General features: G+C 71.5%; 99 protein-coding genes (2 of these 99 running past the window's edge). 35 read left to right on the plus strand and 64 right to left on the minus strand.

Annotation, left to right across the window (positions count from 1 at the left end):
• The 7 genes from KIK06_RS10615 to KIK06_RS10645 all read right to left on the minus strand — a co-directional run.
• On the minus strand, positions 1-764 hold the 5' portion of the coding sequence (locus KIK06_RS10615) for a hypothetical protein (RefSeq protein ID WP_268643039.1). Its footprint begins 142 nt before the window's first position; only the first 764 of its 906 coding nucleotides appear in the window; it begins with the start codon at positions 762-764; its stop codon lies beyond the left edge, outside the window.
• Positions 761-1,951: a ferritin-like domain-containing protein gene (locus tag KIK06_RS10620; RefSeq protein ID WP_268643040.1), complete on the minus strand. Its 1,191-nt coding sequence runs from the start codon at positions 1,949-1,951 to the stop codon at positions 761-763. Before KIK06_RS10620 ends, KIK06_RS10615 begins: the two co-directional genes overlap by 4 nt.
• A complete protein-coding gene (locus tag KIK06_RS10625) occupies positions 1,948-3,864 on the minus strand; it encodes a GMC family oxidoreductase (protein WP_268643041.1) in 1,917 nt (638 codons plus the stop codon). The genes KIK06_RS10620 and KIK06_RS10625 overlap by 4 nt, the downstream gene beginning before the upstream one ends.
• Positions 3,861-4,517, minus strand: coding sequence for a hypothetical protein (locus KIK06_RS10630; RefSeq protein ID WP_268643042.1), 657 nt, complete (start codon positions 4,515-4,517; stop codon positions 3,861-3,863). Before KIK06_RS10630 ends, KIK06_RS10625 begins: the two co-directional genes overlap by 4 nt.
• Positions 4,514-4,843, minus strand: coding sequence for a hypothetical protein (locus KIK06_RS10635; protein WP_152486423.1), 330 nt, complete (start codon positions 4,841-4,843; stop codon positions 4,514-4,516). Before KIK06_RS10635 ends, KIK06_RS10630 begins: the two co-directional genes overlap by 4 nt.
• 650 nt (positions 4,844-5,493) lie before the next feature.
• A complete protein-coding gene (locus KIK06_RS10640; protein ID WP_268643043.1) occupies positions 5,494-6,111 on the minus strand; it encodes a hypothetical protein in 618 nt (205 codons plus the stop codon).
• A 550-nt stretch (positions 6,112-6,661) separates the two neighbouring features.
• A complete protein-coding gene (locus KIK06_RS10645; RefSeq protein WP_268643044.1) occupies positions 6,662-7,453 on the minus strand; it encodes an MBL fold metallo-hydrolase in 792 nt (263 codons plus the stop codon).
• 122 nt (positions 7,454-7,575) lie between these two features.
• Between KIK06_RS10645 and KIK06_RS10650 the strand changes: the two genes are divergently transcribed.
• The 3 genes from KIK06_RS10650 to KIK06_RS10660 all read left to right on the plus strand — a co-directional run bounded on the left by KIK06_RS10650 (position 7,576) and on the right by KIK06_RS10660 (position 11,372).
• On the plus strand, positions 7,576-8,175 hold the full coding sequence (locus KIK06_RS10650; RefSeq protein ID WP_268643045.1) for a CGNR zinc finger domain-containing protein: 600 nt from the start codon (positions 7,576-7,578) through the stop codon (positions 8,173-8,175).
• A 358-nt stretch (positions 8,176-8,533) separates the two neighbouring features.
• The gene (locus tag KIK06_RS10655) at positions 8,534-9,760 is read left to right on the plus strand and encodes a PP2C family protein-serine/threonine phosphatase (RefSeq protein ID WP_268643046.1); all 1,227 of its coding nucleotides are present in this window, start codon (positions 8,534-8,536) and stop codon (positions 9,758-9,760) included.
• A gap of 511 nt (positions 9,761-10,271) precedes the next feature.
• A complete protein-coding gene (locus tag KIK06_RS10660; RefSeq protein WP_268643047.1) occupies positions 10,272-11,372 on the plus strand; it encodes a hypothetical protein in 1,101 nt (366 codons plus the stop codon).
• 74 nt (positions 11,373-11,446) lie between these two features.
• On the opposite strand, the gene KIK06_RS10665 is transcribed toward KIK06_RS10660, so the two are convergent.
• A complete protein-coding gene (locus tag KIK06_RS10665; protein WP_268643048.1) occupies positions 11,447-13,372 on the minus strand; it encodes an ABC transporter ATP-binding protein in 1,926 nt (641 codons plus the stop codon).
• A 326-nt stretch (positions 13,373-13,698) separates the two neighbouring features.
• On the opposite strand from KIK06_RS10665, the gene KIK06_RS10670 reads away from it, so the two are divergent.
• Positions 13,699-13,938, plus strand: a complete 240-nt coding sequence (locus KIK06_RS10670) for a hypothetical protein (RefSeq protein WP_268643049.1) — start codon at positions 13,699-13,701, stop codon at positions 13,936-13,938.
• Here KIK06_RS10670 and KIK06_RS10675 read toward each other — a convergent pair.
• Positions 13,913-14,872 carry an IS481 family transposase gene (locus KIK06_RS10675; RefSeq protein ID WP_268643050.1) on the minus strand — a complete coding sequence of 320 codons (960 nt, stop codon included), beginning with the start codon at positions 14,870-14,872 and terminating at the stop codon, positions 13,913-13,915. The genes KIK06_RS10670 and KIK06_RS10675 overlap by 26 nt on opposite strands.
• A 97-nt stretch (positions 14,873-14,969) precedes the next feature.
• Here KIK06_RS10675 and KIK06_RS10680 point away from each other — a divergent pair, with 97 nt between their 5' ends.
• Positions 14,970-15,416, plus strand: a complete 447-nt coding sequence (locus KIK06_RS10680) for an HAD family hydrolase (RefSeq protein ID WP_268643051.1) — start codon at positions 14,970-14,972, stop codon at positions 15,414-15,416.
• A gap of 154 nt (positions 15,417-15,570) precedes the next feature.
• Here KIK06_RS10680 and KIK06_RS10685 read toward each other — a convergent pair whose 3' ends face one another.
• The 4 genes from KIK06_RS10685 to KIK06_RS10700 all read right to left on the minus strand — a co-directional run bounded on the left by KIK06_RS10685 (position 15,571) and on the right by KIK06_RS10700 (position 20,883).
• Entirely contained in the window at positions 15,571-16,965 is a 1,395-nt protein-coding gene (locus KIK06_RS10685) for an MBL fold metallo-hydrolase (RefSeq protein WP_268643052.1), read from the minus strand.
• A 173-nt stretch (positions 16,966-17,138) separates the two neighbouring features.
• Positions 17,139-18,617, minus strand: a complete 1,479-nt coding sequence (locus KIK06_RS10690) for a serine hydrolase domain-containing protein (RefSeq protein ID WP_268643053.1) — start codon at positions 18,615-18,617, stop codon at positions 17,139-17,141.
• Positions 18,618-18,848: 231 nt separating this feature from the next.
• Complete coding sequence (locus KIK06_RS10695) at positions 18,849-20,111, minus strand: MFS transporter (RefSeq protein ID WP_268643054.1); 1,263 nt, start codon at positions 20,109-20,111, stop codon at positions 18,849-18,851.
• A 61-nt stretch (positions 20,112-20,172) separates the two neighbouring features.
• Positions 20,173-20,883: a helix-turn-helix domain-containing protein gene (locus tag KIK06_RS10700; protein WP_017600979.1), complete on the minus strand. Its 711-nt coding sequence runs from the start codon at positions 20,881-20,883 to the stop codon at positions 20,173-20,175.
• A 149-nt stretch (positions 20,884-21,032) separates the two neighbouring features.
• On the opposite strand from KIK06_RS10700, the gene KIK06_RS10705 reads away from it, so the two are divergent.
• The gene (locus KIK06_RS10705; RefSeq protein ID WP_268643055.1) at positions 21,033-21,680 is read left to right on the plus strand and encodes an HNH endonuclease family protein; all 648 of its coding nucleotides are present in this window, start codon (positions 21,033-21,035) and stop codon (positions 21,678-21,680) included.
• Positions 21,681-21,829: 149 nt separating this feature from the next.
• Here KIK06_RS10705 and KIK06_RS10710 read toward each other — a convergent pair whose 3' ends face one another.
• From KIK06_RS10710 to KIK06_RS10720, 3 genes are all read right to left on the minus strand, one after another.
• Positions 21,830-23,362 (minus strand): sodium:solute symporter, encoded by a 1,533-nt coding sequence (locus KIK06_RS10710; protein ID WP_268643056.1) that lies wholly within the window; start codon positions 23,360-23,362, stop codon positions 21,830-21,832.
• Between the two features lie 30 nt (positions 23,363-23,392).
• On the minus strand, positions 23,393-24,571 hold the full coding sequence (locus KIK06_RS10715; RefSeq protein WP_026128024.1) for an anhydro-N-acetylmuramic acid kinase: 1,179 nt from the start codon (positions 24,569-24,571) through the stop codon (positions 23,393-23,395).
• 218 nt (positions 24,572-24,789) lie between these two features.
• On the minus strand, positions 24,790-25,086 hold the full coding sequence (locus KIK06_RS10720; protein ID WP_268643057.1) for a hypothetical protein: 297 nt from the start codon (positions 25,084-25,086) through the stop codon (positions 24,790-24,792).
• A 126-nt stretch (positions 25,087-25,212) separates the two neighbouring features.
• Between KIK06_RS10720 and KIK06_RS10725 the strand changes: the two genes are divergently transcribed.
• The 3 genes from KIK06_RS10725 to KIK06_RS10735 all read left to right on the plus strand — a co-directional run bounded on the left by KIK06_RS10725 (position 25,213) and on the right by KIK06_RS10735 (position 28,961).
• The gene (locus KIK06_RS10725; protein ID WP_017600974.1) at positions 25,213-25,518 is read left to right on the plus strand and encodes a YrhK family protein; all 306 of its coding nucleotides are present in this window, start codon (positions 25,213-25,215) and stop codon (positions 25,516-25,518) included.
• Positions 25,519-25,925: 407 nt separating this feature from the next.
• Positions 25,926-27,785, plus strand: coding sequence for a DNA/RNA non-specific endonuclease (locus tag KIK06_RS10730; RefSeq protein WP_268643058.1), 1,860 nt, complete (start codon positions 25,926-25,928; stop codon positions 27,783-27,785).
• A gap of 216 nt (positions 27,786-28,001) precedes the next feature.
• A complete protein-coding gene (locus tag KIK06_RS10735; RefSeq protein WP_268643059.1) occupies positions 28,002-28,961 on the plus strand; it encodes an IS481 family transposase in 960 nt (319 codons plus the stop codon).
• A gap of 464 nt (positions 28,962-29,425) precedes the next feature.
• Here the strand turns inward: KIK06_RS10735 and KIK06_RS10740 are convergent, their stop codons facing one another.
• Together KIK06_RS10740 and KIK06_RS10745 are read right to left on the minus strand one after the other, a co-directional pair.
• Positions 29,426-30,511, minus strand: coding sequence for an IS110 family transposase (locus KIK06_RS10740; protein ID WP_268641589.1), 1,086 nt, complete (start codon positions 30,509-30,511; stop codon positions 29,426-29,428).
• Positions 30,512-30,782: 271 nt separating this feature from the next.
• The gene (locus KIK06_RS10745; protein WP_026128023.1) at positions 30,783-31,328 is read right to left on the minus strand and encodes a type 1 glutamine amidotransferase domain-containing protein; all 546 of its coding nucleotides are present in this window, start codon (positions 31,326-31,328) and stop codon (positions 30,783-30,785) included.
• 132 nt (positions 31,329-31,460) lie between these two features.
• Between KIK06_RS10745 and KIK06_RS10750 the strand changes: the two genes are divergently transcribed.
• The 5 genes from KIK06_RS10750 (at position 31,461) to KIK06_RS10770 (ending at position 35,164) form a co-directional block, all read left to right on the plus strand.
• Complete coding sequence (locus tag KIK06_RS10750; RefSeq protein WP_268643060.1) at positions 31,461-32,018, plus strand: hypothetical protein; 558 nt, start codon at positions 31,461-31,463, stop codon at positions 32,016-32,018.
• Positions 32,019-32,150: 132 nt separating this feature from the next.
• The gene (locus KIK06_RS10755) at positions 32,151-32,483 is read left to right on the plus strand and encodes an SCO4225 family membrane protein (protein WP_017600969.1); all 333 of its coding nucleotides are present in this window, start codon (positions 32,151-32,153) and stop codon (positions 32,481-32,483) included.
• A 275-nt stretch (positions 32,484-32,758) separates the two neighbouring features.
• Positions 32,759-33,553, plus strand: coding sequence for a sigma 54 modulation/S30EA ribosomal C-terminal domain-containing protein (locus tag KIK06_RS10760; RefSeq protein ID WP_268643061.1), 795 nt, complete (start codon positions 32,759-32,761; stop codon positions 33,551-33,553).
• A gap of 16 nt (positions 33,554-33,569) precedes the next feature.
• The gene (locus tag KIK06_RS10765) at positions 33,570-34,220 is read left to right on the plus strand and encodes a phosphoribosyltransferase (RefSeq protein WP_268643062.1); all 651 of its coding nucleotides are present in this window, start codon (positions 33,570-33,572) and stop codon (positions 34,218-34,220) included.
• Between the two features lie 263 nt (positions 34,221-34,483).
• Positions 34,484-35,164, plus strand: coding sequence for a GntR family transcriptional regulator (locus tag KIK06_RS10770; protein ID WP_017600966.1), 681 nt, complete (start codon positions 34,484-34,486; stop codon positions 35,162-35,164).
• Positions 35,165-35,401: 237 nt separating this feature from the next.
• Here KIK06_RS10770 and KIK06_RS10775 read toward each other — a convergent pair whose 3' ends face one another.
• Complete coding sequence (locus KIK06_RS10775) at positions 35,402-35,998, minus strand: TetR/AcrR family transcriptional regulator (RefSeq protein WP_268643063.1); 597 nt, start codon at positions 35,996-35,998, stop codon at positions 35,402-35,404.
• 176 nt (positions 35,999-36,174) lie between these two features.
• Between KIK06_RS10775 and KIK06_RS10780 the strand changes: the two genes are divergently transcribed.
• Positions 36,175-37,134, plus strand: coding sequence for an alpha/beta hydrolase family protein (locus KIK06_RS10780; RefSeq protein ID WP_268643064.1), 960 nt, complete (start codon positions 36,175-36,177; stop codon positions 37,132-37,134).
• 200 nt (positions 37,135-37,334) lie between these two features.
• Here KIK06_RS10780 and KIK06_RS10785 read toward each other — a convergent pair whose 3' ends face one another.
• Positions 37,335-38,363 carry an MBL fold metallo-hydrolase gene (locus tag KIK06_RS10785; protein WP_268643065.1) on the minus strand — a complete coding sequence of 343 codons (1,029 nt, stop codon included), beginning with the start codon at positions 38,361-38,363 and terminating at the stop codon, positions 37,335-37,337.
• A gap of 52 nt (positions 38,364-38,415) precedes the next feature.
• Positions 38,416-38,688, minus strand: a complete 273-nt coding sequence (locus KIK06_RS10790) for a hypothetical protein (RefSeq protein WP_268643066.1) — start codon at positions 38,686-38,688, stop codon at positions 38,416-38,418.
• A gap of 478 nt (positions 38,689-39,166) precedes the next feature.
• Between KIK06_RS10790 and xylB the strand changes: the two genes are divergently transcribed.
• Complete coding sequence (gene xylB / locus KIK06_RS10795; protein ID WP_268643067.1) at positions 39,167-40,552, plus strand: xylulokinase; 1,386 nt, start codon at positions 39,167-39,169, stop codon at positions 40,550-40,552.
• 421 nt (positions 40,553-40,973) lie between these two features.
• On the opposite strand, the gene KIK06_RS10800 is transcribed toward xylB, so the two are convergent.
• The 10 genes from KIK06_RS10800 to KIK06_RS10845 all read right to left on the minus strand — a co-directional run bounded on the left by KIK06_RS10800 (position 40,974) and on the right by KIK06_RS10845 (position 56,801).
• Positions 40,974-41,945: a bile acid:sodium symporter family protein gene (locus KIK06_RS10800; RefSeq protein ID WP_268643068.1), complete on the minus strand. Its 972-nt coding sequence runs from the start codon at positions 41,943-41,945 to the stop codon at positions 40,974-40,976.
• Between the two features lie 335 nt (positions 41,946-42,280).
• Positions 42,281-42,706, minus strand: a complete 426-nt coding sequence (locus tag KIK06_RS10805; protein ID WP_268645937.1) for a VOC family protein — start codon at positions 42,704-42,706, stop codon at positions 42,281-42,283.
• Between the two features lie 682 nt (positions 42,707-43,388).
• Complete coding sequence (locus KIK06_RS10810) at positions 43,389-44,618, minus strand: TIGR02679 family protein (RefSeq protein WP_268643069.1); 1,230 nt, start codon at positions 44,616-44,618, stop codon at positions 43,389-43,391.
• Positions 44,615-48,808, minus strand: a complete 4,194-nt coding sequence (locus tag KIK06_RS10815) for a TIGR02680 family protein (RefSeq protein ID WP_268643070.1) — start codon at positions 48,806-48,808, stop codon at positions 44,615-44,617. The genes KIK06_RS10810 and KIK06_RS10815 overlap by 4 nt, the downstream gene beginning before the upstream one ends.
• On the minus strand, positions 48,805-50,259 hold the full coding sequence (locus KIK06_RS10820; protein WP_268643071.1) for a DUF2398 family protein: 1,455 nt from the start codon (positions 50,257-50,259) through the stop codon (positions 48,805-48,807). Before KIK06_RS10820 ends, KIK06_RS10815 begins: the two co-directional genes overlap by 4 nt.
• On the minus strand, positions 50,259-51,773 hold the full coding sequence (locus KIK06_RS10825; RefSeq protein WP_268643072.1) for a TIGR02677 family protein: 1,515 nt from the start codon (positions 51,771-51,773) through the stop codon (positions 50,259-50,261). The genes KIK06_RS10820 and KIK06_RS10825 overlap by 1 nt, the downstream gene beginning before the upstream one ends.
• A 186-nt stretch (positions 51,774-51,959) precedes the next feature.
• The gene (locus tag KIK06_RS10830) at positions 51,960-52,871 is read right to left on the minus strand and encodes a carbohydrate ABC transporter permease (protein ID WP_017602133.1); all 912 of its coding nucleotides are present in this window, start codon (positions 52,869-52,871) and stop codon (positions 51,960-51,962) included.
• Positions 52,868-54,238 carry an ABC transporter permease gene (locus KIK06_RS10835; protein ID WP_268643073.1) on the minus strand — a complete coding sequence of 457 codons (1,371 nt, stop codon included), beginning with the start codon at positions 54,236-54,238 and terminating at the stop codon, positions 52,868-52,870. Before KIK06_RS10835 ends, KIK06_RS10830 begins: the two co-directional genes overlap by 4 nt.
• 25 nt (positions 54,239-54,263) lie before the next feature.
• The gene (locus KIK06_RS10840) at positions 54,264-55,592 is read right to left on the minus strand and encodes an ABC transporter substrate-binding protein (protein ID WP_268643074.1); all 1,329 of its coding nucleotides are present in this window, start codon (positions 55,590-55,592) and stop codon (positions 54,264-54,266) included.
• Positions 55,593-55,604: 12 nt separating this feature from the next.
• Entirely contained in the window at positions 55,605-56,801 is a 1,197-nt protein-coding gene (locus KIK06_RS10845) for an ABC transporter ATP-binding protein (RefSeq protein WP_268643075.1), read from the minus strand.
• A 257-nt stretch (positions 56,802-57,058) separates the two neighbouring features.
• Here KIK06_RS10845 and KIK06_RS10850 point away from each other — a divergent pair, with 257 nt between their 5' ends.
• Both KIK06_RS10850 and KIK06_RS10855 read left to right on the plus strand, forming a co-directional pair.
• The gene (locus tag KIK06_RS10850) at positions 57,059-57,754 is read left to right on the plus strand and encodes a response regulator transcription factor (protein WP_026128248.1); all 696 of its coding nucleotides are present in this window, start codon (positions 57,059-57,061) and stop codon (positions 57,752-57,754) included.
• Positions 57,751-59,079 (plus strand): sensor histidine kinase, encoded by a 1,329-nt coding sequence (locus KIK06_RS10855; RefSeq protein ID WP_268643076.1) that lies wholly within the window; start codon positions 57,751-57,753, stop codon positions 59,077-59,079. The genes KIK06_RS10850 and KIK06_RS10855 overlap by 4 nt, the downstream gene beginning before the upstream one ends.
• A 190-nt stretch (positions 59,080-59,269) precedes the next feature.
• Here KIK06_RS10855 and KIK06_RS10860 read toward each other — a convergent pair whose 3' ends face one another.
• On the minus strand, positions 59,270-61,633 hold the full coding sequence (locus KIK06_RS10860; protein WP_268643077.1) for a trehalase-like domain-containing protein: 2,364 nt from the start codon (positions 61,631-61,633) through the stop codon (positions 59,270-59,272).
• Positions 61,634-61,850: 217 nt separating this feature from the next.
• Positions 61,851-62,807: a hypothetical protein gene (locus tag KIK06_RS10865; RefSeq protein WP_268643078.1), complete on the minus strand. Its 957-nt coding sequence runs from the start codon at positions 62,805-62,807 to the stop codon at positions 61,851-61,853.
• Between the two features lie 341 nt (positions 62,808-63,148).
• Between KIK06_RS10865 and KIK06_RS10870 the strand changes: the two genes are divergently transcribed.
• Positions 63,149-64,519, plus strand: coding sequence for a nucleobase:cation symporter-2 family protein (locus tag KIK06_RS10870; RefSeq protein WP_268643079.1), 1,371 nt, complete (start codon positions 63,149-63,151; stop codon positions 64,517-64,519).
• 188 nt (positions 64,520-64,707) lie between these two features.
• Positions 64,708-65,082 carry an RNA polymerase-binding protein RbpA gene (locus tag KIK06_RS10875; protein WP_017601845.1) on the plus strand — a complete coding sequence of 125 codons (375 nt, stop codon included), beginning with the start codon at positions 64,708-64,710 and terminating at the stop codon, positions 65,080-65,082.
• 116 nt (positions 65,083-65,198) lie between these two features.
• On the opposite strand, the gene KIK06_RS10880 is transcribed toward KIK06_RS10875, so the two are convergent.
• The 3 genes from KIK06_RS10880 to KIK06_RS10890 form a co-directional block, all read right to left on the minus strand.
• Complete coding sequence (locus KIK06_RS10880) at positions 65,199-66,008, minus strand: HAD-IIA family hydrolase (RefSeq protein WP_017601844.1); 810 nt, start codon at positions 66,006-66,008, stop codon at positions 65,199-65,201.
• 190 nt (positions 66,009-66,198) lie between these two features.
• Positions 66,199-66,951 (minus strand): SCO1664 family protein, encoded by a 753-nt coding sequence (locus KIK06_RS10885; RefSeq protein WP_268643080.1) that lies wholly within the window; start codon positions 66,949-66,951, stop codon positions 66,199-66,201.
• A gap of 61 nt (positions 66,952-67,012) precedes the next feature.
• Positions 67,013-67,594 (minus strand): DUF3090 domain-containing protein, encoded by a 582-nt coding sequence (locus KIK06_RS10890; protein WP_268643081.1) that lies wholly within the window; start codon positions 67,592-67,594, stop codon positions 67,013-67,015.
• Positions 67,595-67,728: 134 nt separating this feature from the next.
• Here KIK06_RS10890 and KIK06_RS10895 point away from each other — a divergent pair, with 134 nt between their 5' ends.
• On the plus strand, positions 67,729-68,118 hold the full coding sequence (locus KIK06_RS10895) for an SgcJ/EcaC family oxidoreductase (RefSeq protein WP_268643082.1): 390 nt from the start codon (positions 67,729-67,731) through the stop codon (positions 68,116-68,118).
• Positions 68,119-68,150: 32 nt separating this feature from the next.
• Here KIK06_RS10895 and KIK06_RS10900 read toward each other — a convergent pair whose 3' ends face one another.
• Complete coding sequence (locus tag KIK06_RS10900; protein ID WP_268643083.1) at positions 68,151-68,921, minus strand: MSMEG_4193 family putative phosphomutase; 771 nt, start codon at positions 68,919-68,921, stop codon at positions 68,151-68,153.
• A gap of 81 nt (positions 68,922-69,002) precedes the next feature.
• Here KIK06_RS10900 and KIK06_RS10905 point away from each other — a divergent pair, with 81 nt between their 5' ends.
• Positions 69,003-69,956: an aldo/keto reductase gene (locus tag KIK06_RS10905; RefSeq protein WP_193789803.1), complete on the plus strand. Its 954-nt coding sequence runs from the start codon at positions 69,003-69,005 to the stop codon at positions 69,954-69,956.
• Between the two features lie 95 nt (positions 69,957-70,051).
• Positions 70,052-71,788, plus strand: coding sequence for a helix-hairpin-helix domain-containing protein (locus KIK06_RS10910; RefSeq protein ID WP_268643084.1), 1,737 nt, complete (start codon positions 70,052-70,054; stop codon positions 71,786-71,788).
• A 9-nt stretch (positions 71,789-71,797) separates the two neighbouring features.
• Here the strand turns inward: KIK06_RS10910 and KIK06_RS10915 are convergent, their stop codons facing one another.
• On the minus strand, positions 71,798-72,388 hold the full coding sequence (locus tag KIK06_RS10915; RefSeq protein WP_268643085.1) for a Uma2 family endonuclease: 591 nt from the start codon (positions 72,386-72,388) through the stop codon (positions 71,798-71,800).
• A 116-nt stretch (positions 72,389-72,504) separates the two neighbouring features.
• Positions 72,505-73,131 (minus strand): TetR/AcrR family transcriptional regulator, encoded by a 627-nt coding sequence (locus KIK06_RS10920; RefSeq protein WP_026128182.1) that lies wholly within the window; start codon positions 73,129-73,131, stop codon positions 72,505-72,507.
• A 64-nt stretch (positions 73,132-73,195) separates the two neighbouring features.
• Between KIK06_RS10920 and KIK06_RS10925 the strand changes: the two genes are divergently transcribed.
• On the plus strand, positions 73,196-74,602 hold the full coding sequence (locus KIK06_RS10925; RefSeq protein ID WP_268643086.1) for a serine hydrolase domain-containing protein: 1,407 nt from the start codon (positions 73,196-73,198) through the stop codon (positions 74,600-74,602).
• Positions 74,603-74,615: 13 nt separating this feature from the next.
• Here the strand turns inward: KIK06_RS10925 and KIK06_RS10930 are convergent, their stop codons facing one another.
• The 6 genes from KIK06_RS10930 to KIK06_RS10955 all read right to left on the minus strand — a co-directional run bounded on the left by KIK06_RS10930 (position 74,616) and on the right by KIK06_RS10955 (position 80,044).
• Entirely contained in the window at positions 74,616-75,377 is a 762-nt protein-coding gene (locus KIK06_RS10930; protein ID WP_017601834.1) for an SDR family NAD(P)-dependent oxidoreductase, read from the minus strand.
• A 105-nt stretch (positions 75,378-75,482) separates the two neighbouring features.
• Positions 75,483-76,307 carry a class I SAM-dependent methyltransferase gene (locus KIK06_RS10935; protein ID WP_268643087.1) on the minus strand — a complete coding sequence of 275 codons (825 nt, stop codon included), beginning with the start codon at positions 76,305-76,307 and terminating at the stop codon, positions 75,483-75,485.
• Positions 76,308-76,418: 111 nt separating this feature from the next.
• Entirely contained in the window at positions 76,419-77,183 is a 765-nt protein-coding gene (fabI, locus tag KIK06_RS10940) for an enoyl-ACP reductase FabI (protein WP_017601832.1), read from the minus strand.
• Between the two features lie 94 nt (positions 77,184-77,277).
• On the minus strand, positions 77,278-77,982 hold the full coding sequence (gene fabG, locus KIK06_RS10945; RefSeq protein ID WP_268643088.1) for a 3-oxoacyl-[acyl-carrier-protein] reductase: 705 nt from the start codon (positions 77,980-77,982) through the stop codon (positions 77,278-77,280).
• Between the two features lie 154 nt (positions 77,983-78,136).
• The gene (locus KIK06_RS10950; RefSeq protein ID WP_017601830.1) at positions 78,137-78,796 is read right to left on the minus strand and encodes a response regulator; all 660 of its coding nucleotides are present in this window, start codon (positions 78,794-78,796) and stop codon (positions 78,137-78,139) included.
• A gap of 6 nt (positions 78,797-78,802) precedes the next feature.
• Positions 78,803-80,044, minus strand: a complete 1,242-nt coding sequence (locus tag KIK06_RS10955; RefSeq protein WP_268643089.1) for a sensor histidine kinase — start codon at positions 80,042-80,044, stop codon at positions 78,803-78,805.
• Between the two features lie 356 nt (positions 80,045-80,400).
• On the opposite strand from KIK06_RS10955, the gene KIK06_RS10960 reads away from it, so the two are divergent.
• The 3 genes from KIK06_RS10960 (at position 80,401) to KIK06_RS10970 (ending at position 85,600) form a co-directional block, all read left to right on the plus strand.
• Positions 80,401-81,165 (plus strand): ABC transporter ATP-binding protein, encoded by a 765-nt coding sequence (locus KIK06_RS10960; RefSeq protein WP_268643090.1) that lies wholly within the window; start codon positions 80,401-80,403, stop codon positions 81,163-81,165.
• A gap of 4 nt (positions 81,166-81,169) precedes the next feature.
• Positions 81,170-83,902: an ABC transporter permease gene (locus KIK06_RS10965; RefSeq protein ID WP_268643091.1), complete on the plus strand. Its 2,733-nt coding sequence runs from the start codon at positions 81,170-81,172 to the stop codon at positions 83,900-83,902.
• Positions 83,903-84,001: 99 nt separating this feature from the next.
• Positions 84,002-85,600: an MFS transporter gene (locus KIK06_RS10970; protein WP_268643092.1), complete on the plus strand. Its 1,599-nt coding sequence runs from the start codon at positions 84,002-84,004 to the stop codon at positions 85,598-85,600.
• A gap of 73 nt (positions 85,601-85,673) precedes the next feature.
• On the opposite strand, the gene KIK06_RS10975 is transcribed toward KIK06_RS10970, so the two are convergent.
• From KIK06_RS10975 to KIK06_RS10985, 3 genes are all read right to left on the minus strand, one after another.
• Positions 85,674-85,970 (minus strand): hypothetical protein, encoded by a 297-nt coding sequence (locus KIK06_RS10975; protein ID WP_017601825.1) that lies wholly within the window; start codon positions 85,968-85,970, stop codon positions 85,674-85,676.
• A gap of 69 nt (positions 85,971-86,039) precedes the next feature.
• Positions 86,040-86,858 (minus strand): polyprenol monophosphomannose synthase, encoded by an 819-nt coding sequence (locus KIK06_RS10980; RefSeq protein ID WP_268643093.1) that lies wholly within the window; start codon positions 86,856-86,858, stop codon positions 86,040-86,042.
• Between the two features lie 151 nt (positions 86,859-87,009).
• Positions 87,010-87,816 (minus strand): DeoR/GlpR family DNA-binding transcription regulator, encoded by an 807-nt coding sequence (locus KIK06_RS10985; protein WP_017601822.1) that lies wholly within the window; start codon positions 87,814-87,816, stop codon positions 87,010-87,012.
• A 665-nt stretch (positions 87,817-88,481) separates the two neighbouring features.
• Between KIK06_RS10985 and KIK06_RS10990 the strand changes: the two genes are divergently transcribed.
• Positions 88,482-89,258 (plus strand): 4'-phosphopantetheinyl transferase family protein, encoded by a 777-nt coding sequence (locus tag KIK06_RS10990; protein WP_268643094.1) that lies wholly within the window; start codon positions 88,482-88,484, stop codon positions 89,256-89,258.
• Between the two features lie 42 nt (positions 89,259-89,300).
• Here the strand turns inward: KIK06_RS10990 and KIK06_RS10995 are convergent, their stop codons facing one another.
• Complete coding sequence (locus KIK06_RS10995) at positions 89,301-90,455, minus strand: acyl-CoA dehydrogenase family protein (protein WP_017601818.1); 1,155 nt, start codon at positions 90,453-90,455, stop codon at positions 89,301-89,303.
• A gap of 217 nt (positions 90,456-90,672) precedes the next feature.
• On the opposite strand from KIK06_RS10995, the gene KIK06_RS11000 reads away from it, so the two are divergent.
• Positions 90,673-91,632 (plus strand): LysR family transcriptional regulator, encoded by a 960-nt coding sequence (locus KIK06_RS11000; protein WP_017601817.1) that lies wholly within the window; start codon positions 90,673-90,675, stop codon positions 91,630-91,632.
• 5 nt (positions 91,633-91,637) lie between these two features.
• On the opposite strand, the gene KIK06_RS11005 is transcribed toward KIK06_RS11000, so the two are convergent.
• Together KIK06_RS11005 and KIK06_RS11010 are read right to left on the minus strand one after the other, a co-directional pair.
• The gene (locus KIK06_RS11005) at positions 91,638-92,084 is read right to left on the minus strand and encodes a hypothetical protein (protein WP_017601816.1); all 447 of its coding nucleotides are present in this window, start codon (positions 92,082-92,084) and stop codon (positions 91,638-91,640) included.
• The gene (locus KIK06_RS11010; protein ID WP_017601815.1) at positions 92,081-92,665 is read right to left on the minus strand and encodes a hypothetical protein; all 585 of its coding nucleotides are present in this window, start codon (positions 92,663-92,665) and stop codon (positions 92,081-92,083) included. The genes KIK06_RS11005 and KIK06_RS11010 overlap by 4 nt, the downstream gene beginning before the upstream one ends.
• A gap of 405 nt (positions 92,666-93,070) precedes the next feature.
• Here KIK06_RS11010 and KIK06_RS11015 point away from each other — a divergent pair, with 405 nt between their 5' ends.
• Positions 93,071-93,889 carry a helix-turn-helix transcriptional regulator gene (locus tag KIK06_RS11015; protein WP_017601814.1) on the plus strand — a complete coding sequence of 273 codons (819 nt, stop codon included), beginning with the start codon at positions 93,071-93,073 and terminating at the stop codon, positions 93,887-93,889.
• 464 nt (positions 93,890-94,353) lie between these two features.
• Complete coding sequence (locus KIK06_RS11020; protein ID WP_268643095.1) at positions 94,354-95,676, plus strand: ABC transporter substrate-binding protein; 1,323 nt, start codon at positions 94,354-94,356, stop codon at positions 95,674-95,676.
• 15 nt (positions 95,677-95,691) lie between these two features.
• Here KIK06_RS11020 and KIK06_RS11025 read toward each other — a convergent pair whose 3' ends face one another.
• The 4 genes from KIK06_RS11025 to KIK06_RS11040 form a co-directional block, all read right to left on the minus strand.
• On the minus strand, positions 95,692-97,107 hold the full coding sequence (locus tag KIK06_RS11025) for an ATP-binding protein (protein ID WP_442789761.1): 1,416 nt from the start codon (positions 97,105-97,107) through the stop codon (positions 95,692-95,694).
• 200 nt (positions 97,108-97,307) lie between these two features.
• A complete protein-coding gene (locus KIK06_RS11030) occupies positions 97,308-98,102 on the minus strand; it encodes a TIGR03943 family putative permease subunit (RefSeq protein WP_268643097.1) in 795 nt (264 codons plus the stop codon).
• Positions 98,099-99,178 carry a permease gene (locus tag KIK06_RS11035; RefSeq protein WP_268643098.1) on the minus strand — a complete coding sequence of 360 codons (1,080 nt, stop codon included), beginning with the start codon at positions 99,176-99,178 and terminating at the stop codon, positions 98,099-98,101. Before KIK06_RS11035 ends, KIK06_RS11030 begins: the two co-directional genes overlap by 4 nt.
• Positions 99,179-99,299: 121 nt before the next feature.
• Positions 99,300-100,850 (minus strand): alanine/glycine:cation symporter family protein, encoded by a 1,551-nt coding sequence (locus tag KIK06_RS11040; protein ID WP_268643099.1) that lies wholly within the window; start codon positions 100,848-100,850, stop codon positions 99,300-99,302.
• A 223-nt stretch (positions 100,851-101,073) separates the two neighbouring features.
• Here KIK06_RS11040 and KIK06_RS11045 point away from each other — a divergent pair, with 223 nt between their 5' ends.
• Entirely contained in the window at positions 101,074-102,420 is a 1,347-nt protein-coding gene (locus KIK06_RS11045; protein ID WP_017601807.1) for an MFS transporter, read from the plus strand.
• A 94-nt stretch (positions 102,421-102,514) separates the two neighbouring features.
• On the opposite strand, the gene KIK06_RS11050 is transcribed toward KIK06_RS11045, so the two are convergent.
• The 6 genes from KIK06_RS11050 to KIK06_RS11075 all read right to left on the minus strand — a co-directional run bounded on the left by KIK06_RS11050 (position 102,515) and on the right by KIK06_RS11075 (position 109,515).
• Complete coding sequence (locus KIK06_RS11050) at positions 102,515-104,107, minus strand: DEAD/DEAH box helicase (RefSeq protein WP_268643100.1); 1,593 nt, start codon at positions 104,105-104,107, stop codon at positions 102,515-102,517.
• A 330-nt stretch (positions 104,108-104,437) separates the two neighbouring features.
• Positions 104,438-105,277: an enoyl-CoA hydratase/isomerase family protein gene (locus tag KIK06_RS11055; RefSeq protein WP_268643101.1), complete on the minus strand. Its 840-nt coding sequence runs from the start codon at positions 105,275-105,277 to the stop codon at positions 104,438-104,440.
• 82 nt (positions 105,278-105,359) lie between these two features.
• Positions 105,360-105,578 carry a helix-turn-helix domain-containing protein gene (locus KIK06_RS11060; RefSeq protein WP_268643102.1) on the minus strand — a complete coding sequence of 73 codons (219 nt, stop codon included), beginning with the start codon at positions 105,576-105,578 and terminating at the stop codon, positions 105,360-105,362.
• 221 nt (positions 105,579-105,799) lie between these two features.
• Positions 105,800-107,398, minus strand: a complete 1,599-nt coding sequence (locus KIK06_RS11065) for an ABC-F family ATP-binding cassette domain-containing protein (protein ID WP_017601801.1) — start codon at positions 107,396-107,398, stop codon at positions 105,800-105,802.
• 267 nt (positions 107,399-107,665) lie between these two features.
• Entirely contained in the window at positions 107,666-108,982 is a 1,317-nt protein-coding gene (locus KIK06_RS11070) for an AI-2E family transporter (RefSeq protein ID WP_026128174.1), read from the minus strand.
• Positions 108,983-109,107: 125 nt separating this feature from the next.
• On the minus strand, positions 109,108-109,515 hold the full coding sequence (locus tag KIK06_RS11075; protein WP_017601799.1) for a YccF domain-containing protein: 408 nt from the start codon (positions 109,513-109,515) through the stop codon (positions 109,108-109,110).
• Between the two features lie 670 nt (positions 109,516-110,185).
• Between KIK06_RS11075 and KIK06_RS11080 the strand changes: the two genes are divergently transcribed.
• The gene (locus KIK06_RS11080; protein ID WP_017588640.1) at positions 110,186-110,485 is read left to right on the plus strand and encodes a WhiB family transcriptional regulator; all 300 of its coding nucleotides are present in this window, start codon (positions 110,186-110,188) and stop codon (positions 110,483-110,485) included.
• Positions 110,486-110,632: 147 nt separating this feature from the next.
• On the opposite strand, the gene KIK06_RS11085 is transcribed toward KIK06_RS11080, so the two are convergent.
• Together KIK06_RS11085 and KIK06_RS11090 are read right to left on the minus strand one after the other, a co-directional pair.
• Positions 110,633-111,940, minus strand: a complete 1,308-nt coding sequence (locus tag KIK06_RS11085; protein ID WP_268643103.1) for a phosphoribosyltransferase family protein — start codon at positions 111,938-111,940, stop codon at positions 110,633-110,635.
• Positions 111,941-112,073: 133 nt separating this feature from the next.
• Positions 112,074-112,634 (minus strand): GNAT family N-acetyltransferase, encoded by a 561-nt coding sequence (locus KIK06_RS11090; protein ID WP_268643104.1) that lies wholly within the window; start codon positions 112,632-112,634, stop codon positions 112,074-112,076.
• Between the two features lie 252 nt (positions 112,635-112,886).
• On the opposite strand from KIK06_RS11090, the gene KIK06_RS11095 reads away from it, so the two are divergent.
• Positions 112,887-114,095: an MFS transporter gene (locus tag KIK06_RS11095; protein WP_017601796.1), complete on the plus strand. Its 1,209-nt coding sequence runs from the start codon at positions 112,887-112,889 to the stop codon at positions 114,093-114,095.
• A gap of 125 nt (positions 114,096-114,220) precedes the next feature.
• Positions 114,221-115,282, plus strand: coding sequence for a hypothetical protein (locus KIK06_RS11100; RefSeq protein WP_268643105.1), 1,062 nt, complete (start codon positions 114,221-114,223; stop codon positions 115,280-115,282).
• On the opposite strand, the gene KIK06_RS11105 is transcribed toward KIK06_RS11100, so the two are convergent.
• Positions 115,276-115,343, minus strand: partial view of a hypothetical protein gene (locus KIK06_RS11105; RefSeq protein ID WP_017598268.1) — the 3' end only. It continues 1,366 nt past the right edge of the window; the window shows 68 of its 1,434 coding nt (coding positions 1,367-1,434); its start codon lies off the right edge, out of view — the gene reads right to left on this strand; the stop codon is at positions 115,276-115,278. The two genes, KIK06_RS11100 and KIK06_RS11105, sit on opposite strands and share 7 nt — an antisense overlap.

The raw sequence follows: 115,343 nt of genomic DNA on the forward strand, positions 1-115,343 counted from the left end.
GCCACCCTCTTCTCCGCCTTGGCCAGGTCGTACCACTGGTAGGGCTGGAACACGTTCAACGGCGCGGCCAGCGCCCTGACCGACTCGCCCCGCTCCCTCGAGCCGTACTCGGTGAACGGGGCCGTGCTGACCGTTTCGGCCCTGATGTTCCTCAGGTCCGCGGTGAACGAGAAGTGCGGGTCGCCGCCCGCCCCGTCCTCCCCGTGCCTGTGCTTCACACACGCCACCTTCCACGTGTCGGCCACCACGGTCTCCCCGCCCGTCGACGGGCCCGGGGCCGTGGTCGGGTTCGCGTTGGGCACCGGCAGGGTGACCTCGAAGTCGGCCCTGAACTTGGGTTCACCGAACAGCTTCTCGCCCGCCTCGATGGCCAGGGGCGAGTCACAGGCGACGCGGTGACGGCAGAACCCCAGGGCGCGTGTCTGGTCCTCGCCGAAGGCGTACTGCTTGTAGGTCAGTTCCGGCACGCGCTGACGCGCCACGGTGGGGTAGGAGACGATGTTCAGTTCGATCTCCTGGATGACCGAGCCCCCGTGGGCGAACTGGGCGAAGTACATCTGGTAGTTGAACGACAGACACGCCTTGCCGTCGAACGTCGCGACCGAGAGCTCCGCGTTCGGCGCGCACTCCTTCAGCAGGAGCGCGGCCCTGTCCTTGGGGACGAGGTAGTCGACGCCGAGGTTGGTGAACGTCCCGTAGTAGAAGGGCAGGGCGAAGCCCTCCGGGATCGGAGGCAGGACCCCGTTCGGTGCGGTCGTGCTCATGCGAACTGCTCCCTTGACTCAGCGGTGATACCGGACAGGTCGATCGGCTCGTCGTTCTCCAGGTGGGCGGCGTCGACGAGCCGGTCCACCCGTTCTCTCGCCTGCTCCAGGTCCTTCGCGGTGATCTCGAAGGTGGCGCTGGCGAAGCAGCCCTTCTCGGCCAGCTCGGGATCGGGGTGCGGGTTGCGGTACAGCTGTTCGGCCCGGTCGCGCAGCTCCAACATGGTGGGCACGGCCAGCCCCATCGTGCGCGACTGGCCGTTGAACGCCTGGTGGAGACAGCTGAGCAGGGTCGCGTAGACCGTGTTGAACTCGACGGCCTTGTCGTAGACCGCGCTCGTGGCCTGGTGTTCCTTGTAGTCGGCGACCTTGGAGTCGCCGTTGATCGGATAGGCGTCGTTCCAGCTGACGTCCACCAGCGGCCCGCTCGGCGGCCGCTTCGGGGAGTCGTAGGGGCTGTAACAGCGACCGGTGTAGATCTCGTTGAACCGGAAGTAGTGGGCGAGCTGGCGCTCCTCACCGAAGATCTGGTCGTCGCTGTCCCAGATCGAGTCGTGCACGCCCTCGCCCTGTTCGCTGATCACCCTGATCGCGGTCTGCGCGGACTCCAAGTCCTTGACGGCGAACACCTCGCCTCCGGAGTTGTAGAAGTCCTCCGGCCCCACCTGCAGATCGGGGGTGCCCTTGAACACCTCGTGCTCGCCCTTCTCCTTGACCAGGTTGACGAGCCCCTGGCGGATGGCCTCGTAGAACTGGCCGATGGAGGTCCAGCCGGAGCTCTCGCGCACCCCGGTGCTGATCGATCGCGGCGTCTCGATGGTCAGGAAGGTCCTCAACGCCTCCTCGGAGAAGTGGCGCAGACCGATCATCGGGAGCTTCTCGCTGCTCAACGGCAGCTTCACCGGATACTCCTTGACGAAGTTCGGGTGCTCGACCTGAGGCTTCCCCCCGACCGCGTTGAGCAGGTTGGCGGCCAGGGTCATGTGCAGCATCTCCTCCAGGAGCACGCTGCGGATGGCGTAGTAGGCCGTGCGGTTGGTGCCGGGGCGGATGGTGTACATCCCGGTCATGTAGACGGGGATGGTCAGGTGCTCCACCTCCAGCGCCGCCTGCAGGTACTCCCGCAGTTTCTCGAGTGTCTTCGGGATCTCGAATCCGGCGTCGTGCACCTTCTCCGCGAAGATCATGCCTTCTCCTTCTCCCCGGCCGCGGACCGCACGACGACCGGCTGGTTCAGTGCGGCCAGATCCCGGTGGATCTGCTCGGCGCTACGCAGGGCCAGGGCGGACATGGTCAGGGTCGGGTTGCTGGTGCCGATCGAGGGCATGCTGCCGCAGCCCACGGCGTAGAGGTTCGGGTGGTCGTGGGTGCGCTGGTAGGAGTCGACCACGGAGTCGTTCGCGTGCTCGCCCATGATGTGCGTGCCCGCCCCGTGCCCGGCGCCCTGGTAGGTCAGGTCCGTCTCCCTGTGGCGGAAGTGGCCGAGCTGCGGGACACCGTGGACCGGCTTGTGGTCGGTGTACGGTGTCGCCCCGAGTGCGGCGAAGATCTTCTCCGAGACCCGGTAGGCCGCGTACACACCATCGCGGGTATGCGGGTCCAGGTCGTAGGTGAGGATCGGCCGCGGGTTGCCCAGGGCGTCGCGGTGGCGGCTGGGGTCGATCGTGACCCGGTTCTTCGGGTTCGCGGACTGTTCGACCGCGATCTGGAGCTGGAGCTGGCGCCCGATGTCATCGCCGAGCTTCCGCCTCAGGTCGGGGCCGAGGAGCCCGTCGGGTTTCACGGTTCCGCCGGCGTCTCCGCCCAGCCCCAGCGCGGAGGTGACGTTGCTCATCGGCGCACCGGTCGCCCACGACCAGCCCCAGTTGCTGATCTCGATGCGAAACGGTGCGCGTTCCCCGCGCTTACCGTGGAAACGGAAATCCTCCCACCCCGAGGTGTGGCCGGGACCGCGGTACGGGCCGACGGAGCGTTCGGCCAGCGCCCAGGCCAGCGTCGTCGGGTGGTCCATCAGGTTCCTGCCGACCTGGTCGCTGGTCTTCGCCAGTTCCGAGAACAGCAGCAGCCGGGCGTTCTCGATGGCGTGCCCCGCCAGGACGACGATGTCGGCGCGCACGGAGCGCGCCTCGCTGACCGACGAGGCCGGGTCGTTGTAGGCCCGGTACTCCACGCCGCGTACACGCGTGTCCTGACCGCGCAGGACCCGGGTGACCACCCTGCGGGTGAGGAGGGTGACGTTCTCCGGAAGGTCGGCCTGGACGCGCAGCGGAGAGGACTTCGCCTGCGCGGGGCAGATGGGCACACAGCTCGCGTTGCCCACGCAGCGCTCACCGTAGTTGGGCAGTCCGACGGCGCCCTTGGGCCGGTATCCCTTCTTCCGGTCGTAGGCCGGGTTGGGTGTGCTGTTGCGCGCCTGGGGGATCCCGGTCACGTGGAGCGTGCGCGTGTCCTCCATCGGATCCGTGATCTCGGCTCCGTCGATCCGCCGGCAGTGCTCGTCGATGTGGCTCCGCGGGATCGCGTGCATGGGGTAGACGTAGTCGGGGTCGGAGACGACGCCCAGTTTCCTCTGCTCGGCGGCGTCTCCGGCGACGCCGAGTTCCCGCTCCGCCTCCTCGTAGTAGGGCTCCAGGTCCTTGGCGGTGAACGGCCAGTCACGGCCGTATCCGTAGGTCGTCCCCGTGGCGAAGTCGTCGGCGTGCATGCGCGGGACGGCGCCGAGCCAGTGCATCCCCGAACCGCCGAGCGCGCGCAGGTAGTCGGTCCGGTAGGGGAGCGGGCCGTCCTGGACGAAGTAACCGTCGGCGGTGTACCCCCCACCCTTCTTCGGGGACAGGTCGAGCACGTCGGGCGAGGGGGCGGCCGTGTTGTGGCGGTAGGCCGAGTTGGGCACCTTGGCCACGGCGGAGCGGTAGGTGCTCACCGAGTCCAGGTGTCCGGACCAGCTCTCGGTACCTCCCTCCCCCGCCTCCAGGAGCAGGACACGCCATCCCTGCCTACCAAGTCTCCCGGCGATGAGGCTGCCGGACCAACCGGCGCCGACGATGACGGCGTCGTAGTGGTCCCGGCGCGTTTCCGGGCCCGTGGCCGCGGCGGTCATGCGGGGTTCCCTTCCGGTTCCTGGGCCCGGGCCGTGGGCACGGCGGACGGCGGCACGTCGCGTGCCACCCGGGGCCCGGGCAGCCGGTGCGCGGCGAACGCGGCCTCGTCGGCCCGCTCGTCCTGGCGGTGTTCCTCGGTGGGGTGGTCGGTCGCGTCCTTCCGTTCCAGTCCGCACTCCCGTTCGATCTCGGCCAGCGACGGCGGGGCGGCCGGCTCGATCGACCAGGTCCCGTACCCGGGCGGTTTGGCTCCGGCGGGGTGACCGTGGAAGGTGCTCCACACCAGGCCCTCGGTGTAGGCGCTGGGCGTGACGACGAACTCCCGGTTGGCCATCTCCCGGCGCAGGTCGGCGTGGGCGGCCACGGCCAGTCGCGGCCAGGCGCCCGTGTACCAGAGGTAGGTGACGGCGCGTGCGATCTCCCGGTCGGTGGGCTCGAGCTTGGCCGGGTCGAGGCGGGGGGCGCACGCTTTCCGCAGCGCTTTCAGGAATGCGTCGAACCTGGACCGGCCCACCTGCTGTCGCGCGGTGTCCAGGTACATTTCCGCCATGCCGGTGGCGTGCAGATCGAACACGGGGAAGCCGGTCAGGTGCACGCTCAGCTCGACGAACCGTACGACTTCCCCGGGGACGGGGTGGGGAACCGGGTTCACGCCGCGACCTCCTCGGATTCGATCAGGTGGTCCGCCGGGCGTCGGCCCGGAGCGACCGTCGTCAGGGTGGGGTTCCGCGATCCGGACGTGGGGAACGTGGCGCCGCCGACGTGTTCGCGAGGGGCCGGGCCCTCCCCGCTCTTCGGGGTCAGGAAGTACCTGATCTCCTTCGGCCCATTCATCAGGCGAACGCGCGGCTTCGGCCGGAACACGGAGAAAACGGGACCCATGCCGCTGGACACGACCACCCCGAGGAAATCGTTCACCTGTTCCCAGTGGTTCTTCTTTTCCAGGTCATCCAGCACCTTTTCGGCCCAGTTCGCCATCTGGTCCCGCCCGGACCGGGGGATCCGGGAACTCCAGAACAGCGCCCGCCCACCGGGACAGGCGGCCACCGGACCCTGGGCCGAGGGCTCCGGAGGCACGGGGTGGATCGGCGCTGAGGGCGCGCCGACCGGGGGCCCGCCCTCCGCCGTTCTCGGTTGCGCTCGGTCGTTCACAAGCGGGATCTCCTCACCGAGGTTTCGAACGTCCACCGCGGGACGCTTTCCCATTACCGCGACATTCGGAAGGGCTTATCAACCGAACACCAAGACACCGTCGAAAACACCATCGAAAACCGTGGTATTCGATGGACTCCGGCCCAGTTGGCCGACCACCGGGAATCAGATCACGAAGCGACGACACAGGCAAGGGAGGCATACACCAACTCGGCGTTCATCTGAATTCAAAGACAACCGAAACAGTGAAGCCCGACGCAGCGGACCAATCCTTATGATGGAAATTACACCCTTCAGGACTTTGGGCATCCCCAATCAATCGAACCGACCCTTGCGCATTTTGCGAAGAATGCGACATCGAGTGGAACGCACATACGACCGCAGATGGGTTCGCGAGTTCGCTCAGCCACGTGGAATCGGTCCGACGGGTCAATTTTTCGGGCTGTCCCGTACCCGGGTGCGGTGACGCCCGGCCCCTAGGGAACGGGAAGGCCGAGCAGCCCCGGCTGGGCGGCCACCCGCCCCTCCGCGCGGAAGAGCCGGCGCACCGCGTCCCGTACAGCCGGGTCCCGGACCCGCTCCACGAACGACTCGGGAGTGGCGCCGCACACGCGGCGCAGTTCCATCGACTCCATGAGCAGGGCCCGGATCAGTGTCGACTGATCGGTCAGCCCACGCGGCCGTCCCTCCCCGTCCACCAGGCAGCCGTGCCCGCCGACATAGACGGAGCAGGGCGGGAGCCGCGTGCCGGAGTCCAGTGTGACGGGGTACCGCCGCACCGGCATGAGCCGTCGCCGGTAGTTGGGCTCGGTGGCGTCGAGGGCGTCCAGTTCCGCCTGGTCCGGCCACAGGACGAACAGGCGGCTGGTCCGACCGGGGGATTCCACGGGAGCCGCCGGAACGTAGCCCGACCGGTTCACGTGCGCGGACACACCCGGCGCGATGCCGTCCACGTCGGCCCACGTCATCGGGATGACCGGCGGTTCGGAGCGGCCGAGAAACTTGCGTCGCAACTGGGCGAGCGAGGCGTTCGACCCCACCGCCACCATGGGGTGGCGCTCCGCCACGGGGGCCCGGCCCACCCGCGACAGCACGCTCGCCAGCGAGGTCCGCTCCCCCTCGAAATCCGTGACCCAGTCGTCTGCCGGCCTGCCCGGGCGGGGGTGAAGCGGGAGGTGGTCGTCACCCAGGAGGACACCGATCGGCCAGGGATCCTGCCCGGATACGTGAGAGGAAGGGTGGTCGGGTCATCGTGGTGCGAGGCGTCTTCGCGACACCCCGTACCGATGTTCCCCGCCATGGGGCCGCCGGGGGAGGTCGAGACGGTGGGACCCTCCTTCGGCCGGTATCCGGACCCACGTCGCGCCCACGGACCGTGTCGACCGGCTTCATGCCCCATGGCGGCCCCCGCTCCGCACGACCACGAACTCATCCTAGGACACCCGAGGGAGGGGGCGAGGGCCGCGGGAGCGCGGTCTCACGGAACGGTGCCGCCCGCCCTTCGACGGCATGGGCCCCGACGCGGTCGTCGGGCCGGCCGTGCGAAGGAGCCGAATCCTGTTCGCCGCCGGCGCGGCTCGGTGACGAGCGGTGCGGTCGGACCGCACCGCTCGTCACCGACGATGGTCCTTCAGCCCGGCGGGGTCAGCCCCGGGTGCCCCAGTCCAGCCGGTCGGCCAGCCCCGCCTTCTCGAAGGCGACCTCGAGGTCCGCGCGACCTTCGGTGAAGTGGGTCCAGCTGTCGTAGTGGACGGGCACCACGCGGCCGGCGTCGAGAATCCGGGTCGCCTCGGCGGCCTGGGCGCTGTCCAGGACGAGGGGCTGGCCGTCGAAGAGGACGGGGGATCGGGGAGCACCGGCGAACATGATGGCGGTACCGATCGGAGCGAAGCGCTCGGCGACCTCGCGGACCGCCTCGATCGAGGCGTTGTCCCCGCTGACGTAGACGGTGGGCAGGCCCTCGCCGGTCAGGATGAAGCCGACGACCTGCCCGGTGATCGGTTCGGTCTCCTCCCGCGGAGCCGGACCGTGAACGGCCGGGGCCGCGGTCACGGTGACCGCGCCGCCCCCGGGGCGGTCCAGTTCGACCGATTCCCAGTCCGCCAGGCCCGTGGCCTTCGCCCCGAGGCGCTGGCCGCCGCCGGTGGTGGTGAGGGTGAGGGGGATGTCGGCGAGCAGGGCGCGGCCGGAGACGTCGAGGTTGTCGGCGTGCTCGTCGTGGGAGAGCAGCACCGCGTCCACGCGGCCGAGGTCGGCGGGGGCGCCCGTGGCGGGCGCGGTCTTGGTGAGGGTCGGGCCGCCGGGCGTCGGGTAGTCGCCGGGGGCGTCGAAGGTCGGGTCGGTCAGGAAACGCAGGCCGCCGTACTCGAAGAGGGCGGTCGGGCCGCCGAAGACGCGGACGGGAAAGTGGGCGGTCGTCGTGGTGGACGAGGACATGACGGAATCTCCTCACGGATGCATGTGTTGTTAACCGTGATAAGAGCGTAGGTGAATCTCATGGTTGATGACAAGTTCAACCGTGAGATTCATGGATGGCGGGACGTCGTACCATGACATCCATGGACGACCTCACCACCACCGAGCTCGAGCTACCGCCGGCGCCGGGTGAGGAGCGGTACTCCTCCCTCGCTCTCGCCAACACCGTCATCGCGCTTCCGGGCGGGCGCTTCGCCGACCTTCTGGGCACTCCCTTGGCGACGAACCAGTGGATGACCGCGCGCGGCCTGGCCCCCGTGGACGCCGGTATGCGGGAGATGTGCGCGGCACAGTTGCGCTCGCTACGTGAACAGATCCGGGCGCTGTTCGCCTCGCGTACCGAAGGGCTGCCCGCGCTGCCCGCCGCGCTGAGCGCCGTCAACGACGCGCTGACCCGTGTCCCCACCGCGCCGCTGCTGCTGTGGGACGACAAGAACGGCCCCTACCGCGCCACCACCCACCCCACCACCCGGATCGTCGACCACGCCCTGGCGACCCTGGCCGCCGACGCCGCCGACCTGCTGACGGGCCCCGACGCGCAACGCCTGACCGCCTGCGGTTCGCCCCCCTGCAACCGGTACCTGGTCCGGCACGGCCGCCGGCACTGGTGCTCGACCCGCTGCGGCGACCGCGCCCGGGCGGCCCGCGCCTACGCCCGGCGCTCCCGGGTCGGGACGGACTGAGGAGGGCCCACCCGCCCGGCCCCTCCCCTTTCGGTGGACGCGGGTTCGAGTCCCGCAGGGCTCACCACACAGCGTCCGGTCCGACCCGAAGGCTCGCTCCCGGAGAATCCGAGGCGAGCCCCTTGCCGTGCCCGCCGTGGAGCGGGAACCCGGCAGCCGTCGTGAACCGGAGGGCACTGGTCGGTGCCGATGGTGTGCCGCGGCCAGCCTGGGCGTGGTCGAACAGGCAGGATGTGAGGGGTGGACGAGGGGACCCCGTGCACCGCCGAGTCCCTGTGGCCTCTCCGGCACGACAGGGACGCCGACCAGGAGGGCGAGCCGGATACGGGCGAGGAGAGAAAGCGAAAGAAGGCGGACCATGGCAGAGGATGAGGTCGAGCGGTCGGAAGGCTTCGGCGAGCGACTGCTGGGACTGCTGCTGGACCGGGAGCGGCTGATACCGCCCCGGTTGATCGCCCCGCTGGTCGCGGAGGAAGTGGCCAAGGTCGGCGGTCGTGACGTCTCCATCCTGCTCCAGGACTACGCGCAGGAGCTGCTGGTGCCGCTTCCGGGCAAGGGGCTGCACGTGGGCCGGCCCGAGCCGATGGACGGTTCCCCCGCCAGCCGGGCCTTCCTGCGCGTGGAGGTCATCGAGGTGCCGCAGGACCGTGGCGGCATCCGCGTGTACCTCCCCCTGCTGGGCGGAAGCGACGGGGTGGGGGTGATGGCCCTCACCCTGGACTCCGTCGGCGACGACGACCGGCGCCTGCTGTGCAGGCTCGCCAACCTGGTCGCCGACATGCTGGTGACCAAGAACGCCTACACCGACCAGTTCTTCCTGGCCCGGCGCAGGGAACCGATGAGCGTGTCCGCGGAGATCCAGTGGGGCCTGCTGCCGCCGCTGACCATGTCCGTGCCGCAGATCGAGGTGGCCGGAATCCTGGAGCCCGCCTACCACGCGGCCGGTGACAGTTTCGACTACGCGCTCAACAACGACATCTTGCACGTGGCCGTGATCGACGCGATGGGCCACGACCTGGATGCCGCCGCGATGGCGACGGTCGCCATCGGCGCCTACCGGCATGCCCGACGCGTGTTCATCAGCTTGACCGAGAAGTACACGTTCATGGACGACGCGATCTCCCGGCAGTTCGGACCCGACCACTTCGTCACGGCGCAGCTGATGCACGTCAACATCGCCACCGGTGCGCTGGAGCTGGTCAACGCGGGCCATCCCGCGCCGCTGCTGATCCGCGGCGGCCGGGTCGTGCGGCAGCTGGAGAGCGCGACCACGTTGCCCATCGGCTTCAACGGCGAGGCGCCCCAACTCAAAGAGCACACGCTCCGGAGAGGCGACCGGGTGTTGTGCTACACCGACGGCATCATCGAGGAGCACCTCGCCAACGGGGAGCTGTTCAGCGAGGAACGCCTCATCCGCTGCATCGACCGCCTCGGGAAGGAGCCGTCGGATGGGCTGCGGGCGGACCTGCGTCGGCTCTCCCACACGCTGAAGGCGGAACGGGGCGGGCGCACCAGCGACGACGCCACCCTTTTCATGATCGAGTGGCGCGGGGGAGCCGCCGACCACCTGACCGAACTCGGCTGAGGCTCCGGTGGCCCCACCACTGGAGCGCGACCGGCAGACCGAGCAGAACGGCGCCGTCAGTGAACCGTCGCCCGGGTCATGGCTCCACCGCCAGATCCTGTAGCTACGGCTCACGGAGGTCTGGGTCCCAGGTCGCGTCTTGGCCTGGGTGAACATGAGCGTTCGGAGACCTCCTGTCGGTGACCGACGTGTCCTGGACACCAGCCAGCCACCCCTGCCCTTGATACGTGAGGGACTCGTTCTCCCGCAGCACCGTGCACCGCGCGCGCCCGACGACGACCTGCTCTCCTGCGAGAACAGTCTCCTCCTGTTCCCCCACATCGGACCCCGGGTGGTCAGGCACGTGACCGCAGGCGTTGAAGGGCTGGGCGTGGTGTCGGCCCGATCGGGTCCCCTATGAACCGACGGAATGTCACAAACCCAGGCGGGGCGGATTGGCCTGTTCGGGCATTGCCGGACCTGGCGGCGCCCGTGAGCATGGAAGCCGATCTTCGAGCCCAAGGGAGCTGCGATGCCCGAACCCGATGAGAGGCCGAACGAACCCGAACGAACCCCGCCTTCTGCGGAACCGGAACCCGAGACCATCCCTGAGACCTCGGACACCGGCACCGCCCCGGAAGCGCACCCCACCCCCGAGAACGCCATCTCACCCCCTCCGCCCGGAACTGCGGCCACCACCCCAGCCTCGGCGGTGTTCTCCGCCGAGTCCGCCGAACTGACCCGGGCCGACCGTCAGGAACACCGCGAGAACGCCAGGGACAAACGGGAACAGTGGACCCTGTGGCTCTCCGCCGCGACCGCGCTCATCACCCTGTTCGGGATCGTCCCCGGCCTCATCATCACCAATGTGCAGATCCGCTCCCTGGAAGCCGGAGCCGAGCTCTCCCAGATCCAGACCGAGCAGATCCAGGCCGAACTCACGCAAGGGCAGCCGAACTTCTCCGTACGTTGGATCGAAGTCACCTCCACCCCCGGCAACACGACGCCCCACCGTGAACATCTACAGAACGTCCTCGGTGCGAACGTCGAGGTCGACTTCCTCACGCCCCAGGAGAGTGCGCCGGACATCTACAGCACCGACAACATCTTCGACTCCACCCTCTGGCTGAACTCCATGGAATGCTCCTGCCCCCAGACCCGGTCCTTCATCAGAGAGCGGGGCCTGAGCATCGTGAGCACTCCGCCCTACTGGACCTTTCTCGTCGTCAGCCAGGACGGTGGGCAAGCAGCCTACGAAGTCCTCATGACCGCGAAGAAGGAGACCGAGGGGCGCTTCACGATCAATGGCCTCGCCGAGCTCTACACCGGCTCCGACGGGCAACTCCAAGACACCCCGAGGGGACTGGGGGACAACGAGACCGTGGAACTCAACCTCGGCACCATGGAGGCCGGTGCGGTTGCGGCGATCCCGCTCTTCCTCTCCTTCGCGGTCAGTGATCCCAACGCGCCCGAGGGGTCGAGCGGCGGCATCCTGATCGCGGTATCGGAGGTCTACATCCCCACCACCATCACCTACAGGCCGGCCAGCTCGGATCGGACCGAGGAGGTGGACGTACGCACTCCCGCCGCTCAACCCCTGGTACTGCGGGACGGCATCGTCGGTCATGGGTGAAGAGGGCTCTTCGCCCCACTGAACGCGGGCGGTGATGAGGTCGCCCGGCCCCGGTTGCGGCCGACGGGCCGCGCTCAGCCCACCAGCCCGTAGACGACCGCTGGCTCGGTGTCGTGGACATGGGCGATGACCGCGCCGGGGACGGGGAGCAGTCGGGCCCGGTCCTCCCACGTATCCTCAGCGAAATCGTTGCTGGAGTGCTCCTCGGACAGCTCGATCCACACGATCTCGCCCACCTCGTTACCGAATCCCACGACCGCGGCGGACAGCGCCAGCTCGTCTTGGGCTTCGTCTCGGGGTTTGGGGGTCAGGACGGCCACCGCGTCGCCGAGCATCACGGCCGTCTCGACGTTGTCGAAGTACACGGTCTCCTCCGGGAGCAAGGCTGTGCCGGTGACCTTCCCGGCGGGCGAGGCACGGACGAACTCCCACGGCGGTCGGCCCTCCCCCTCCCAGCCGTCCTCGTCCCGGGCCAGTAGGATGGTGCTGGCCGAGTCGGCGTGCACCAGCCCCTCGAAGCCCTCCGCCATGTCCGTGTCGGAGACCATCAGTTCCGGCGGCACATCGCTCACCGGGGTGCCCTCGCCCGGGTCCAGGACCCGGGGCAGCCCCCACCCGTGGTTGCTCTCGACCACGACCACCGGACCCGCGTCACCGCCGGGCCGCGGGTGGTGGGTGTCCAGCTCGAAGTCGTTCTCCCCGGACGCCTCCCATTCGTGCTCCCACACGACCTCACCAGTGCCGGTGTCCAGTGCGGCCGCGGTCACGGTGAACGACGCCTCCGGGTCGCCGGCCACATCCCACACGAACTGTTCGTCCCGCATCTGTTCCAGGCCCGTGCAGCCGTAGAGCACGACGAGGTGGTCCCCCACCAACAGAACGTTCTCTTGAGCCCGCCATCCGTAGTCGGCCACGCAGATACGACCGTCGTCGTCCGGCGACGTGAACGCCCACGCCTCCTCGCTCGACCGGGTCGGGCGAGCGCTGATCCGGTACGGCTCGCCCGTTGCGCGCCATTCGTAGAACCGCAGGTCCGCTGTGGCCGCCAAGAACGAGAGACGCAGTTCTTCGTCCTCGGACCTCAGTGACGGCACAGCCGACTCACGGGTGACGTGGCCGGTGGCGGTGTCGATCTCGGTGACCCGCCGGTCGCCGTACTGGTCCGCCGGGGGCCGCCTTGTGATGACGGCCCTGGCGCCGTCCTCGACCACCCTGGCCGACACCTGGCTGTAGGGGTGGCGGTAGCTCCACAGCTCGGCCCCGGACGCGCCGTCCAGAGCCACCACGCCGTCGTCGAGCACGAGCAGGGGCCCGAGCGGGCCGGGCTCCACGGCCCGCACCGCAACGTCCTCGGGCGGGGCCCAGGTCCACCCGACCTGGGTGACATCGGTGGGCACCGGTGCCGGTGTCTCAGGGAAGGCGTCGGCGACCGTGTGCTGTGTGGGCTGGTACAGGGTCGCGGCCCGCAGAGCGAACTCGAACAGCACCACCAGGACCAGCCCGGCGGCGAAGAACGGCATGGAGCCGCTGGCGGGGATGAGCCGAGGCCGGTACCCGGCGGCCACCGACAGGACCAGCCCCAGGCTGATCGACAGGGGGACCAACCACAGGGACACCCCCACCGGGTCGGGCTCATAGTCCCGGGGCTCCTGCACCATGGCGACGAACGGCTCAGCGGAGAAGGAGGTGACGGTCACGCCCACCGACAGCGTGCTCACCACCACCAGGAACACGACGTGGCCCCAGCGATGGCGTTCGGCGGGGCCCGCCGGGTCGGAGTCCCGCAGATCACGCCACACCACGGGCACGAGCACGAGTGCGCCCAGGAGTACGGACACCCACCACCAGGGGGTGTGGTTCGCGGTCTCCAGGTCCGCGCCCTCGGCGGAGAAGCGCACCGCGTCGACCAGGGCGAGCAGCATCCCGCCCCCGACCAGGCCCAGCCCGGTCCAGCTCACCGCCTGCGGCCGGATCCAGTAGCCCCGTCGCGCGCTCTTCACCTGTGTCTCCTGTTCCTCACCGCGGTCATCGTCCGACGACCGCACCCGGAAACGGGTGGTACGTCGGATTCGCGGTCGACAACATAACAGCGGGTGCGGAGGGTGACCTTCATTGGACCGTCCACCCGCTCGGAACCGTCGGCCGTCTCCCAGAACGGGACACCATCAATGATCGACGCCGCCCCTTCCGGGTACCGTTCCCGAAGCATGCCCGCCGCGGTGAACGCCTCGTCCCGGAATCAGGAGAAGGCCACCGGGACGACGACCCTCTCAACGCGGTCGGCCGGACCCGTACCGAACACCCCGATCGCCATGGACGGAAACCCATGACGTACCTGCACGTCTTCGACATGGACGGCACCCTGCTGAGGGGAACGACGGCCAGCCTGGAGATCGCACGGATCCTCCGGTGCGAGCCACAACTCACGGACCTGGAGCGGCGCTTCCGACGCCAGGAGATCGACACCCGCGGGTTCGCCCGGAGCATCCACCGCCTCTGGAACGGACTCACCGAGAGCGACGTGATGTCCGCGTTCGTCACTAGCTGTACTGACCTGAGAGGTTAGGAACACGGGAGGCGGGAGGGCCGCCGAGTGCGGTGTGGAACCGGTGGTGATTGTAGTGATGCAACCACTGCCCGAACGCCTCCCGCCGCTCGGCCTCGCTGGTGTAGGGGCGGGCGTAGGCCCACTCCTCGACCAGGATGCGGTTGAACCGCTCGACCTTGCCGTTGGTCTGGGGCCGGTAGGGGCGGGTGCGCTTGTGCTTGATCTTCTGGTCGGCGAGCACATCGCGCCAGGCGTGGGACTTGTAGCAGGCCCCGTTGTCGGTCAGCACCCGCTCCACCGTGATGCCGACCGACGCGAAGTAGGCATGCGCGCGTTCCCAGAAGCTGGTCGCGGTCTCCTTCCTCTCGTCGGCCAGGATCTCGCTGTAGGCCAACCTGGTGTGGTCGTCCACGGCGTTGTGGATGTAGGCGTACCCGACCTTGGAGCGGTGTTTGCGGCCCTGAGCGCGCCCCAGGGTCTTGTGGCCGCCGCCGGTGGGGATGTTGCCGAGTTTCTTGATGTCCACGTGCACCAGCTCGCCGGGCCGGGCCCGTTCGTAGCGGCGCACCGCCCGTCCGGTGGCTCGGTCGGTGTGGGCCAGACGGGCACAGTGGTAGCGGGTCAGGATCCGGTGCACGGTCGAGGCGTGCATGCGAAGGTGTCCGCCGATGCGGGCGGGTCCCCATCGGCGGGTGAGGCGGAGTTTGATGACGCGGCGTTCGCGGCGGGTGGGGGTGCGTCGGGGCGAGTGGTGGGGGCGGCTGGAGGCGTCGTGCATGCCCGCCTGGCCCAGCATCCGGTAGCGGGTGGCCCACCGCCTGGCGGTGGTGGTGCTGACCTGGAAGCGTTCGGCGGCCCGTCGCAGGGGCCAGCCGTCCTCGACGACACAGCGGGCCAGGGCCAGGCGTCCGGTGGGTGTGAGTTTGGCGTTGGTGTGGGTAGCGTGGGGCATCGAGGGCCTTCTGGTGCTTGGTGTAGACGTCGCAATCCACACCGTTACCGAAGGCCCTCTTGTCGTGTGTCAGCCGGGGTGGGTGTTACCAACCTCCGTGGTCAATACAACTAGCCCCTTCCTCACGGACATCCCACAGGTGTGCGCCGACATCCGCGCCCGCGGCCACCACTCGATGGTGGTGAGCATGTCCCCCGACTTCTACGCGCGGCTGCTGCTCCGGTTCGGTTTCGACGAGGTGGTCGCCTCACGCTTCCCCGAACCTCCCTTCGCCTCCCCCGTCGTCGCGGAGGACATCCTCACCCCGCACGACAAGGTGGGGATCGTCGAGGAGGCGCGCCGCCGCAGGGGCGTGGACCTGGAGCGCTGCGTGGCCTACGGGGACTCGATGTCCGACGCTCCGCTGTTCAGGCACCTGACGAACACCGTCGCCGTGAACGGAGACGGTCACATCGCCGATCTGGCGAGCGCCCGGTACACGGGTACGAGCCTGTGGGACGCCTATTCCACGGCTCGGGGAATCCTCACGCCCACGTGCCCCTGAACCGGCGCGACAGCGGGACACGGCCGAAGGCGTCCCGCGCGGAGCCCGTCAGCGCCTCCGCCCGGCCGCATCCCGCGACGGACACCGGGCGCCACAGGGCGAAGCGGTCCCCGACGGGCAGCCGCACCGGGGCCCGGACGAACAGGTCGGGAGGCTACCCGGGGCCGCTCACGGGGACGCCCTTGTCGGCCGCGGTGGCGAAGTCGTCGTCCACGACCACCACACGGCGGCCGGCGCGGGCCAGCAGCGAGGCCGCGGCGGTCGCGCGGTAGCCGCTGCCGCAGTGGACCCACACCACCCCCTCCGCGAGCTCGCCGAGGCGCCGGGGCAACTCGGGCAACGGGATGTGCACGGCACCGATGACGTGGGAGCCGTCCCACTCGTTGCGCAGCCTCACGTCCAGCACCGTCACGGGGGCGGGCAGTCCGTCGGGGACCTCGCCCTCCAAGGCCGAGGCCAGGGCGGCGAAGTCGGCGGTGTCCATGGTGCGGATCTGGCCGGGTTCCGCGGCCAGCCGCTCGGGGGTACCGGCGGCCGCGGCGGCGACGCGGTCGATGCCGATGCGTACCAGTTCACGCTGGGCTTGGGCGACCTGTCCGGTGGTCTCGCCGAGGAGGGTGAGCGGCGCTCCCCAGTCGATCAGCCAGCCCAGCCAGGTGGCCATCGGGCCGTCCAGGGCCAGGCTGACGGTACCGGCCAGGTACGCCTGGACGTAGGCCTTGCGGTTGCGCAGGTCCACGACCCACTCGCCCGCCTCCAGGCGCCGCCGCAGCTGCATCGGGTCCGCGGTGGCGGGTGGGCGCAGGTCCACCGGTTCGGGACCCGCGAGGTTGGTCACCCCCATGTGGGCGTAGTAGGCGGGGTAGGCGTCCAGTCCCGACAGGGTCTGGGTGACGAACTCCTCGGCGGCCAGGCGCAGCGCCGGGTTGATCTTCCTCTCGCGTCCCACGGTGGAGGCGTCCCCCTCGGCCTGGGCGGCCGAGCAGAAGCTGCCGAAGCCGTGGGTGGGCCACACCTGCGCCCCTTCGGGCAGCAGGTCGGCGAGCTTGCGCGCGGAAGCGTGCTGGTGCCGGGCCAGGGTCTCGGCGTGCTCGTGGCCCAGCAGGTCGGTGCGCCCCGTGGTGCCGAACAGCAGCGAACCGCCGGTGAACACGCCTTCCGCCCCCTGGGGTCCCTCCAACGCGTAGGAGAGGTGGTGGAAGGTGTGCCCGGGGGTGGCGATGACACGCACCCGCATGCGCGGCGAGACCTCCACCAGGTCACCGTCGGCCACCGGCATTCGCTGGAAGGGCACCTCGTCGGCGGCCGCCATCGCGTAGGTCGCGCCGGTCAGCCTGGACAACTCCAGCCCTCCGGAGACGTAGTCGTTGTGGACGTGGGTCTCCAGCACGTGGGTGATACGCACTCCGAGGCGTCCGGCCAGGGCGATGACGCGGTCGACGTCGCGTTGGGGGTCGACCACCAGCGCGACCTCGCCATCGGTGGCCAGGTAGCTGCGGTCCCCCAGTGAGGACGTCTCGATCACCTCGACGTCGATTCCGGACGTCATCGTGGTCACCCCCCTTGGCCCGCGACGCGGGCCCGCGCGTCGTGGCGGTCCGACACCTTCCGTTCTACCGTCCCTCTTCGGTGAGCAGAAGTGCGTCCTGGATTCGTGCCCCGTCACCGCGCGCCCCGAACGGTTCTGGGTGCGCTGGTCGCCCGCCTTCTTCGAGTCCCCGCTCAGCGCTGCCGCGTCAAACCCACGACGCGCGCCGTGACGACCACGGCGCATCCCAGGGCGGCCGCGGCGAGCAGGACGACGAAGGCCGGGTACAGGTAGGGCACCTGGATCCAGGCCACGTCGCGTCCCCGGTACAGGAACCCGACCACGCGGTGGACCTCCGCCAGGAGCAACGGTGGCAGGGCGAACGGCGACAGCCGCACCACCGCCCGGAGCGGCCTGTCCGACCAGCGCCGCGCCCAACGACCCGAACGCCGCGCACCGCGCCAGGCCAGCGCGACGACACCCGCGGCCAGCGCGAGGAGCGCGGCGTCGAGCCACGGCGACGCGGTGTCCGCGCCCGGCGCCGGCGCCTCCTCCCCCTCCAGTACGGCGATGAGTGCCCCGGCGATCGCCTGGGCGTCCCCGTGGGCCATGCCGGTGTTGGCCATGACCGCGAGGCCGTGCCCGGACTCGGGTAGCAGGGCCTGGTACGCGGTTGAGGTGAACAGGTCGCCGCCGTGCGCGACGACCGTCGAGCCCGACGCGGTCTCCCCGACGGACCAGCCGAGTGCGTAGGAGCCGGAGTTCGGTGACGGTGTGTGCGCCGACGTGACGCTCTCGGGCGTACCGATCCGACCTCCGTTGGGCCCCACTCCGCCGTTGTTCTGCGCGATCAGCCAGGCGGACATGTCCGCGGCGGAGCTGATCACACCGCCGGAGCCGTTGCCGAAGGCGGGCGGTTCGGGCACCGCCACCGGCCGTCCGAGGATCCTGAGGTGTCCGTGCGCGCTGGGCGGCAGGTCGCGTTCGGTGTCGATCGTGGAGCTGTCCGCCATGTCGAGCGGGTCGAAGACGAGAGTCCGGAGCTCTTCGGCGAAGGGCCGCCCGGAGACGACCTCGACGAGCCGCGCGGCGACCTGGAAGTTGGGGTTGTGGTACTCGTGCCGCTCCCCCGGGTCGGCGGCCAGCCGTCCGGTGCGCATGCTGGCGACCGCCTCGCGCAGGGTGTCGGGTTGGTCGCGGGTGAAGGCGCGGAACGTGGTGTCGGACATTCCGGAGGTCTGGTCGAGGAGCTGGCGCACGGTGATCCGCGAGGCGCGCGGGTCGGCCATCCCGAATTCGGGCAGGTAGGTGGCCACGGGCTCGTCGAGGCCCACCTCGCCCGCCTCGACCAACCGCAACACGGCCGCCGCGGTGAAGGATTTGCTCACCGAGGCCACGGCCATCGGCGTGTGGGCGGTGACGGGTCGGCCCGAGGGAGTGGTGCCGTAGCCCGCGGCGTGCACGGTCTGCGTGCCGTGGGTGACGGCCACCGCGAGGCCCGGGACTCCCCTGGAGCGCATGTGCTCCCGGATGACGGTGTCGATCACCGCCGGGGTGTCGGCGGACGCGGTGTCGGCGGACGCGCCGGGCACGTCCGCCGCGGTGGTCAGGAGGGCGAGGGCCAAGGCGGCGACGCCGTGCGCGAAGGCGGGGAACGATCGGAGTACGAACACCCGTGGCACGCTAGTCGCGCGCGGTGGCCGCGACGATGGGGACGACCGCCCGGTCCCGGTGGTGGGGACCCCCGGTCGGGGGTGTGGCCGGCCTCAGGCCGTGGGAGAGCGCCGCCGCGCGTCGCGCACGGGCGTCCAACGTCGTCGACGCTCACCGTGTCACCATCCCGGAACAGCCGGTCAGCCCGCCGGAGGAGGTCGGCACGGGACGGGAGGACTTCGCCACGACGGTCACCCCTCGGCGCTCCCGACCGTGGCGGCCGCGAACCGCCGGAACCTGGGGTGCGCCGTCACGAAGACGGCGACGAGGGCCATGACCACGGTTCCGACGATGACCGGCAGCGGCCCCCACACACCGTAGAGGGCCGTACCGGCGGTCGGGGCGATGACGAAGGTGAGCCCCGTCGTGGCCCCCGTGAGACCGGCGAGTCCGCCCTGCTCCTCGCGCCGGACGAGCAGGGTGGGACCGGCGGTGAACCCCGGCATCGCGATACCGAGGCCGAGCCCGATGAGCAGGATCGCCGCGAAGAGCGCGACCGCCCCCGCGTCGGGGATGAGCAGCGCGAAGCCGACCAGCGCGATACCGCAGCCGACCCGCAGCAGCGTCGGCGGGCTCCAGCCGCTGCGCGGCACGATGACTCCCTGCGCGACGATCATGCCCACCCCCGCGGCGAGGAGCGCGCCGCCGGTGACCGCGCCGGTGGTCTCCGCGTCGAGGCCGAGCCGGTCCTGGACGAGGAATCCGGTGATCACCTGGATGAACCCCAGGGAGGTGAACATACCGAACCCCGCCAGCAGGAACGGCCAGACACGGGCGTCGGTGGGCCGGACGCGGGCCGGCCGCTCGACCAGCTCCGTGCGCGGTTCCCGGCGCAGCCGGAAGGCGATCAGCGCGAGCCCCAGAACCAGTAGGGCCGGTACGGCGACGAGCGGGGTGGTCAGTCCGAGGACCGACAGCGCTCCTCCGAGGGCGGACCCCGCGACCATGGCGATGCCCTGGGCGGCGCCGATCCCCGCCATGCCTCTCACCCGAAGCGCCTCGTCGGTCGTGACATCGGCGACATAGGCCTGGGCGGTCGGGACGACGGCCGAGATCGCCGTGCCGAACCCGACACCGCGCAAGAGGACGAACAGCGCGAAGAGCGCACCGCCGGTGACGGCCCCGGCCATGCCGAGCACCGCGGTCAGGGCGAACAGCGCCATCGTGACCGCCGCGAGCGCGAACGCGGCGACGAGCACGGGTTTGCGGCCCCAGGACTGGGAGCGGCGCCCCCAGAACTGGCTGGTGGCCACGAGCATGGCCGCCGCGGCGCTGATCGTCACCCCGATCTGCCACTCCTGGAGCCCGACCTCGCGCGAGAGCGGGGCGATGATCGGGTTCAGCGTCATCTGCCCGACGAAGGCGAGGAACACCGCGCCCAGGAGGAGGGGGATCTGCGGTCGCGGCGCGTGTTCGTCCTGGTCCGGGGCGGGGGATGGTCGGTTCGCGGTCATGGTGTCCTTCTTCGCTTCCGGGGGCGCAAAGGCCCACTCGACGGGGGGACGGGGGTGGCGGTCACGACGCGTCGTCCCTGCGCGGCGCGTCCTCGGACGTGGGGGCCAGTTCGCTCTCGATGCCGCTGAGGACGACGCGCAGTTTGCCTCGGAACCACTCGATGGGCTCCGCCCGGATCGCGCGGACCATCTCCTCGCGCAACGCGCGTCGGGCGTCGTCGGTGTCGGTCCGCTCCGGCTCCGGGGTGCGCAGCCAGTCGGTCTCCAGTCGCCGCCGCGTGGCCGGCGCGCCCCGGACGGACGCGTCGAGGGCCTCGACGCCGCGCCGGTTGTCCGCCGCCAGGTCGAAGACCAGGTCCACCGCGAGGACCGCGTCGCGGGCCGTGAAGCCGTGGCTCATGAGCGCCGCGCCCACACGGTCGGCGAGGAGGACGATCGAGGGTGGGACCACCCCGCGCGTCACCTCGACGACCGCGCCCGGATACCGCTCCCAGGCGCGCCACGACGCGACCGCCCACCGTTCCAGCATCGGGCGCCACGGCCCGTCCAGGCCCGGCCACTCGCAACGGCGGATCGCCAGATCCAGGCCGAGCCGTACGAGTTCGTCCCGGTTGGCCGCGTGCCGGTACAGCGTCGCCTGCCCGACGCCGAGGCGACGGGCGACCGCCGCGAAGGTCAGATCGGGGAATCCGACGTCGAGGACGGCCTCGGCGATCGCCTCCTCATCGAGTGAGGACGGCCGACCCGGTCCCCGTGTGCGCCCACGCCCCATACCACCCACTCCTCATATAGGTGAGGCTTACCTTATCAGTTTTTGAGAGTGGACTATCAAAATCAGGGGCGAGAAGGTCGCGTGTCACCCCCGGCGGTCACTCGAAGTACAGATGAAAATAACCGAGGGTAATCAACTGAGGGGATTCCATGCGACTCGCACTCGCGGTCACCAGCGCCGCCGTACTGCTGACCACCGTCCTGACACCCGCCACCGCCCACGCCGCCCAGGAGGTGCCGCTCACCGACGCGATCGCCGCCCTGACCGTGGCGACCGAGTCCCGCGACGGCTACGACCGATCGCTGTTCCCCCACTGGGTGGACGGCGACCGGGACGGCTGCCACACCCGCAAGGAGGTCCTCATCGACGAGGCCACCACCTTCCCCGAGGTCGGACCCCGATGCCGTGTCACCGGCGGGGAGTGGGAGTCCTACTACGACGGCCAGACCATCGACGCCTCCCGGGCGCTGGACGTCGACCACATGGTCCCCCTCGCCGAAGCCTGGGACAGCGGAGCCTCGGACTGGACCACCGCCCGCCGCCGCGACTACGCCAACGACCTGGACGAGAAGGTGGCCCTGGTCGCGGTCAGCGCCCGCTCCAACCGCAGCAAGGCCGACCAGGACCCCTCCACCTGGCTGCCGCCCCTGGCCGAGGCGCACTGCCGCTACGTCACCGAATGGGTCACCGTCAAGACCCGCTGGGGACTGTCGGTGGACGAGCGTGAGCGCGACACGCTCACCGAGGTCGCCGCGACCTGCCCCGACGCCCTCGTACACACCCGCCCGGCACCCTGACCCACCGGCCACCACGAAGCCGGCCGGAGCACGCGGACCACGGCCGAAACGCCCCTACCGCCGCGCGGCGCGAAGGTGCCCGGTCGTCACAGGCCCACCCCCGGCACGGAGGTCGACCGGGTCGCCGCGCTGCCCGGGCGTCGACACCGTCAGGCCCGCTCCTCCCCGCCCTCCAACGCGCCCTCCGGCGGGCGTGCGCCACCGGTTCCGTCCCCGTCCGTCCCGGTCTCCGCCGCCGCGTCGCGGTGCCGCAGGGAGAGCAGGGATCCCAGTCCGAGCACGATGGACACGCCGATGGCCGTGTACCAGGTGAACCCGACCAGCTCGCGCTCGAACAGGAACAGCCAGGCCATGGTCGCCACGGCGGCGCAGAAGGCGACCAGGGCGTCGGTCTGGCGCGCCCTGCGCACCCACAGGCCCAGGAAGAACGAGCCGAGCAGACCGCCGTAGGTCAGGCTGGCCACGGACAGACCCAGCTCGACGACCGGGTTGTCGGTACCGGTGAACATCGCGGCGGCCCCGACGAACACCAGTCCCCAACCGAGGGTGAACAGCCTTCCGAGCCGCAGGCCCTGGACGTCGGTGAGCGGCCGACGGGTGAACCGCGCGTACAGGTCGGCCATGGTCGAGGAGGACAGGGCGGACAGCGACGAGGACAGGGTGCTCATCGCGCTCGCCATGATCCCGGCGAGCAGCAGACCCGACAGCCCGGCGGGCATCCCCTCGACGATGAACGCCGGGAACACCTCGTCGGGGCCGGTGAGCCCGAGCCGGTCGACCGAGGCGCCGTCGAAGTGGGAGAACAGCGCCAGGCCCACGGTGAGGAACAGCGCGAACTGGAAGAACACCACGACGCCGCTGCCGATCACCGCCTTTTGGGCGTCGCGCAGGGTACGGCACCCCAGCAGCCGCTGCACGATGATCTGGTCGGCGCCGTGTGAGGCGGTGGACAGCAGCGCGCCGCCCAGCACCGCGGTGACCGTCGCGTACGGCGCGGAGACCGGGTTCGACGTGAAATCGAGGAACCGGGTCTTGCCCGCGTCGGCCGCGACGGCGAGGAAGTTCACGTCCAGGCTCGTGACGATGACGGCCAGTGCGATGACGCCGCCGACCGCGTACAACCCCATCTGCGCCACGTCCACCCAGACCACGGCCCTGATGCCGCCGATGAGGGTGTACAGGACCGTGACCGCCGCGAGCAGGCCGATGATGGCGAAGTAGGACAGGTCCACCCCGTAGTGGGCCAGGACGATCCTCATCGGAATGGCCGCCGCGAACAGGCGCACCCCGTCGGCGAGCAGACGGGTGAACAGGAACGTGACGGCGGCCGTGCCCTGCATGCCGCGCCCGAAGCGTCGGCCCAGGTAGGTGTAGGCCGTCGTCATCTCGCCCCGGTGGTAACGGGGCAGGAGCACGAAGGCGACGACCACACGACCGACCAGGTAGCCGACCGCCACCTGGAGGAACGTGACGTCGCCCAGGTAGGCCACGCCGGGGACGCTGATCACGGTCAGGGCGCTGGTCTCGGTGGCCACCACCGACAGGCACACCGCCCACCAGGGCAGCCGTCCACTGCCGACGAAGTAGTCCTTCACGTCGCGCTGCCGGCCCGACAGCTTCAGCCCGAGCCACGCCGAGCACAGCAGGTACACGGCGATGACCGCGAGGTCGACGGGTTGCACTGCGGGCCTCCGGAGGTGGGGGCGGACGGGTCACGCGTCCGACGGGTCGACGTGTAGGCGTTGGGGGAGGGTCGTCGCGGGTTCGGGCAGGCCGAGCGGCGCGTGCCCCGGAGTGAGGCGGCCGGCCACCGGTGCCCGTCGGGCGCCGGTGCAAGCGGGCACGGAACCGGGCAGCCCATGCCAGGTGAGGAAGCCGATCAGGGCGAAGAGGTAGGCCTCCTTGGCGTCGCCGTCCAGACCGAGGTCGTCGGAGGCGCCGAGCCGCGCCGGGGCGATCCGGGCGGCGATCCGCTCCATGAGGACCGGGTTGCGCACACCGCCGCCGGAGGCGAACACCTCGGTCACCCCGTGGGGGCGCAGGGCGTCGGCGACGGTGACGGCGGTGAGCTCCACCAGGGTGGCCAGCAGGTCGCCGGCCTCGGGCACGGCGACCCGCCGCAGCGCCGCGTCGAGATGGGCGGGGCCGAACAGCTCGACGCCGGTGGTCTTCGGGGGCGTGAGGCGGTAGTACGGCTCGGTGAGCAGGTGCTCCAGCAGGGCGGGGTTCGGGCGACCGGACCGGGCGAGCGCGCCGTCGGTGTCGAGGTCGGCGCGTCCACCGGTGATCCGTCGCACGGCGGCGTCGATCAGGGCGTTGGCCGGACCGGTGTCGAACGCCACCGGAGGGGCTCCAGGCCGGACGACCGTGGCGTTGGCGATGCCGCCGAGGTTCAGGGCGGCGACCGGTTGCGCGCGTCCGCCCAGCAGCAGGACGTCCAGCAGACCGGCCAGGGGCGCGCCCTGTCCGCCCGCGGCCACGTCGGCCGCCCGGAGGTCGGACACGACCGGAAGGCCGGTGGCCTCGGCGATCCACGCGGGCTGGCCGAGTTGCAGGGTCCCGCGCGCCGCGGTGTCCTCCACCCAGTGGAACAGGGTCTGGCCGTGGGAGGCGATCAGGTCGGCCCGGCCTCCGGCGAGTTCGTCGACCCCGCGCCGGGCCGCCTCCGCGAACTCCTGACCGATACGGGTGTCGAGCCGGCAGACGGCCTCCAGGGTGGTCGCTGCCGGGGGCAGGGCGTCGCGGATGGCGCGGCGCAGGTCCGCCGAGTAGGCAAGGGTGCGGTGGCCCAGCGGGGTCAGGCGCACGAGCGGGCCGTGCAGCCGCAGGCGCGCGGCGGCGACGTCGATGCCGTCGGCCGAGGTTCCCGAGGACAGCCCGACGACGATCATGAGGCGAAGGGCCGATACGGGCGTGGCCGGGCCACCCGCCCCGGACCACTGGACCATGCGAACCCGCGAACCCGCCCGACGCCCATCCACACCTCCGGCCGCACACCGCCTATCAGCGGTATACCTCGTGTCGGCGCCGCGTCAATCCCCCGCCCCGTCCGAAGACGCCGACACGGCGGGCGCGAGCCGGGTCACCGCATCGCCCCGGGGCACCGGACCTACCACCGTATGAGCGTGAGGAACCGTACGATCAACCCCACGAGGAGCGATGCTCCAGCCCAGAGCAGGGCGACCCCCAGCCCTCCCCAGAACAGGGCGGTCATCAGCCCGTCAGCGGAGTCGAACGGCCCCCCGCGGGATGCCTCCCATTGGTCCAACAGGAACGGCACGAGGGACAGGGACGACCTCTGGATCTGGTCCCAGTTCTCGTAGGCGCCCCGACCGTTCAGGATCAGCAGGATCCCGAGGGTCATGAGCACCAAGGACAGGACCAGACAGATCAGCGCCCAAAGCACTCCTTACCGGCCCCGCCCGCGAGGAGGGAGCGGCGAAACGACGACGTCCTCCGGGTAATTCGGGTGCGCACCCGGGTAGGTCCGTCATCTGTACGCGGGAAGACGAACACCGCCTCGGGAGGCGTCATGTCCGGCCCCCACACGAAGAAGACGTTCGACGTAAGGATCGGCCGGCACGAACTGGTCATCCGGCAGCGCTACGAGGCGGCGAGCATCTCCAACGACATCCTCATCGGCCTGTGGTTCGTCGTGGGCAGCATCATGTTCCTCTCACCGGCCTGGGCGACCACGGGAACGTGGCTCTTCCTCATCGGCAGCGTTCAGATGCTCATCCGTCCGGTCATCCGGCTGTCCCGACTGGTCCACGTCCGACGCATCCGCTCCCGCTCCGGAGTGGGGCCGGCTTCCCACGAGGCCTCGATGGACTTCTAGGCCCCGTTTCGCTTCGGCCCGTGTTCGGGCACCCGAACGGCACTCCCTGAAAGGTGACCGTTCCGGAAAACGGACCCGGGAGGTCACCTCCAGGCCTCTCCGGCGAATCCATCCCAGGGGCTCGGCCAGGAGGCGTGCGGCCCACCCTCCCAGCCGAGCCGGTCATGTGTGCCAAGGCCGTGGGAGCTGGCGGTGACGGGGACGCTCTCCAACGCCAGGACGTGCTCCGTCGGGGCACGGGACACCACCGCAGGGCCATCCCCCCACTACCACGCGTACCCTTGTGAGACACTGAATCACTTATGTTCTATTTATGTAGAGTGTCGGCTTTTGTCGGAGTTAGCCTGGTGGAGGCGAGCAGAAGTTCCCGCCGAATCCTGTGTCGGATTCGCTGAGGAGATCCTCCCATGGCTACCGAGAACGAGTACACGTCATCTGAGGGCGCCCCTGACCAGAGCGAACTCATCGCCGCCCTCAAGAAGTTCATTCGGACCCAGGGAGAGGGCTACCTGAGGGATCCGAACGTCTCCTCCATCGGCATCGCCCGCAAGACGACGGACAGTCGGCCGGAGGGGGAGATCGCGCTCCAGTTCACGGTCGACAAGAAGGCCCAGCCGGAGCAGCTGGAGGCGCTGGGCACGAAGAAGCTCCCTGAGTCGATCACCGTGGACGGCGTCGAGGTGCCCACGGAGGTGCTCCAACGCAGCTACGAACCGCAGTTCCGGGTCGTGGCCGAGGCTGAGAGCCCGACCCGCCACAAGCGTCTCGACCCGGCACTGCCCGGTGTGAGCGTCGGACACGTCAACGTCTCGGCGGGCACCATCGGCTGCGTCGTCTTCGACAGGCACGACGGCACTCCTTACGTCCTGAGCAACTGGCACGTACTGCACGGGGCGTCCGGCGAACCGGGCGAGGACGTCGTGCAACCGGGCCAGGCCGACGACCCGCACATCGACCGCAACCGCCTCGGCAGACTGGAGCGCTCCCACCTGGGGTTCTCGGGGGACTGCGCGGTCGCCACGGTCGAGGACCGCCGTTTCGACGCGGACATCCTCGACCTCGGTGTCGCACCGGAGGAGCTGGGCGAGCCGGAGATCGGTGACACGGTCGTCAAGAGCGGCCGGACGACCGGGGTGACGCACGGCGTGGTCCGCAGCCCCTTCAAACTCGTCCAGATCGACTACCGCGGTGTGGGTCCCCGGAACGTTCTCTGCTTCGAGATCGGTGTCGATCCGAACATCCCACCCGAGAACGGTGAGATCAGTCTGCCCGGCGACTCGGGCTCGGTGTGGATGTTCAAGGACCCCGGCGGCCGACCCGGCAAGGTGCTGGCGGGCCTCCACTTCGCGGGTGAGAGCCGGGCGGATCCGGACGAGCACGCGCTCGCCTGCCTCCCCCAGCTGGTCTTCGAGGAGCTGGGGATCACGCTGCGGCCGCCCGTTCCCGAAGCGGTGGAGGTGCTGGAGGGGTACAACCCCAACTTCCTGAGGGCACGTGTGCCGGCTCCGCGGCTCGACCCCAGGATCGAGCACGACCTGTTCCGGCTCGGGGACGCCGACGACATCCCCTACACGCACTTCTCCCTGGCGCTGAGCAAGTCGCGCCGCTTCGCCCTCTGGGTGGCCTGGAACATCGACGGCGGTGCGCTCAAGAGGCTCGACCGCAGGGGGATCCCGTTCTCCAGGGACCCGAGGATTCCGGATGAGGCGCAGGTCGGCGACGAGCTGTACAGGGCCAACCGGGTCGATCGAGGACACCTGGCGCGCCGGGCCGACCTGCTGTGGGGGAGCCTGGCCGAGGCGAGGAAGGCCAACACGGACTCGTTCTTCTTCACCAACATCGCTCCGCAGATGGACGACTTCAACCAGAGCAGCCGAGGCGGGCTGTGGGGACGGCTGGAGGACGCCGTATTCGAGGGCGTCAAGGTCGACGACCTGAGGGTGAGCGTGTTCGCGGGGCCGGTCTTCCAGAGCGACGACCGGCTGTACCGCGGAGTCCGGTTGCCGCGCGAGTACTGGAAGGTGCTGGTCTTCTCCGACCAGGGCGAGCTCAGGACCACGGCGTTCCTGCTGACGCAGAACCTCGACCAGCTCGAGGCCCTGGAACTGGACGAGTTCCGCGTGTTCCAGGTGACCCTGAGCGAGGTGGAGGAGCGATGCCGCCTCCGGTTCCCGGATCCCTTGCACGAGGCGGAGACGCTGGCCGTACCCGAGGCGCTGGCGCAGCGGGCTCCCCTGGAGAGCCTGTCCGAGATCCGGTGGAGCTGACGGACCCGCCGTGTCCGGGCCCCGGCCCACCGCGCCGGGGCCCCGCCTCCCGTTCCCGGGCCTGCCGTGATCGCTCACCCGCGCCGTCGACCCGTTCCCGGCCTAGGTGTATTGACCACGGAGGTTGGTAACACCCACCCCGGCTGACACACGACAAGAGGGCCTTCGGTAACGGTGTGGATTGCGACGTCTACACCAAGCACCAGAAGGCCCTCGATGCCCCACGCTACCCACACCAACGCCAAACTCACACCCACCGGACGCCTGGCCCTGGCCCGCTGTGTCGTCGAGGACGGCTGGCCCCTGCGACGGGCCGCCGAACGCTTCCAGGTCAGCACCACCACCGCCAGGCGGTGGGCCACCCGCTACCGGATGCTGGGCCAGGCGGGCATGCACGACGCCTCCAGCCGCCCCCACCACTCGCCCCGACGCACCCCCACCCGCCGCGAACGCCGCGTCATCAAACTCCGCCTCACCCGCCGATGGGGACCCGCCCGCATCGGCGGACACCTTCGCATGCACGCCTCGACCGTGCACCGGATCCTGACCCGCTACCACTGTGCCCGTCTGGCCCACACCGACCGAGCCACCGGACGGGCGGTGCGCCGCTACGAACGGGCCCGGCCCGGCGAGCTGGTGCACGTGGACATCAAGAAACTCGGCAACATCCCCACCGGCGGCGGCCACAAGACCCTGGGGCGCGCTCAGGGCCGCAAACACCGCTCCAAGGTCGGGTACGCCTACATCCACAACGCCGTGGACGACCACACCAGGTTGGCCTACAGCGAGATCCTGGCCGACGAGAGGAAGGAGACCGCGACCAGCTTCTGGGAACGCGCGCATGCCTACTTCGCGTCGGTCGGCATCACGGTGGAGCGGGTGCTGACCGACAACGGGGCCTGCTACAAGTCCCACGCCTGGCGCGATGTGCTCGCCGACCAGAAGATCAAGCACAAGCGCACCCGCCCCTACCGGCCCCAGACCAACGGCAAGGTCGAGCGGTTCAACCGCATCCTGGTCGAGGAGTGGGCCTACGCCCGCCCCTACACCAGCGAGGCCGAGCGGCGGGAGGCGTTCGGGCAGTGGTTGCATCACTACAATCACCACCGGTTCCACACCGCACTCGGCGGCCCTCCCGCCTCCCGTGTTCCTAACCTCTCAGGTCAGTACACCTGATATGTAGAGGTTGTTTGTCAAGAGCACAGCGCTGACCAGCGGCGATAGGTGGTGATCTGTCACCGCTGATACCCGCCGTGGCGCTTCCCGGCCTTGTTCGATAGCCGCCATCCCGTCACGCTGAGCTGGAAGTCAAGGTGGAGCGCCCCGAGCTTCAGCGAGGGACGAACGACCTTGACTACCAGCGGGGGGCGTGACGACCCTGGGCGTAGCGAGAAGGCCCCGCGGGCCCGGTATGGGGGTCGGCGGGAGAGCGCAACCCGGTTCGCGTGTCATGCACGACGCGTGGTCAGACTGATATGCGCGGGTTGGATACCGCAGGACGGACTGTTCGGCGGGAACGAAACCACGGTCTAGTAGACGAGCGTGGCCGGAACCGAACCGGCTGCTCATAGGTGTTTCGTGGATTGTTCCTCACGCGGTGTCCCCGGCTGAGCGCTCCCACCGACCGGCTTGGGCGGGGCTCACTCTCGTGCCGTGGCCAGGCTCCAGCACCACCCGGCCAGCTCCCGGGCGATCGCGACCGCCGCGACCACGGGTTTCTTACCGCGCTCGTCCAAACGCCGCCAGCGCTGGTGCAGGCGGTGGTTGCCCGCGTGGGCGCGTGCGCGCACCTGCACGGGTGCCTGCTCCCAGCGGGCGCGCATGTCCCGGGTGGGTCGGCGGTAGGGGCGGCGGTGGTGCCAGGCGGCCTCGACCAGCAACCGGCGCACGTGGGTGTTGCCGGTCTTGGTGATGGGCCCCAGCCTGCGGGAGGAGCCCGAGGAGTGCTCGCTGGGGACCAGACCCACGTAGGAGGCGATGGTGGCCCCGGTGAAGCGTTCCCAGTCGCCGATCTCCACCGCGAGGCCGAACGCGGTCAGTGTCGAGATTCCGCGCAGGCAGCGCAGCCGGGCCACCATCGCCGCCCACTCCGGTTCGGTGGCCGCGGTGATGATGGCCGTGTCCAGCCGGTCACGGCGGGCCTGGGTGAGCAGGACCTGCTCGTGGGCGGCTTCGAAGGCCGCCTGCAGGGCCGGTTCGGTGAAGCGCTGGCGGCTGATCCAGTCGTGGTGGGCCCAGGTCCAGGTGTTCTTGCCTTCCCAGAGCAGGCCCTGGCGCAGCAGGAGCTTGGACAGGCGGTGGCGGGCGCGCATCAGGTCGGCGCGGGCGTCCTCGCGGGCCCGGGACAGGTCCCGGGCCGCTTCACGGGTTGGGGTGGGCACCCGGACCGGGGTGATCTCGCCGAGGCGGAGCAGGCGGGCCAGGTGCAGTGCGTCGCGGGCGTCGGTCTTGATCCGGTCGCCGCTGGGTCGTTGGAGTTTGGACGGGGCGGCCACCACGCAGTCGATTCCGGCCCCGGTCAGGGTACGGGCCAGGGCGAAGCCGGTGGGGCCGGCCTCATAGGTGACACGGACCGGGGTCGTGAGGCCGGTGATCCAGCCGAGGATCTGGGTGTGGTCGCTGGTCAGGCGGGTGGTGATGATTTCGCCGGTGGGGCCGCAGATCGCGCACGCGGTGGTGGTGCGGGCGTGCACGTCCAGGCCGACGGTCGTAGGCTCGAAAGACACCGGGACCTCCCACACATGTAGGCACTACCGTCCAGGTTCTGCCTGGTCGGCAACCCACGGCAACGTGTGAGCGGGGTCCCGGCCCTTTTCGCGAACCCTCACTACATACCGTCTAGGGCGACGAACACTCCTCCACGGTCACTCCTCCACGGTGACGTCGTGCCCCGCCTCGAGGAGGCGTTCGGGGACTGCCCGACCAAGGTTGCCCAGGACGAGGACACCGATGGTGGCAGGCGTGTTCATGTGTTCCCCCGGCACCGCGGCCCCGCGCCTAGGCGTGCTCGACTTCCCTCACCACACGGTCACAGAAGGCGGGCAGGTCCCCGGGGTTGCGGCTCGTGGTCACGCCCTGGTCCGTGACCACCTCCTCGTCCACGACCACGGCACCGGCGTTGCGCAGGTCGGTGCGCAGGCTCGGATACGAGGTCAGGGTCCGGCCCCGGGCCACGTCGGCCTCCACCAGGACCCATGGCCCGTGGCAGATCGCGGCGACCGGTTTGCCCCTGTCCACGAAGCCGCGCACGAAGCGCATCGCGTCGCGATCCCTTCGCAGGTGGTCGGGGTTGACGGTACCGCCCGGCACGACCAAGGCGTCGTAGTCGTCGACCACGGCCTCCGATACCCGCCGGTCCACGGTGAAGCGGTCGGCGGGCTCGATGTCGCCGTTCATCGCCTGGATGGCCCCCGGGTGCAGCGAGACCAGCTCCGTCTGGGCGCCCTTCTCCTCCAACGCCCTCCTCGGCTCGACGAGTTCGACCTGTTCCACTCCGTCCGCCGCCAGTATCGCGACCCGGCGGCCGGTGAGCGTGCCAGTCATGCTCTCCCCCTCGGCTCGACCCACGGGCGCCACGACCGTACTCGGCGCCACACCTGCGGCCCTACCCTCCGGCGACCTCCTCAACGCCCACGCCGACCGGACGGGGGACGGGACGGGCGCTAGTGTCGTCGCATGGGCGCGCTCGAATTCCAACTGGTCCTGCTGCGCAGGATGGCCGACTTCCAGCCGGAACTGGTCGAGGAGGCGGTGCGCAAGCTCGGCGCCACCACGACCGCGATGCGCGAGGCCAACCGTCGTTGGCAGGCCATGGCACGGGGCGGACGCGGTTCCGGTGGCCCGGTCCGCCGGTTCACCACGGTTCTCGGTCCCGCCCCGTCACGGCGCGACATCACCGTGGGAGGCATGTCGTGCGAGGCCCGCCAGTGGCCGGTGCCACTCTGGCCGGACCTGCGCTTCGAGGTGGTCACCGCCCCCGGCGGCGCCCTGGTCCAGGAGTGGCTCGTGCGGGCCCCTCGAGTACCGGTGCCCCCGCTGCGCGGTGTCGACGACCTCCGGCCCTGGTCGTTCGTCATCGACGACGTCGCCCGCGCGCTCCCCTCGACACCGTTGGAGGGCACCGCCCCCTCGCGTTGGCGACTGCTGCTCACCGACTCCGGCGGCGGCCGTCACCTCGCCGACTTCACCTGGGGCCTGTTGCAGGAGGTCACACCGGTCACGCCCGCTGACTGACCCCGACCGGGCGCCCGGAACCGGCCGGTGATCCGTGGTGGGTGGTGACCCCTCCGGCTGAGCACGAGTACTCACGACACGGGCGAGGCCGCCCGGGAGCATGGGACCCACCGCCTCTACACAGGAGCACCCGTGAGAGCCCGATTCCTCATCCGCCTGACCTTCACCAACCCCGTCTCGATGATCTACCTCGGGCTCGTCGGCGTCTCCGCCGCGGTCGCCACGGCCGTCACGGTGTTCAGCGAGGATCCCGGATTCATCTGGGTGTGGCCCGCCCTGTTCACCTTCCCCGCCTTCATGGTCGTGCCGGTCATCGAGGACGCGGTCTGGGGATGGGACGCACCCACCTGGTTCTTCCTCGGCGGGATCGCCGTCTGCGCCCTGGTGCAGTCCTTCCTCCTCGGGGTACTCCTGGAGGCCCTGCGCGGTCTCCACCGGCGGCTCACCCGTCCGAACCGGAGCTGAGGCTCCAGGACACGTGCGCCCCGCGGACGGCGGCGCCGACCGTCCAAGGTGGCCGACCGGGACACCGAGCCCTGGTCAGGAGGGCCCGCGTCCTTCAAGCTGGGAGGAGAGGGCGGGGTGAGGAGGCGCGGTCCGCGTGGTCCGAGCCGTGGACCGTGGACATCCGTGTCGAGGACGTCGCGAAGTCCGTCCAGGGGTGTCGACGCGACCGTGGGAACCGCTGGTCCCGACCTCCTCGGCTCCGCCGGACGCCGATCCGCGAAAGCGAGGGTGTCATGAACCGGTCGACGACATGGGCCGCCCCCGAGGTGGCCGTGGAACACCGGGGAGCGGTGTCGCGGGACTCCGCCGACCACGCCCGCTCGACGATCGCCGCGGTGTTCGGGCACGCGCCCGAACCGGTGCTCTTCGCCCGCGTGAGACTGACCATGGCCGCCGGCCCGGCGATGGCGCGCCCGGCGGTCGCGCAGGCCAACCTGGACGTCAACGGCCGCCTGGTGAGAGCGCAGGTGGCGGGTGCGACCATGCGTGAGGCCATCGACCTGCTCCACGACCGATTGCTGGTCCGGCTCGACCGGGTCGGTCGGCACTGGGAGGCCCGCCGCGGTGGTCGGCCGACGGCGGGACCGCACGAGTGGCGGCACGGCGCCGAGCCCACGCACCGCCCGGACCACTATCCGCGCCCGGTGGAGGAACGGGAGGTGATCCGGCACAAGTCGTTCACGCTGGCCGCGGAGAGTCCCGACGAGGCCGCATTCGACATGGAGACGCTGGACTACGGCTTCCTGCTGTTCACCGACGCCGAGACCGGGCAGGACAGCGTCATCTACCATTCAGGCGAGGGGTACCGGCTGGCCCAGGTGGCCCCGCGTCCCCGCCGCGAGGGCACGAGCGCCGTCCCCTTGACGGTCAGCCCGCATCCGCCGCCGCGGATGGGCGTTCGGGAGGCGATCGACCGGTTGGAGACCACCGGACTGCCGTTCGTCTTCTTCCTCGACGCACGGACCGGACGGGGCAACGTGCTCTATCACCGCTACGACGGCCACTACGGCCTGATCACCCCCGCATAGCCCCGGGGAGGACACGATGACGGAGTTTCGCGACCGCGCCGACGCCGGGCTGCGCCTGGCCGAGCGGCTGGGTGACCTGGGCGAGGAGGACGTCGTCGTGCTGGGGCTGCCACGCGGCGGCGTGCCCGTCGCCTTCGAGGTCGCCCGGCGGTTGCGCGTGCCGCTGGACGTGATCGTGATCCGCAAACTGGGCGTTCCCTACCAGCCCGAGCTGGCCATGGGCGCGATCGGCGAGGGCGGCGTGCGGGTCGTCAACGACCAGATCATCCGCATGGCGAACGTCAGCGAGGCGGAACTGGACGGGGTGCAGCGACGTGAGCGGGCGGAACTGGACGCGCGGGTGGAACGGTTCCGCCGCGGCCGGTCCGGTGTTCCGCTGACCGGCCGGACGGTCGTCCTCGTCGACGACGGCGTGGCCACCGGAGCGACCGCGCGGGCCGCGTGCCAGGTGGCTCGCGCCCGGGGCGCCGACCGGGTGGTGGTCGCGGTGCCCGTCGGGTCCCCCGACTCGATCGCGGACCTGCGCCGGGTCGCCGACGAGGTGGTGTGCGTCCATGAACCCGAGTTCTTCCACGCCGTCGGTGAGTGGTACCAGGAGTTCTCCCAGACGCCGGACGAGGAGGTGGTCGAGCTTCTGGAGCGCGCCGCCCGAACCGACCTCGGTTGAACTCCCCGCGCGCGGAAGATGTGGCGGGCGATGAGGCGCACACACCTTTGAGGGGCGCATTCGAGGGGCGAAAGTGGAGCGGTGTATGGACCGCGCACACTCGTGGAGGAGCACATCATCGAGGGCGCTGACCGCATGGTCGAGACAGGTGAACAGCGCAGCGCCTGAGTGAACAGGTCTCCCACGGGACCCCATCGGGGACACGCGACAGCCGCGATATCATATGGAGAACTTCATATGAAAACAAGAATCGGTGAGGTGGCATGACGACCGTGGGCAGCAGGGCGCGAGGCCTCCCCGAGGAGGTCGCCGCCTATGTTCGGGAGCTCATCCTCTCAGGCAAGGTTCGCCCCGGGGAGTTTCTACGACTCGAACCGATCGCCGAGGCCGTGGGCGTCAGCAACACGCCGGTTCGCGAAGGGCTCCTCGCGCTGCGCAGTGAGGGCTTCGTCAAGCTGGTCCCCCGGCGCGGCTTCATGGTGGAGACCTTCACCGCCGAGGACGTCCACGACATCTTCTGGGCCCAGGGCAAGCTGGCCGGTGAGCTCGCGGCCCGCGCCGCGAAGCGGATCACCCCCGAGGAGATCGCGCGGCTGGAGGAGATCCTCGACGACTACGAGAAGGCCGTCGAGTCCGGTGACGAGGAGCGGATCGGCGCCCTGGGCCACGCGTTCCACCGCCAGGTCAACCTGGCCGCGCACTCCCACCGCCTGGCACTGATCCTGGGTTCGATCGTGCAGCACCTGCCCAATCGCTTCTATGCGGCGATCGAAGGCCATGTCGAGGCCACGCGCCAGGACCACCGCAAGATCATCGAGGCCCTGCGCTCGGGCGATACCCGGGAGGCGCGCAAGCTGACCGAGGGCCACCTCCAGGAGAGCACCAAGCACCTGGTCGAGCTCCTGCGGCAGCGCGGCCTCTGGGACGGCCGGGAGTCCGCCTGACCGGTCGGCTACGGCAGTCCGAGCGCCTGCGACGAGATGTGGTCGAGCACCGCGCCGTCTCTTGGGAGAAGCGCGTGCGGCGCGGCAGCCGCACCTCACGCGGCCGCCGTCTCAGCCGGCGGGACGGGCTGCCCGGGAGCGGCCTCGTTTCCGACGCGCGAACCGCAGGCGCATAGTGGATATCTTATGTGCTTCCCCCTCAGGCAGGGGCTCGGTCCGGTGCGAGCCGCGGTCAGGTCAGGATGACTCCGGTCGCCGCAGCCCCCGGAGCAGCAGGTCAACCAACCGGCGAGGGTCGTAACGGGCGTCGCTGTCGTGCCCGATGCAGAGGTTGCCGATGCCGCGCATCAGCTCGTAGGCCTGCGTACCGGGCCTGATCTCCCCGGCATCGACCGCGGCGTCGAGCAACCCCGCGCAGACGGGCACCAGGCGGTCAAGGAAGTAGGCGTGCAGCGCGTCGAAGCCGCCGCCGTCCGATCCCAGTGCGTTGGCGAGCCCGTGCTTGGTGACCAGGAAGTCGATGAACAGGTCGACCCACTGACGGAGCGCCACGAACGGGGAGTCGGCGCCGGCCAGCAGCCGCGGTCCCGCCTCAGCGCACTCCTCGACCTGGTGGCGGTAGACGGCGACGACCAGATCCGCCCGCGTCGGAAAGTGGCGGTAGATCGTCCCCATCCCGACGCCCGCCCTGGCCGCGATCTCACGGATCGGCGCGTCGACGCCGGAGGAAACGAAGACCGCCGCGGCGGCGGCGAGCAGTTTCTGCTGGTTGCGCCGCGCGTCGGCTCGCTTCCCCCGGGCGGACGCCTCCCCGGACTGGTTCGGACCGGACACCACGTTCTCCTCCCACCGCCGACACAGCGGAACACTACTCCGTTTACAAAACGGAGCGTTGTTCCGTATATTAAGCGGAACATCGCTCCGCTTTTGCGGCCGATGGACGCTCCTCGCCCCCACCCTCCGCACGCCCCGCGACCGGCGGCGGAGGCCACCGAAGGGAACAACGCCCCATGCGTGAACCGACGCACACAGCCGACGCCCCGAGCTCGCCCGCCGCCGTCCTCTCGATCAGCCCGGTGGTGCTACCGACCCCCGGGCGAGCCGTCGACCTGGAGGTGCGGGTGTCGGCACCCGTGACGGGGAGCGACCTACCGATCGTCCTCCTCTCCCACGGCCAGGGATCCTCGAACCACCTCTCCTCGCTGAACGGCTACGCACCGCTCGCCCACCACTGGGCGGCGCACGGGTTCGTCGTCATCCAGCCCACGCATCTGAGCTCGCGGAGCCTGGACCTGGATCCCGACCACCCCGAGGCGCCTCTGTACTGGCGATCGCGGGCCGAGGACATGACGCGCGTCCTCGACCGACTCGACGCGATCGAGTCCGCCGTCCCCCAGCTCCGCGGGCGCCTGAACCATGACAGGGTCGCCGTGGCCGGGCACTCGATGGGCGGGCACACCGCGAGCCTGCTGCTGGGCGCGCGGCTCACCGACCCCGACGACGGAACGGAGGTGAACCTGGCCGACCCCCGGATCGGGGCGGGTGTGCTGCTCGCCGCGCCCGGCAGGGGCGGCGACGCCGTCACCGGTTTCGTGGCCGAGAACTACTCCTTCCTCCTGACCATGGACTTCTCCACGATGACCGCACCCGCGCTCGTGGTCGCCGGTGACAAGGACGCCTCGGCCCACCTGACGGTCCGGGGGCCGGAGTGGCACACCGACCCGTACTTCCTGGCGCCGGGCCCCAAGTCCCTCCTCACCCTGTTCGACGCCGAGCACGGGCTCGGCGGGGTCTCCGGATACGACGTCGCCGAGACCACGGACGAGAACCCCGAGCGCGTGGCCGCGGTCCAACGGCTCACCTCGGCCTACCTCCGTTCCGAACTCCGCCCCGGGGACACCGCCTGGCGGGAGGCGTGCGACGCGCTGACCGCCGACCCCCACCCGCTCGGACGAGTCGAGTCCAAGTAGGTCCCCGTGTCCGGGCGCCGCCGAACGCGTGGGGCCCGGACACGGCGATCGGCCACCGGCGCACGTGCCCTGGAGCGGAATCGCCCCCTCGCGGACGGTGTGTGTTGCCAGGATGAGCCGAATCGACGGAACCCGCGCGCGAAGCCGCTCGGCTCTCAGGACCACGCGGCATTCCGGGGTCCTCGCACGGCGCCGCGGTGTCAGCGCACGCGCGCGTACCGGTGCGTTCCGTCGGCCGTCTCGACCGTGGTCCGCCCCCGCAGAACGAGGACGTCCAGGTGGGCGACGGTCTCGTTGACCGCGAGCATCCTGTTGACCGCGTCCAGGTCGCCGAACGGCACCTCGCGACGGGTCCAGGTGAGGCCGCGGGCCACGCCGAACGCGTCGTTCGCACCGTCCCCGAGGGCCGTAAGGGTCGCACGCAACCGGTCCTCGTGGTGCGCGAGCAGCTCGGTGACACGGGCGTGCACGCTGTCGGTGACCGGACCGTGCGCGGGCAGCAGACGGGCGTCGGCGTACCGGGTCATCAGGTGCAGCGAGTCCAGGAAATCAGCCAGCGGACGGCCACCCGGATCGGCCGGTTCGAAGCCGACGGACGGCGTGATGTGCGGTAGGACGTGGTCGCCGGAGAACATCAGCCCACGCCGCTCGTCCAGGTAGACGACGTGCCCCCGGGTGTGGCCGGGGGTCGGCACGACCCGGAGCCCACCGCCCGGAAAACGCAGCGTCTCCTCCCCCAGCCAGTGGTCCGGGGCCGCCCAGTCGCGGGGATCGTAGTCGTCGGGGTAGAGGGGTCGGACCTCCTCGGCCAGGGCGGTCGCTCCCGCCTGGCACAGGGTGCGCAGGAGGAAGGACAGCCCGCCGCGCCGCTCGTTGAGCAGTTCGAGGCCGCGGCGCTCCCCGGCTCCGAGGTGGACCCGGCAGCCCAGTGACCGGCGCAGCTCCACCGCGTGGGTGTAGTGGTCGCGGTGGACGTGGGTGACCAGGATGTCGCGGATCTCGGTCAGGTCGCGGCCGATGGCCGCCAGTCCCTCCTCCAGAGCCCGGCGCGCCTCGGGGGTGGCCCATCCGCTGTCGACCAGGAGGAGACCGTCGTCCTCGGCCAGGTCCTCCAGCACATAGACGTTCACGGCGCGCAGGGCGTCACTGGGCAGTGGTAGGGGGATCCGGTGTACCCCCGGGTGGAGGGTCTCCACCCCGGGCTCGGCCCACGCGCTTCGGTCGATCATGGTCGTCCCCTCACTGGTGATGCGCGGTGCACGGTGGGATGGCCGGTGGTGGTCAGCCGTGAACACTGGTGCTCCACTCGCCGACGCGCACCGGGTCGATGGACCCGGCCCCGTTCAGGTCGTCGTCGACGGGGACGGCCGCGCCCTCGGCCCGGCGGGCGCTCCGCATCAGCACGAAGACCAGCGGCAAGGCGGGGAATCGGCGCGCGACCGCGCCGCCGTGTGCGCCGAAGGCGGCGAGGCACTCGACCGGCACCGTCCGCGGGGCTCCGCCGAAGGCGCCGACGAGCGTGCGCGCCGGGCCGACGATGGCCGGTCGCCGCATGGCTCGGTATCCCTTTCTCGAAAACAATCGAAACCATATAAAATAAAATATCTGATTTCCGTTCCACGGGCAAGACCCGCCTGCCACGGACGCGGCCCGGCCGCACCGACGACCGACACGACCGGGCCACACCGCGCGGAGGCGGTCAGGATGGCGCGGACCACTCCCCCGTACCGCCCTTCCACCACACCGGGCGCATGACGGATACGAGTTTCCCGGCCGGTTCCAGGCCCGGGACAGCGGCCACGATGTCGGCGGCGTTCGTGTCCGGAACGCTCCCCGGCCTACCCCCGGAACTCGGCGACCGGTTCGCTCGTCCGTGGTCATGGTGCTCTCGGGCCCTGGCGCGCAACCACCGGCGTCTGTCCGGCCCCAGGGAAAGCCCCGCGCCTGGGACCGAAGCGGCGAACGGGGTAGGAACTTCGCGTGCCACAGGGGTGATCGGCTCCCCCTCCACCTCCTCACACCCGGAGCGGAAATGGCCCTGGTCGCCGGAATCGACAGTTCGACGCAGTCCTGCAAGGTCGTGGTCCGCGACGCCGACAGCGGCGCGGTGGTACGCGAGGCGCGTGCGCCGCACCCCGACGGAACCGAGATCCATCCCCGCGAGTGGTGGTCGGCGCTGACCGGCGCCTCCTCCGGGCTGCTCGACGACGTGGCGGCGGTGGCCGTCGCCGGGCAGCAGCACGGCATGGTCACGGTGGACGGCGAGGGGGAGGTCGTGCGCCCCGCCCTGCTGTGGAACGACATGCGCTCCGCCGGGGCCGCCGACGCCCTGGTGGCCGAGCTCGGCGGCCCCGAGTCCTGGGCGGACGCGGTGGGCAGTGTCCCCGTGGCCAGCTTCACCGTCACCAAACTGCGTTGGCTGGCCGAGCACGAGCCAGGCGCCGCCGCGCGTGTGGCCGGGGTGATGCTCCCGCACGACTGGCTCACCTGGCGGCTGACGGGCGGCGTGGGCGAACCTACCACCGACCGCGGCGACGCGTCCGGCACCGGATACTGGTCGCCGCGCCAGGGCGTCTACCGCACCGACCTGCTCGTCCGCGCGTTCGGACGCGAGATCTCCGTGCCGCGCGTGGCCGCCCCGAACGAGCCCGTCGGACACACCCCCTCGGGCGCGCTCGTCGCCCCGGGCACCGGGGACAACATGGGCGCGGCCCTGGGACTGGGGCTGCGCGCGGGGGACGCCGCGCTGTCCCTGGGCACCAGCGGAACCGTGTTCACGGTCAGCGACGAGGCCACCCGCGACCGCACCGGCGCCGTGGCCGGATTCGCCGACGCCACCGGACGCTTCCTGCCACTGGTGTGCACCCTCAACGCCGCGCGCGTGCTCACCGCCACCGCGGCGATGCTGGGCGTCGAGCTGGCCGAACTGGACGAGCTGGCCATGGCCGCCGAGCCGGGCGCGGGCGGCGTGGTCCTGCTGCCCTACCTGGACGGGGAGCGCACACCGGTGCTGCCGGACGCCGCCGGTTCGCTGCACGGCCTGCGCCGGTCCACCATGCGGCCGGAGAACATCGCGCGCGCGGCGGTGGAGGGCATGCTGTGCGGGCTGGCCGACGGGCTCACCGCGCTGACCAACGCCGGGGTCCCGGTGGGCCGGGTACTGCTCCTGGGCGGCGGCGCCCGATCGGCGGCGGTACGCGCGATCGCGCCCACGGTCCTGGACGTGCCGGTGGTCGTGCCCGCACCGGCGGAGTACGTGGCCCTCGGCGCGGCACGCCAGGCGGCGTGGGCACTGACCGGGGCCGACCTGCCCCCGGAGTGGGACACCACCGAGACCGGTTCGCAGACCGAGCCCGCGCCGGTGCCGCACGTGCGTGAGCGCTACGCGGCCGTCCGGCGGGCCGTGCACGGGGTGTAGGCGCATGCCCCCAACCCGGGCTCAGCGGTAGCGGCAACGGGGGTGACCGGTTCCCCACGCCATCCGGGGTCTGGGGCACCGACCGCGCGGGCGCCGTCGGACCGCGCCGCCGCAGGAACCCGGGGCCGCTCTGAGCACGATCGGCGGACCGAACATCGGCCCCTCGGGAGGGAGCGGGACGGTCACGGACGCGTGGGGATCGCACGCGGCGGCGATCAGCACGAACGCGAGGATCCAGGAACACGGGACCGGGAGCACGCGGCGTCGCTCGGGCATGGGACCACACTGACAAGCGTCGGAGCCTGCCGTACACCACTCGCCCGACCCCGAATGTCCACTTCAGGCCACACCCCGCGCGCATGGAATCCCGGAACGGGGGGAACGGCCAGCGTTCCGCCGCACCCCCCGAACCCCGCGGCGGTCACCCGATCCCGGTGACGTCCGCCTCCGATCGGGCGGCCGTGTCCTGCGGCGGGCGGCGCGCCCACAGCGTCGCCACGGCCGCGCCGGACATGTTGTGCCACACGGAGAACAGCGCTCCGGGAAGCGCGGCCAGGGGCGCGAAGTGCGCCGTGGCCAGCGCGGCGGCCAGCCCGGAGTTCTGCATACCGACCTCGACGCTGACCGCGCGGCGCCCGCTCTCGGGCACCCCGCCGATCCGGCCGATCAGGTACCCCAGGCCCAACCCCAGGGCGTTGTGCAGCACCACGGCCAGTGCCACCAGTGGGCCCGTGCCCAGGACGGTGTCGGCGTTGGCGCCCACCACCCCGGCGACCACGACCACGATCCCGGTGACCGGCACCAGCGGCAGCGCCGGAAGGGCCGCGGTGACCGCCCGGTCCGCGAACCGGCGCAGCAGGAGTCCCGCCAGGACGGGCAGCAGCACCATCTTGACGATGGACAGGAAGAGGGCGCCCGTGTCGACGGGCAGCGTCGAACCGGCCAGGCCCAGCACGATCAGCGGGGTGAGCACCGGAGCCAGCAGGGTGGAGACCGACGTCATCGCCACCGACAGCGCCACGTCACCGCGCGCCAGGTAGACGATCACGTTGGAGGCGGTCCCGCCCGGCGCGGCGCCCACCAGGACCATGCCCACCACGAGCATCGGGGGCAGGCCGAGCAGGTGGGCGATCCCGTAGCCGAGCAGCGGCATCACCGTGTACTGGGCGAGCACGCCCAGGGCCACCGCCTTGGGGTGCCGGGCCACGACCGCGAAGTCGACCGGGCGCAGGGTGAGGCCCATGCCGAACATGATGACGCCGAGCAGGAGGGGGATGTGGGGGGTCAGGGTCGATGCCAGGTCGGGCACGAGGAGTCCGAGGACCCCTCCGAGCAGGACCAGGGGGGCGAACCAGCGGCCGACGGCGTCGGCGACGCGTGAGATGACAGACATGGAGGAACTTTCCCGTGGAATACCCCGGGGCGGCGGGCACCGGTCCCCGGGCGGTTGCCGCCGCGAGGGGTCGACACCGCACCGGTCAGCGTAGTCCCGGCGCCGCCCGGTCCACCGCCCGGGCCAGCCGTATCCGCCCGTTGCCGAGTCCACCTGGGCGGTGGGGCCGCACCCACCGCCCGATCGGCCGCGAAGTGCATCGGCTCCAGGGCGTCGCACGTCCTGTACGCCCCTGGGCCAGGAGCACCCGACCGCCCTTCTCATCGTCCGGCACGGTCCGTCAGCAGACTCCGGACAGTCCAGGTGCGAAGAGTCGGAGCTCGGCCTGGATCCCTTCAGCCGAGCTGCTCGGCCAGGCCGACGATGACGCCCTCGGGGCCACGGACGTAGCAGAGCCGGTAGCTGTCCTGGTACTGGGCCACCTCGCCGACGAGTTCGGCGCCGTGCGTGCGCAGGCGGGCCACGACCTCGTCGATGTCGTCGACGGCGAACATGACGCGACGAATGCCCAGCGCGTTCGCCGGTGCGTTCTTCGGCTCGGTGGCGACCGCCGTCGGCGTGTGGAACCTCATCAGTTCGATCCGGCTGTGGCCGTCCGGGGTCCGTAGCATCGCGATGTCGGTTCGGACACCGTCGAGCCCGACGACACGGTCCACCCACCGCCCCTCGACCTGCCCCTCACCCTCCAGCTCCATGCCGAGTTCAACGAAGAACGCGGTCACGGCCTCAAGGTCTTCGACGACAATACCGACGTTGTCCATCCGTTGAATAGCCATGTCGCCGAGCTTAGGTAAGAGGTCGGACACTCGGCCGTGTCGACGACGGACGCCTCCCGCGGGGCCCTGCACCCTCTATCCCCGCGTGCGCGGGGAGCAGGGACGGGAAGCCCGTCGACACGGCGGATCGTGGGGTCCATCCCCGCGTGCGCGGGGAGCAGATCCTGGTATGGGACCCGAACGCCCTGCCCCAGGGTCCATCCCCGCGTGCGCGGGGAGCAGCTGTTTCCGGGCCATGCGAGCCTCAACGTACCGGGTCCATCCCCGCGTGCGCGGGGAGCAGTCTTCCTGACCTGCGCCTTCACTCTCCCAGACAGCCCGAAACTGCAAGTTGTTGAAAACCAGACACAAGAAACGAAACTGAACACAGGCGCACATAATTCACCACTGGCCACGAAACCCCGTCATCATCTTAGGCCCCACCTATCTCCGATCACCTCACATCATCCACGAACCGACAACCTCACCCCGGAGAAAACCCTCAGCAGGACGCTGCCGAACCAGATGGGACACGACGAAACAGCGGGAAATGACATGTGGCAACACCAGGTCGCCGGACTTCTCATCCAATGACCTCAAGTCCGAATCCCGCCGGGTGCTCACCACTCGAAAGCACAGCTATGCACCGGTCTGAGAAGGTCGGGCACCCTGCGGCGCCGAACCGGTGTCAGCGGGCGAGGTCGCCGAGGAGCGTGTCGACCACGGACTCCTCGTAGACGATGCGCTGGTGCCGCGCCATCGCCTCCGCCAGAGCGGGATCCCACGGGGAGGGCTGGTCGTCACCGCTCAGCGCGTCGTACTCGTCGGCCTCGTGGGCGAGGTAGTCGGCCGCCGTCATCCGCCACGGGACCGCGCCGTGCCGTTCGACCACCCGCCGGGTCATGGCCAGGCCCGGCCAGTCGAAGTCGCCGTGGTAGCGCAGTCGCCCGCCCCCGTCGCTGACCGCCCGCGCCAGGCGGTGGAAGGCGGCCGACGGCCAGCCCTCGGTGCACAGCAGCGGTGCGGACCGGGCACCGAACCGTTCGGCCGCGCGGCGCAGGACGGCGGGGTTCTCGCACACGTACACGACGGGTTCGCCGACGGCGACGGGCAGTCGGACGAGCTGGTGCAGGGTCACCTGGAACGGGACACCCGTTTGAGCGGCCCCGGTCAGCCACTCCCCCAGCCCGGCTCCCCGAGCGGGGAGGTTGAGCGCCAGAACCCGGCTGGCCAGGTCGTCGGGAACGACGTCGTTCTCCTCCCACAGGGCCCGGCACTCCTCCGCGTTGCCGTCCGGCGGCAGGGCACTGGTCGAGCGGCGCACCAGCGCCCGCAGGACCAGGGTGGACAGGGGCCTGCCGTGGTTGAGGGCCTTGGTGCTGCCGGTGACCCGGACGGCCAGTTCGGGCAGGAGCAGCGGAGGGGCGGCCGGTTCGCGGGCGTCGACGGCCTCCAGGACCCGCACGGCCTGGCCGAGGGTCGTGGTGTCCCCGGCACCCGACAGGTGCCCCACGCGGTAGCGCTCGACCCAGGAGAGCCAGTCCCGGTACCAGGCGGCGGTCTCGTTCAGGGAGCTGGCCAACGCGGGAGCCAGCACCTCCGAGCGAAGCCGCGCCCTACGCGCCTTCTCCTCGCCCTTGGGGCGCAGCGGAGGGCCGAGGGTCTCCAGGAGTTCGACCAGCCCGATCCCGTAGCCGGAGCTCAGCGTGGTGTCAAGTCGGGAGAGTTCGACGGTGAATCCGCTCGCCCCCGGTTTCCGGTTCAGACCGAGGAGGCCGTTGAGGCTCCGGTACTCCTCGGCGGTCAGGCCCTTGACCGTGAAGCTCCCGGTCAGGACGCCGTTGCGCTTCTCCACCTCGGTGCGCGCCCGGTCGAGCAGTGCGGCGAACCGGGGTTCGCGGAACCGGTCGAGGTTCACCCGGCCTCCTCCAGCAGGGTCCCCTCGGTGGACTGGGGCACGAACCGGCTGGGGGTGATGCCCAGGAGTTCGGCGGCCAGCTCCTCGTTGCCGGAGAACCCGGCGTCGGCGTCGATCGTCTGCTCCCCGTCCCACAGCATGAGCAGCGCCGAGACCGTGTGCGCCCCCTTGTCGTGGTGCATGTCGTAGTGGGCGGCCATGGGCACGGTGTCGTAGTGCACCCACAGGTCGTGTCCGGTCATGAACATGTCCAGGCCGAAGGTGACGGTCAGGCCCATGAGCTCGGGCTTGTAGCGGTCGTCGATACCCGCGAACGCCTCGTCGAGGGCGACCACGCGCGGGCAGGTCGGGGCGGCCGAGGAGTACAGCGCGTTGGCCGCCGCGAACAGCGGCAGGTGGATCGCGGCGGACTTCTCCCCACCCGACATCTGCTCGTGCTTGTTCCGGGTGAGCCGCACCTCCTCCTGGCCCGGGACGGCCAGGCGCAGCTCGAAGCGGTACCAGTCGCGGTAGTCCAGGACGGCGGCCAGGACCTGTTTGTAGCTGGCACGGGGGTGGGCGGCGTGGTGGTCGCGGATCATGTCGCGCAGCACCGCGCGCAGTTCGGCCAGGCCCGAGGGCCCCAGGCCCGCCTCGTCGCGCTTGACCAGCCGGGTGGCCAGGCGTTCCCGGTCGGTGAGGGACTCGTCGCGCACCCAGCGGATGCCGATGCGCGTCCCGGAGGACATCGGGCGGGCGCGGGTGTCCCGGTCCATGTCGCGGACCAGGTCACGGGCGTCCCGGACGCGCTCGTGGATCTGCTGGGCGATGCCGCCGAGCAGTTCGTCCTCCAGGACCTGGTGCTCCTCCTCCCGCAGGAGCGCGCCCTGCTCCTCGACCCGGTCGGCGATGGCGCGCGCGAACGCCGAGACGGGGTTGCGGCCGCCCTCGTCGTTGACGAACACGGTGATGATGCCGGTGGGGCCGACCTCGTGGTCGACCCGGTAGCCCTCGGAGTCACCGCCCAGGGTCTCCTGGAAGGACCGCAGCGCGTTCGACATGCGGGTGGCGGTGGACTTGATGTCGCTCTCGCTGACCGCCGGGGTGGCGCCGACGGTGGCGGTGAAGGCCTCCAACAGGGCGCCGACACCGTCGGGGAGGGCCTCGGCGACGGTCTCGGCCGTACCGGTGAGGATGCGCTCGGCCATCTCCTCCGGAGTGGGCCAGGTGCTGCGGTCGGGCCAGGCGGTGGTCGGTTCGACGCCCATGACGGCGCGCACGGCGGGCTGGGTGAACTCGGCGAGGGACTCCACGGCCTCGTGGAGGGCGCCCAGCGCGAGGGTGAGCGCGCCCCTTCCCTCGTCGCGGCGGGTCTCGGAGCGGATCGCGCGGTCGTGCTCGGTCTGCGCCGTGGTCCGGGCGGTGTCGCGTTCGCGGGTGAGCGCGTCGCGTTCGGCGCGCAGCGCGTCGAGGCGGGCGAGGATCTCGCGGACGGGGGCGTCGATGGCCGACTCCATCGCGGCCAGGGCCGCCGCCTCCTCTTCGTGCGCGGCACGCTGTTCGGCCAGCTCCTCGCGTTCGGACTCCAGCGCGGCGGTGAGGCGGTCGACGGTCTCGCGGCGGCCCGCGAGGTCGCGTTCGTACTCGGCGGCGTCGGTGCGGGTGGTGTGCAGGGCGTCCGCGGTGGCGAGGAAGTCGGTCAGGGCCTCGGAGACGGCGTCGGTCCCGGCGCGGTCGGCGGGCATCGCGCGTTCGGCGGCCACGGCGCGTACCCGGCGGCGCTGGGCGTCGACCTCGGCGACGGCCGTGTCGAGGTCGCGGCGCGACCGGTCGGCGGCGGTACGGGCGGAGGCCAGGAGGGTGGAGTGGCGTTCGACGGCGCGCACGGCCTTGGCCACGGGGGTGGGGTCGGGCAGGTCGCCTCGGGCGCGACCGTGGTCCTTGAGCCGTTCGCGGGCGTGTCCGAGCTGGTCGCGCAGGCTCTCGTGGTGTTCGGTGAGCTCGGCGACGCGGGCGTCGCAGGCGGCGAGCCGTTCGCGGCGCCGGTGGGCGCGGTTGGTGGCGCCGATGTACTCCGCGGCGGCCTTGGGGTGCGAGCCGACGAGCACGCCCAGTCCGAACCGGGCTCCTGTGTCCACGCCCCCGGTCGTGGTGACGGCGTCACCGGTGTCGCGGTGCAGCGGCACGGAGCGCAGGACGCGGGTGATGGTCTCGGCGGGGACGTGCGCCTGGTCCTCGGGGACCAGGACGTCGGCGAGGGTGGCTCCGGGGTGCGGCGCGGACGGCAGCAGGTAGGCGTCGCTGTCGCCGTCGGCGAGGGCGGTGCGGGTGAGCGCGGGGTCGGGGTGGACCCAGGCGGTGAGCATCCCGGCGGCGTGCAGGGCGCCCTCGACCGCCGCGCCGTGCTCCTCGGGCAGGTCGTCGGCGAAGCGGACGAGCCGCCACAGCGGCGCGCCCTGGCGGCCGCCGCGCGGCGCGGGGCGCAACGGGTCGGCGGGCGGGGCGTCGTCGCGTTCGGCGGCGATGTCGTCGCGCTCCCGGCGCAGCCGGACGAGTTCCTCGGAGGTCTCGGTCTCCTGGCGCTCCAGGCCGTGCACGCGCGCGGCGATCTCCAGCTGCGCGTCGTGGACGTGCTCGTTGAACACCTCGACCAGGGTGGGGGTGCCGGGTTCGCCGAGGCGGGCCAGGGCGTCCAGGAGGGCGCCGCGGCCGGTGTCGTCGACCAGGTCCCAGCGTTCGTGCCAGGCGCGCACGGCGTCGGCGGCGCCCGAGCGGAGCGCGGCGAGCTCCTCGGCGGCGCGGGTGCAGTCGGCCTCGCGTCCGGTGAGCTCGTCGGCGGCGCGGGAGCTGGCGGTCTCGGCGCGGCCGCGGGCGGCCTCGGCGGTGTCGAGCGCGTCGAGCCGCTCGGCGACGGCGCGCACGTCGCCCTCGCGGGCGGCGGCCCGGGCGCGGGCGGTGGTGGGCAGATCCTCGCCGGTGTCGACCCCGCCCTCGGCGTCGTGGTGGATTCCGGCGCGGTCGGCGGCCTCGGTCAGTTCGGTGGTCAGACGGCGTGCCGTGGCGCGGTCCCGCTCGATGCGTTCGGCGACGCGGGCGGCCTCGGTGCGCAGGTGGGCGATCTCCTGGGCCTGGCCGTCGAGCCGGGTGTCCTGGGCGGCCAGCCGTCGGGTCTGCTCCTCGTGGCGCTGGCGGCGTTCGCGGAGGCGGTCGTGGTCGCGCAGGGCCTCGTCGGCCTCCAGAGCGGTGACCTCGGCGGACTTCTCCCCGATCCGGGTGGTGAGCTCCTCCTCACGGGCGCGGGCGGTGTCACGCTCCCCGGTGGCGCGCCGGTGTTCGGCGGCGGCCTCGGTGACGGTGCGGCCGTGCGCGGCGGCCTGGTCGGCGGCGGCGGTGACCCTGGCCATCCGGTGGCGGGCGTTGGTGGTGAGGTAGTCGGCGTACTCGGTCAGGAAGGTCCGCACGGCCTCGTCGGCGGCGGTGGCGTTGTCGAAGCGGATCTGGACGGCGGCGAGGTTGGCGAAGTCGCGGGCGGCCTGGTCGACGAGGTCCTCGTCCAGGGGGCTGAGGCCGCTGGCGAGGGTGTCGGAGACCTTCTCCGGGTCCAGGTCCTTGGCCAGGAGGGGGCGGCGCAGGGCGAGGAGGAGGTCGAGGAGCTGGATGTAGCGGTCTCCGAGGCCGAACAGGCGCGCGTCGACGGCGCGGCGGTAGTCGGCGGCGCTGGTGTGGTGGGCGCCCTCGCCGAGGGCGGTCTTGAGCTGCTTCTCGGTGAGGGGGCGGCCGTCGGTGGCGAGCAGTCCGAAGTCGACGCCGAGGCGCTGGTCGGTGACGAAGAAGGAGGGGACGACGCCGTCGCGGTGCTTGTGGGCGCGCAGGCCGATGACGAGGGTGACCGTCTCGGGGGCGGCCGCGGAGTCCTCGGGCCGCGCGAACTCCATCCACACGTACCCGTACTCGGACTCCTGGCCCCGGTAGAGCAGGTTGGACTTCATCGTCCGGTTCTGACCGCTGAACGGGTCGAGCCTGCGCGCGTCGGTGTAGCCGTCCAGGATGAACGGGAAGAGCACCTCCAGCGCCTTGGTCTTGCCCGAGCCGTTGTGGCCGCGCAGGATGAGGCGGCCGTCGGCGAAGGCGAACTCCTCGTCGACGTAGTCCCAGACGTTGATCACACCGGCGCGGCTGGGCCGGAAGCGGTCGCTCCCTCGGGTCGTCATCGGCTTCCTTCGGTCTCGTGCGGAGCGGGATCGGGGGCGGCGTCGGTCTCCGGGGCGCCGGTCCCGGCGGCCCCGTCGGATTCGGCGAGGGGGCCGAGCGGGAGCAGGCCGGTGTCCTCGCGTTCGGGCAGGGCGCCCTGGATGTTGCGGTAGCGCAGCGCCGCGGGCGTCACCAGGACCCCGCCGGGTACGGGGCGGACCAGGCGCAGGTCGGCGAGGAGCGCCAGGGCGGCGTCCAGGAGTCCGTGCGGGTCCTGCTGCCAGGCGTTGGTGAAGGAGGCGGCGCCGAACTCGGCGAACAGGTCCGCGACCATGCCCTCCAGGCGACCGCGTTCGACCAGGGGCATCCGGACGCTCTCCCCGACCGGCGCCTCGGCCGGGTCGTGGGCGCCGGTCCCGGTCCAGGCGAGTTCGCCGACCACGCCGTGGTGGGGCAGACCCGCGTCGACGAGTCGGACGAGGTCTTCGTGTTCACGGGCGCAGGACGGCGCCTCCAGGTGGACCAGGGCCGCCCAGGACTCCTCGAACAGGGTGGCGATCTGGGCCAGGAGCAGTCCGGCGACGCGGGTGACGGCGCCGCCGCGGCCCGGGAAGGGCCGGTCGGTGAAGTTCCCGGCGGGATCGGCGAGCAGGACGCCCTCGGCGCGGCGCTCCACCTTCAGGCCGGTCACGCGCGCGACCTCCTCGGCCACGCCCTTGCCGCGCAGGGCGGCGGCCACCTCGGGTTCGAGGTCGGCGTAGTAGACCGCGGGGTGTTCCACGAGCAGGCGCCGGGCGCGCTGGGCGGCGCGGTCCCGGTTCTGTCCGCCGGGGGCGTCGCTCAGCAGGCCGGTGACGCTGCCCAGGTGTTGGACGGGGCGGGCGGGCCGGAAGAGGATCTCGCAGATCTCGTGGTCGATGTCGAAGAGCGCGTCGGCCTGGTCGTACCCGCGCGCCCACGCCTCCAGCGAGCCGTCGGACAGGTGGAGGGCGCCGCGGTCCAGCAGCCAGTGGGCGGCGTCGACGAGGGCGGCCTTGTGCGCGGAGTCGGTGGGGTCGTAGCCGAGCCCCTCGATCGTGTTGGCCGAGGGGGTGAACTGGCGGACCAGGTCGCCGAGGCTGATCTCGATCTGGGAGCGTTGGAAGGCGGCCAGCAGCAGGCACAGGTAGGCGAGCCTGCGGCGGTCGAAGGGGCGCCCCTTGCGGGAGAAGACCTGGCGCTGGGTGGGGTCGAGTTCGTCGAGTTCGCGCACGAGCCGCACGTGGGCGGTGGTGGCGATGAGCGTGTACCCGAACAGGGAGCGCAGGTCCTCGGCCATCTGGTCTGCCCAGCACAGCACCTGGTCGAGCACCCCGGGGCGGGGCCGGGTGGCGGTGATGAGGTCGTGGGTCAGGACCCGGCGCACGGCCTGCTGGTAGGTGCCCAGCTCGGTGGGGTCGACGGTGCGCGCGGGGCCTCGGCGGCGGGCCATCACGTCCCCTTCGTGGCGAGTTCGAGGCGGAGTCCGGGCAGGTGGATGCTGCCCTGGGTGGTGCGGACGGTGCTGCCGTGTTCGCTGGGCACCAGGCGGACGATCGTGCCGCCGTCGGAGCCGGTGGCCGACCGCAGGCGGCCGGCGACCACGCTGCGCGACTCCAGCGCCCGGGTGACCAGGCGCAGCAGGATACGGGTGTCGGTCTCGTCCAGGACGCGGCCGTGGGCGCCGTCGGCGGCCAGCCGTTCGGCCGCGTGGCGTTCGGCGGCGCGTTCCTCGGCCTGGCGGCGGCGTATCTCGGAGCGGGCTCCGGGGTTGCGGCGGACGGGCTTGGGCACCCCCGCGCTCGGCGCCCGGTCGCTGCGGAAGAGGGTGACCGACACCTCCACACCGGGGGCGTCCCACCAGGTGGTGGTGGGCGGGATCTGTTCGTCGTCGTCGTGGGCGGTGCCCAGGTGGCGGGCCGAGCGGACGTTGAACGCCGCGCCCATGAGCGCGTGGGCGGCGCCCTCGTCGGGGGTGTTGAACACCCACTCGGCGAGGTGGCGCAGCTGGGTGGAGCGGTTGACCCCGCCGCGCTGGGCCTCGGTGATCTGCCGCAGCAGCGCGATGACGCCCGAGACCGCGGAGCGGGTGGCCGAACCGAGTTCGGCGGCGCGGGTGGGCGCGGCGCCGTCGGAGGCGAACCAGGCGCGCACGGCCGTCCAGCGGCGCCGCCAGTCCACCAGACGCTCCTCGCGCGCCATGAACACGCGCTCGTCGGCCTCGGCCGCACGGGACAGGAGGGTGGCCAGACCGGTGGCCTCGACCTCGTGCACGGCGCGGTCCAGGCGCGGCAGGTAGCGGTCGAGCTCGGCCACGAAGTCCGACATGTGGACGAGCAGGGCGTTCTTGTAGCGCAGGAAGGTGTCCGGGGAGGCCTCGGTGGAGCGCAGGATCTCGCCGAGGGTGACGTGGAAGCGCGCCGAGCGCCGACCCATGTCCTCCATGACCGCGTCCACGCGCGACAGCCGCCGGTAGACGTCCTCGACCTGCCCGGTGCGGTTGGCCTCGGCCAGGGACCTGAGGTCGTCCAGCACGTCGGAGAAGACCAGGCGGGAGAGGTTGACGTCCTCCACCCGGGCGCCGAGCACGTTCTCCACCGCCTGGTAGACCCGGTAGCCGAGTTCGCTGAACTGGTAGACCGACTGGCGGTTGCGGTAGCTGGCCAGGTTGCCCGCGCGGGAGGCGTCGTCGAGGCGGTGCACGACCCCGTCGGCGGCCAGCTCGTCCAGCCGGTGGCGCAGGCCGCGCTCGGGCACCGACACGTCCGGGTGGACGCGGGCGAGCTCGCGCAGGGCCGCGGCGACGTCCTCGGCGCCGACCTGCACCTGGTGGACCTCCCGCAGCCGGTCCACGGCCCGCAGGATCCACAGGTAGGTGATGTGGTCGTCGCGCCGGGTGAAGTTGAACAGCTGGAAGCGGTCGCTGACCGCGAGCGCGTCCAGATCCAGCGCCGTGCGCTCCGTCACCCGTGCTTCCCCGTTCAACCGCTCGTTTCGGCACGCGTCCCCCGGTGCGGCCCTTCCCCGGGACCGCTGACGGCGCGCCCCGGCCATTATGGCAGCGCTGCGTGACCGCTGGTCCCCCGTCGCGGACGCACGCGGAGGGCGCCCGGCCGGAGGGCGGTGGCCGGGCGCCCGGTCATGGGGGATTCCCTACTTGGTGGAGCCCGCGAAGACCCCCTGGACGAAGTAGCGCTGGAAGGCGAAGAACACCAGGAGCGGCACGAGCATGGACAGGAAGGCCCCGGAGGCCAGGATGTCGACGTTGGTGCCGAACTGCCTCAGCTGGGAGCGCAGCGCCACGGTCAGGGGCGCCGACTCGGGGCTGGTGAACACCAGGGCGACGAGCATGTCGTTCCACACCCACAGGAACTGGAACACCGCGAGCGAGGCCAGCGCCGGGCGGGCGACCGGCAGGACCACCCTGCGGAAGATGCGCCACTCGCTCGCGCCGTCCATGCGCGCCGCCTCCAGCAGGTCCCGGGGGATGCCCACGAAGAAGTTGCGCAGCAGGAACACCGCGAACGGCAGGCCGAACGCGACGTGGAACAGGATGACCCCGGTGATGGAGCCGAACACGCCCAACGCCCCGTACAGCTGGGAGATGGGGATCAGCGCCGCCTGGATGGGGAGGACGAGCAGTCCGACGACGGCGACCATGATCCAGTCGCGTCCGGGGAAGTCCATCCACACCAGCGCGTAGGCGGCCAGGGCCCCGATCCCGACGACGAGGAGTGTCGAGGGGACCGAGATGTAGACCGTGTTGAGGAACGACTGGACGATGACCTCGTTGCCGACGAGCGTGCGGTAGTTGTCCAGCGTCAGCTCGGTGGGCTGGAGCAGGGCCGTCCACCAGCCGCCGTTGGTGTTGTCCGCCTCGGAGCGCAGCGACACCAGCATCAGGCCCAGGACGGGGACCATCCAGAACAGTGCCACCAGGACGAGGACGACCTGGAGGGTCCCCGACCCGAGTCGGCCGACGATCCGGGACGCCGCGCCGCGCCTGGGCGCTCCGGACACCGACACCTCGACGACGGAGTGCGGCTTCGGGGTCGTGGTGCTCACGGGCGCTCCCGGCGGAATCGGCGGATGTTGAAGTACACGATGGGCAGGACCAGGACCAGGAGGAGGACCACGAGAGCGCTGCCCAGTCCCTGGTCTCCCCCCGCCCCGAAGGAGACCTGCCACATCTGGAGGGCGATCACGCTGGCGTCCGCCTGCACCGATCCGGGCGCGATGACGAACACCAGGTCGAAGATCTTCAGCACGTTGATCACCAGGGTCACGAACACCACCAGCAGGAGGGGGCCGAGCAGGGGGACCGTGACCTTGCGGAAGACCTGCCACTCGGTGGCGCCGTCCACCCGTGCCGCCTCCAGGGCGTCCCGGGGGATGGCGGCCAGCCCGGCCGCGATGAAGGTGATGGCGAAGCCGGTCATGATCCACACCCACGAGGAGATGATCACGGGGGTGACCAGGGTTGGGCCCAGCCAGGTGAGGCCGCGGAAGGGCTCGGTGAAGTTGCTCTCGGCGAGGTGGATCGCGTACTCGCCCTCGTCCAGCCCGGTCAGGGTGAACCGGCCGTCGTCCCCGGTCGTGGCGCGCGCGACCACCGCGCCGTCGCGGACCGCCTCGACGGCCACGCGCGGCATGCCGTTCTCGCCGTCGTCGATCGCGCCGACCTCGCCGCCGAGGGCGGCGTCCAACCACACGACGCCCTGGATCTGGCCGTCGGCCCCCTCGGGCGCGGTCGCCGCTGCGGCCTGTTCGGGCAGTTCCGTGGGTCGCACCCCGACCAGTGGCAGGGCGACGCTCTCCCCCGGGGCGTGGGTCGACTCCGTGGTGAATCCGCCCCGGGTCGTGTCCGGCGCCGCGACGTCCTCGCGCGGGCGGGCGCCGGGGTAGTCCGAGGGCGCGGCGAACACGTCGTGGACGGTCACGACGGCGGCGTTGACCACCCCGCGGTCGGGGTCCTCGTCGTAGACCAGCCGGAAGATGACGCCGGAGGCGAACAGGGAGATCGCCATCGGCATGAAGAGCAGGACCCGGAAGGCGGTCGCCCAGCGGATGCGTTCGGTGAGCACCGCGAGGATCAACCCCAGCCCGGTGACCAGTGCCGGGGCGACCAGCACCCAGATCCCGGTGTTGCGGATCGCGGTGAGGGTGCGGTCGTCGGTGAACATGCGCGCGTAGTTGTCCAGTCCGACGAACCGCGTCCCCGAGGAGTCGAGGAGGCTGCGCACCACCGAGTACACGGCCGGGTAGGCCAGGAACACGGCGAGCAGGAGCAGGGCGGGCAGGAGGAAGAGCGTCGCCGGACCGAACAGGCGGCGGAGCCGGGGCGCGCGGCCGTCGTCGGGTGTGGTGGGCGGGGGCGCGCCCCCGCCGGTGTCGGTGGCACCGGCGGGGGGCGTCTGGTCAGCCGTGGTCATGTGTGGTCTCTCTCGGTGCCGGGCGTCACTCGCCGTGGGCCTGGGCGGCCTCGGACTCCAGGCGCTCCATGGTTCCCTCGACGTCGGAGGGGTCGGCCATGAAGTCCTGGAGGGTCTGCCACATTCCGTCGCCGACGGTCGCGCCGAACGCGGCGGGCTGGAGGTCGGACAGGTCGAAGCGGACGCTGTCGCCTGCGGTCACGATCTGCTCGGCGACCTGACCGGTGAGCGGGTCGGCGTAGTCGTCGGCGGTCAGGTGGCGGTTGGGCGAGAGGAACCCGCCGAGGGCCGCCCACTCCCCCGCGGCTTCGGGACCGGCGAGGAAGCGCAGCAGTTCCATGGTGGCCTCGTCGTCGTTCATCGCGACGGCGGCGTCACCGGCCACGACCACGGCGCCCTCCTCCCCCGCGACGTAGGGGAAGGAGAACACGCGCGCGTCGTCGCCGACGGCGGAGTTCGTGCTGTCGGCGACGACCCCGCCGATGAAGTCGGCGCCCACGACCATGGCGGCCTCGGGGTCGTCGCTGAACACGTTGACCACGGAGGTCGGGAAGTCGGTCTGCAGGGTGCCGTCGGTGCCGCCCGCGAGCAGCCGCTCCTGTCCCCAGATCTCGGCGATGGTCTCCAGGGCGACCTCGACGCTGGGGTCGGTCCACGGGATCTCGTGCGCGGCGAGCTGGTCGTACATCTGCGGGCCCGCGGTCTGGAGGTAGACGTTCTCGAACCAGTCGGTGAGGACCCAGCCGTCGGCTCCGGCGACGGACAGCGGGTCGACGCCGACGTCGGAGAGGTTCTCCGAGAGTTCGACGAAGTCCTCCCAGGTCTCGGGCGGCGCGGCGCCGGTCTCGGCGAAGAGGGGATCGTTGTACCAGACCAGGGACTTGTTGGCGACCTTGAGGTAGACGCCGTAGGGGGTGCCGTCCACCGACCCGATGTCGGTCCAGGCCCCGGCCATGTTCTCGTCCAGGGCCGCGACGACGTCGTCGCTGAGCGGTGTGAGGGCGCCCTCCTCGGCGAAGTGCTCGATGAGGCCCGCCTGCGGGATGAGGGCGACGTCGGGCGCGTCGCCGCCCTGGATCCGGGTCTGCAGGACGGTCTGGAGGTCGTCCCCGGCGCCGCTGTACTGGACGGTGGCGCCGGTCCGCTGCTCGAAGACGCTCAGGACCCGCTCGAAGGACTCCTGTTCCGCGCCGGCCCAGGGGCCGACGATCTCCAGGGTGGCGCCGCCCAGGTCGGCGTCGGTGTCGGTGCCGCCACCGCCGCCACAGGCGGTGAGCGTCAGGCCGAGGGCGAGCAGCGCGGCGGCCGTGGTCGCGGGGCGGGAGAGACGGGGACGGGGAGTGCGTGGTGACATAGGGGATGCTCCTCAGGAGTCGTAGATCGACGTGCCCGTGGTCGGGTCGAAGAACTGGAGTCGTTCGGTGTCGACGGCGACGGTGATGGTCTGGCCCTCGAAGACGTGGGTACGGGGGCTGAAGCGTCCGACCAGGACGACCCCGTCCTCCGCCGCGCTCGGGGCGTCGTCCGCGCCCGCGTCCCGGGCGAGTTCGCGGGTGTCCTCGGTGACGACGGGGGCGGCGTCCAGGGGGAAGTGCACGAGAACGTCCGAACCCATCGCCTCGACCAGGTCGGCGACCGAGGTGAGAGTGGCGTTCTCGGTGGCGCCGACGATCTCGGCGTCCTCCATGTCCTCGGGCCGGATGCCCAGGACGAGGCTCCTTCCCTCGTAGGCGCGCAGTGCGGGGCGCCGGTGCAGGAGCCCTTCGGGCAGGTCGAGGGACTGGCTGCCCACGCGGACGCGGAACCGGTCGTCCTCGCGGACGAGCTCCGCGCCGATGAGGTTCATGCCCGGGGACCCGACGAACCCGGCGACGAAGAGGTTGCAGGGGTGGTCGTAGAGCTCCTGGGGCGGCCCCACCTGTTGGAGGACCCCGCGCTTCATCACGGCCACCCGGTCGCCGAGGGTCATGGCCTCGGTCTGGTCGTGGGTGACGTAGACGGTGGTGACACCGAGGTCGCGCTGGATCCGCGCGATCTGGGCCCGCATCTGCACCCGGAGCTTGGCGTCCAGGTTGGACAGCGGTTCGTCCATGAGGAACGCCCGGGGTTTGCGGACGATGGCGCGCCCCATGGCCACCCGCTGGCGCTGCCCGCCGGACAGGTTGCCCGGCTTGCGGTCCAGGTGCTCCTCCAGCTCCAGGACCCGGGCGACCTCGCGCACCCGCTGGTCGATCTCGTCCTTGGGGAGCTTGCGCAGCCGCAGTCCGAACGCGATGTTCTCGTAGATGTTCAGGTGCGGGTACAGGGCGTAGGACTGGAAGACCATGGCGACGTCGCGGTCGCGGGCGGGCACCGAGTTGACCACGCGGTCACCGATGCGGATGGTGCCCTCGCTGATCACCTCCAGGCCCGCGACCATCCGCAGCGCGGTCGTCTTCCCGCAGCCGGAGGGACCGACCAGCACCAGGAACTCACCGTCCTGGATGTCCAGTGAGAGGTCGTTGACGGCGCGGGTCCCGTCTGTGTAGACCTTGCCCAGGCCGTCGATCACGATTTCTGCCACGACACCTCCGAGGGACGGGCGCTGGAACGCGCCCCCTGCCAGATCGGGGCCGGTACACGCGGGGGATTCCGCGTCCTGTGACGCGGGCCACTGACCGGCGATGTGCAACGACCGTAATGTCGCGCTCCCTAAGGGAGCCTTAACGCAACGTCTCGTTCGACTTAAGGCCGCCCGCTCCGCCCCCGTTGGCGGCGTTCTCCCTGTTTGGGAGCCTTCCCGGGGTCGTGTCGGAGTTCACGTTCGGTTAACTTGACCACATGGCAACGGTGTTACTGGTCGAGGACGACCAGATGGTGCGCGACGCCCTCGTGCGGGCGTTGCGGGGCCAGGGGCACGTGGTGCGCCCGGTCGGCACGGCGCTGGACGCCCTCCGGCAGGCCGCCGAGCACGAACCGGACCTGGTGATCCTCGACCTCGGACTGCCCGACCTGGACGGGTCCGCCGCGCTGCGCATGCTCCGGGGGAACAGCGACGTACCCGTGATCGTGGCGACGGCGCGCGGCGACGAGCCGTCGATCGTGCGTCTGCTCAACGACGGCGCTGACGACTACGTGGTCAAGCCCTTCTCCAGCGCCCAGTTGGCGGCCCGGATGAACGCGTTGCTGCGCAGGTCGGCGCGGTCCTCGGTGGGCACCTCCGACCCGGGCGACCTGACCGTCGGCGAGCTGACCGTCAGCCTCACCACGCGCCAGGCGACACTGGCCGGGCGCCCCCTGGAACTGTCCCGACGCGAGTTCGACCTGCTGGCCTATCTCGCCGAGCACGTCGGCCGGGTGGTGAGCCGCCGGGAGCTGGTCGAGGCGGTCTGGCACGAGCACCCCTTCGTGGGACACGACCAGACCATCGACGTGCACATGTCCTGGCTGCGCCGCAAGCTCGGGGAGAGCGCGAGCCGGCCCCGCTACCTGCGCACGGTGCGCGGTGTGGGCCTGAAACTGGTGGAGCCGGAGTGAGGTCCCTCCTGGCCCGAGCCGTCACCCTGGCCACCGTCCTGGTGGCGGGGGTGCTGGTCGCGGTGACCGCGCTCTGGGGGTGGAACGACGCCCGGGCCCGGACCGAGGAACGGGTGCGCACCCAGTCCGACGTCGTGGCGGCGGTGGTCGCGGCCGGGGCCGACTCCGACGTGCTGCGCGCGGCGGTGGCCGCCACCGCCGCCGGGGAACGCGGGAACCTGGCCGTGCACCTGCCGGGCGGGACGACGGTCGGTTCGAGTCACGCGCGGCCCGAGGACGCCGAGGCGCGCAGGGGCGCCCGGGAGTCCGGCGAGGTGCGGGTGGAGGGCGGCACCGCGTACCTGTTCCCGGCGCCCGCCCCGGCCGGGGGAGACGCCGTCGTCGAGGTGTACGTCCCGCGCGGCGAGGTGATCGCGGAACTCGGTCGCACCGTGGCGGCCCTCATCCTGGTGGCGGCGCTGTCGGTCGCGGGCGCGGTGGCCCTCGCCGACCGGCTCAGCCGCCCCGCGCGACAGGCCCTGAGCGCGTTCGCGGCGACGGCCGTGGCGATCGGTGAGGGACGGCTGAACGCCCGGGTCCGCGTGCGCGGCCCCCGTGACCTGGTGGTGCTGGGGGAGTCGATCAACGCGATCGGCGACCGGGTCCAGGGTCTCCTGGACCGGGAGCGGGAGATGGCCGCGGACGTCTCACACCGGCTGCGGACCCCGTTGACGGCGCTGCGCCTGGACACCGAAACCCTGCCTGGGCCGGAGGGGGACCGGATCCGCGAGGCGGTCGGCGCGCTGGAGCAGGACGTGGACGACATCATCCGCAACGTCCGCCCCGTGGACGAGACGGGGCCGCGTGAGTGCGACCTCGCCGAGGCGGTCCGGGACCGGATGGGGTTCTGGTCCCTGCTCGCCTCGGACCAGGGGCGGGACGTGGAGATCAGCCTTCCCGAGGCGCCCGCCCGGGTCGGACTGTCGCGCGAGGACTGTACCGCGGTGCTGGACGCCCTGGTCGGCAACGTGTTCCGGTACACCCCGGCGGGCGGCCCGTTCGCGGTCACGGTGGTGTGCCACGCGGGGTGGGTGACGCTGATCGTGGAGGACGCGGGTCCCGGGTTCGCCGACCCCGCCGGGGCGTTGCGGCGCGGTGCCAGCGGCGGCGGATCGACCGGGCTCGGACTGGACATCGTCCGGCACGCCGTTGAGGCGACCGGCGGCACCATCCACCTGGAGCGGGGAAAGCTCGGCGGCGCGCGGGTGCGGTCGCGCTTCGCCGAACTGGGTGTCCCGCACGATCAGGACCAGCCCCGGGCGTGGCGGTTGCGCCGCTCGGGGTGAGACCCGGGGCGGGCCTCGGGGAAAGGGCCGCGCGGGTCGCGGGACGGTCACGTCCCGCGCGGCGGTCAGGGGCGCCGGGGAACGGCGGCGCGGCGTTCCGTGGGCGACCGGCGGCCCTGATCCGGGAGGAGACCGGGAACCCGGGAGGGGTCCGGGGCCGGGTGGCCCCGTGACCGGCCTCGGTCGAGGGTCATCGGTGTCGGTCGAGGAGTTGGGCGCAGCGGATCAACCCCAGATGCGAATACGCCTGCGGATGATTACCCAACGCCCGCTCCGAGTCGGGATCGAACTCCTCGGGAATCAACCCCGTCGGCCCCGCCCGCTCCACCAGATGCGCGAACAACTCCTCGGCCTCCACCCCACGCCCCGTGAGCAGATACGCCTCGATCAACCACGCCGTACACAGATGGAAACCGCCCTCACCCCCCGGCAACCCGTCATCGCGCCGGTACCGGTACACCGTCGGCCCCTGCCGCAACCCCGCCTCCACCGCGGTCACCGTCGCCTGGAACCGCTCATTGGCCGGATCCAACAGCCCGGACAGGCCGATGTGCAGCGACGCCGCGTCCAGATCCTCACCCTCATAGGCCGTGGTGTAGGCCCCCACCGTCTCGTTCCACCCCTTGGCCACCACCTCGGCGGCGATATCGGCCGCCAACGGCCCCCAGACCGGGTCCACCACCCGACCGAACCGGCCCGCCAACCGCACCGCCCGATCCAACGTCACCCAGCACATCACCTTGGAGTACACCCGCTGGCGGGGCTCGTCCCGCTCCTCCCAGATCCCGTGATCGGGCTCGTGCCAACGCCGGGCGACCGCCTCGGCCATCGACCGCACCAACTCCCAGTCCCGGTCGGCCAGCACCCCCCGCCGGTGGGCCAGATCCGCGATCAACTCCACCACCGGACCGAACACGTCCAGCTGCACCTGGTGGTCGGCGGCGTTGCCCACCCGCACCGGCCGCGACCCGGCGTACCCGGCCAGGGACTCGATGGTCTCCTCCGGGCCCAGGTCCGTCCCGGCCAACGTGTACAACGGCCGCAACAACTCCGGCGAGGGCACCGTGGCCACCACCCGGTGCACCCAGTCCAAGAACGCGTCCGCCTCGGCCGTGGAGCCCAGCGACACCAGAGCCCGCACGGTCAGCGCCCCGTCCCGCAGCCAGCAGTACCGGTAGTCCCAGTTACGCACCCCCCCGATCTCCTCGGGCAGGGAGGTGGTGGCCGCCGCCATCACCCCACCCGAAGGGGTGCACAACCCCCGCAGCGTCAGCGCCGAACGCGCGGCCAACTCCCGGGCGGCCACCGGCAACGACAGGGTGTCCAACCAGCCCGCCCAGTGGTCACGCACCGCCCGTCGGCGGTCGGTCTCGGCCACCGGCGCCGCGGACAGGTCCCCGGTGCCCAGGCGCAGTTCCAGCACCACCGGGTGCTCGCTGGTGGGGTGGACGGTGGCGCGGGCGCTGTCGTGGACCCCGTCGTGGTCGATGGCCCATTGCACGCCGGGGGCGTGCAGCACCATGGGGAAGTCGGCGCCCTGGACCACCAGACCGTCGGTGTGGGCGCGCAACCGGACCGGGGTGCGGCCGAAGTCGGGGCGGGGGGCGAACTCCACCAGGGTGGGGGCGGTGCCGGACAGGACCCGGACCAGGTCGGTGCGGCCCCGCTGGGTGGGGTGGGCGAGGTAGTCGGTGACGTGCAGGCCCGCGAAGCGGGTGTGCACGGTCATGGTGCCCGGCTCGTAGCGCTGGCCCAGGGGTTGGCCGCCGTGGGCGGGGGCCAGGGCGAAGGTCCCCGCCGACCGGCCGCCCAGGATCTCGGCGAACACCGCGCCGGAGTCGGGTTCGGGGTGGCACAGCCAGGCCAGGCGGGCGTCGGGGCCCACCAACGCCACCGAGGTCTGGTTGGACAGCAGGGACAGGCGTTCGATGGGGGTGGGGCGTTCCCCGAAGGTCCAGGCGCGGCGTTCGGTGACCAGGGCGGCCAGGAACAGGGCGGCGGTGGGGGTGTCGGGGATGGTGTGGGCGGCCATGGTCGGTGCGGTGTGCTCGCCCACGCGGATGCCGGCGTCGGGGCCGGTCAGGTGGGCCAGGGCGTCTTCCTCGCCGTCGCCGCCGCCGATGTAGCAGGTGGCGGTGGCCTCGACGTGTTCGCGTAGGGCCTGCAGGGCGGTGGGCTTGTTCGAGGGGTGGGTGTGCAGGGCGGTGTCGGGTTCGGTGCCGTGGGCGCCGACCAGGTGGATCTCGGCGGGCAGGCGGGAGAGGGTGGCCAGGCTGGTCAGGGGGCGGGAGGAGATGACGGCGCAGGTGGTGGCGGGCAGGTCGGCCAGCTCGCGTAGGGCGCGTACGGCCAGGGGGTGCGGGCGCGCCGTATTGGTGTCGCCGGTGTCGGTGGGGGTGAGGGCGCCGTCGTAGTCGCAGGCGATGAGGAGGCGGGGGGTGCGGGCCAGAGCGGAGATCCGCCGCCGCACATCCACGGGCAGTTCGGGCGCACCGTCGTCCTCCCTCTCGGGACGGACCCGCGCGTCCGCCCGCGACGCCGCTACCCCCTGCATGAGAGTCACCTCCGCCACCTCCGTCGGTTCTGGTCGGACACGGGATCGAACGGCCCCGGTCCAGCGAAACCGGTCACGGACGTGACCGGTGATGACGAAGGTAAAGCAGGGAGAAACTCCTGCACATCGGGCTTCATGGGACCTTAGGCGTCCCATAAGGAACTCTTAGGGTTCGCGGCGGCACCGGAACCTCCCGGGGACCGCGTCCTCCGCGAGGTCAGGAGACGGGGAGGGCGACCTTGAGGAAGGCGGAGCACTCCTCCAGGCAGCCGGTGAAGACGACGCTGCCGCCGGGGTGGGAGTCGGGGAAGTACAGGGCGGCGCTGGTCGAGGCCCCCGAGTCGAGCTCGTATCGGCCGGCGGTCAACTCCGCGTTCCGCCGCTCACCGTCGAGCGTCCGGTACACGGCGCTCGGCAGACCGATGTCGGCGCTGTCGTCGGCGCTGATGTCCAGTGTGACGACCAGGACCGACCGGTTGACCGGACGATAGGCGGTCACGACGGTGGCCTCGACCCCGCCGGCGCCGACACGGGAGTCGCCCCCCTCGATCAGGGCGCCGGAGGGGTCGTCGCCGTCGACGCGGAACCGGGCGACGCGTCCGTCGTCGTGCGCGAAGTCGGTGAGTTCGACACAGTGCCGGTCGGTGTCCCGGTCCCTGCCCCAGTACCCTTCCTCGGCGGCGTCGCGGCAGAGCCGATACCCCGCGTCGGTGCGGTCGACCTCCGCGTCGGCCTGGGGGTTGTCACCGTCGGCCCAGGCGCGGGCGACGGTCGCGTGGTGCAGGAGGTAGGTGTGGGCCGGGGAGTCCTCGGCGGCCCCCGCCAGCCCCTCGCGCATCCGGCCGGGGTCGGAGGAGGCGGCGAGCGCGGCCACGTACTCCTGGACGGCGGACGAGTGCGGATCCTCCGTGCCGGCCGGCCGCTCACGGCCGGGGGGCGGCACGGTCGCGCTCGGGCCGGATCCCCCGCCCACCGGGGTCGGGGCGGGGCCGGGGTCGGCGACGGGCTCGCGCCGTGAGTCCCGCGACGGGGCGGGGGCGGAGGTGTCCGCGGTCGGCGCGGTGTCCTCGCCGCCCGTGGCTCCCGCACCCGGTTCCCCGTCGCGCACGTGGAGGGGGCCGCATCCGGTCACGACGGCGAGGGCCACGGCGGCGAGCAGGCGGGGCGGGACCATGGAACCTCCCCCACGAGGAGCGCGGAGCCAACGTCTGAGAACTATGTCCCTTATGTCGGAAATCAGTACGTTCATTCCTCCGCGCGTGACCGGGGAAACCCCCGACCCCCAGCCTTCCACCACCGGCGACGAGCAGGAAGAACACTGCTTCACGGGGTGGACGGGCGACGGGGGGATCTGTATGCCTGAACGTATACATCCGACGGTTTGATCCGCCCGAAACGACGGCGGCTCCCGCCCGCAACACGTACGTAGTTGCCTTCGACCCGACCGGACGGCCGCACCCACGCGGTCCGGACCACGACGACCACTCCCCGACGTCCACGAGAGCGGTACCGCGCATGCGCAATCCCCCGAACGGCCAGGACGAGGCACCCGTACCCACCGACCCGGATCCGAGCGTCAACCCGGAGGACGAGCGGCCCCCGGTACGGCTGATGGTCACCTACGGCCTCCAGCACATCCTCGCCATGTACGCGGGGGTGATCACCCCGCCCATCATCATCGGCGGCGCCGTGGGGCTCGACGCGGTGGGGATGGGCATCCTCATCAGCGCCGCTCTGCTGGTCAGCGGACTGGCCACCCTGGTGCAGACGATCGGTGTGTGGCGGTTCGGCGCCCGGCTGCCGGTCGTCATCGGCACCTCGTTCGTCCCCGTCGGCACCATGGTCGCCATCGGCCAGGACAGCGGCCTGCCCACGGTGTTCGGCGCCTCGCTCGCCGCGGGCGTGTTCGGCCTCGCGATCGTCCCGTTCCTGGCCGGGCTGATCCGGTTCTTCCCGCCCGTGGTCACGGGATCGGTGATCACGATCATCGGTGTGTCGCTCCTGCCGGTGGCGATCGGGTGGATCACGGAGAACAACGAGACCGGCGTCCCCACGACCGGCGGGCTGGCGCTGGCGGGCACCACCCTGGTGATCGTTCTGCTGCTGTCGTGGATCCTGCCCGGGGTGTGGAACCGGATGGCGGTCCTGGGCGGCCTGGTCCTGGGCACGGGGATCGCCGCCGCGTTCGGCCGGGTGGACGTCTCCTCGGTCGGCGAGGGCGCGTTCTTCTCCCTCGGCCAGCCGTTCCACTTCGGCGTACCGGAGTTCCAGGCGGCGGCGATCATCACCATGTGCGTGGTCATGCTCGTCATCCTCACCGAGGGGATCGCCGACATCCTCGCCGTCGGCGAGATCGTCGGGGCGCGCGTGGACGGGCGGCGCCTCGCCGACGGACTGCGCGTCGACGCCCTGGCCTCGGTCATCGGCCCGCTGCTCAACTCCTTCCCCGGGAGCACGTTCAGCCAGAACGTCGGCCTGATCGCCCTGACCCGTGTCCGCAGCCGCTACGTCGTCGCGGTCGGCGGACTCATCCTCATCACCCTCGGCCTCTTCCCCGTCCTCGGCCGCGTGGTCGCGATGATCCCCTCCCCCGTGCTGGGCGGCGCCGGGTTGGTGCTGTTCGGGTCGGTGGCGGCGGCGGGCGTGCGCACCCTGGCCAAGGTCGAGTACGAGGGCAACCTCAACCTCGTCATCGTGGCCGTGGCGATGGCCTTCGGCATCATCCCGATCGCCGCGCCCGCCTTCTACGACGGCTTCCCCGACTGGGCCGGGACGATCCTGCACTCGGGGATCGTTGCCGCGGCCATCGCCGCGCTCGTGCTCAACGCCGTCTTCAACATCCTCGGCGGCGCCGTGCGGCGCGGACGGGTCGGGGACACCGAATAGCCCCCGTGCACACGGGTGTCCCACGCACGTGGGACACCCCACACGACCCCCGCCGAGCCGCCCTCGGCGGCGTGGGCGCGGCGCGGGAGCACCCGGGGTGGTTCGACCTCAGGCCAGCGGGGAATCTTGACGGGGACCAACGCGTTACACCCCGCGAGACCGCACGAGCGCCTGGAGGCACCCACACGATGGCCGAGCGAGCACTTCGCGGCACCCGGCTCGGGGCGACGAGCTACGAGAACGACCGCAACACCGACCTGGCTCCCCGGCAGGAGGTCACCTACGACTGCACCCGGGGCCACCGCTTCTCGGTCACCTTCGCCACGGAGGCCGAGATCCCCGCCGAATGGGAGTGCCGCTTCTGCGGCGACCGCGCCCTGCGGCGCGACGGTTCCGGCGAGGAGCCCAAGAACGCCAAGCCGGTGCGCACCCACTGGGACATGCTGCTGGAGCGCCGGAGCATGGAGGACCTGGAAGAGGTCCTGGCCGAGCGCCTCGAACTGCTTCGCGCGCGCCGCCGCGAGGAGGCGGCGAAGGTCGAGGAGCTCGCCAAGCAGCGGTAATCCGCGACGGACAGCCGACACGGGCGGTGGACCGATGGTCCGCCGCCCGTTCGTCGTGTCCCGAGGCGCCCCGGTCGGGTGGTGCTCCCCGTCGGAGCGCGGCCCCTGGACGGGGCTCAGGCCTCCTTGCCGAAGGGGGCGCGGGTGTTGCCCACGAGTTCCTTGACCGACTCGATCACCCGGGTCGGCCGGTAGGGGAACTGGTCGGCGGTGTCGCGGTCGGAGATGCCCGACAGCACCAGGACCGTCTGCAGGCCCGCCTCCAGACCGCTGAGGACGTCGGTGTCCATGCGGTCCCCGACCATCAGCGTGTTCTCCGAGTGCGCGCCGATCCTCCGCAGCGCCGAACGCATCATCAACGGGTTGGGCTTGCCCACGAAGTAGGGGCGGCGACCGGTGGCCTTCTCGATCAGCGCCGCGACCGCGCCCGTGGCGGGCAGCGGACCCTCGGCGCTGGGACCCGTCTCGTCCGGGTTGGTGGCGATGAACCGCGCACCGGCGCGCACCAGGCGGATGGCGCGTGTTATCGCCTCGAAGCTGTAGGTGCGGGTCTCGCCGAGGACCACGTAGTCGGGGTCGTTCTCGGTCATCACGTAGCCGACGTTGTGCAGCGCCGTGGTCAGACCGGACTCGCCGACGACGTAGGCGGACCCGTTGGGCCGCTGTGTCTGGAGGAACTGGGCCGTGGCCAGGGCCGAGGTCCAGATGGACTCCTCCGGGATGTCCAACCCGGTGTTGAGCAAACGAGCACGTAGGTCGCGGGGGGTGAAGATGGAGTTGTTGGTCAGCACCATGAACGGGATCTCGTTCTCCCGCAGCTCGGCGATCAACGCGTCCGCGCCGGGGACGAGGTGCTGCTCACGGACGAGCACGCCGTCCATGTCGAAGAGGTAGTTCCACTCGTTTTCGTTGCTCACGGGGCCCATTGTGCCGCCTGTGGCATGCGCGGCGCCATTCCTACTCCCCAGTAGGGGACACGGTTCACACAGACCGGGACCTGGCGGCGGGCCTGGGCTCCCGCTCGGCGACGGCTCCGGGACACGGGGCACTCGCCCCGCCTCGGGTCACGAGCGGTCGGACGAGGGGCGGGACGCCTACGGGCGGGGGTTGGCGGGATCAGACCGGCGGCCAGGGCACCGACGGCCAGTCCGGCGCCGGGTAGGGGTGGATCCGGTGCTGGACGAGCAGGTCGACCCGGTTGCGCACCGCGTACACCTCGGGTTCGGTCAGGTGGCGGCCCAACACGTCGGACAGCGCGCTCGCGGGGTCCTTGAGCTGGTCACGGAGCGACTCCAGTGCGGTGAGGGCGTCGTCGGTGAGCGGCTGGCCCCGCCACTGCCACAGCACCGTGCGCAGCTTGTAGTCCTCGGCGAAGGAGACACCGTGGTCGCACCCGTACAGGTGGCCGCCGGGGGTGGGCAGCAGGTGGCCGATCTTGCGGTCGGAGTTGTTGATGACCGCGTCGAAGACCGCCATGTGCCGCAGGTCGGCGTTGTCGGTCTCCCGGGACAGCGCGACCAGGTCCACGGTCGTGTCACCGTGCACCCACAGCTGGACCATGCCCTCCCCGAACGGCCCGTCCCGGTGGACGGTGGGCGGCACGATCGCCCAGCCGAGCGCCTCGGAGACGGCGAAGGCCGACACCTCGCGTCCCGCCAGCGTGCCGTCGGGGAAGTCCCACAGGGGCCGCTCCCCGGCCACCGGTTTGTACACGCAGGCGGCCGACCGGGCGCCGTCGGAGACGGTGCAGTACAGGGTGGCGTTGGAGGCCGAGGTCAGGCGCCCCTCGACGGTGATCTCCCCGGACCGGAGCAGGTCCAGGCCCGAGGCGGCGTCGAGGCCGTCGAAGGCGTCGGTGGTCTCGTTCATGCGGTCCCCCGCGACGGGTGCGCGCTGGGGCCCCGGTGTCCAGTGGCCATCGGTACCGGCGTCACACCAGGCGGTCCGGCCGGTACCCGTTCTGGCGGACACAGATGTGGCCGCTGGGGTCCAGGGGGCGGCCGCACAGCGGGCAGTCGGGGCGTCCGGCGGCCACGACCTTCATGGCGCGTCCGGCGAAGGCGCGGGCCTCGCCGGGGGTCAGGTAGACGCGCAGGACGTCGCGGTGCGCGGGGGCCTCCTCAGCGAAGACCGCCAGCTCCTCGTCGTCGTCCTCGACCAGTTCCTCCCCCGCGGACTCGTCGATCTCCTGTGCCTCGACGATGACGCGGGCCGCCTCGGCGTCCCAGGCCAGAGCGAGGGTACCCACGCGGAAGTCCTGCTCGATGGGCTGCTGGAGGGGAGCGTCGTCCTCGGGAGGGGTGTCGTCGCCCGGCGGCGTCCCGAAGCGGCGGTGCACCTCTTCCAGCAGTTCCTCGATACGGGTCGCCAACGCCTCGACCTGCGCCTTCTCCAGAACGACGCTGGTGATGCGCCCCTCCCCCACGGCCTGGAGGAAGAAAGTGCGGTCTCCCGGCTGACCCACGGTTCCGGCGACGAACCGCTCCGGCGGATTGAACTGAAAGACGGGCATGCCATGAACCTTAAGGGATGGGGACCGCGCGGCGCTAAACCGTCCCCGGCTATTGACCTCAAGTGGACTTGAGGTAGTTCCCTTCTCCTCGGAGCGCACCGGCTCCACCCCGTCCACGACCCATGGGAGTCAGCATGGCCGCCACACCCCACCCCGAGCTCCACGCCCTCGTCCAGAGCTTCGAGGACGCCTTCAACGCCCACGACCCGGTCGCCCTCGGCGAGCACTTCGCGGTCGACTCGCTGTGGACCAACGTGACCGGGAAGCGGATGCGCGGCCGTGAGGCCGTCATCGCGACCGGTCGGGAGGTCATGCCGAAACTGGCCGGCTCCTACGCCCGTTACCGGGTCGTCGACGTCCTGGAGATCCGCCCGGACGTGGTCGCCGTGCACGTCGCCCAGTCCCCCGTCAGCGCCGACGGCCTCCCGGCCGACGCGCCGCACGCCAGCGCCGTGTACGTCTTCGCCCGCGGAGCGGACGGCTGGGAGATCGCCGTGGGCCAGAACACGATCGCGGCGGCCTGAGCAAGCCGCCGCCTACCGGGACCGCCGCACCTTCAGGGGGTGTCGCCCTCCTCCGCGCGCCCCCCGGCGCCTCCGCCGACGGCCGCGTCGCCCCGGGCCTCGGCCCGGGTCGGCAGGCTGCCCGCCAACCCCTCGCCGGTGTCGTTGAGCGTGTTCAGGAAGGGACGTGTGCGCGTGTAGGTGATGGAGGTCACCGAACAGGGGTCGACGCGCAGGCGCTGGAAGAGATCCAGGTGCAGGCCGAGGGCGTCGGCGACGATCGCCTTGATGATGTCGCCGTGGCTGCACACGACGTACACGGGCGGCGCCGGATCGGCGTCGGGGTCGGCCGGGGCCTGGAGCAGTCGCGTGTTCCAGTCGCGGACCGCCTCGACGGCGCGCGCGGAGGCCGCCGCGAGCGACTCGCCGCCGGGGAAGCGCGCGGCGCTGGGGTGGTCCTGGACGACCCGCCACAGCGGTTCGTGTCCGAGTTCCTCCAGGCCGCGCCCGGTCCAGGCGCCGTAATCGCACTCGATGAGTCGCTCATCCGGCGTGATCGCGATGCCGAGGTGCTCGCCGACGGTCTCGGCGGTCTCGCGGCAGCGTTCCAGCGGGCTCGACACCAGCGCGGCGGGGCGCAGCTCCGTGAGCCGGTGGGCCAGGCGGGTGGCCTGCGCGCGGCCGGTCTCGTTGAGGTGCACCCCCTCGGCGCGACCCGCGAGGCGGGGGCCGGTGGCGTCGGTCATGCCGTGGCGGACGAGGAGGAGGGTGACCGCCTCGGGCGCGGGGGGACGGGCGTCCTGGTCTGCTTCGGGTGTCGCCATGCCCCCACCCTAGCCACGACGACGGTTCGGCCCGAGGAGCACCTCGGCCCCCGTTCACGCGGACACGGTACTCTCCGCCGCATGGAACAGCGACAGGTGGGCCGATCGGGACTGTGGGTGTCACGCACCGCCCTGGGGACGATGACCTGGGGCAAGGACACCTCCGAGGAGGAGGCCGGACAGCAGCTCACCGCGTTCGTCGACGCGGGCGGCACGCTCGTGGACACCGCCGACATCTACACCGGCGGGCAGAGCGAACGCATCCTGGGGCGGCTGCTGAACGCCGCGGTACGCCGCGAGGACGTGGTGGTGGCCACCAAGACGGGGCACACCCCGGAGGGGTACCGCCGGGTGGACGCCTCACGACGGCACCTGCTCGCCTCCCTGGACGCGTCGCTGCGACGCCTGCAGACCGACTACGTCGACCTGTGGCAGCTGCACGTGTTCGACCCGGTCACTCCGCCCGAGGAGTCGCTGGCGGCGATGGAGGCGGCGGTCGCGGCGGGCAAGGCCCGGTACGTGGGGACGGGGGACCTGGAGGCGTGGCAGTTCGCCACCCTGGCCACCTGGCAGCGGGCCCAGCCCGGGCGGGTCCCGCTGGTGAGCGCGGGGACGGAGTACTCGCTGCTCAACCGGGGCGCCGACCAGGCACTGCGCCCGGCGGCGAAGGCCGCCGACGCCCACCTGATCGCGTGGTCGCCGCTGGGGCGGGGGGTGCTCAGCGCCAAGTACCGCAACGGGGTGCCGCCCGACTCGCGGGCGGCCTTCCCGCACATGGCCCCCTACGTCGAGCCCTACCTGGACGGGCACAGCCGCCGCGTGGTCGAGTCGGTGTGCACGGCCGCCGAGGGGTTGGGCGTGCCACCGCTGGCGGTCGCGCTGAGCTGGGCACGCGACCAGGCCGGGGTGGCGTCGGCGGTGGTCGGTCCGCGCACACTCCCCCAGTTGGAGGGCGTCCTGCGGGTGGAGGGCGTGGAACTGCCCCCCGAGATCCGGGAGGCGCTGGACGACGCCACCGCCGGGCACGAGCGCTGACGTACCGGCCCGCGCCGTTCCCGGAGCGGACGGTCGCCACTTCTCGGTACGCTTCCCAGGTCTTTCGAACCGCGTGACGAGGGGAACCATCCGAGGTGTCCGAGGCTGTGGAACAGGTCAGTGCCGTCCTCGACCGGATGGGGGCGCCCAGCGCCCTGGCGCCGCGCCTGGCCGCGAGGCTGGGTCAGCGAGCCGCCGCCGAGTTGGAGGCCAACCCGTGGTTGCTGCTGCGGCTGCCCGGGGTGACCGTCGAGCAGACCGACTTCTGCGCGCGGCGGCATCTGGGCGACGACGCACGACCGGACGACCCCCGACGGCTGAGCGCGCTGACGGAGCACGTGCTGCGGCAGGCGGCACGGCGCGGGCACACGGCAGTCGAGGAGCGCAGGCTGGCGAACGTCGTCGGCGGCATGGGCGTGCCCAACCCCACGGCGGCCCTGGAGGCGGCCGTGGCGGCCGGCGTCTCGGTGGTGTTCGAGAGCACCGACGACACCGACGACGACTTCGACTTCGCCGAGGGCGGGGTCCCGGACCTCCCGGACGCCGAGCGCTTCCACGCCCTGCCCGACGTCGGCCACGCCGAGCAGCGTCTCGGTGAGCAGGTGGCGCGGCTGATCGGCGGCAACGACCCGATCATGGACGCGCTGACCGCCGCCGAGACCGTGTCGGCGGCGGCCGAGCGGCACGAGTTCGCGCTGTCCGACCGCACCCGCGAGGCGCTGGTGACGGTGGCGCTGCGCCCGGTCACGGTGCTGCGGCACGGTCCGGGCGACGCGGCCGAGCTGGCCCGCGCACTGGTGTGCCTGCACGCGATCGCGGCCGACAGCCAGGTGGGGATCGCGGTGGCCGCGCCGACCGCGCAGGCCGCTGCCGCGGTCAACGCGGAGCTGGCGCGGTGCTGGAGCGGGGACGAACCCGGGCCGCGCGCGGTGTCCCTGCCCGAACTGCTGGCGGGCGCCCCGCTGGAGGCCGGTCTGGTGGTGCTGTGCGAGGCGATGTCGGTGGGCGTGGCCCGGGCGGCCGAACTGGCCTCGTCATGCGCCGACGGCGCCCACCTGGTCCTGGCCGCCGACCCGGGCCAGGCGCCGTCCGCGACTCCGGGCCGGGTGGTGGTGGACGTGGCCGCCTCCCGGACCGCGCACGTGGCCGAGGTGGCCGACCAGGGTGAGCCCGGGCCGATCGCCGAGCTGGCCCAGGCGGTGGCCGACGGCGGGGTGCCCGAGGTGGCGGCGCCCGAGCGCGAGGTGGTCCGGGTTCCGGCCGCGTCCGCGCAGGAGGCCGCGCACCGGGTGGTGCAGCTGCTCACCGACTCGATCCCGCGCGCGCTCGGCATCACCCCGGAGGAGGTGCAGGTGGTGGCCGCGCGCGAGGACGGACCGGCGGGCGCGGGCGCGCTCAACGCCGCGTGCAAGGAGCGGCTGAACCCGGGGCCGGGCGCGCACGGGGGTTTCGACGTGGGCGACCGGGTGCTGCTGGTGGCCGAGGGCCCCGGGTACGGGCCGGGTGACACCGGCTACCTGCGTGAGGTGGGCGAGGCGGCGGTGGTCGAGCTGGCCGACGGGCGGCGGGTGTCGGTGGCGGACCCGTCGGCGCTGCGGCCGGGTTGGGCGGTGACGGTGGCGGCGGCGCACGGGAGCCGGTGGCCCGCCGTGGTGGCGGTGTTCCCGCCGGAGGTACCGGTGTCGCGCCCGCAGGTGTACACGGCGCTGACCCGGGCGGTGCGGCACGTGTCCTTGGTGGACGCCACGGGCGGCGCGCTGGAGTCGGGTGTGCTGGAGAACGCGGGCGCGGAGCGCACGACGCGGCTGGTGCGGGTGCTGCGGGAGGCGTAGGGCCGGGGGTCAGCCGCCGTACCGGGGGAAGACCGAGGTGTCGATCCGGACGTCCTTGAGCGGTTCGGGCAGGACGACGTCGGTACCGAACTCGACGTCGTGTCGGGCCTGGTACTCACCGTTCTTCGGGTCCCAGTACAGGCGGGTGGTACCGGCCCTCGGGTCGATGACGAGGTAGACGGGGATCCGCCACCGCGCGTAGAGGGTCGGCTTGATCTTCGTGTCGTTGGCGGCGTTGCCCGGTGAGACGACCTCCACCACGCAGTCGACGTCGTCGGGACTCACCAGCCACCCGTCGTCCTCCTCCTCGACCGCGACCGGGACGATCATGAGGTCGGGGGTGGCGTAGTCGTCACCCTCGGGAGCCTCGACGGAGTACATCTGCTCCGCGGTTCGGTCATCAGGAAGCCGGTCGAACAGCTGAACGGAAAGTCGTCGAAGTACGGCTCCGTGCTTCTTCGACGGCGTGGGTGACATCACGATGGCCCCTTCGAGGACCTCCACCCTGAACCCCGGAGGGACGTCGAGGTGGTCGGCCACATCGCGCAGACTGATCGGGGTCGGACGCGCGTCGGAGGATTTTTCCAGTACGGCGGTCATGGGCTCTCCTTCCTTCCGCTTCGCCATCGTAGAAACCTCCGGGGGCGTGTGTACGGGTTTTCCCTCATCCTGTGCCCAAACGAGAGAGTGGGGCAAGGGACCGGGCCGGACGGAACTCACCGGTCGTACTGGCGGCAGCGCCCGGTGAACACGGTGGCGAGTTCCGCGCGCAGGGCCGCGCGGGCGTGGTCGGCGACGCCCGTTCCGCCCCGGTACACACGGGTGGCCAGCCCCTCGGTCACCGAGGCGATGCGCGTGGCGGCGGTGTCGGCGTCCGCGTCCGGTTCGACCTCCCCGCACTCGGTGCCGTTGCGCACCGCCCGGGCGATCTCCGCGTGCGTGGCCTCGGCGGTGCGCGCGTCCACCTCGGCCAGCGCGGGGCTGTCCAGGGCGCGCCCGGCGAAGGCGCGCACGACCCGGAACTCGGCGCGACGGGGCTCGTCGATCGGCAGGTGCTCGGAGAGGGCGTCCAGCAGGACGTCGGCGATGGTGCGCCGGTGGGCGGGCGCGGCGCGCACGATCTCGGCGACCCGGTCGGCGACCTCCGTGCTGACCTCCTGGAACGCGTGCAGCAGCATGTCGTCCTTGGCCCGGAAGTAGTGCTGCACGAGCCCGACCGACATCCCGGCGCGCGCGGCCGTGCGGGACACGGTGACGGTGTCCAGGCCGGTCTCGGCGATCATCTCGCGCACGGCCCGGGTGATCTGTGCACGCCTGAGGGCGTGGTCCGCTGTTCTTGGCACGACATAACCGTATCAGTGTATGGTAATAATCGTATGACCGTATGGTTACCCGAAGGAGCCCCCTGTGTACCGACGTGCCGCAGCCGTGTCCCTCGCCCTGGCCCTGGTGTCCCCCGCCCCGCCTCCGGCGTCCGCCGCGACGCGGGACATGGACTCCTACGTCCGCGCGCGCATGGCGACGACCGACACCCCCGGGCTCGCCTACGCGGTGGTGGGACCCGAGGGGGTCGAGGAGCAGGGCGCCTTCGGGGTGGACGGGGACGGCGACCCCGTCACCGAGGACACCCCGTTCCTGTGGGGGTCGGTGGCCAAACCGGTGACCGCGACCGCCGCGCTGATCCTGTCGGAGGAGGGACGGCTCGACCTGGGCGCCCCGGTGGAGGAGTACCTGCCCGAGTTCGCCGGCTTCGACGCCGACCCGACCGTGCGCGACCTGATGACGCAGACCTCGGGAATCACCGAGGCGGCCACGGTCGAGACCGCCGACGTGTACGGCCCGGAGTCGGCGGAGTTCGGGCCGCGCGTCGAGCGGATCGCGGCCTCCGAGGCGGGCACTCCCGGGACACACGAGTACAGCAGCGCGAACTACCTGATCCTGGGCGCGGTCATCGAACGCGTGACCGGCCGGGACTTCGGTTCCTACCTGCGCGGGGCCGTGCTGGACCCGGTGGGGATGGACGGCGCGTTCACCAGTGCCGAGGAGGCCGCGGCGGCGGGGCTGCCCCCGGGGTACCGCTCGCTGTGGGGTGTGCCGCTGGCCGACGCGGACGGCGTGGACGACGCCGGGGTGGCCTACGGATACCTGGGCGGGGACCTGGTGGCGCTGGCCGCGTTCGCTCGGGCGCAGTTGGCGGACGACCCGGCGGTGCTCGACGCGGGGACGCTGGCGCGGGCGCGCACGGGGATCGTCCCCGTGCCCGGTTCCGAGCAGGAGTACGGGCTGGGGTGGCGCGAGACCCGGTTGTCGGAGCTGGACGAGCCGATCGTCTTCCACGGCGGCGCGACCCCGGGCCACGCGGCGATCGTCGTGGTCCTGCCGGAGCACGACCGGGCGGTGGTGGTCCTCCAGAACACCTACGACCTGATGCGCGACGGGCGGATCCAGGCGGTGGCCTTCGGCCTGGCCCACCTGGTGGCGGGCGGCGACCAGCCGCGGGACCCCGGGCCGAGCGTGGCCGACCGGGCGATGGTGTGGGGCTCCACGGCGTTCGCGCTGACCATGGTCGTGGGCTCGGTGCTGGCCGGGCCGGCCGTGTGGCGGCGCCGAGGCGGTGTCGCCGCGGCTCTGGCCTGGGGCGTCGCCGGGGCGGCGGCCGTCGCGGCGGCGGTGTGGCTGGTCGCCGCGTACGGCCCGCGCCTCGCACTGCTGTGGCTGCCCGACACCACGGCCGCGGTTCTGGTCGCGGGGGTGTGCGGTGCGCTGACCCTCGCCCTGCGGGCGCGGGCCGCCGCCCGGGGAGGATCCGACTGACGGACGCGCCCGCTCAGACGCGGTCGAGGAATCCGCCGTCCACCACGAGGTTGTTGCCGGTGACGAAACTGGCGGCGGGGCTGGCCAGGAAGGCGGCGGCCCGCGCGACCTCCTCCGGTCGGCCGAGACGGCCGTAGGGGATGCGGCCGCGGATGGTCGTGTAGAACTCGGGGTCGTTCTCGCGGCGCCGGTCCCAGCCGCCGCCGGGGAACTCGATCGGACCGGGCGAGACCGTGTTGACGCGGACGCCCTCGGGCGCCCACGACCGGGCGAGGGAGGCGGCGTGGTGGTTGAGCGCGGCCTTGAGCGCACCGTAGGCGGCGGGTCCGGCGGGGCGCGTGGTGTGCAAGGCGGAGGTCGTGGAGATGAGCACTACCGAACCGCCGCGCTCGGACTCCCGCAGGTGCGGAAAGACGCGTTCGGCCATGCGCACGAACGGCAGGACGTCGGCGTCGAAGTTGCGCTCCCACTGGTCGGGGGTGCGGCTGCTGCCCGCGGACACGTTGGAGACCAGGACGTCGATCCCGCCCAGGATCTCGGCGGCGTCGTCGATGAAGGAGTCCAGCGCGGGCGCGTCGGCGACGTCCAGGGCGCGGGAGAACACGGTCGCGCCGGTCAGGCGCAGTTCCTCGGCGGCCTCCTCCAGCGGCTCGGCGCCCCGCGCGCAGATCGCGAGGTCGGCCCCCTCGTCGGCGAACACGTCGGCGATGGCCCGGCCGATCCCCCGGCTGGCCCCCGTGATGACGACCCGTGCGTCCGTCAGGTGCAGATCCATGCGTCCCCCTCCTCGGCGGCCCCGCACCGCCCTGCCTGCGTCCGGCAGGTTACACCGGTGCGGGCGGGTGCCGCGTCCGGCGTGCCGGTATGACGGCAGGGCGGGTCAGCGTCGTTCGGCGGTGAGCAGGAACGTCATCGGCAGTGCGCGCTTCGCCTCGTCGCCGAGGGCGGGGAAGGCGTTCCAGAAATCGTCCGGGCGCTCCTCCAGGCGGGTGAGGGCCAGCCCTTGGTCGATGAGGGCCTGGACGACGTCGGCGATCGTCCACAGCCGCTCGTGCTTGACCGCGTGTTCCTCGACGACGTCGCCGATGTACTCGGCCGGCCAGCCGGTGTTGCGCTCGGCGTGCGCGAAGTAGTCCAGGCCCGACCAGACGGGGGTGGTCGCCTCGGGGTCCAACAGACACGTGGCCGGATGGGTGTCGAAGACCAGGACCCGCCCGCCGGGGCGCAGCAGGCGGGCGACCACCCCGGCCCAGGCGCGGATGTCGTGGATCCAGCAGAGCGCGCCCTGCCCGGTGTAGACCAGATCGGCGGTGCCGTCCAGCTCGGAGGGGGTGTCGAGCACGTCGCAACGGTGGAAGGTGGCGGGTAGGGCGAGGGCGCGCGCCTTGGCGCGGGCGTTGTCGACGTGCCGCCCGGAGATGTCGACGCCCACGACCTCGCGGGCCCCCTCCAGGAGCAATGACAGGGTGTCCTGTCCGGAGGCGCACTGGAGGTGGACGGCCCTGCCGCACCAGGAGGCCAGGTCGCCCAGGGCGGCGCGTTCGACCGGATGCGTGGAGGACTCCCCCGCGCGCAGCCGCTCGATGTCGGCGGCCAGCTCCCTCGTGTAGTGCAGGGCCCCCTCGTCCCAGGCGATCCGGTTCGCCTCGTGCCGACGGCGCACCTCGTCGGCGTCACGGGCGGGTTCCTCCACGGTGAACGTCACGGTTCCCCCACTGTCCTCGTCCTGTAGTCACGTGATCAGACCAGCACGGGAACGCGCACGTCAACGTGTTTTCCGGTCGGGGGCGCCCCGGGGCGCCCCCGACCGGGCGGGTCAGGCGCCCGTGGAGTGGAATCCGCCGTCCACGTGCACGATCTCACCGGTGGTCGCGGGGAACCAGTCCGACAGCAGCGCCACCACGGCCTTGGCGGCGGGCTCCGGGTCGGTCACGTCCCAGCCGAGCGGGGCGCGCTCGGGCCAGTGCTTGGCCAGGTCGTTGAAGCCCGGGATGCTGCGCGCGGCCATGGTGCTCAGCGGTCCCGCCGAGACCAGGTTGACGCGGATGTCCTGGTCGCCGACGTAACGGGCCAGGTAGCGCGCCGTGGAGGTGAGCGCGGACTTGGCCACGCCCATCCAGTCGTAGATCGGGTAGGACACGCTGTTGTCGAAGTCCAGCGCCACCACCGAGCCGCCGTCCTTCATCATCGGCATGAGCGCCGTGGTGAGCGACTTCAGGGAGAAGGTGGACGTGTGCATGGCGGTGGCCACGTCCGACCACTGCGTGTTGAGGAAGTTGCCGCCCAGGGCGTCCTGGGGGGTGAAGCCGATGGAGTGCACGATGCCGTCGATGCCGTCGACGTGCTCGCCGACGCGGGTCGCCAGCGTGCCGAGCTGCTCGTCGTCGGTGACGTCGAGCTCCAGGACCGGCGGCGTCTCGGGCAGCCGCTTGGCGACGCGCTCCACCAGGCTCATCCGGCCGTAACCGGTGAGCACGACGGTGGCGCCCTGTTCCTGGGCGAGGCGGGCGACGTGGAAGGCGATGGAGGAGTCGGTGAGCACCCCGGTGACGAGGATGCGCTTACCTTCGAGAAGTCCCATGGTCGGGTTGTCCGTCCTGATTCTGGTCTGGACCGGCGGGGTGGTCCGGTGGCTGTGCGGGTGGAGGCGAAGCGGGGCGCGGGAGGGCGCGGGGCTAGTGGCCCATGCCCATACCGCCGTCCACGGGGATGACGGCGCCGGTGATGTAGGCGGCTCCGGGACCGGCGAGGAAGCCCACCGTCTTGGCGATGTCCTCGGTGTCGCCGATGCGCCCGAGCGGAATGTTCTTCTTGATCTCGGCCTGGCGGTCCTCTCCCAGCTGGGCGGTCATGTCGGTCTCGATGAAACCGGGGGCCACGACGTTGACCGTGATGTTGCGGGAGCCGAGCTCGCGGGCGAGGGAGCGGCCGAAGCCGACCAGGCCCGCCTTGGAGGCCGCGTAGTTGGCCTGACCGCCCGAGCCGAGCATGCCCACGACGGACGAGATGAGGATGATGCGGCCGCCGCGCTTGCGCATCATGCCGCGTACGGCTCGCTTGGCGACGCGGAACGCCCCGGTGAGGTTGGTGTCCAGAACCGAGGAGAAGTCGTCCTCGCTCATCAGGGCGAGGAGCTGGTCCTTGGTGATCCCGGCGTTGGCGACGAGCACCTCGACGGGGCCCTGCGCCTCCTCGACCTCCTTGAACGCGGCGTCCACCTGGGCGGAGTCGGTGATGTCGCAGCGCACCCCGAGCAGGCCCTCCGGCGGCTCGCCCGAACGGTGGGTCACGGCGACGTCGTCGCCTCCGGCGGCGAGCTCTCGGGCGATGGCCAGGCCGATTCCGCGGTTGCCGCCGGTGACCAGAACCGATCGCGACATAGGGGCACCTCTTCTCCTGCGGCTGGTGTCACCAGCCACGACGTGGATGTTCCGGGGGTGGGATCGCCTTGCAGGGTACCGAGCTACCCAGCGGTAGCAGCAACCGAGGTGCGCTGACGCCGGTCCTCGGCGGGTGCGCGCCCGCCGCTCGGGCTCAGGCCCACCCCGCGTCGTGGGCCAGGATGGCCGCCTGCACCCGGTTGGACATCCCCAGTTTGGCCAGGATCCGGCTGACGTGCGCCTTGACCGTCGCCTCCCGCATCCCCAGCGCGCGTCCGGCCTCGGCGTTGGACTTGCCCTGGGCCACGGCGACCAGCACCGCCCGTTCGCGTTCGCTGAGCACGGACAGCCGCTGTTCGGCCTCATCGCGCCCGGTGGAGGCACCGGAGGGCGCGGGCTCGGCGAAGCGTTCGAGCATGCGCTTGGTCACGCTCGGCGCGAGCATGGCGTTGCCCTCGTGCACCGTGCGCACGGCGGCGATGAGGTCGCGCGGCGGGGTGTCCTTGAGCAGGAACCCCACGGCGCCGGTGCGCAGCGCCCGGTGCACGTACTCGTCCAGGTCGAAGGTGGTGAGCAGGACCACGCGCGGCGCGTCGGGCAGCGCGGTCAGGCGCGCGGCGGCGGTGAGCCCGTCGGTGCCCGGCATGCGGATGTCGAGCAGGACCACGTCGGGGGACAGCTCCCGGGCCAGCCGGAGCGCCTCCTCGCCGTCTCCGCCCTCCCCGACCACCTCGATGTCGGGAGCGGCTTCCAGGATCATCCGCAGCCCGGACCGGACCAGGTTCTCGTCGTCGACGAGGATGGTGCGGATCACCGCCGATCACTCCCCTTCCGCCTCGTGTCCCCCGCTGACCGGAAGGACGACGCTCAGCCGCCACCCCCCGTCGAACCGGGGGCCCGCCGTGAGCGATCCGCCCGCCAGGGCGACGCGCTCACGGATACCCGCAAGACCGTACCCGCTGCTCGGCGGCGGCGGGGCCGCGACGGTGGCGGGCCCGTTGGCCACCTCCACTTCCAGGGTGTCGCCCTTCCGGCGCAGTTCCAGGGTCACCCGGGCTCCCCGCGCGTGCTTGGCGGCGTTGGTCAGCCCCTCCTGCACCACCCGGAAGGCGGTGCGCTGGACCGTCGGGGGAAGGTCGTCGAATCCGCCGGTGTCACCGCGGTCCACCACCATGCCCGCGTCGCGCCACTCCCCCACGAGCCGGTCGATGTCGACCAGGACGGGCTGGGGGGCGGTGGGCGCCCGTTCCCCGTCCTCGTCCCGCAGGACCCCGAGGATGCCCCTCAGTTCGGCGAGGGCCTCACGGCCGGTCGTGCGGATCAGTCCGGCGGCCTCGGCCGTGCGCGGGTCCTCGGCGGAGACCTCCAGGCCGCCCGCGTGCAGGACCATGAGGCTCACCCGGTGCGCCACGACGTCGTGCATCTCCCGGGCGATCCGGGTGCGTTCGGCGGTGATGGCGTGCTCGGCCATGAGGTGCTTCTCCCGTTCGAGGCGTTCGGCCCGCTCCTGGAGGCGGTCGATGAGCTGTCGCCGGGTCCCGACCCACAGGCCGAGGGTGGTCGGGACGACGAGGAACAGGCCGAAGTTGAAGACATAGGCGAGCAGGTTCACGTCCAGGGCGACGTACAGGGCGAGGGCCTGGACCGCGAACCATCCGGCCAGGAGCCTGCGGTCGTCGAAGTGCACCGCGTAGGAGTAGAGGGCGAAGGCGGCCGGGAGCATGTTGCCGAAGAGCAGGAGAAGCCCGAACGCCAGTGCCAGCAGCCAGTGCGGCCGGGAGCGGCGGAACAGGACGGCCACGGAGACCAGTCCGGCCGGGACCAGGTAGAAGACCACCCCCAGGACCACGAGCAGGGGGGTGTCGCCGCTCATGAACAGCGGGGTGAGCACCGGCCGCAGCAGCCCGATGTCGGGCATGATCTGAACGAGGGCGACCATGGGGAAGGATCCGATGGCGTAGAACCAGTCGGCGAAGCGCAGCCGGTGGTCCCACCACCATCGCTCACCGCGCCGCCACCAGCCCGCCGGTCCACGGGCTACCCTCGTGTTCTGCTCCCTCATGCGCCGGATTCTACGATCGGGCCGGGCCCGGCCCCCGCCGTTCGCCGACGGCGAGGCGCACGACGGCCGATCGTCGGTGCCATCGGCATTCCCCCTGGTGGTAGCCGGTTCCGTGGGCCTCTCCCCCGCTCCTTCGCCGCGACGACCCCCGACGAAAGTCGGTACCGACCCCCGACGTTGGAGTCGTGGACCCGTGCCCACATCGTCCCTTTGGCCGGGGTGCGAATCGGCCTGTGGGCGGAGGATTCGGACATCGCGGTGGACCTAGCGTGGAAACCGCACCGGGCGGGACCGGAGGCGACCTCCGAACCGCCCGGTGACACGTGTCCGTACCGTCACCACTGGAGTTGTCTGCCGTGACCGCGTCCTCAGTCCAGCCCGTTCCCTCGGCCACCGCCCCGCCGGTGGTGGTCGCCCGGGGGCTCACCAAGACCTACGACACCGGGGGCAGCCAGGTCCATGCCCTGGCCGGGGTGGACGTGGACTTCCACCGGGGCGCGTTCACCGCGATCATGGGCCCCTCCGGATCGGGCAAGTCGACCCTCATGCACTGCCTGGCGGGCCTGGACGTGCCCACGTCCGGCACCGTGCACCTGGGCCGCACCCAGATCACCGGCCTGCGCGACGCCGAGCTGACCCTGCTGCGCCGCGACCGGATCGGGTTCATCTTCCAGTCGTTCAACCTGCTGCCGATGCTGACCGCCGAGCAGAACATCCTGCTGCCGTCCCAGATCGCCAAGCGCAGGGTCGACCAGCAGCGGTTCGACCACATCATCGACGTGGTCGGCCTGCGCGACCGCCTGGACCACCTGCCCGCCAAGCTCTCCGGCGGCCAGCAGCAGCGCGTGGCCGTGGCGCGCGCCCTGCTCAACGCGCCCGAGGTGGTCTACGCCGACGAGCCCACCGGCAACCTGGACTCGCGTTCGGGCGCGGAGGTCCTGGCGTTCCTGCGCGACTCGGCCAAGGACCTGGACCAGACCATCGTCATGGTCACCCACGACCCCGTGGCCGCCTCCTACGCCGACCGCGTCGTGTTCCTGCGCGACGGTCGGCTGGTCGACGAGGTCACCGACCCCAACCCCGAGCTGGTCTCGGCCCGGCTGCTGAAGTTGGAGGCCTGACCGCATGCTGCGCACCACACTCGCGGGGCTGCGGCTGCACAAGTCCCGCTACGTCACGACGGTCCTGGCGATCCTGCTCGGCGTCATGTTCGTCTCCGGGACGATGGTGTTCGCCGACACCCTGAACGCCAACTACGAGGAGTCCGTGATGGGCTCCGCCGGTTCCGTGGACGCCATCGCCACACAGGCCGAGGCGGAGCCGGGCGAGGACGGCGCATACGTCGAGCCCGAGCCGCTGACCGCGGACCAGCTGGAGGAGATCCGCGCCCTGCCCGAGGTCGCCGAGGCCGACGGGATGGTTCGGGGACAGGCCATCCTGCTGGACTCCGAGGGCCGCGCGCTCGGCTTCACTCCGCCCGCCGCCGTCTCCGTCGAGGGGGCCAGTCGGTTCGACGCCGCCGAGGGCGAGCTGCCCTCGGGCGGTGACGAGATCGCCCTGGCCACCTCCACGGCCGAGCAGTCCGGCTTCGGCGTGGGGGACACCGTGACCGTGCTCGACCCCGAGCAGGAGAAGCGGGAGTTCACCGTCACCGGCCTGGTCAACTTCGGTGTGGACCCCTCCTACAGCCTGGGCGGCGCCGTGATCTTCGCACCGGACACGGTGACGGAGATGACCGGCGCGACCGGCTACGTCGAGATCGACGCGGTCGCCGCCGAGGGGTACACCGACGAGGACGTCGTCGACGCGGTCGCCGGTGTGCTGGGCACCTCCGCCGAAGTCATGACCGGTGAGGCCTACGGCCTGGAGATGGCTGAGAGCGCCGGTGCGGAGACCGAGGTCTTCCGCGTCGCGCTGCTGCTCTTCGCGTTCATCGCGATGTTCGTCGCCGGGATCGTCATCTACAACACCTTCGCGATCCTCATCGCCCAGCGCCAGCGCGAACTGGCCCTGCTGCGCTGTGTGGGCGCCAAGCGCGGCCAGGTCTTCCGTTCGGTGCTGCTGGAGTCCGTGGTCGTGGGCCTGGTCGCCTCCGCCCTGGGTGTCCTGGCCGGTGTGGGTATCGGTGTCGCCGGAGCGGCGTTCGCCGCCCCGGCGATGGGTGCCGACGGCGGTATCCCCCTGGTCATCACCCCGACCGCGATCCTGACCGGACTGGGTGTCGGTACGGTCGTGACCGTCGTCTCCGCGATGGTCCCCGCGCTGCGCGCCACCCGGGTGGCCCCGCTGACGGCCCTGCGCACCAGCGCCACCGCCTCCGGGATCGAGAAGGGCACCGGCTGGATCCGCGTCGTGTTCGGCCTGGTGACCTTCGCGGTCTCCGGTGCCCTGATCGCGCTGACCCAGATGTCGGACATGGGCATGTCCGGGCCGATCATCGTGACGGGCGCCGCCCTGGTCGCGTTCATCGGCGTCGTGGTCCTGGGGCCGCTGCTGGTACGCGGAATCGTCCGCGTGGTCGGCCTGCCCCTGCGCAGGGTCGGAGTGGCGAGCATGCTGGCCGTGGACAACTCCGTGCGCAGCCCGCGCCGCGCCGCCACCGCGATGATCGCCCTGACCGTGGGAGCCACGCTCATCACCGGTTACTCCGTCGTCAGCGCCTCCACCGAGACGACCCTGACCCGAATGCTGGACGAGCAGTTCCCGATCGACTACCAGATCAACCCGCAGTTCGCCATGGAGGAGCCCGCGGGCGCCGGGGACACCCCGGGTGAGGAGACGACGGGCGGGGACGCCCCCGCCGACGGAACCGCCGAGGGCACCGAGACCGCCGAGGGCACCGGGGAACCGGGCACCGAGCCGAGCGCCGCGCCCGCCGAGGGAGCCCCGGAGGCGGATGCCGCCGAGGGAGCCGACACGGCCGCCGACACCGACGCGTCCGGGCTCGGGACGATCCCCGAGGAGGTCCGCCGCGACCTGGCGGACGAGCCGACCGTCGCCGGAGTCTTCGGTCAGCGCAACGGCTACCTGGAGACCGGGGGCGGCCAGTACGTGGACGTCACCGCCTACCCCGGCGCGGAGTACGGCACCGACCTGACCATGGAAACCGTCGAGGGCGACCTGTCCGACGTCGGTCCCGGCCGCATCGCCCTGACGGAGGGCTCCGCCGAGGGCGTGAGCGTGGGTGACTCCTTCGCCCTGGCCAACGAGGGCACCGAGGTCGAACTGGAGGTCGCGGCGATCGTGGAGGGCTCCACGGGTACCGGGGGCGCCATCCTCCACGTGGACGACCTGACCACCCTCTTCCCGGAGTTGACCGAGGACCAGGCCCTGCTCATCCGCGGGGCGCAGGACGCCGACCCGGCCGAGCTGCGCGAGGCGGTCTACGCGTCGGTCGACGACCACCCCACGCTCCAGGTGATGTCCGTGGCCGAGATCAAGGACCAGTTCTCGGACATGATGGACATCGCCTTCTACACCATCGCGGCGATGCTGGGCCTGGCGATCATCATCGCGGTGTTCGGCATCTCCAACACGATGGCGCTGTCGGTGCTGGAGCGCACCCGCGAGTCCGCGATGCTGCGGGCGCTGGGGCTGGCCCGGGGCCAACTGCGCCGGATGCTCAGCGTGGAGGCCGTGCTGCTGTGCCTGATCGGCGCGGGGATCGGCATCGTGCTGGGTGTGGTCTTCGGCTGGGCGGCCGCCGCCTCGGCGCTGCCGGGCATGGTGTTCAGCCTCCCGGTCGGTCAGATCGCGGTGTTCATCGGGGTCGCCGTCCTGGCCGGGCTGCTCGCCTCGATCCTGCCGGGTCGCCGAGCCGCGGGCACCTCGATCACCGGGGCCCTGGCCAGCGAGTGACGCCCCCGGCGCTCCGGCCCTGACGGGCCCGTGACACACGGCGCGGTCCCCTACTGCGGTGGGAGACCGCGCCGTACTGTTGGGGGTCGGAGGTGTGTCGTGCGTGCTTCGACCCCGGTTTCGACGGGCGCGGTGGCCTGGGGAACACCCGCCGCGCGCTGGACGCTGACGGCCACGGTGCTCGGTTCGGGGATGGCGTTCCTGGACTCGACGGTGGTGACGGTGGCACTGCCCGCCATCCAGGACGACCTCGACACCGGCTTGTCCGGTTTGCAGTGGATCGTCAACGGTTACATGGTCACGCTGTCCGCGCTCATCCTGCTCAGCGGCTCCCTGGCCGACCGGTTCGGCCGGGTGCGGCTGTTCATGGTGGGTGTGGCGGTGTTCGCGCTGGCCTCGGCGCTGTGCACGTTCGCGCCGACACTGGGGTGGCTGGTGGCGGGCCGCGTGGCGCAGGGGATCGGCGGGGCGCTGCTGACACCGGGCAGCCTGGCGATCCTCCAGGCGGGTTTCCGTGAGGAGGATCGGGCCCGGGCGATCGGCGCGTGGTCGGGGCTGACGGGCGTGGCCGCGGCGGTGGGCCCGTTCGTGGGCGGCTGGCTGGTCCAGGTCGGCGACTGGCGGCTGATCTTCCTCATCAACCTGCCGCTGGCGGCGGTGGTCCTCGCGATCTCCTGGTGGAAGGTGCCCGAGTCCCGGGACGAGGCGGCCGGGCGGCGGCTGGACCTTCCGGGCGCGCTGCTGGGGGTCGTGGCACTGGGCGGGACCACGTACGCGCTCATCCAGTGGGGCGCGGTGGGCGCGACCCCCGCCGTGTGGGTCGGCGCGGCGACCGGGGCGGCGGCCCTGGTCGCGTTCGTCCTGGTGGAGCGGGTGAGTACCGATCCGATGCTCCCGATCGGCATCTTCTCCTCCCCCGCGTTCTCCGTGACCAACGCGGCCACCGTCCTCATCTACGGCTCGCTCGGACCGCTCTTCTTCCTCCTGGTGATCTACCTCCAGGAGGTCGGCGGCTACTCCCCGATCGCGGCGGGTTCGGCCTCGCTGCCGATCACCGCGCTCATGCTCGCTCTGTCCGCGCGCTCGGGACGGTTGGCGGCGCGGCTCGGTCCGCGTCCGCAGCTGGTCGTCGGCCCCCTGCTGTTGGCGGCGGGGTTCGTGTCGCTGTCCCGGCTGGAGGCCGACGACCCCTACGTGAGCGGGGTGTTGCCGGGTGTCCTCCTGGTCGCGCTGGGGCTGTCGGCGGCCGTGGCGCCGCTGACCGCGACCGTGCTGGCGTCGGCGCCCGAGCGGCACGCGGGACTGGCCTCGGGGGTGAACAACACCTTCGCCCGGGGCGCGCAACTGATCGGGGTGGCCGCGGTCCCGGCGGTGGTCGGCATCAGTGGCGCGGGCGGGGAGGCGGCGGGCCCGGGGGCCGGGGCGGAGGCGATCGCGCGGGGGTTCGGGTCGGCGATGCTGGTGCTGGCGGGATTGTGCGTCCTGGCCGCGCTGTGCGCCGCTGCGCTGCCGCGCGGGCGGATGCCGGGCCCCGCGGAGGAGAAGGGGGAACTCGTCCCGGAGGAGGCTCCCGAGGCGCGTCCCGTGCAGAGGGGGCGCCCGACGCGGTTCTGCGGTGTGTCGGGGCCGCCGGTGCGCGCGTGTCCGGGTTCGAGCGCGGGAGAGCCCCGCGACACGGGTCGGGCGGGCACGGACTGACCCGGAGCGGGCCGCCGCCCGCCTGTGTCGGAATGGTCCGCGTGTCCTGTGGCGCTCCGCTGGCGGGCGAAGGTCAGAGGTCGGATTCCGGCGCGGCGTCGGGTTCGGCTGAGACATCCGACTCCGACACCACACTCACGGCGTCCTCCTCGGCGCTGCGTTGCGGCCCCCAGCGCTGGTGGGGGACGACCCGCCGGCGTTCGGCGCGCACCTCCTGGCTGATCCCCCACTCGCCCCGGCTGTCGTCGTCCACGAAGTCGTAGGCGAGGATGTTGAAGTCGGGGTCGATCACACGCTCGCACTCGGCGATCTCGGTCTCCTGGGGATCATCCCCCAGGTCGGTGTCGACGTCATAGGGTTGTTCGCTCACGGTGGCCCCCTCCTTCCCTGTTGCCCCTGATGATCCCAGGTCAGGGCAGACATGGGAAGGACGCGGGGGTCAGCGGCGGGCGCGTTCGGCCCGGCGCAGGCGCAGCGGGCGCAGGGCCGCCTCCAAGGCGACCGCGCCGTCCAGTTTGCTCTCGCCCACGATGCGGTCCTCGAAGTGGATGGGGATCTCCATCATCTTCTGGCCGCGCCGGAAGGCCCGGTAGTGCATCTCGATCTGGAAGGCGTACCCGGTGCTCTGGATACCGGGCAGGTCCAGCACACGCAGGGTCGAGGCCCGCCAGATCTTGAAGCCCGCGGTGACGTCGCGGACCGGCATGGACAGCACGGCCTTGACGTAGGCGTTGGCCCAGCCGCTGAGCAGGCGGCGGCGGGTCCCCCAGTTCTCGGAGAGGCTGCCGCCGGGCACGTACCGGCTGCCGATCACGACGCCGGCGTTGGTGGACATCAGGGTGCCGAGCAGCTGGGGCACGTAGCCCGCGGGGTGGCTGAGGTCGGCGTCCATCTGCACCACGTAGTCGGCGCCGTCGTCGAGCGCGCGGGTCATGCCCGCGACGTAGGCGCGCCCGAGCCCCTCCTTACGAGTGCGGTGCACGACCGTGACCCGGCCGTCGTACTCGACGGAGAGCTTGTCGGCGACCTCGCCGGTGCCGTCCGGCGAGTTGTCGTCCACGACGACGACGCCCAGGTTCGGCAGACCGAGCGCCATCAGCTGACCGACGAGCACCGGGAGGTTGGCCGCCTCGTTGTAGGTGGGGACGACGACGGTCAGGCGCGCCCGCGACCAGGGGTCGGGCAGGGCGACGGGGGAGGGTGTCACGCGGACCGGGGCGGATCCGGCGGCTTCCGGAGGTGTGGGCTGGACGTGCATGTGCGGCGGCTCCTGCGTGTGGACGACGGTGGGGGCGGTTGGCGAGCGGGTGAGGCCCAGGATCACGCATAGGGCGCCAACGGCACAAGCGTGCGTGAACGGTAGGGTACGTGTTTCCCTCCCCCGGAACGGACGAACGTTCCCCTCTCGGTCACTCTCCCCGTTCCTGGGCGACCACGGCCACGTGGACGAGGGCGCCGGTCTCCTCCAGGGTCATGAGCACCTCGGGGTCGGCGCTGCTGTCGGTCACCAGGTGGGCGATCTCCTCCGGGGCGACGGTGGACACCATGCTGTCGGCGCCGATCTTGGTGTGGTCGGCCAGCACGACGGTCTCCTCCGCGCACGCCGACAGCGCCCGGTCCACGGTGGCCACGGCCGGATTGGGGGTGCTCAGTCCGCGGTCGGCGCTGACACCGTTGCCCGACAGGAAGGCCCGGGTGACGCGGAGCCCGGCCAGACTCCGTTCGGCGGCGGCGCCGACGAGCGCGCGGATGGGGCCGTGCAGGGTTCCCCCGGTCATCACCACCTCGGCCCCGGCGGAGTTCGCCAGAGCCTCGGCCACGCGCAGGGAGTTGGTGACGACGGTCAGTTCGGTGTGGGAGAGCAGTTCCCGGGCGAGGGCCTCGGTCGTGGTGCCGGGTCCGACGGCGATCGCCTCCCCGGGTCGGACCAGTCGCGCGGCGGAGGCGGCGATGGCCGCCTTCTCCGCGGCGCACTGCCCGCTGCGGCCGGAGTAGCTCTGTTCGTGGCCGATCCGGCCCGGCAGCGCCGCCCCTCCACGCCTTCGGTCGACCAGCCCCTCGGCCTCCAGTGCGCGGACGTCACGGCGGACGGTGACCTCGGAGGCGCCGACCTTGGCGGCGATGTCGCGCAGGGACAGGGTGCCGTGGGCGCGGACGAGTTCGAGGATGCGGTCCCTGCGTTCGGCGGCGAACGCCGGACGACTCTCCTCGGCCATGCACACGACCCCTTTCCGTACCGCTCAGTCCGCACGGGATCGGTCCCGCGTACCCCTCGACAGCCGCACCGGAGACGCCGCTCGCGACGAGCGGCGTCCACAGAACACGCCCTAGAGTACGGACCTGTCGTGTGAGGGGGGAGTCTCCGCACCGGACCCGTCCGAGAGGAGGGTCATCACGAGGACCGCGGACAGGAAGACGAGTCCGATGATCGCTCCGGTTCCGAACAGCACCACGACCGACATTCGGGCCTCCCAGGGGGACGGGCTGACCTGCCATCTGACCGATTCCCGGTTTCGGTCGGACTCACACCACCAACGGGGGAACGTGGGACGGTTTCCGCCGCGCGCGTCGACTCGTCTCGGTCGCCGCCGAGCCTGCGCGAGGCGTTCAACGCGAGCGAACGCACCGATCCGAGGTTCTCCGACTGGTGGGGCGACGACTCCGAGGAGGCCTACGACACGGGGCTCGCCAACGCTGAGGTCCACCACCGGGTGGCGAACCCGCGCGCCGACGCGAGACCGCGCGAGCGGAGGGAAACGGGACACCGTCCCCAAGGCGCCGAACAGCTCCGGCCGTGGTGCCCCTGTGACGGGCCTTCCGGGCGGAAACGTCCAGGAGGCTGAGAGTCGCTGAGACTCACGGCAACGGCGACAATGGACGTATGACCCTCGGTTCCACCCTCGCACCCCTGACGTCCACGGTGTGGTGGGCGCACACGTCCATGGCGGCCGACCGGCTCCTGCGTCTGCTGGACGAGCAGGAGCGCGCCCGCAACGCCCGCTTCCGGCACCAGGCCGACCGCGACCGCCACTTGCTCGGCAGGGCGATGGCCCGACTGGCCTTGGCCGAACTGGTGTCGTGCCCGCCCGAGGAGGTGACCTTCGATCTGATCTGCCGATCGTGCGAGGAGAAGGAACGCACGGGCGCGGACCCGGGTGAGCGGGGTCCGCACGGCAAACCCGTCCCCTCCGGCCCCGTGCGCGGTTGGGAGGTGTCGGTCAGCCACTCCGGCGAGTGGGTGGTGCTGGCCGTGGCCGAAGGCGTGCCGGTCGGGGTGGACGTCGAACGGGTCTCGGCGGCGCGTGACCTGAACGGCCTGGTGGGGTACACGCTGGCCGACACGGAGCGGCCGGTGTGGGACGCCCTGCCGCCGCAGGAGCGGACGGGCGCGTTCTTCGGCTACTGGGCCCGCAAGGAGGCGCTGCTCAAGGCGACCGGGCTGGGGCTGTCGGGTGGGCTGCGGCGGGTCGCGGTCAGTCCGCCGCACGACGAGGCTCGGCTGGAGTCCTGGACGGGCGGGGGCGCCCCGGAGGCGGCCTGGCTGACCGACCTGGACCGGGGGGCCGACTACCGGTCCGCGTTGGCCGTGCTCACCGACCGTCCCGTACGCACGGAGGTCCGCTCGCACGCCGACACCATCGCGCTCCTGCGTTCCTGAGGTGCGGCGGGCTCGCGGCACGCCGCGAGCCCGCACCGGTGTTCAGGCGCCGCGTGCCAGGTCGCGGCTGATCACGAGGCGTTGGACCTGGTTGGTGCCCTCGACGATCTGGAGGACCTTGGCCTCGCGCATGTAGCGCTCGACGGGGAAGTCACGGGTGTAGCCGTACCCACCGAAGACCTGGACGGCGTCGGTGGTGACCCGCATGGCGGTGTCGGTGGCCATGAGCTTGGCCATCGCCGCCTGGGTTCCGAAGGGGCGGCCCGCGTCGCGGAGCCGGGCCGCGGACAGGTACAGCTCGCGGGACGCGGCGATCTGGGTCGCCATGTCGGCGAGCATGAAGCCCACGCCCTGGAAGTCGCCGATGGCCGTGCCGAACTGGCGGCGTTCGCGGGAGTAGGCGAGCGCCGCGTCCAGCGCGGCTTGGGCCAGACCGACCGCGCAGGCCGCGATGCCGAGCCGTCCGGAGTCCAGGGCCGCCAGGGCGATGCCAAAGCCCCGGTCCCGTTCGCCGATGAGGGCGTCCGCGCCGAGTCGGACGTCGTCGAAGAGCACCCCGGCGGTGGGCGAGGAGGACATACCCATCTTGCGTTCGGGGGCGGCCGCGCCCAGCCCGGGGGTGTCGGCCGGGACGTGGAAGCAGCTGATGCCGCGCGCGCCGGAGTCGGGGGCGCCGGTACGGGCGAAGAGGGCGTAGTAGTCGGCCCGTCCGCCGTGGGTGATCCACGCCTTGGCGCCGTTGACGCGGTAACCGCCCTCGACGGGTTCGGCGCGGGTAGTGAGGGCGGCGGCGTCGGAGCCGGAGGCGGTCTCGGACAGGCAGTAGGCGCCGAGGAGGTCGCCGCCGACCATGTCGGGCAGGTGGGCGGCCTTCTGGTCGTCGGTGCCGAAGGCGGCCACGGGGTAGCAGGACAAGGTGTGGACGCTCACGCCCAGGCCGACCGCGAGCCAGCCGCGGGCGAGTTCCTCGACGACCTGGAGGTAGATCTCGTAGGGCTGGTCGCCGCCGCCGTACTCGCCGGGGTAGGGCAGGCCGAGCAGTCCGGCGGCGCCGAGTGTGCGGAAGGCGTCGCGCGGGAAGGCGGCGTTGTCCTCGTCCTCGGCGGCGCGCGGGAGCAGCTCCTTGTCCACGATCTCCCGGGTCAGCTCCAGGAGCTGTTCCGCCTCGGGTGTGTGCAGTGTGCGTTCGACCGCCATGAAGCCTCTCCCACGGTGCGGCGACCCACGGCCTATTTAGTAGGTCGTCCAACTATATGGTGACGAACGGCACCCTATCCCACAAGATCGATCACAGCGAAGCACGGGGCTGGACGACGGGGAAGCCTGGGCGCGATCGGGTTGACGGCGCGTACGGGTCGACGACCCGCGAACACCCGTCTGTACACACACCCCCCGCGCGTCCTACATTCCACGCATGGACCTGGAACTCCGCCACTTGCGCACCCTCTGCCTCCTGGCCGACACCGGCAGCGTGACCCGCGCCGCCGCGGCCCTGTCGACGTCGCAGCCCGCCCTGACCACCCAGCTGCAACGCATCGAGCGCGAGGTCGGCGGCCCGCTCTTCCACCGGGGGCGGTCCGGTGTCAGCCCGACCGAGCTGGGCGAGTTCGTCCTGGTCCGCGCACGCTCCGTCCTGCTGTCCATGGACGACCTGTTGAACGACATCACGGCGCGCCGCTCCTCCCCGACCACGCTCAGGATCGGCGGGGTGGGGCCGCTGGCGCTGGAGTTGTCCGCGCGGCTGCCCGAGGTCTTCCCCGGCGTCCCCGTCAACGTGCGCACCGAGTACTCCCCCAAACTGGTGACCGACCTGGTCCGCGCCGGCCGTCTGGACGTGGGCACCACCGTCGACTATGTGGACCGCGACCTGCCCGCCGACGGACCGCTCGCGTGGGCGGTGCTGGCTGTCGAGCCGCTGTACGTCGCGCTGTGGGAGAACCATCCCCAGGCCGACCGACCGACGGTGCGTCTGGCCGATCTCGGCGACAGCCCGTGGGCGCTCACACCGCCGGATGGGAGCGGCTGGCCGGAATGCTTCTACCTGGCCTGCCAACGGGCCGGGTTCACTCCGAACGTGCCCTTCCGTCTCTACGACCGCTCCGAGATCCACGACCTCATCCGCGACCACCGCGCCGTGGCCCCGTGCCAGTCGGACTTCGACACCTCCGGCGGCGTCGTGGTCCGTCCGCTGGCCGAGGCCCCGATCCGACTGCGCCACCTCCTGGTCTGGCGCCGCGACAGCCCGATCCACCAGGCCTCAGGCCGTGTCGCCCGGGCCGCGCGCGAGATTCTGGACCGCTCCCCGAAGTCGGTGGCGGCCCCCCGGCCGCGGACCGTCGAGGAGGACTCGGCGGGCGGCTCCCTCGGCGACTGACCCGCTCAGCGCCTCGAACGAACGGCGGCGCGCACCCACGGCAGCGCCGACCACACCGCCATCACCAGTCCGGCCAGGATCAGCGCCGCGGTGGCGATCCACTCGTGCGACCCGTCGGGGTGGTACACGCGGGTGTTCGCGCCGATGTCCACGGCCGCCGACACCGAGCCCTCCTCGCACGCGAAGTCACCGCCCGCGAGGTAGACCCACTCGCGCTCCACGGAACCGTCGTCGGCACGGTAGTCGCCGTAGCAGGTGCAAGACACGTGGCCGAAGTGGTTCACGCAGTCCTGCGCGGCCGCGGTGAACCGGCCCGGGTCGCCGTCCGCGCGCAGCGCTCGGATGCTCCGGTCCACGTTGCCTCCGCCCAGGTAGACGAGGAGCACACCGAGCAGCAGGACCACGATCGGGAAGGCGCCCACCCGACTGCGTGCCGCCCGGCGGCGGGTCACGCGGCGACCTCCGACGTCTCCTCCTGGTCGTCGACGCAGTCGCACACCATCGTGCTCCGGTCCTCGGGCCGGGGTCGCGCGTGCAGGTACAGGGCGACCACCATCGGGGCGAAGACGAGGGAGTTGTACAGCAGGTGCAGCTCCACGCGCGGGATGATCAGCTGGACGAGGCTGGTCGGAGCGTCCAGACCGGCGATGTTGGCCCCGATCAGGGCCTGGATCAGCAGCAGCAGGTGCTCGAAGTGGTGCCAGATCTGGATGCCGAGGGAGATCCACCACCACGTCCGGGAGCGCCCCGTGAAGCCCGGGAGCAGGAGGAACAGACCCGCGAGCATCACCAGCGCGTAACCGTAGTGCAGCCACTCGGAGGTGACCAGCCACGGGAAGGGGATGCCGAGCACGCCCCTGGCCTCGGGCACCGGCCAGTCCAGCGCGTAGATCTGCGCGGCTTGGGCCAGGTGTTCGGCCCAGTGCGCGAGCACGATCACCATGAAGATCCGCAGTCCCGCACGGTGGCCGCGGGTGTTGATCACGTCGACTCCGTCCCGGCATGCCCGGTAGGTGTTCTGTACCACGGCCATCGGCCACTCCCCAGGGTCGTCATCGGATGTCCGCTCCCCGTCCGTGAACCGTCGCGTTCGGGGTACGGCGCCATGTCCATCGTCGATCGCGCGTGACGTCCCGTCCTCTTCCGCGTTGCTCTACGGGACGTGGGTCCGCGCACGCGGGGAAAGCACCGACCGATCCCTCTATCCGAATTGTGGGATCGGAGGATGAGGAACCTCGATTTAGGTTCGTCGACCCGTTGGAGAGTGCCTTCGCACAGCGCCGAACAAGGAATCCGAGATACGGAAAAGAGCAATGCGGAAGACGTTCGGCGAAGAGAGCGTGGCAAGGATGGAGCGATGAGCGCCCGAGCGCCTCCGCCACGGCGAACTCCCCGCCCAGTGATCGCCATGCTGGTTCAGAACCACGTAGGAGAGAGAGTGCGAGAATCGGTTCGTCAGGCCGTCTCGTCCATACACACACGCTATTCCGAGCCGATCACCCTGGCTGATATCGCCGCCGAAGTCTTCGTCAGTCCCTTCCACCTGTCCAGGGTCTTCGCACAGGAGGTCGGTGTTCCCCCTGGCAAGTACCTCACCGCGGTTCGCATGTTCGAGGCCAAGAAACGGCTCATCGCCTCACCCATGACCGTCTGCGACATCGTCCACAGCGTCGGATACAACAGCGTGGGCACCTTCACGAGCCGATTCACCCGTGCCGTGGGGATGTCTCCGCGCCAGTACCGGCAGCCCGAGGTCGAGCGGCTGCTCGTGGCCGCGTCCGGCGGCTTCAGCCGCATGCCGCCCCTGGGGGAGCTGAACAGGGTCGGCCGGCGGCGTGTCGGGCACCGACACAACGCGGGGAGACTGAGCGGAGTCATCGAGCTCCCCCGACACCCCCCGGAGACGACCGTGCTGGTCGGCGCCTACCAGGAGCGCATCCCGCAGCAGGCACCGGTCGTGTCTCTGGCCCTCCCCGCGCACGGGCGTACGGAGTTCGCCCTCGCGGACGTTCCCCCGGGGGACTGGTCGGTCATCGCCATCGCCATGCCCGAGGGCACGACCCACAACCGGGAGGACGTCTTCGTCGGTTCCTCCCCCGTCCGAGTCGCCGTCCACGCGGGCGCCGACTCCCGTACCCGGATTCCGATGCGGCGGCTCGCCCCCACCGACGCCCCCATCGCGATCACCCTCGCGGACTCCCTGCCCCTCCCGGTCGAACGCCACCCCGAACGCCCTCCGGCGCTGGCCTGCGGCTGACCCCACGTCCCCGGGAGGCACAGTGGACCCCACCCCGCGGACACCGCGACGCCACGTACCACCCCAAGCGCCCAAGGCCCGTGTCAACGCACGAGGCCCTCACCCGGGGAACCGAACGAGCAACACCTGAACGGGACCGTCGGGCGGCATCCCACCTGAGCGGATTCGCGCACGAAACGGCGCGTGCCGGTGTGGGCCGGGCGCCGAGGCCCGCCTGCTCCGGCCGCTGTGCGCGCGCCCCGCATCCGCTCCGGAGGTGGGCCGCCCGACGCGGGGCCTTGCCCACGCGCTGGTCGGTGAGCACGCGCGCCACCCCGAGGCCGTAGTGGCGTGCGCCACGCGTATGGTGTGTACTCGCCAGTAACCTACCTTGGGTAGCACCCCGCACCACCCCGGAGCGGCACCTCCCCGCGCACGGGCCCATCCCCGCCGTAACACACCACGGACCCACAGGACACACCACCATGCGACCACTGAGTTCCCTCGCCGCGGCCCTGGCCGTCGCGATGTTGGCGACCTCCTGCTCCCTCGGCCAGTCGGGCGAGGGCGATGCCGACGCGGACAACACCCAGGGCGTGACCGACGACGCCGTGATCATCGGTACGCACCAGCCGCTCACCGGAGCGGCCGCGCCCGGATTCCGCCACGTGTCCAGCGGAGCCCGTGCCGTGTTCGACTACATCAACGACAACGGCGGCATCCACGGCCGCCGTATCGAGTACCAGGTCCAGGACGACGGCTTCGACCCGGCCCACACCCAGGAGGTCACCCGCACCCTCCTGGAGGACCACGAGATCTTCGCGATGCTCGGCGGACTGGGCACGCCCACCCACGAGTCGGTCATCGACGAGCTCAACGACCAGGGGGTGCCGGACCTGTTCGTCTCCTCCGGCGCCCTGGCCTGGGACCAGCCCGAGGAATACCCCTACAGCTACGGCTTCCAGGTGGACTACACCCGGGAGGCCAAGGTCCAGGGACAGTTCCTCGCCGAGAACTTCGCCGGTGACGACGTCGCCCTCCTCTACCAGAACGACGACGTGGGCCCCGCGTCGCACGCCGGGATCGAGCAGTACCTGTCCGAGGAGATCGTGGCCTGGGAGTCCTACGACCCCGGGGTGCCCGAGCTCTCCGGTCAGATCGCGGCGATGAAGGAGTCCGGCGCCGAGATCGCCGTGTGCTACTGCATCCCCTCCTACCTGGGCCTGGCCGTCATGGAGGCGGCCGCGACCGGGTACGAGCCCCAGTGGGTGGCGCCCAGTTTCGGCGGCGACGTGCGGATCGTCACCGGTCTGATCGAGGAGTTCGCCGAGGGCACCCCGGCCGAGGACATCCCGCCCGAGGCCTTCCTGGACGGACTGATCATGACCGCGTTCCTGCCCATGGTGTCCCAGTCCGACGATCCGTGGACCGCGTTCTACCGGGACATCCACGAGCAGTACAACGAGGGCACCCCCTTCACCGACACCACGATCTACGGCATGGCGCAGGCGACGCTGTTCGCCCAGGTGCTCATGGAGGTGGGCCCGGACCTGAACCGCGAGGCGCTCCTGACCACCCTGAACTCCCACGAGTGGACGGGACCGGGGCTGGTCCCCTTCGCCGCGAGCGAGGACGACCACAGCGGCTACACCGGGGTGATGGTCATCCAGCACCACGCCGGCGAGGAGATCGAGATCCTCCAGGAGCCCATGAGCACCGACGGCGGTGGCGGCGCGATCCTCGCGTTCGAGTTGGAGCGCCCCACACCCGACGAGGTCGTGCTCTCCGACGGCGACGCCACGGGGTAGGCCCCGGCCACGGGATCAGGCCAGTCGACCCGGCTCGGCGGGAAGCCTGAAGGTGAACACGGCACCGCCGAGCCGATCGCTCGCCCCGACCGTGAGCGTCCCGCCGTAGTCCTCGGCGATCTCCCGGGATATGGGCAGCCCCAGACCGCTTCCACCGGGGTCGCGCTCACGGGATTCCCTCAGGCGCGCGAAGCGCTCGAACACGCGCTCCCGGTCCCTCTCCGGCACACCGGCTCCGTCGTCGTGGACCCGGAGCACGGCCGACTCCCCCTCGCGGTCGACGGTGATGTCGATACGTGACCTGGCGTGCCGCTCGGCGTTGGCGACCAGGTTGGTCAGCACGCGGGCCACACGCAGCCGGTTGGCGAGCACCCACACGGGACCGGCCGAGTGCACCTGGATCACGGGGCCGTTCCGTCTGCCGACGAGTTCCTCCGCCACCAGGGCGGACAGGTCCACGCGCTCGCTGGCGGCCGTCGCCCCGGTGTCCAGGCGCGCCAGCTCCAGCAGGTCGGCGACGATGTTCTCCAGCCGCTCGGTGTCGGCGAGCAGGGCGGTGAGCAGGAGTTCACGCGCGTGGGGGTCAGGCTCGGGGTCGGAGAGCTCGACCTCGATCCGTGTCCGCATCCCGGCGATGGGGTTGCGTAGCTCGTGGGAGGCGTCGGAGACGAACCGGCGCTGCTTGGCCACGGCCTCCGCGAGCCGTTCGAGGCTGGCGTTGGCGGTGCGGGCCAGGTGGGCGATCTCGTCCTGGCTCCTCGGCACGGGAAGTCTGCGGTCGAGGTTGCTGGCCGACATGCGGTCCAGTTCCGCGCTGATCCGCTCCACGGGACGCAGAGCCCGGCCGACCCCGTACCAGGTGACGACGGCGGTGATACCGAGCAGCAGCCCCGACATACCGCCCATCACGATCTCCGGTGTGTTGGTCTCCAAAAGCGTGGGCCGAGGCGTGGCGGCCAGGACCCAGACGTCCCCGTAGGCGGACCCGTTGACCTCGTAGCCGACGACGAGCAGACACTCGCGGTCCCTGTGGTCCGCCTCGTCACCGCACATCGTGGTTTCGAAGCGGGCGGTGTCGGAGGTCGCGTCGGGTATGGCGAGGGGTGGCTCACCCTGTTCGGCCGCGCTGAACGCCAGCACCTCGTGGGTCTCGCGGTCGATGACCTGAATCCACAGGACGGGTGACTCGGCGGGGATCAGATCCTCGTACCGGCTGACGGCGATGTCTTCGATGACCACGCGGGCGGCTCGGGCCGCCTGGTCGCGATCCCGGTCCAGGACCAGTTCACGGACCGCGATGGCGGTCGCCAGCGACCACAGCCCGATGACGATGATCAGCACCGCGACGGCCCATATGGTCACCCGGGCACGGATCGACCTTGGACGTATCCGACGCCACGTCGCTCTGGCTCTTCCGCCCCAATCTGACACCCGGCCATTGTTGCTCAAAGTGACGCACAAGTGTCGGATGGTGTCCGGTGTGGCGATGCGGATCTGGCCACGCAACCGTCCTGCGTCTTCCGTCCGGCGCCCTCAAGGGGGCGAGGACGACCGTGCCGACGACCCGGCGGCCGGGCGCATCGGCCGTCTCGGGCCCGAGGGCCGTGACCACGGCGGCGCCGGGCGATCGATCACGCCTCGTACGGGTCCGGCGGGTTGTCCACCGTCTCCCACTCCAGGGCGTCGAAGCGGTGCTCGCTGACGTCGACCAGTTCGCCCTCGGGCTCGACCCACGTGCCGCGCACCGTCCACCAGGTGTCGGCCTCCGGTTCGGGCCCTCCGGTGACGAGCACCCGGTTGACGATGGCGTCGGCCGCGCAGCAGGCCATCTGGAGCCGGGCCAGGTACCACCCCTCGCCCTCGTCATTGGGCACCGCGAACCCGGTCAGTTCGACCTCGCGACCGGCCAGCGCGCGCTCCTCGTCCACCCAGGCCCGCATGACGAACTGACGGATGTCCATGCGCACGACCTCGCCTGGCGCCGCCTCATCCAGCCCGTCGTCGAACCGGCCGGAGGGCGGGCCCTCCTGCGGTGCGCTGGCGGGCTCGCTCCGCTCGACGGTGTAGGAGCCCAGAGCCGGTGGGGCCACGACGAAGACCGCTAGGACCGGCACGAGCAGCAGCCAGGCCACACGCGGCGCCCGCGCGTGGTCGTGGCCGGCGCGTCCGCCACCGTCCGCACTCCCCTCGGCGGCCGCCACCGCGCACGCCGAGTGGTCCGCCCCATCGTCCTCCGCGCGGCTCCCGCCGCGGATCTCCGCCGCCACCACCGCGACGCCGAGCGCCACCGTGACCACCCCGGCGGCGATCAGGAAGGGGCCGAACCCCGGTTTGACCCAGTTGAGGTACATGTTCGTGGGGACCGTGCTGGTCAGGGCAGCCGCCCCCAACAGCACGAGGGTCAGTCCCTGGGCGATGCGGTTCACAGGAGCAGTCCTCCGATCACGAACGTGCTGAGTAGTCCGACCACCAGGCACAGCGGGGCGAAGCGGACGGCGAACCGCCAGCCGAACACCGCCGCCTGCATCGCGATGAGCTTGAGGTCCACCATCGGACCGATCACCATGAACGCGAGCTTGGCGGTGGGCGAGAAGTCGGTGAAGCTGAGCGCGACGAACGCGTCGGCCTCCGAGCAGATGGACAACAGGATCGCCAGAGCCGCCATGACCAGGACGGAGATCACCGGGGCCTCGGCCACCGACAGCAGCCACTCACGCGGCACGAAGATGTTGAGGCTCGCCGCCGCCAGCGCGCCGACCACGAGGTAGCCGCCCGCGTGCATCATGTCGTGCAGCATCGAGTCCCGGAAGACCACCCACCGGCCCGCCCCCTCCGCGTGGGTGGGAGTGGGCAGCCGCAGCCAGTCCGCTCGGCCGAACCGCACCCAGATCCAGCCGATGACCACCGACGCCAGCAACGACGCCCCGAACCGGGCCAGCACCATCTCGGGCTGTCCCGCGAAGGCCACCGCCGTGGCGATCATGACGACCGGGTTGATGGCGGGCGCGGCCAGCAGGAACGTGAGCGCGGCCGCCGGAGCGACCCCCCGCTTGACCAGGCTCCCGGCGATGGGCACCGAGGCACACTCGCATCCCGGCAGGAGCGCTCCGGACAGTCCCGCGACCGGAACCGCCGCACCGGGCCTGGACGGAAAGAACCGCTGGTAGACCGAGGCCGGCACGAACGCGGTGAGCGCCGCGGACAGGGCGACGCCGAACACCAGGAAGGGCAGGGCCTGGAAACTGATCGCGGTGAAGACGGTGGCCCAGGCGAGGAAGGCCTCGCTGGTCAGCTGGTCGGACAGCCAGGCGTGCGCCACCGCCATCGCGGTGATGAACAGGGCGAACAACCAGACGGTACCGGTCCTGCGCGCTCCGGTGCGGCGCCCCCAGTCCGAGGGCGGGAGTTCGTCCCCGCGTTCGTCCCACCCCACGGCGAGGGAGTCGCCCAGGGAGGCGTGCGGGGTGGAATCCGACGAGGGGGTCGGGGTCCGATCGGACACGGTGCTACTCCGAGTGGTCTGGCGGGATCTTCAGGAATGGTAACCGAAAACCGTTTTCGTTCGGGTCCGGCGGTGGCGGCCTGTGGACAACGCGGGCCGCCTCCGTTCGAAGCCGTCCGCGTCAGCGCCCGCCGCCGACGTCCTCCCCGTCCCCACCGTCCTCGGGACGGTCCTGGTCGCCGGTCGGCACCACCGGATCCCCCAGCCTGACCCCGTGCTCGCGGACCACGTCCTCGGGAAGCGCGCCCGAGGGATCCCCCCAACACTGTACGTTCCTCAGGTCGGGCATCTTGGCCAGGGTGAACTGCGGGTCCAGGCCGTTGCGGTACTGGCGGCCGTAGTCCGCCAGCAGGCGGAAGGCGACCCCGGACAGCGGCACCAGCGCGATGAGGTTGATCACCGCCATCACACCCATGAAGGCGTCGGCGAAGCTCCACACCAGGGTCAGCGGAGCCACGCTCCCGGCGAACACGGCCACCAGCACGAGCACACGGAAATAGGTCAGGTGGCGCGGTTCGGCGTCGAGGAACCTCATGTTGGTCTGACCGTAGTAGTAGTTGCCCAACACGGAGGAGAAGGCGAGCAGGAACAGGATGACGGTGAGCGCGTGCACCGCCCATCCCCCCAGGCTGGTCTCCAAGGCCGCCTGCGTGACCTGGGCTCCCCCCACGCCTCCGTACTCCGGCTCGGGCACCAGGACGATGAACGCGGTCACCGTGCAGATCAGGAGGGTGTCGAAGTAGACGCCCAGGCACTGCACCAGTCCCTGCTTGACCGGGTGCGACACCGACGCGGTGGCTCCCGCGTTGGGGGCCGAGCCCAGACCCGCCTCGTTGGAGAACATTCCCCGTCGCATGCCCTGGACGATCGCCGCGCCCACACCACCCGCGACGAACTCCCGGAGACCGAACGCCGAGGCGAAGATGTCGCCGATGACCCGTGGCAGCTCGCCGATGTTGAGCGCGACGACGACCAACCCGAGCAGGACGTACAACAGGGCCATCCCGGGGACCAGCGCCTCGGTCACGTGGGCGATGCGCCGGACTCCGCCGAAGATGATGAGGGCCACGAGCCCGACCAGGACGAGTCCGACGACGACGTCCAGCACCCATCCGTCCGGCCCCCCGAGCTCCGCGACCGTGGTGGAGACCGCCGAGGAGATGCTGTTGGCCTGCACTGAGTTGAACACCAGTGGGAAGGTGATGATGAGGACGACGGCGAAGAGCGCGCCCATCCACCGCTGGCCGAGCCCGTGGAGCATGTAGTACGCGGGGCCGCCGCGGAACCCGGTGTCGGACCGCACCTTGTACAGCTGCGCCAGGGTGGACTCCACGAAGGCGGCCGAACCCACCACGGTCGCCATCAGCCACATCCAGAACACCGCTCCGGGTCCGCCCAGGACGATCGCGGTGGCCACACCGACGATGTTGCCCGTTCCCACGCGGGAGGCAGCCGAGATCGCGAAGGCCTGGAAGGAGGAGATCTCCCTCTTGCCGTCGGGGGCGATGCCCGGGCTGCTGCGGATGACTCGGAACATCTCCGGTAGCAGCCGGAGCTGGACGATGCCCGAGCGCAGCGTGAAGTAGACCGCCAGGACGATCAGGAGCGGGATGACGATCCAGCTCCAGAACACGTCGTTGACGGCGACGATGGCGTCGTTCAGGACGTTCACCCGTTCCCCTCCCGGCGGCGCGGTCACCCCGGACCGGGACCGGGGCCGTCCCGCCACTGTCCGTGAGGTCGGGTGCGCCGTGCGAGCGGGACACGCGAAATCCCGGCAAAGGACCGTCACGGTCCTGTCGCCCGCCCTATGCCGATGTCCCACATGACGGCGCGCCCACCTGTGGGGGCGGGGGATATGGCCCAGGTCACGCCCGATCCCTACCGTTCGTCCCATGGAACCGAACACCGCCTCCTCCCCGGCCCCGGATCAGCCCAGGACATCCATCCTGCGCGTGGTGACGGCCAGCCTCATCGGCACGACGATCGAGTGGTACGACTTCTTCCTCTACGGCGCCGCCGCGGCGCTCGTCTTCAACCAGGTCTTCTTCCCGGAGGCCGACCCTCTGGTCGGCACCATGTTGGCGTTCACCACCTACGCGGTGGGATTCGTGGCCCGACCGCTGGGCGGTCTGGTCTTCGGGCACTTCGGCGACCGGATCGGCCGCAAACAGCTCCTGGTGATCAGCCTGCTGATGATGGGTGGGTCGACGTTCGCCATCGGCCTGCTGCCGACATACGCGGCGGTCGGCGTGGCCGCACCCCTGCTCCTCACGCTCCTGCGCGTCGTCCAGGGCTTCTCCCTGGGCGGTGAGTGGGGCGGCGCGGTCCTACTCGTCTCCGAACACGGGCGCCCGGAACACCGCGGCTTCTGGGCCTCCTGGCCGCAGGCCGGCGCGCCGGGCGGCAACCTGCTCGCCACCGCCGTACTGGCGATCCTGTCCGTGACGATGGCCGACGAGACCTTCCTCGACTGGGGTTGGCGGGTGCCGTTCCTGCTGTCCGGGGTCCTGGTGATCGTCGGACTGTGGATCCGTCTCGCCGTCAGTGAGTCCCCGGTGTTCCGCGAGGCCCGCGAACGCGCCGAGGCCGCCCCGACGTCGGAGCGCGCCCCCATCGTCGGCGTCCTGCGCGACCACTGGCGCGAGGCCCTCGTCGCCATGGGTGTGCGGATGGCGGAGAACGTGTCGTACTACATCGTCACCGCGTTCATCCTCGTCTACGCCACCCAGGAGGCGGAGCTGTCCAACGGGCAGGTGCTCAACGCGGTCCTGGTGGCCTCCGCGGTCCACCTGGTGACCATCCCCGCCTGGGGCGCGCTGTCCGACCGGATCGGCAGGCGGCCGGTCGTCATGGTCGGAGCGATCGGGATCGCCCTGTGGGGCTTCGCCTTCTTCCCGCTCATCGACATGGGCACCTTCTGGTCGGCGACTCTGGCCGCCACGGTGGGCCTGATCTTCCACGGCGCCATGTACGGGCCGCAGGCGGCCTTCTTCTCGGAACTGTTCAGCACACGGGTGCGCTACTCGGGTGCCTCCATCGGCTACCAGCTCGCGTCGATCGTGGCCGGCGGCCTGGCTCCGCTGATCGCGACCGCCCTGCTCGCCGCGTTCGGCTCCTCGCTGCCCGTGGCGCTGTACTTGACGGCCATGTGCGCCGTGACGCTGGTCGCGGTGGCGGTCGCGCGCGAGACGCGCGGCCGCGACCTGGGCGAGTCCACTCCCTCGGCGACCGTCCGCTGACCCCGGACGCGAAGGGGCTCGGGCCCGGCCGAAGCCGGACCCGAGCCCGATGTCATGCCCGGGGACCCGTGTCAGGGGTGCCCGTCAGCGCGGATCAGTACCGCGATGCCGAGTCGTAGCGGTCGTCACGGCGGTTGTTCCTGCCCCGGTAACCGCCGCGGCGCTCGCCGTCGCGGAAGCCGCCGCCCTCACCACGGCGGTCGGTGCGTGGACGGTCGCCGCGGTAACCGCCGCCACGGGGGCCGCCACGGCGCTCGCCGGAGTCGCCGTAGCGGTCGCCACGGTAACCACCGCCCTCACCGCGCTCGCCGTCCCGGAAACCGCGGCGCTCGCCGTCGCGGAAGCCGCCGCCCTCACCGCGACGCTCGCCGCGCGGACGGTCGCCGCGGTAACCGCCGCCACGGCGGGGGCCGCCGCCACGGTAACCGCCGCCACGGGGGCCGCCACGGCGCGGGCCGCCACGGCCGCGGCGCGGACGCTCGGGCTCCGGCGGCTCGATCCACGGCTCCCAGCTGGGCTCCTTGGCCCCGGTCACCTCGGTGAGCAGCTCGTCACCGGGGTTGACCAGGTGCTGCTTGGCGTCCACGCCGGCGTCGTTGAGCAGGCGGCGGGCCATACGGCGCTGGTTGGGCGCCACCAGGGACACCACGGCGCCCGAGGAGCCCGCGCGGGCGGTGCGGCCGCCGCGGTGCAGGTAGTCCTTGTGGCCGGTGGGCAGGTCGATGTTGACGACCAGGTCGATGCCGTCGACGTGGATGCCGCGTGCGGCGACGTCGGTGGCGACCAGGGCCTGGATACGGCCCTCGCGGAACTTGGCGAGGGTGCGGGTGCGCACGCTCTGCGTCTTGCCGCCGTGCAGGGACGCGCAGGGCACACCGGCCTGGACCAGCTGTTCGCTGATCGTGTCGGCGCGGTACTTACTGCGCACGAACAGGATCGTGCGGCCCTCGCGCGCGGCGATCTGGGCGACGATCTTGTTCTTGTCGCGCGGCAGCACCTTGAGCAGGTGGTGCTCCATGGTGGTGACCTGGGAGACCGGCGGGTCCACCGAGTGGGTGCGCGGGTTGTCCATGTACTTGCGCACCAGCTTGTCGACGTCGCCGTCGAGCGTGGCGGAGAACAGCAGGGTCTGGCCGTCCGGGTGCACCTGGTCGAGCAGCTCGCTGACCTGCGGCATGAAGCCCATGTCGCACATCTGGTCGGCCTCGTCCAGCACCGAGATCTCCACGTCGCCCAGGTCGCACGCGCCCTGCTCGATGAGGTCGGTGAGGCGGCCCGGGGTGGCGACGAGGACGTCGACGCCGCGGCGGAGTTCGTTGATCTGGCGTGTGTAGGAGCTGCCGCCCACGACGTCGCCGACGCGCACGCCCAGGACGCGGGCGTAGCCGCGCAGGGCGTCACGCACCTGATGCGCCAGTTCACGGGTGGGCACCAGGATCAGGGCCCGGGGACGGGCGGAGGCGGCGCGGCGCTCGGAGCAGCGCGTCAGGACCGGCAGGCCGAAGGCCAGGGTCTTGCCCGATCCGGTGCGGCCGCAGCCGAGGACGTCGCGTCCGTCGATGGCGTCGGGGATCGTGGCGGCCTGGATCGGGAACGGGGTGGTCACACCGTTCTTGGCCAGCTCGTCGACGATGTCCTGGGGAAGCCCGAGGGCGTCGAAGGCAGGCTCTACGGCAGTGTCCGTCAAGTGACGTGTACCTTCCTCATCGTTTGGCGGCGTTTCGAGGAAGGCTCCACACGGCCCGGGGACCCAGCGAAGAAATCACACAAACGCGCCTGATCACACGCGGAAGCGGGCCCCGATTCAGATGGGGCTCCTGGACTCTTCGGGTCAAGAGTGGCGTCGACGCCGTCGACACGCTGTCCGCGTCTTGTGCGGCCCGGCACGCTCGGATGCGCGCGGCAATGGAATGACCGCCTGGAGCAGCGTACTAGAGATCCCCCCGCATCGGGGACGGGATGGGTGGTTTTCCCCGGTGATCCAGGTCTCCCACCCCGTCTCCGGCGGGCTCTCCCGCTATCTGGAGCCGGCGGCCGTCGCCTCGGCGAGCGCGGTGAGTCGGCCGATCTGGGCCCGACGCTCGGCGGCGACCTGCTGTTCGAGCGTGTTGCCCGCCGCCTGCTGAAGCAGTGCCTTGGTGGCGGTGGCGGCGTCGCGGTTGGTGGCGAGCAGCCCCTCGACGAGGTCGTCGACGGCCCCGTGCAGTTCGTCGACGCCGACGACCAGCTCGGCCAGGCCCAGCTCACGTGCCTCGCTCGCGCCCACCCGGCGCGCGGTCAGGCAGATCTCGGTCGCGCGGTGCACTCCCACGATGTCCACGAGCGGCTTGGTCCCGGTCAGGTCCGGGACGAGGCCGAGCGCGGGCTCCTTCATGCACAGGGAGGCGTCGTCGGCCAGGACGCGGATGTCACAGGACAGGGCCAACTGGAACCCGGCGCCGATCGCGTGGCCGCGCACCGCCGCGACGGTCACCAGGTCGGGACGGCGCAGCCACAGGAACCCCTCCTGGAGGCTGGCGATGTACTCCTCCAACGCGGCCTCGTCCGCCGAACCGTCGGCCAGGCCCGCGACGATGGACCGCTCGCCGTCGACTCCCTCGGGGGTGAACATGTTGAGGTCGATGCCGGCGGAGAAGATGTCACCGTCTCCGGTGATGACGATGATTCGGACATCGTCGGGCAGCGTCTGGCCGACGTGGGCCAGGGTGGTCCACGTACGGCCGGTCATCGCGTTGCGGCGCTCCGGACGGCTGATGGTGATCCTTGCGACCGGGCCGTCCACCGCCAGTCTCAGACCGGCACGGTGCAGCTCCTCTTGGGTGGGAGCGCTCGCGGGGGCGTTCGGGGCCTCTGCCATGGGTTCCTCCGTCGTGTCGGGTTCCACCCTGACATTACTGGCTGGTAACCAATCCGAGGCGGAAGACCCCGACAAGCGTCGGTCAGGCGCCGGGCCCCGGTCGGCGCGTCGCCCCGCCGCGTCCGCGCAGCTCGACCCCCGCCTCGCCGAGCAGCCTGTGGACGAACCCGTAGGACCGGCCGGTGGCGGCTGCCAACGTGCGGATGCTCTCCCCCGCGTCATAGCGGCGCTTGAGTTGGGTGGCCAGGGCCGATCGGTCCTCCCCGGACACGCGGGTGCCCTTGCTCAGCGCGTCGTTCACTGATCACTCCTCGAGGTCGTGGTGAGCCGGATCGTACTCTCCGCCATGATCCGGTACCGGAGCGGAACGCCGCCACCCCAACGGTGCACCGCGTCCCGGATACTCTCCTCGGACAGGGTTTCGGAGCGCCACCGCGGATGTCCGAAACGGGCGGCGGTGAACCTCCCGGGCACTCGTGCGTCCCCGGCCCCACACCGCCCGTCACCTGTTCCACCCCCGGATCAAGCCAGGGCGATGAGGTCCTCGAACTCGGTGTTCCACACGTCCTCGACACCGTCGGGCAGCAGGATGACCCGCTCGGGTTGCAGTGCCTCGACCGCACCCTCGTCGTGGGTGACCAGCACGATCGCGCCCTTGTAGTTGCGCAGTGCCGCCAGGATCTCCTCGCGGCTGGCCGGGTCGAGGTTGTTGGTCGGCTCGTCCAGGAGGAGCACGTTGGCGCTGGAGACGACCAGCGTGGCCAGGGCCAGACGGGTCTTCTCCCCTCCGGAGAGCACCCCGGCGGGCTTGTCCACGTCGTCACCGGTGAACAGGAAGGAGCCCAACGTCTTGCGTGCCTCGACCTCGGGTAGGTCCGGGGCGGCGCTCATCATGTTCTCCAGGACGCTCCGGTCCACGTCCAGGGTCTCGTGCTCCTGGGCGTAGTAGCCGAGTTTGAGTCCGTGGCCGGGCACGACCTGTCCCGTGTCGGGCTCCTCGACCCGGCCGAGCAGTCTCAGGAGCGTGGTCTTGCCCGCGCCGTTGAGCCCGAGGATCACGACGCGGCTGCCCCGGTCGATCGCCAGGTCGACCCCGGAGAAGATCTCCAGGGACCCGTACGACTTGGACAGCCCCTCCGCCATGAGAGGCGTCCGGCCGCTGGGGGCGGGGTCGGGGAACCGCAGCTTGGCGACCCGGTCGGACTTGCGCACACCCTGCACGCCGCCCATGATCCGGTCGGCCCGGTTGAGCATCTGCTGGGCGGCTCGCGCCTTGGACGCCTTGGCCCGGAACTTGTCCGCCTGCTTGCGCAGGGTGTCGGCCTGCTTCTCGGCGTTGGCCAGTTCCCGGCGGCGACGGCGCTCGTCGGCCTCGCGCTGGGTCAGGTACTGCTTCCAGCCCATGTTGTAGATGTCGATGACACTGCGGTTGGCGTCCAGGTAGAACACCTTGTTGACCACGTGCTCGACCAGTTCCACGTCGTGGCTGATGACGATGAGGCCGCCCTGGTGGCTCTTGAGGAAGTCGCGCAGCCAGACGATGGAGTCGCCGTCAAGGTGGTTGGTGGGCTCGTCGAGGAGGAGGGTGTCGGCACCGCTGAAGAGGATGCGCGCCAGTTCGATCCGTCGGCGCTGGCCGCCGGAGAGCGTGTGCAGCGGCTGGGAGAGCACGCTGTCGGGCAACCCCAGGCTGGAGGCGATCGCGGCGGCCTCGGACTCGGCGGCGTATCCGCCCAGCACGTGCAGCCGCTCCTCCCACCGGGCGTAGGCGCGCACGCCCTTGTTCCGTGTCTTGGTGTCGGTGCTGGCCATCTTCTTCTCGGCCTGGCGCAGCCCTTCGAGCGCCTCGTCGATGCCGCGGGCGGAGAGGATCCGGTCCTTGGCGATCACGTCCAGGTCGCCGGTACGCGGATCCTGGGGGAGGTAACCGATGCTGCCGGAGGAGGTGACCGTGCCGTTGGTGGGCAGACCCTCGCCCGCGAGCACCTTCGTCATGGTCGTCTTGCCCGCGCCGTTGCGACCGACCAGTCCGATCCGGTCTCCCGCCGCGACACGGAACGTACTCGGCTCCAGCAGGACCCGGGGGCCGACGCGCAGTTCGAGGTCGGTGGCGATCAGCATGACAGGGGCTTCCTAGCGGTGGTGGGACTGGGTGGTGACGACCGGGGCGCGGAACGGCCCTGCGGCGGAGGAGGGGTGGCCGGTCTCGGCCGACCGGCGTGGTGGGCCGAGGTGGCCGACCGACCCAGCCTAACGCCCCCCGCGCAAGGTGGCACGAGGTTTACGGCCGGGGCCTCGGGGAGGCGGCTCCGCACCCACAACGGGCGTGGGGCGACGCGCATTCCCCGGTGCCCCGGCCTCGGCCGTGCCAGGCGGAGACTTCCCGCGTCAGGCCCGCGACGCCGAGGAGTCGGCCCCTGCCTCCCCGCGGGGCGGATCCGCGGGCCCGGTGTCCACGGTCTCCTTGTGCTCCTCGGACGTGTGGGCCTGGTGGACCGGGGGCCGGTTGCGCAGCAGGGCCGCGAGCACGGCCGCGATGGGCGTCGCCAGGAACAGGCCGGGAATGCCGCCGACGATGCCACCGATGGTCAGGGCGATGAGCACCACGGCCGAGGGCAGTTCGAGCGCCTGGCCGTAGATCCGCGGGGCGAAGACGTTGCTCTCCAGCTGCTGCACGAGGATCACCGCGGCGAGCACGATCAGGGCCACGACCCAGTTCTCGGTCACCAGTGCGACGAGCACGGCGAGCAGACCGGAGAGGAAGGCACCGATGATGGGCAGGAAGGCACCGATGAAGGTGAGCACGATCAGTGGGATGGCCAGCGTGGTGTCGATGAGGAAGATGAGGACGATACCGATACCGACCGCGTCGAACAGACCGACCATCGCCACGCCGCGCACGTAGCGGCCCATCACTCCGTAGGCGACCCTCCCGCTGTACCGCAGACCCGGACGGGACTTGGGCGGCAGCAGGGTGACGATCCACTCCACCAGCTGGTCACCGGAGTGCACGAAGTACACCGTCAGGGCGAGCATCAGCACCAGCCCCACGAGCAGCTGGATCACGGCCGTCGTCGCGGTCCAGGCGCCGGTGAGGATCTGGTCCTGGTTCTCGGTGATCGTGGCCTCGATCTGATCCCAGGCGTTGTCGATGAGGTTGCTGAACAGCGCGGGGTCGAGACCGAAGGGGACGTCCAGCTGCTGGAGCTGGATGACCGCGCTGTTGACGCTGTCCACCAGGGCGTCGAAGCCGCTGACGGCGGGGGTCACGATCAGCGAGATGACCCCGCTGAGGACGGCGAGCCCGAAGATCATGCTGATCGCCGTGGAGGGCCCCCGGCCGAACCCGGAGCGCTTGATCGGGTTGGGCCTGCGCAGCCAGTTGGCCATGGGCATGAGCAGCGCGGTCAGGAACACGGCGAGGATCAGGGGCAGAGTGACGACGCTGAGGTAGACGAGCGCGTAGACGAGCAGCCCCGCCACGACTCCGATGATGAGCACCCGCCAGGCCACGTCACTGATCATGCGAAGAAGGTCGCCCGCCCCGACGTCGTCCTGTCCGACCAGTTCCGCCTCGGGGACCTCCGGCTCGGACACCGCCTCGACCCGCTGTTCGGCCTGGGCGGCACGACGTTGGGCACGGGCTCTGCGGCCCGAGATCCACTTGTTCAGGAGCGCCCACACTCCCGGCCGCTGGGCTTGCACATGGACTCCATTCTCTGGGGGTTGCGGGGCGGGCGTCAGGGAGCCGACTGGCCCGAGGAGCCACCGTCACCGGAGTCGCCGGGGTGCGCACTCCGGCTCTCCCACGTCACATGGTTCCCAACGACTCAGAACTGCCAGGGTTCCCGGGGACTGCCGCTGCGGACGATCTCGTTGCCGAAGGGCGCGAGGGCCACCGGGATCATCTTCAACGACGCCCACGCCATGGGTAGTCCGATGATAGTGACGGCCAGGCCGACGGCGGTGACGACGTGGCCGATGGTCAGCCACCATCCGGCGACGATGAGCCAGATGATGTTGAGGACCGTGCTGCCCCCGCCCGAACCGGGCTTGCGGACCAGATCCCGGCCGAAGGGCCACAGGGCGTAGCTCGCCATACGGAAGGAGGCGACACCGAAGGGGATCGTCACGATGAGGACGCAGCAGATGACGCCCGCGATGACGTAGCCGACCGCCAGCCAGAAACCGGCGACGAACAGCCAGATGATGTTGAGGATGAGCCGCAAGAGGGCCACGGTGCCTTGCTCCTTGTGTGTCACGACAGGTGGGCGACCGGTCCGAAGGGGTCGCATCCGAACTTGTACCCGCTGGGACGCGCGGGTGCCACGACCCGTTCGGCGCCGTTTCCCCGACTCCTCCCCTAGGGGGAGGACGCATCGGACCCTCTCCGCGGTCGTCGCCCTGGGTGAGGACATACGGTCAAGCCCTATCGCGGGCCCTGGTCCTGTCCACAATGTGATCGGCGCATCAGGGGGAGCCCCTAGGCAGGCGGGACATCGCACCATACGATGTGCTGTGTCCTTCGCGAGACAGCAGATCTTGCGATTTGCGACAAACTCGGACAATCCACCAGATGCCACCGAGTGGGCATCAGGTTTCGGTAACGGTTCTGCGAGTAATTTCCCTACCCCCCGTGCATGATCGGGAGTGGGGATGGCATGATTACGTACCGGCTCGGACGGAGGCCGTCACCGCCTCCGCAGCCGTTCGTGTGAGAGCACTCCGCCAGCGGCGGTCCAGGACCGCCAGGCCCGTGCTTCTCGTGGTCTCAGCCACACCGGGGAACACCGCCAGTACCGTCCGGCGTTCGCGTCGTGCGGGGTGCCTCACGCCGCATGACCAACTTTTGGTGACTGAAGCTTTTTCCGACAGCTTACTAGCGATTTCAGTAGAGGTGGTTCAAGCATGTCTCAGGTACGTCGGCAGGCCGCGCTGCGCCCCCGCCCGAGCTGGGGGTGGCAGGATGCCGCCGCGTGCCGGGGCGAGGACCTTGTGCTCTTCTTCGGCCCCGACGGCGAACGCCAGCCGGAGCGGGAGATCCGTGAGCGCAAGGCCAAGGAGATCTGCGCGGCCTGTCCGGTACGAACCGACTGCCTGGACTACGCGATCTCGCGTCCGGAGAAATACGGCACCTGGGGCGGGCTCAACGAGGACGAGCGCGCCTCCGAGCGCCGCCGCCGGATGCGCCGCGCCAACGCTGCCTAGCCGAGGCTCCCGACGCACGATCAGCGGATCTCCCCCGGTGGCCCCGGCCCCCGAACAACCCGCGGCGCCCCGACGACTTCCTCGTCGAGGGCGCCGCGGGTTTTCTCGTGCCCCTGGCAAGGGACACCAGCGTGGCGCGGCATGGGATCAGTCCCCGCTTCCGGACAGGTGCCGGTCGAACCAGTCGAGCGTCTCCACCGCCACCTGCCGCCACTCCTGACCACCTTCGAGAAGCTGTTCGGCGCCCGGCATCACCCGCAGATCGGTAGGGCCGGCCATCCGTCCGCGCGCCCACTCACTCAGTTCGCGGACGAAGGAGTCACCGCTCTCCAGGAGCACCATGACCGGTGCCCGCACCCTGGACAGGGCCGGTTCGGCCAGATCGATCCGGCCTCCGTACACCACGACGGCGCCCACGTCCCGGGGTCGCTCGGCCGCGGTGACCAGCGCCGCCGGAGCCGCCGTTCCCGAACCGAGGACCCCCACCGGCTCGTTGGCCGCGTCCGTGGCCCTCCGCAACCACGTGACCGCCGCGTTCAGCCGCTCCCCCAGAACCTCGGTGCCGACGCCCTCGGCGTGCTCGGCCCGCTCGCCCGCCGTCACCAGGTCCAACAGCAGTGTGGCGTAGCCCGACCGTCGCAGCACCGAGGCGATCGCCCGCCAGCGCGGGTCGGTCCGCCCCTCCCCCACCGCCAGGACGATCGCGCCGCGCAGGGCGGCGGGCATGGTGAGATCACCGTCGAGGTAGTCCTCACCGGCCCTGATCCGAACCCCGCGGGCCACGTCCGCCGGCGGGTGGGCGCGTCCGCGTTCGGCGAGGATCGCGGTCACGTGTCCGTCGGAGAGCTGGGAGAAGTCGCGGTACCACTCCCCCACCGCGTGGAAGTTGTCCGGGGCGCTGAGCACGACCAGCTCGTCGGCCTCCTCACGCAGCGAAGCGACCGCCTCCGGGGCGGCGACGGGTACGGCCAGGACGAGCTGTGCGGGGTCGGCCTGTCGCACCATGTGCAGTGCCGCCCGGGCGGTGCCACCGGTGGCGACGCCGTCGTCCACGACCACGCAGTCGCGCCCCGTGATCCGGGGTGTGGGGCGGTCGCCCCGGTAGGCGCGGCGTCGGCGTTCGAGCTCCTTGCGCTCGGCCTCCACCGTCTCGGCCAGCGCCTGCCGTGGGATGCGCATCCGGGCCAGGGCGAGGTCGTCGAAGATGACGTGGCCGTCCTCGGAGATCGCCCCGACGCCCAGTTCGGGGCGGCCCGGCAGGCCGACCTTGCGGACCATGAGCACGTCGAAGTCGGCGTCGAGCAGACGGGCGAGTTCGGCACCGACCGGAACCCCGCCTCTGGGCAGGGCCAGCACCAGCGGGTCCCGGACCGCGAAGGGCCGCACTCGCTCCGCGAGGCGGCGGCCCGCCTCGGACCGGTCGGTGAAGGGCAACGAAACGGGTACCGGGTTCATGTCCTCACCGGCACCGGGACCGTGGCCCCGGCACCGCTCCTCTCGGCTGTCCGGAGTGAGCCGTTGGAAAAGTGGTACCGGCATACCCCGCGACACGGCGGTCGCAACCCCGCGCGCAGGCAAAAACCCTCGTTCAGGTGTCGCGGAGGGCGGTCCTGAGCACCCCCATGAGCAGGGCGTCGTGTCTGCGCCCGTCCCACAGGAGCGCGTCACGCAGCCGCCCCTCGACGGTGAACCCGCACGAGCGGTACACCGCGATGGCCCTCATGTTGAACGCGTACACGTGCAGCCAGACCCGGTGCAGGCCGATGCGGTCGAAGGCGTACTCCAACACGAGTTCGGTGGCCTCCCGGCCCAGTCCCTGACCGGCGAACTCGATCGCCGACAACGCGATACGGTACCCGGCGCTCTCGTTCTCGGGGGACACGTCATAGACCGACAGCTCACCCAGGTAGCGTCCGTCCCTGGGCTCGGTGATCGCCAGGTCGAGGCGGTCACCGCGGCCCGCGCGGGTGGCGCACCACTCGCGTGCCCGCTCGTAGGTGAGGTGTCGGTGGTTCCCGGTGAGCCGACGGACCTCCTCGTCGAGGCTCGCGGCGAAGTAGGCGTCCGTGTGTTCGGGGGCGAGGGGGACCAGGCGGACGCGTTTCCCGACGAGGGTGGGTGTGTCTCGCAGCGCACTCGAATTGATCATGGACACTTCCGGTTCCGACCGGGCCGCGCGCACGGATCCCGGCGTGGGGTCGGCGGACAGTAACGAGGGCCCGTGCGGGAGGGGCCGCGGGGGCCGAAGTGGAACGTGACGGTGACGGCGGCGGAACCTCTATGTAAATCCGCCGCGGCCGCTGAGGCAAGCCCGGAGTCCGACTCGGCCGATACGGGGGTGCCTCGCACGCGGTCGGCTGTATAGCATCCGCTGGGATCGTCCGCAGCTTTGGGAGTCGCCGTGAACAGCCCCGCCACCCCCGCCACTCCGGCCCAGGCGCCGCCACCCCAGGCGCGCCGGGCCCGGATCGCGGTCTCCACCCTGTTCTTCGTCAACGGCTTCACCTACACCAACGCCGTCCCGTGGTTGCCGGTGATCAAGTCCGGTCTGGGCCTCAGCAACGCGGAGTTGGGCACGGCGATCGCCGCGGGACCCGCGGGAGCGCTCCTGACCGGCATGCTCGCGGGTCCGCTGATCCACCGGTTCGGCAGCGGCCGCACCGCCGTGGGAACGAGCCTGGTCACTCTGGGAGCGCTTCCGTTCATCGCACTCGCGCAGAACTGGTGGATGCTCGCGGCCGCCTTCCTGGTGCTGGGCAGCGCCGACGCCTGGACGGACTCCGCCCAGAACGCCCACGGCCTTCGGGTGCAGCGGCGGTACGGGCGCACCATCATCAACACCTTCCACGCCGTGTGGAGCATGGCGGCCGTCGCGGGCGGCGTCGTCGGGGCGACGATGGCCGGTCTCGGCGTGCCCGTCCTGGCTCACCTGGGCGGGGTGGCGCTGATGTTGGTGTGCGTGAACCTGTGGGCGAGCCGCATGCTGCTGCCCGGTCCCGAACACAGCGAACGCGAGGACGGGGCCGTGGGCGGGGACGGGCGACGCACGCGTGTGCCCGCGCGCGGAGCGCTCCTCCTGCTGTTGCTGGGCGTGCTGTTGGTCTTCGCGGCCGGGATCGAGGACTCGGCGGCGTCATGGGGTGCGGTGTACATGACCACGGAGCTGTCGGCTCCGCTGTTCCTCGCGGCGATGCCGTTCGTGGCGTGCCAGGCGATGATGACGCTGGGACGCCTGGTGGGCGACCGCGTCACCGACCGCTTCGGCGCGGCGGCGGTGGGCGCGGGGTGCGGTCTGTTGGCGGCGGGCGGTATGGCACTCGCGCTCGTCGCCGCGCATCCGGTGGCCGCGGTGGTCGGGTTCGGGATCATGGGTCTGGGGGTGTCCACGTTGTTCCCGCTGACACTCGCCGCCGCTGGTGACGTGCCGGGGGTGCGTACGGGCGACGGTCTCGCGGTCGTGGGCTGGCTGGGCCGGGCCGGGCTGCTGGTCTTTCCCCCGTTGGTGGGGTTCCTGGCGGACACCGCCACTCTGGGCACCGCGCTGTGGGTGGTCTCCGCCGCGGGTGCCGCGGCCTTCCTTCTCGCGCCCGCGCTGCGCCCACGTCGCTGACGGATCCGGGGCGGCGATCCCGTCGGCCCCGGTGAAGGCGGTCGCCCCGGGAAGGGGAGAGGGCCCCCGGCCGTGGAACACGGTCGGGGGCCCGGTGCGCGTCACGGCCCGACGGGGCCGCGATCGTGCCGTCGTCAGGCGATCGACGCCGGGCGGCGGGCACCGGCCCACAGCGCCATCGCGCCGATCCCGGTCACGACCGCGCCCCCGAGCACGAAGCCCTGGAGGTCGACACCGGTCGTGGCGAGCGACTCGTTCTCCTCGTCCTCGTCCTCATCGGACGAGTTCGAGTCGTTCGTGTCGCTGCTCGGCGTCTGGTTGTCGTCACCGTCGTCGTCGGAGCCACGGTTGCCCGTGTCGCCGTCGTCGTCGGAACCGTCAGACCCGTTGTCTCCGCCATCACTGCCGGGAGGGTTGCCGCCGCCGTCGGAACCACCGTCGGAACCATCGTCGCCGCCGTCGGAACCACCGTCGGAACCGTCATCGCCGCCGTCGGAACCACCGTCGGAACCATCGTCGCCGCCGTCGGAACCACCGTCGGAACCATCGTCGCCGCCGTCGGAACCACCGTCGGAACCATCGTCGCCGCCGTCGGAACCACCGTCGGAACCATCGTCGCCGCCGTCGGAACCACCGTCGGAACCATCGTCGCCGCCGTCGGAACCACCGTCGGAACCATCGTCGCCGCCGTCGGAACCACCGTCGGAACCGTCATCGCCGCCGTCGGAACCACCGTCGGAACCGTCATCGCCGCCAGGAGGGTTACCGTCGTCGCCGTCGTCACCACCGGGAGGATTGCCGCCCGTGCCGTCGTCGCCGCCGTCGTCACCACCGGGAGGATTGCCGCCCGTGCCGTCGTCGCCGCCGTCGTCACCACCGGGAGGGTTACCGCCCGTGCCGTCGTCGCCGCCGTCGTCACCACCGGGAGGGTTACCGCCCGTGCCGTCGTCGCCGCCGTCACCCGGATTGTCCAGCACATCGGCCGGGGAGAGCTGGGGCACCGTGGAGGACGCCACCGGTTCCTGGCCCGCCTGGGGGACGGCGGTGGACGCGGTTTCATCGGTCGTGTCGGCGAACGCCGGTCCGACCGAGAACCCAGCCATGAACAGGCTGGCGGCGGTCACCGTCAGAGCCCGCTTCTTGGGGGACATCCGTCTCCTTTCCTATCTTCGTTGTGTACTCATTGAGGGGGAATGGCATAGAGGTGGTCGTCATGGAGCACGACCGCGTTGTCGCCGAGCAGTCCCT

It is taken from the genome of Nocardiopsis sp. EMB25 (assembly GCF_026797795.1).
In the GTDB taxonomy this organism is placed as follows: Bacteria; Actinomycetota; Actinomycetes; order Streptosporangiales; family Streptosporangiaceae; genus Nocardiopsis; species Nocardiopsis lucentensis.

Coding starts and splice junctions, on each gene's coding strand:
- KIK06_RS10955 (WP_268643089.1), bottom strand. CDS start 80,044: ATGAGGGAGCAGAACACGAGGGTAGCCCGTGGACCGGCGGGCTGGTGG.
- KIK06_RS10965 (WP_268643091.1), top strand. CDS start 81,170: ATGCTGCGCACCACACTCGCGGGGCTGCGGCTGCACAAGTCCCGCTAC.
- KIK06_RS10895 (WP_268643082.1), top strand. CDS start 67,729: ATGGCCGCCACACCCCACCCCGAGCTCCACGCCCTCGTCCAGAGCTTC.
- KIK06_RS10635 (WP_152486423.1), bottom strand. CDS start 4,843: ATGGCGAACTGGGCCGAAAAGGTGCTGGATGACCTGGAAAAGAAGAAC.
- KIK06_RS10805 (WP_268645937.1), bottom strand. CDS start 42,706: ATGGACAACGTCGGTATTGTCGTCGAAGACCTTGAGGCCGTGACCGCG.
- KIK06_RS10785 (WP_268643065.1), bottom strand. CDS start 38,363: ATGATCGACCGAAGCGCGTGGGCCGAGCCCGGGGTGGAGACCCTCCAC.
- KIK06_RS10745 (WP_026128023.1), bottom strand. CDS start 31,328: ATGACTGGCACGCTCACCGGCCGCCGGGTCGCGATACTGGCGGCGGAC.
- fabG (WP_268643088.1), bottom strand. CDS start 77,982: ATGTCGCGATCGGTTCTGGTCACCGGCGGCAACCGCGGAATCGGCCTG.
- KIK06_RS10860 (WP_268643077.1), bottom strand. CDS start 61,633: ATGCAGGGGGTAGCGGCGTCGCGGGCGGACGCGCGGGTCCGTCCCGAG.
- KIK06_RS11020 (WP_268643095.1), top strand. CDS start 94,354: ATGCGACCACTGAGTTCCCTCGCCGCGGCCCTGGCCGTCGCGATGTTG.
- KIK06_RS10875 (WP_017601845.1), top strand. CDS start 64,708: ATGGCCGAGCGAGCACTTCGCGGCACCCGGCTCGGGGCGACGAGCTAC.
- KIK06_RS10625 (WP_268643041.1), bottom strand. CDS start 3,864: ATGACCGCCGCGGCCACGGGCCCGGAAACGCGCCGGGACCACTACGAC.
- KIK06_RS10645 (WP_268643044.1), bottom strand. CDS start 7,453: ATGTCCTCGTCCACCACGACGACCGCCCACTTTCCCGTCCGCGTCTTC.
- KIK06_RS10815 (WP_268643070.1), bottom strand. CDS start 48,808: ATGACGACCCGAGGGAGCGACCGCTTCCGGCCCAGCCGCGCCGGTGTG.
- KIK06_RS10660 (WP_268643047.1), top strand. CDS start 10,272: ATGCCCGAACCCGATGAGAGGCCGAACGAACCCGAACGAACCCCGCCT.
- KIK06_RS11055 (WP_268643101.1), bottom strand. CDS start 105,277: ATGGCAGAGGCCCCGAACGCCCCCGCGAGCGCTCCCACCCAAGAGGAG.
- KIK06_RS10620 (WP_268643040.1), bottom strand. CDS start 1,951: ATGATCTTCGCGGAGAAGGTGCACGACGCCGGATTCGAGATCCCGAAG.
- KIK06_RS10995 (WP_017601818.1), bottom strand. CDS start 90,455: ATGGCGGTCGAACGCACACTGCACACACCCGAGGCGGAACAGCTCCTG.
- KIK06_RS10730 (WP_268643058.1), top strand. CDS start 25,926: ATGGCTACCGAGAACGAGTACACGTCATCTGAGGGCGCCCCTGACCAG.
- KIK06_RS10700 (WP_017600979.1), bottom strand. CDS start 20,883: ATGGGGCGTGGGCGCACACGGGGACCGGGTCGGCCGTCCTCACTCGAT.
- KIK06_RS10800 (WP_268643068.1), bottom strand. CDS start 41,945: ATGTCTGTCATCTCACGCGTCGCCGACGCCGTCGGCCGCTGGTTCGCC.
- KIK06_RS10685 (WP_268643052.1), bottom strand. CDS start 16,965: ATGACGTCCGGAATCGACGTCGAGGTGATCGAGACGTCCTCACTGGGG.
- KIK06_RS10835 (WP_268643073.1), bottom strand. CDS start 54,238: ATGACCACGGCTGACCAGACGCCCCCCGCCGGTGCCACCGACACCGGC.
- KIK06_RS10705 (WP_268643055.1), top strand. CDS start 21,033: ATGCGACTCGCACTCGCGGTCACCAGCGCCGCCGTACTGCTGACCACC.
- KIK06_RS10870 (WP_268643079.1), top strand. CDS start 63,149: ATGCGCAATCCCCCGAACGGCCAGGACGAGGCACCCGTACCCACCGAC.
- KIK06_RS11085 (WP_268643103.1), bottom strand. CDS start 111,940: ATGAACCCGGTACCCGTTTCGTTGCCCTTCACCGACCGGTCCGAGGCG.
- KIK06_RS11090 (WP_268643104.1), bottom strand. CDS start 112,634: ATGATCAATTCGAGTGCGCTGCGAGACACACCCACCCTCGTCGGGAAA.
- KIK06_RS10930 (WP_017601834.1), bottom strand. CDS start 75,377: ATGGATCTGCACCTGACGGACGCACGGGTCGTCATCACGGGGGCCAGC.
- KIK06_RS10765 (WP_268643062.1), top strand. CDS start 33,570: ATGACGGAGTTTCGCGACCGCGCCGACGCCGGGCTGCGCCTGGCCGAG.
- KIK06_RS10760 (WP_268643061.1), top strand. CDS start 32,759: ATGAACCGGTCGACGACATGGGCCGCCCCCGAGGTGGCCGTGGAACAC.
- KIK06_RS10650 (WP_268643045.1), top strand. CDS start 7,576: ATGGACGACCTCACCACCACCGAGCTCGAGCTACCGCCGGCGCCGGGT.
- KIK06_RS10890 (WP_268643081.1), bottom strand. CDS start 67,594: ATGCCCGTCTTTCAGTTCAATCCGCCGGAGCGGTTCGTCGCCGGAACC.
- KIK06_RS10780 (WP_268643064.1), top strand. CDS start 36,175: ATGCGTGAACCGACGCACACAGCCGACGCCCCGAGCTCGCCCGCCGCC.
- KIK06_RS10715 (WP_026128024.1), bottom strand. CDS start 24,571: ATGATCGTCGTCGGGCTGTCCTCGGGAACCTCGGCCGACGGCATCGAC.
- KIK06_RS10990 (WP_268643094.1), top strand. CDS start 88,482: ATGACCCTCGGTTCCACCCTCGCACCCCTGACGTCCACGGTGTGGTGG.
- KIK06_RS11000 (WP_017601817.1), top strand. CDS start 90,673: ATGGACCTGGAACTCCGCCACTTGCGCACCCTCTGCCTCCTGGCCGAC.
- KIK06_RS11080 (WP_017588640.1), top strand. CDS start 110,186: ATGTCTCAGGTACGTCGGCAGGCCGCGCTGCGCCCCCGCCCGAGCTGG.
- KIK06_RS10750 (WP_268643060.1), top strand. CDS start 31,461: ATGGGCGCGCTCGAATTCCAACTGGTCCTGCTGCGCAGGATGGCCGAC.
- KIK06_RS10790 (WP_268643066.1), bottom strand. CDS start 38,688: ATGCGGCGACCGGCCATCGTCGGCCCGGCGCGCACGCTCGTCGGCGCC.
- KIK06_RS10820 (WP_268643071.1), bottom strand. CDS start 50,259: ATGGCCCGCCGCCGAGGCCCCGCGCGCACCGTCGACCCCACCGAGCTG.
- KIK06_RS10695 (WP_268643054.1), bottom strand. CDS start 20,111: ATGACCGCGAACCGACCATCCCCCGCCCCGGACCAGGACGAACACGCG.
- xylB (WP_268643067.1), top strand. CDS start 39,167: ATGGCCCTGGTCGCCGGAATCGACAGTTCGACGCAGTCCTGCAAGGTC.
- KIK06_RS10880 (WP_017601844.1), bottom strand. CDS start 66,008: ATGGGCCCCGTGAGCAACGAAAACGAGTGGAACTACCTCTTCGACATG.
- KIK06_RS10865 (WP_268643078.1), bottom strand. CDS start 62,807: ATGGTCCCGCCCCGCCTGCTCGCCGCCGTGGCCCTCGCCGTCGTGACC.
- KIK06_RS10985 (WP_017601822.1), bottom strand. CDS start 87,816: ATGGCCGAGGAGAGTCGTCCGGCGTTCGCCGCCGAACGCAGGGACCGC.
- KIK06_RS10670 (WP_268643049.1), top strand. CDS start 13,699: ATGACGTACCTGCACGTCTTCGACATGGACGGCACCCTGCTGAGGGGA.
- KIK06_RS10915 (WP_268643085.1), bottom strand. CDS start 72,388: ATGACCGCCGTACTGGAAAAATCCTCCGACGCGCGTCCGACCCCGATC.
- KIK06_RS10840 (WP_268643074.1), bottom strand. CDS start 55,592: ATGTCACCACGCACTCCCCGTCCCCGTCTCTCCCGCCCCGCGACCACG.
- KIK06_RS11010 (WP_017601815.1), bottom strand. CDS start 92,665: ATGGCCGTGGTACAGAACACCTACCGGGCATGCCGGGACGGAGTCGAC.
- KIK06_RS10905 (WP_193789803.1), top strand. CDS start 69,003: ATGGAACAGCGACAGGTGGGCCGATCGGGACTGTGGGTGTCACGCACC.
- KIK06_RS10675 (WP_268643050.1), bottom strand. CDS start 14,872: ATGCCCCACGCTACCCACACCAACGCCAAACTCACACCCACCGGACGC.
- fabI (WP_017601832.1), bottom strand. CDS start 77,183: ATGGGACTTCTCGAAGGTAAGCGCATCCTCGTCACCGGGGTGCTCACC.
- KIK06_RS10770 (WP_017600966.1), top strand. CDS start 34,484: ATGACGACCGTGGGCAGCAGGGCGCGAGGCCTCCCCGAGGAGGTCGCC.
- KIK06_RS11065 (WP_017601801.1), bottom strand. CDS start 107,398: ATGCTGATCGCCACCGACCTCGAACTGCGCGTCGGCCCCCGGGTCCTG.
- KIK06_RS10850 (WP_026128248.1), top strand. CDS start 57,059: ATGGCAACGGTGTTACTGGTCGAGGACGACCAGATGGTGCGCGACGCC.
- KIK06_RS10725 (WP_017600974.1), top strand. CDS start 25,213: ATGTCCGGCCCCCACACGAAGAAGACGTTCGACGTAAGGATCGGCCGG.
- KIK06_RS10900 (WP_268643083.1), bottom strand. CDS start 68,921: ATGGCGACACCCGAAGCAGACCAGGACGCCCGTCCCCCCGCGCCCGAG.
- KIK06_RS10885 (WP_268643080.1), bottom strand. CDS start 66,951: ATGAACGAGACCACCGACGCCTTCGACGGCCTCGACGCCGCCTCGGGC.
- KIK06_RS10655 (WP_268643046.1), top strand. CDS start 8,534: ATGGCAGAGGATGAGGTCGAGCGGTCGGAAGGCTTCGGCGAGCGACTG.
- KIK06_RS10980 (WP_268643093.1), bottom strand. CDS start 86,858: ATGCACGTCCAGCCCACACCTCCGGAAGCCGCCGGATCCGCCCCGGTC.
- KIK06_RS10735 (WP_268643059.1), top strand. CDS start 28,002: ATGCCCCACGCTACCCACACCAACGCCAAACTCACACCCACCGGACGC.
- KIK06_RS11045 (WP_017601807.1), top strand. CDS start 101,074: ATGGAACCGAACACCGCCTCCTCCCCGGCCCCGGATCAGCCCAGGACA.